Source organism: Streptomyces sp. ADI95-17, from assembly GCF_003846175.1.
GTDB classification, from domain to species: domain Bacteria; phylum Actinomycetota; class Actinomycetes; order Streptomycetales; family Streptomycetaceae; genus Streptomyces; species Streptomyces sanglieri.
Map to the genome: position 1 here is coordinate 293,379 of NZ_ML123050.1, position 115,343 is coordinate 408,721.

87 protein-coding genes and 13 pseudogenes are annotated in these 115,343 nt (G+C 69.8%); 39 read left to right on the top strand and 61 right to left on the bottom strand.

Annotated features, from left to right (window positions below; genetic code table 11):
- Positions 1 to 114: 114 nt before the first annotated feature.
- Entirely contained in the window at positions 115 to 1,344 is a 1,230-nt protein-coding gene (locus EES42_RS32085) for an IS110 family RNA-guided transposase (RefSeq protein ID WP_124722186.1), read from the top strand.
- A 6-nt stretch (positions 1,345 to 1,350) separates the two neighbouring features.
- Here EES42_RS32085 and EES42_RS32090 read toward each other — a convergent pair whose 3' ends face one another.
- On the bottom strand, positions 1,351 to 1,833 hold the full coding sequence (locus tag EES42_RS32090) for a hypothetical protein (RefSeq protein ID WP_241196722.1): 483 nt from the start codon (positions 1,831 to 1,833) through the stop codon (positions 1,351 to 1,353).
- 62 nt (positions 1,834 to 1,895) lie between these two features.
- Between EES42_RS32090 and EES42_RS32095 the strand changes: the two are divergent.
- A pseudogene (locus EES42_RS32095) lies at positions 1,896 to 2,123 on the top strand (ATP-binding protein); the annotation flags it as partial.
- A 148-nt stretch (positions 2,124 to 2,271) separates the two neighbouring features.
- Here EES42_RS32095 and EES42_RS32100 read toward each other — a convergent pair.
- Both EES42_RS32100 and EES42_RS32105 read right to left on the bottom strand, forming a co-directional pair.
- Positions 2,272 to 3,252 carry a phosphotransferase family protein gene (locus EES42_RS32100; protein WP_124722187.1) on the bottom strand — a complete coding sequence of 327 codons (981 nt, stop codon included), beginning with the start codon at positions 3,250 to 3,252 and terminating at the stop codon, positions 2,272 to 2,274.
- A 134-nt stretch (positions 3,253 to 3,386) separates the two neighbouring features.
- Entirely contained in the window at positions 3,387 to 4,091 is a 705-nt protein-coding gene (locus EES42_RS32105; RefSeq protein ID WP_206433682.1) for a transposase family protein, read from the bottom strand.
- A gap of 270 nt (positions 4,092 to 4,361) precedes the next feature.
- Here EES42_RS32105 and EES42_RS32110 point away from each other — a divergent pair, with 270 nt between their 5' ends.
- The gene (locus EES42_RS32110) at positions 4,362 to 5,633 is read left to right on the top strand and encodes an MFS transporter (RefSeq protein ID WP_206433683.1); all 1,272 of its coding nucleotides are present in this window, start codon (positions 4,362 to 4,364) and stop codon (positions 5,631 to 5,633) included.
- Between the two features lie 160 nt (positions 5,634 to 5,793).
- On the opposite strand, the gene EES42_RS32115 is transcribed toward EES42_RS32110, so the two are convergent.
- A complete protein-coding gene (locus tag EES42_RS32115; RefSeq protein WP_124721763.1) occupies positions 5,794 to 6,174 on the bottom strand; it encodes a hypothetical protein in 381 nt (126 codons plus the stop codon).
- Between the two features lie 315 nt (positions 6,175 to 6,489).
- Between EES42_RS32115 and EES42_RS32120 the strand changes: the two genes are divergently transcribed.
- Positions 6,490 to 7,665: a serine hydrolase domain-containing protein gene (locus EES42_RS32120; RefSeq protein WP_206433685.1), complete on the top strand. Its 1,176-nt coding sequence runs from the start codon at positions 6,490 to 6,492 to the stop codon at positions 7,663 to 7,665.
- 341 nt (positions 7,666 to 8,006) lie between these two features.
- On the opposite strand, the pseudogene EES42_RS46540 reads toward EES42_RS32120, so the two are convergent.
- Positions 8,007 to 8,190, bottom strand: a pseudogene (locus tag EES42_RS46540) (hypothetical protein); the annotation flags it as partial.
- Between the two features lie 104 nt (positions 8,191 to 8,294).
- Positions 8,295 to 9,218 (bottom strand): TIGR03620 family F420-dependent LLM class oxidoreductase, encoded by a 924-nt coding sequence (locus EES42_RS32130; RefSeq protein ID WP_124721764.1) that lies wholly within the window; start codon positions 9,216 to 9,218, stop codon positions 8,295 to 8,297.
- A 108-nt stretch (positions 9,219 to 9,326) separates the two neighbouring features.
- Between EES42_RS32130 and EES42_RS32135 the strand changes: the two genes are divergently transcribed.
- Positions 9,327 to 9,920, top strand: coding sequence for a TetR/AcrR family transcriptional regulator (locus EES42_RS32135; RefSeq protein WP_124721765.1), 594 nt, complete (start codon positions 9,327 to 9,329; stop codon positions 9,918 to 9,920).
- Between the two features lie 265 nt (positions 9,921 to 10,185).
- Here the strand turns inward: EES42_RS32135 and EES42_RS32140 are convergent, their stop codons facing one another.
- Positions 10,186 to 10,485, bottom strand: a complete 300-nt coding sequence (locus EES42_RS32140) for a hypothetical protein (RefSeq protein ID WP_124721766.1) — start codon at positions 10,483 to 10,485, stop codon at positions 10,186 to 10,188.
- A 144-nt stretch (positions 10,486 to 10,629) separates the two neighbouring features.
- Between EES42_RS32140 and EES42_RS32145 the strand changes: the two genes are divergently transcribed.
- On the top strand, positions 10,630 to 11,073 hold the full coding sequence (locus tag EES42_RS32145; protein WP_124721767.1) for a hypothetical protein: 444 nt from the start codon (positions 10,630 to 10,632) through the stop codon (positions 11,071 to 11,073).
- A 432-nt stretch (positions 11,074 to 11,505) separates the two neighbouring features.
- Here the strand turns inward: EES42_RS32145 and EES42_RS32150 are convergent, their stop codons facing one another.
- The 6 genes from EES42_RS32150 to EES42_RS32175 are packed head-to-tail and all read right to left on the bottom strand — an operon-like array spanning position 11,506 to position 17,973.
- The gene (locus tag EES42_RS32150; RefSeq protein WP_124721768.1) at positions 11,506 to 12,333 is read right to left on the bottom strand and encodes an ABC transporter ATP-binding protein; all 828 of its coding nucleotides are present in this window, start codon (positions 12,331 to 12,333) and stop codon (positions 11,506 to 11,508) included.
- Positions 12,330 to 13,313: an ABC transporter ATP-binding protein gene (locus EES42_RS32155; RefSeq protein WP_124721769.1), complete on the bottom strand. Its 984-nt coding sequence runs from the start codon at positions 13,311 to 13,313 to the stop codon at positions 12,330 to 12,332. The genes EES42_RS32150 and EES42_RS32155 overlap by 4 nt, the downstream gene beginning before the upstream one ends.
- Positions 13,314 to 13,317: 4 nt before the next feature.
- A complete protein-coding gene (locus EES42_RS32160; protein WP_124721770.1) occupies positions 13,318 to 14,169 on the bottom strand; it encodes an ABC transporter permease in 852 nt (283 codons plus the stop codon).
- A complete protein-coding gene (locus EES42_RS32165; protein WP_124721771.1) occupies positions 14,166 to 15,113 on the bottom strand; it encodes an ABC transporter permease in 948 nt (315 codons plus the stop codon). The genes EES42_RS32160 and EES42_RS32165 overlap by 4 nt, the downstream gene beginning before the upstream one ends.
- Before the next feature lie 6 nt (positions 15,114 to 15,119).
- On the bottom strand, positions 15,120 to 16,775 hold the full coding sequence (locus EES42_RS32170) for an ABC transporter substrate-binding protein (protein ID WP_124721772.1): 1,656 nt from the start codon (positions 16,773 to 16,775) through the stop codon (positions 15,120 to 15,122).
- 13 nt (positions 16,776 to 16,788) lie between these two features.
- A complete protein-coding gene (locus EES42_RS32175) occupies positions 16,789 to 17,973 on the bottom strand; it encodes a C45 family autoproteolytic acyltransferase/hydolase (RefSeq protein WP_124721773.1) in 1,185 nt (394 codons plus the stop codon).
- A gap of 140 nt (positions 17,974 to 18,113) precedes the next feature.
- Here EES42_RS32175 and EES42_RS32180 point away from each other — a divergent pair, with 140 nt between their 5' ends.
- The gene (locus tag EES42_RS32180) at positions 18,114 to 19,004 is read left to right on the top strand and encodes a MurR/RpiR family transcriptional regulator (RefSeq protein WP_124721774.1); all 891 of its coding nucleotides are present in this window, start codon (positions 18,114 to 18,116) and stop codon (positions 19,002 to 19,004) included.
- A 346-nt stretch (positions 19,005 to 19,350) separates the two neighbouring features.
- On the opposite strand, the gene EES42_RS32185 is transcribed toward EES42_RS32180, so the two are convergent.
- Together EES42_RS32185 and EES42_RS32190 are read right to left on the bottom strand one after the other, a co-directional pair.
- Positions 19,351 to 20,280, bottom strand: coding sequence for an NUDIX domain-containing protein (locus EES42_RS32185; RefSeq protein WP_164495406.1), 930 nt, complete (start codon positions 20,278 to 20,280; stop codon positions 19,351 to 19,353).
- A 170-nt stretch (positions 20,281 to 20,450) separates the two neighbouring features.
- Positions 20,451 to 20,986 (bottom strand): annotated as a pseudogene (locus EES42_RS32190) (prolipoprotein diacylglyceryl transferase family protein); the annotation flags it as partial.
- 1,026 nt (positions 20,987 to 22,012) lie between these two features.
- On the opposite strand from EES42_RS32190, the gene EES42_RS32200 reads away from it, so the two are divergent.
- The 3 genes from EES42_RS32200 to EES42_RS32210 all read left to right on the top strand — a co-directional run bounded on the left by EES42_RS32200 (position 22,013) and on the right by EES42_RS32210 (position 24,570).
- Positions 22,013 to 22,561, top strand: a complete 549-nt coding sequence (locus EES42_RS32200; protein ID WP_124721777.1) for a hypothetical protein — start codon at positions 22,013 to 22,015, stop codon at positions 22,559 to 22,561.
- A gap of 88 nt (positions 22,562 to 22,649) precedes the next feature.
- A complete protein-coding gene (locus EES42_RS32205; RefSeq protein ID WP_124721778.1) occupies positions 22,650 to 23,159 on the top strand; it encodes a hypothetical protein in 510 nt (169 codons plus the stop codon).
- A 364-nt stretch (positions 23,160 to 23,523) separates the two neighbouring features.
- A complete protein-coding gene (locus tag EES42_RS32210; protein WP_241196723.1) occupies positions 23,524 to 24,570 on the top strand; it encodes an AI-2E family transporter in 1,047 nt (348 codons plus the stop codon).
- Positions 24,571 to 25,351: 781 nt separating this feature from the next.
- Here the strand turns inward: EES42_RS32210 and yidD are convergent.
- The 5 genes from yidD to EES42_RS32235 all read right to left on the bottom strand — a co-directional run bounded on the left by yidD (position 25,352) and on the right by EES42_RS32235 (position 30,896).
- A complete protein-coding gene (yidD, locus tag EES42_RS32215) occupies positions 25,352 to 25,672 on the bottom strand; it encodes a membrane protein insertion efficiency factor YidD (protein WP_124722190.1) in 321 nt (106 codons plus the stop codon).
- A 438-nt stretch (positions 25,673 to 26,110) separates the two neighbouring features.
- Positions 26,111 to 27,436 (bottom strand): BNR-4 repeat-containing protein, encoded by a 1,326-nt coding sequence (locus EES42_RS32220; protein ID WP_124721780.1) that lies wholly within the window; start codon positions 27,434 to 27,436, stop codon positions 26,111 to 26,113.
- A 243-nt stretch (positions 27,437 to 27,679) separates the two neighbouring features.
- Positions 27,680 to 28,981 carry an extracellular solute-binding protein gene (locus tag EES42_RS32225; protein ID WP_124721781.1) on the bottom strand — a complete coding sequence of 434 codons (1,302 nt, stop codon included), beginning with the start codon at positions 28,979 to 28,981 and terminating at the stop codon, positions 27,680 to 27,682.
- A 68-nt stretch (positions 28,982 to 29,049) separates the two neighbouring features.
- On the bottom strand, positions 29,050 to 29,970 hold the full coding sequence (locus tag EES42_RS32230; RefSeq protein ID WP_124721782.1) for a carbohydrate ABC transporter permease: 921 nt from the start codon (positions 29,968 to 29,970) through the stop codon (positions 29,050 to 29,052).
- A complete protein-coding gene (locus EES42_RS32235; protein ID WP_124721783.1) occupies positions 29,967 to 30,896 on the bottom strand; it encodes a carbohydrate ABC transporter permease in 930 nt (309 codons plus the stop codon). Before EES42_RS32235 ends, EES42_RS32230 begins: the two co-directional genes overlap by 4 nt.
- Before the next feature lie 437 nt (positions 30,897 to 31,333).
- On the opposite strand from EES42_RS32235, the gene EES42_RS32240 reads away from it, so the two are divergent.
- Positions 31,334 to 33,634: an FAD-dependent oxidoreductase gene (locus EES42_RS32240; protein ID WP_124721784.1), complete on the top strand. Its 2,301-nt coding sequence runs from the start codon at positions 31,334 to 31,336 to the stop codon at positions 33,632 to 33,634.
- A 63-nt stretch (positions 33,635 to 33,697) separates the two neighbouring features.
- Here the strand turns inward: EES42_RS32240 and EES42_RS32245 are convergent, their stop codons facing one another.
- The 3 genes from EES42_RS32245 to EES42_RS45705 form a co-directional block, all read right to left on the bottom strand.
- Positions 33,698 to 34,486, bottom strand: coding sequence for an IclR family transcriptional regulator (locus tag EES42_RS32245; RefSeq protein WP_124721785.1), 789 nt, complete (start codon positions 34,484 to 34,486; stop codon positions 33,698 to 33,700).
- Between the two features lie 898 nt (positions 34,487 to 35,384).
- On the bottom strand, positions 35,385 to 36,767 hold the full coding sequence (locus EES42_RS32250; RefSeq protein ID WP_124721786.1) for an erythromycin esterase family protein: 1,383 nt from the start codon (positions 36,765 to 36,767) through the stop codon (positions 35,385 to 35,387).
- 188 nt (positions 36,768 to 36,955) lie between these two features.
- Entirely contained in the window at positions 36,956 to 37,324 is a 369-nt protein-coding gene (locus EES42_RS45705) for a hypothetical protein (protein ID WP_206433687.1), read from the bottom strand.
- 1,175 nt (positions 37,325 to 38,499) lie between these two features.
- On the opposite strand from EES42_RS45705, the gene EES42_RS32260 reads away from it, so the two are divergent.
- Complete coding sequence (locus EES42_RS32260; protein WP_241196724.1) at positions 38,500 to 39,396, top strand: aminoglycoside phosphotransferase family protein; 897 nt, start codon at positions 38,500 to 38,502, stop codon at positions 39,394 to 39,396.
- Between the two features lie 627 nt (positions 39,397 to 40,023).
- On the opposite strand, the gene EES42_RS32265 is transcribed toward EES42_RS32260, so the two are convergent.
- The 3 genes from EES42_RS32265 to EES42_RS32275 form a co-directional block, all read right to left on the bottom strand.
- The gene (locus tag EES42_RS32265) at positions 40,024 to 40,500 is read right to left on the bottom strand and encodes an SRPBCC family protein (RefSeq protein WP_124722192.1); all 477 of its coding nucleotides are present in this window, start codon (positions 40,498 to 40,500) and stop codon (positions 40,024 to 40,026) included.
- Positions 40,501 to 41,179: 679 nt separating this feature from the next.
- On the bottom strand, positions 41,180 to 41,578 hold the full coding sequence (locus tag EES42_RS32270; RefSeq protein WP_124721787.1) for a peptidase inhibitor family I36 protein: 399 nt from the start codon (positions 41,576 to 41,578) through the stop codon (positions 41,180 to 41,182).
- A 3-nt stretch (positions 41,579 to 41,581) separates the two neighbouring features.
- On the bottom strand, positions 41,582 to 42,442 hold the full coding sequence (locus EES42_RS32275) for a LysR family transcriptional regulator (protein ID WP_241196725.1): 861 nt from the start codon (positions 42,440 to 42,442) through the stop codon (positions 41,582 to 41,584).
- 81 nt (positions 42,443 to 42,523) lie between these two features.
- On the opposite strand from EES42_RS32275, the gene EES42_RS32280 reads away from it, so the two are divergent.
- From EES42_RS32280 to EES42_RS46545, 3 genes and pseudogenes are all read left to right on the top strand, one after another.
- Positions 42,524 to 43,018, top strand: a complete 495-nt coding sequence (locus tag EES42_RS32280) for a cupin domain-containing protein (RefSeq protein WP_206433691.1) — start codon at positions 42,524 to 42,526, stop codon at positions 43,016 to 43,018.
- 542 nt (positions 43,019 to 43,560) lie between these two features.
- On the top strand, positions 43,561 to 44,580 hold the full coding sequence (locus EES42_RS32285; protein WP_124721789.1) for a carbon-nitrogen hydrolase family protein: 1,020 nt from the start codon (positions 43,561 to 43,563) through the stop codon (positions 44,578 to 44,580).
- 134 nt (positions 44,581 to 44,714) lie between these two features.
- A pseudogene (locus EES42_RS46545) lies at positions 44,715 to 44,924 on the top strand (hypothetical protein); the annotation flags it as partial.
- Here the strand turns inward: EES42_RS46545 and EES42_RS32295 are convergent.
- A complete protein-coding gene (locus tag EES42_RS32295) occupies positions 44,881 to 45,909 on the bottom strand; it encodes an SMI1/KNR4 family protein (protein ID WP_164495407.1) in 1,029 nt (342 codons plus the stop codon). The pseudogene EES42_RS46545 and the gene EES42_RS32295 overlap by 44 nt on opposite strands.
- Positions 45,910 to 46,052: 143 nt before the next feature.
- Positions 46,053 to 49,760 carry a CHAT domain-containing protein gene (locus tag EES42_RS32300; protein ID WP_124721790.1) on the bottom strand — a complete coding sequence of 1,236 codons (3,708 nt, stop codon included), beginning with the start codon at positions 49,758 to 49,760 and terminating at the stop codon, positions 46,053 to 46,055.
- A 101-nt stretch (positions 49,761 to 49,861) separates the two neighbouring features.
- Between EES42_RS32300 and EES42_RS32305 the strand changes: the two genes are divergently transcribed.
- Positions 49,862 to 50,842, top strand: a complete 981-nt coding sequence (locus EES42_RS32305; protein ID WP_124721791.1) for a hypothetical protein — start codon at positions 49,862 to 49,864, stop codon at positions 50,840 to 50,842.
- 40 nt (positions 50,843 to 50,882) lie between these two features.
- On the opposite strand, the gene EES42_RS32310 is transcribed toward EES42_RS32305, so the two are convergent.
- From EES42_RS32310 to EES42_RS32370, 13 genes are all read right to left on the bottom strand, one after another.
- Positions 50,883 to 53,501 carry an AAA family ATPase gene (locus EES42_RS32310; RefSeq protein WP_124721792.1) on the bottom strand — a complete coding sequence of 873 codons (2,619 nt, stop codon included), beginning with the start codon at positions 53,499 to 53,501 and terminating at the stop codon, positions 50,883 to 50,885.
- Positions 53,498 to 54,883: a hypothetical protein gene (locus EES42_RS32315; RefSeq protein WP_241196726.1), complete on the bottom strand. Its 1,386-nt coding sequence runs from the start codon at positions 54,881 to 54,883 to the stop codon at positions 53,498 to 53,500. Before EES42_RS32315 ends, EES42_RS32310 begins: the two co-directional genes overlap by 4 nt.
- Entirely contained in the window at positions 54,880 to 55,572 is a 693-nt protein-coding gene (locus EES42_RS32320) for a 4Fe-4S single cluster domain-containing protein (protein ID WP_124721793.1), read from the bottom strand. Before EES42_RS32320 ends, EES42_RS32315 begins: the two co-directional genes overlap by 4 nt.
- On the bottom strand, positions 55,569 to 57,149 hold the full coding sequence (locus EES42_RS32325; protein WP_124721794.1) for a vWA domain-containing protein: 1,581 nt from the start codon (positions 57,147 to 57,149) through the stop codon (positions 55,569 to 55,571). The genes EES42_RS32320 and EES42_RS32325 overlap by 4 nt, the downstream gene beginning before the upstream one ends.
- A 59-nt stretch (positions 57,150 to 57,208) precedes the next feature.
- Entirely contained in the window at positions 57,209 to 58,591 is a 1,383-nt protein-coding gene (locus EES42_RS32330; RefSeq protein ID WP_241196727.1) for an acetate and sugar kinases/Hsc70/actin family protein, read from the bottom strand.
- Positions 58,588 to 61,086, bottom strand: coding sequence for a hypothetical protein (locus EES42_RS32335; RefSeq protein WP_124721795.1), 2,499 nt, complete (start codon positions 61,084 to 61,086; stop codon positions 58,588 to 58,590). Before EES42_RS32335 ends, EES42_RS32330 begins: the two co-directional genes overlap by 4 nt.
- On the bottom strand, positions 61,083 to 62,336 hold the full coding sequence (locus EES42_RS32340; RefSeq protein WP_124721796.1) for a hypothetical protein: 1,254 nt from the start codon (positions 62,334 to 62,336) through the stop codon (positions 61,083 to 61,085). The genes EES42_RS32335 and EES42_RS32340 overlap by 4 nt, the downstream gene beginning before the upstream one ends.
- A gap of 40 nt (positions 62,337 to 62,376) precedes the next feature.
- Complete coding sequence (locus tag EES42_RS32345; RefSeq protein ID WP_164495408.1) at positions 62,377 to 64,269, bottom strand: hypothetical protein; 1,893 nt, start codon at positions 64,267 to 64,269, stop codon at positions 62,377 to 62,379.
- Positions 64,270 to 64,796: 527 nt separating this feature from the next.
- A complete protein-coding gene (locus tag EES42_RS32350; RefSeq protein ID WP_124721798.1) occupies positions 64,797 to 65,894 on the bottom strand; it encodes a macro domain-containing protein in 1,098 nt (365 codons plus the stop codon).
- Between the two features lie 58 nt (positions 65,895 to 65,952).
- The gene (locus tag EES42_RS32355; RefSeq protein WP_124721799.1) at positions 65,953 to 66,630 is read right to left on the bottom strand and encodes an RES family NAD+ phosphorylase; all 678 of its coding nucleotides are present in this window, start codon (positions 66,628 to 66,630) and stop codon (positions 65,953 to 65,955) included.
- Positions 66,630 to 67,307 (bottom strand): hypothetical protein, encoded by a 678-nt coding sequence (locus EES42_RS32360; RefSeq protein ID WP_124721800.1) that lies wholly within the window; start codon positions 67,305 to 67,307, stop codon positions 66,630 to 66,632. Before EES42_RS32360 ends, EES42_RS32355 begins: the two co-directional genes overlap by 1 nt.
- Positions 67,291 to 70,740, bottom strand: coding sequence for a CHAT domain-containing protein (locus tag EES42_RS32365; protein WP_124721801.1), 3,450 nt, complete (start codon positions 70,738 to 70,740; stop codon positions 67,291 to 67,293). The genes EES42_RS32360 and EES42_RS32365 overlap by 17 nt, the downstream gene beginning before the upstream one ends.
- Before the next feature lie 49 nt (positions 70,741 to 70,789).
- A complete protein-coding gene (locus tag EES42_RS32370; protein WP_241196728.1) occupies positions 70,790 to 71,368 on the bottom strand; it encodes a hypothetical protein in 579 nt (192 codons plus the stop codon).
- Positions 71,369 to 71,618: 250 nt separating this feature from the next.
- Between EES42_RS32370 and EES42_RS32375 the strand changes: the two genes are divergently transcribed.
- Both EES42_RS32375 and EES42_RS32380 read left to right on the top strand, forming a co-directional pair.
- Complete coding sequence (locus EES42_RS32375) at positions 71,619 to 71,810, top strand: hypothetical protein (RefSeq protein ID WP_206433693.1); 192 nt, start codon at positions 71,619 to 71,621, stop codon at positions 71,808 to 71,810.
- A 345-nt stretch (positions 71,811 to 72,155) separates the two neighbouring features.
- The gene (locus EES42_RS32380) at positions 72,156 to 73,799 is read left to right on the top strand and encodes an eCIS core domain-containing protein (RefSeq protein ID WP_241196775.1); all 1,644 of its coding nucleotides are present in this window, start codon (positions 72,156 to 72,158) and stop codon (positions 73,797 to 73,799) included.
- A gap of 498 nt (positions 73,800 to 74,297) precedes the next feature.
- Here EES42_RS32380 and EES42_RS32385 read toward each other — a convergent pair whose 3' ends face one another.
- Positions 74,298 to 74,891, bottom strand: coding sequence for a TetR/AcrR family transcriptional regulator (locus EES42_RS32385; RefSeq protein ID WP_124721803.1), 594 nt, complete (start codon positions 74,889 to 74,891; stop codon positions 74,298 to 74,300).
- 70 nt (positions 74,892 to 74,961) lie between these two features.
- Between EES42_RS32385 and EES42_RS32390 the strand changes: the two are divergent.
- From EES42_RS32390 to EES42_RS32400, 3 genes and pseudogenes are all read left to right on the top strand, one after another.
- Positions 74,962 to 75,852 (top strand): annotated as a pseudogene (locus EES42_RS32390) (NADP-dependent oxidoreductase); the annotation flags it as partial.
- A 105-nt stretch (positions 75,853 to 75,957) separates the two neighbouring features.
- Positions 75,958 to 76,734 carry a class I SAM-dependent methyltransferase gene (locus EES42_RS32395; RefSeq protein ID WP_124721805.1) on the top strand — a complete coding sequence of 259 codons (777 nt, stop codon included), beginning with the start codon at positions 75,958 to 75,960 and terminating at the stop codon, positions 76,732 to 76,734.
- A gap of 374 nt (positions 76,735 to 77,108) precedes the next feature.
- Positions 77,109 to 78,068, top strand: coding sequence for an SDR family oxidoreductase (locus EES42_RS32400; RefSeq protein WP_124721806.1), 960 nt, complete (start codon positions 77,109 to 77,111; stop codon positions 78,066 to 78,068).
- Positions 78,069 to 78,299: 231 nt separating this feature from the next.
- Here EES42_RS32400 and EES42_RS32405 read toward each other — a convergent pair whose 3' ends face one another.
- Positions 78,300 to 79,679 (bottom strand): FtsW/RodA/SpoVE family cell cycle protein, encoded by a 1,380-nt coding sequence (locus EES42_RS32405; protein WP_124721807.1) that lies wholly within the window; start codon positions 79,677 to 79,679, stop codon positions 78,300 to 78,302.
- A 654-nt stretch (positions 79,680 to 80,333) separates the two neighbouring features.
- On the bottom strand, positions 80,334 to 81,386 hold the full coding sequence (locus EES42_RS32410; protein ID WP_124721808.1) for an alpha/beta hydrolase: 1,053 nt from the start codon (positions 81,384 to 81,386) through the stop codon (positions 80,334 to 80,336).
- 114 nt (positions 81,387 to 81,500) lie between these two features.
- Between EES42_RS32410 and EES42_RS32415 the strand changes: the two genes are divergently transcribed.
- Both EES42_RS32415 and EES42_RS46550 read left to right on the top strand, forming a co-directional pair.
- Positions 81,501 to 82,100 (top strand): TetR/AcrR family transcriptional regulator, encoded by a 600-nt coding sequence (locus EES42_RS32415; protein WP_124721809.1) that lies wholly within the window; start codon positions 81,501 to 81,503, stop codon positions 82,098 to 82,100.
- Positions 82,101 to 82,199: 99 nt separating this feature from the next.
- A pseudogene (locus EES42_RS46550) lies at positions 82,200 to 82,488 on the top strand (hypothetical protein); the annotation flags it as partial.
- Positions 82,489 to 82,801: 313 nt separating this feature from the next.
- On the opposite strand, the gene EES42_RS45095 reads toward EES42_RS46550, so the two are convergent.
- Positions 82,802 to 83,416 carry a hypothetical protein gene (locus EES42_RS45095; protein ID WP_164495409.1) on the bottom strand — a complete coding sequence of 205 codons (615 nt, stop codon included), beginning with the start codon at positions 83,414 to 83,416 and terminating at the stop codon, positions 82,802 to 82,804.
- A 401-nt stretch (positions 83,417 to 83,817) separates the two neighbouring features.
- Complete coding sequence (locus EES42_RS32430; RefSeq protein ID WP_124721811.1) at positions 83,818 to 84,723, bottom strand: S1 family peptidase; 906 nt, start codon at positions 84,721 to 84,723, stop codon at positions 83,818 to 83,820.
- 1,189 nt (positions 84,724 to 85,912) lie between these two features.
- Between EES42_RS32430 and EES42_RS47650 the strand changes: the two are divergent.
- From EES42_RS47650 to EES42_RS46560, 3 genes and pseudogenes are all read left to right on the top strand, one after another.
- Positions 85,913 to 86,448: pseudogene (locus EES42_RS47650) on the top strand (GPP34 family phosphoprotein); the annotation flags it as partial.
- Between the two features lie 217 nt (positions 86,449 to 86,665).
- Positions 86,666 to 86,806 (top strand): annotated as a pseudogene (locus tag EES42_RS47655) (SDR family NAD(P)-dependent oxidoreductase); the annotation flags it as partial.
- A 42-nt stretch (positions 86,807 to 86,848) separates the two neighbouring features.
- Entirely contained in the window at positions 86,849 to 87,256 is a 408-nt protein-coding gene (locus tag EES42_RS46560; protein WP_241196729.1) for a Rossmann-fold NAD(P)-binding domain-containing protein, read from the top strand.
- Positions 87,257 to 87,450: 194 nt separating this feature from the next.
- On the opposite strand, the gene EES42_RS46565 is transcribed toward EES42_RS46560, so the two are convergent.
- Positions 87,451 to 87,699: a hypothetical protein gene (locus EES42_RS46565; protein ID WP_241196730.1), complete on the bottom strand. Its 249-nt coding sequence runs from the start codon at positions 87,697 to 87,699 to the stop codon at positions 87,451 to 87,453.
- A 361-nt stretch (positions 87,700 to 88,060) separates the two neighbouring features.
- Between EES42_RS46565 and EES42_RS32455 the strand changes: the two genes are divergently transcribed.
- The 3 genes and pseudogenes from EES42_RS32455 to EES42_RS32465 all read left to right on the top strand — a co-directional run bounded on the left by EES42_RS32455 (position 88,061) and on the right by EES42_RS32465 (position 90,079).
- A complete protein-coding gene (locus tag EES42_RS32455; RefSeq protein WP_241196731.1) occupies positions 88,061 to 88,324 on the top strand; it encodes a DUF397 domain-containing protein in 264 nt (87 codons plus the stop codon).
- A gap of 26 nt (positions 88,325 to 88,350) precedes the next feature.
- Positions 88,351 to 89,477, top strand: a pseudogene (locus EES42_RS32460) (IS630 family transposase).
- A gap of 14 nt (positions 89,478 to 89,491) precedes the next feature.
- A complete protein-coding gene (locus EES42_RS32465) occupies positions 89,492 to 90,079 on the top strand; it encodes a histidine phosphatase family protein (RefSeq protein ID WP_124721814.1) in 588 nt (195 codons plus the stop codon).
- Between the two features lie 54 nt (positions 90,080 to 90,133).
- Here the strand turns inward: EES42_RS32465 and EES42_RS32470 are convergent, their stop codons facing one another.
- Entirely contained in the window at positions 90,134 to 90,805 is a 672-nt protein-coding gene (locus tag EES42_RS32470; protein ID WP_124721815.1) for a hypothetical protein, read from the bottom strand.
- Positions 90,806 to 91,059: 254 nt separating this feature from the next.
- On the opposite strand from EES42_RS32470, the pseudogene EES42_RS46570 reads away from it, so the two are divergent.
- Positions 91,060 to 91,491 (top strand): annotated as a pseudogene (locus EES42_RS46570) (transposase); the annotation flags it as partial.
- Between the two features lie 122 nt (positions 91,492 to 91,613).
- Here EES42_RS46570 and EES42_RS32480 read toward each other — a convergent pair.
- Positions 91,614 to 92,546: a CPBP family intramembrane glutamic endopeptidase gene (locus EES42_RS32480; RefSeq protein ID WP_124721816.1), complete on the bottom strand. Its 933-nt coding sequence runs from the start codon at positions 92,544 to 92,546 to the stop codon at positions 91,614 to 91,616.
- Between the two features lie 505 nt (positions 92,547 to 93,051).
- Between EES42_RS32480 and EES42_RS32490 the strand changes: the two genes are divergently transcribed.
- Both EES42_RS32490 and EES42_RS32495 read left to right on the top strand, forming a co-directional pair.
- Positions 93,052 to 93,528, top strand: a complete 477-nt coding sequence (locus tag EES42_RS32490; protein ID WP_124721817.1) for a hypothetical protein — start codon at positions 93,052 to 93,054, stop codon at positions 93,526 to 93,528.
- 286 nt (positions 93,529 to 93,814) lie between these two features.
- A complete protein-coding gene (locus tag EES42_RS32495; RefSeq protein ID WP_124721818.1) occupies positions 93,815 to 94,477 on the top strand; it encodes a hypothetical protein in 663 nt (220 codons plus the stop codon).
- A gap of 357 nt (positions 94,478 to 94,834) precedes the next feature.
- Here EES42_RS32495 and EES42_RS47380 read toward each other — a convergent pair whose 3' ends face one another.
- The gene (locus EES42_RS47380; RefSeq protein ID WP_206433696.1) at positions 94,835 to 95,134 is read right to left on the bottom strand and encodes an aquaporin; all 300 of its coding nucleotides are present in this window, start codon (positions 95,132 to 95,134) and stop codon (positions 94,835 to 94,837) included.
- A gap of 698 nt (positions 95,135 to 95,832) precedes the next feature.
- Complete coding sequence (locus tag EES42_RS45105; protein WP_164495412.1) at positions 95,833 to 96,498, bottom strand: hypothetical protein; 666 nt, start codon at positions 96,496 to 96,498, stop codon at positions 95,833 to 95,835.
- 120 nt (positions 96,499 to 96,618) lie between these two features.
- Here EES42_RS45105 and EES42_RS32515 point away from each other — a divergent pair, with 120 nt between their 5' ends.
- The 6 genes from EES42_RS32515 (at position 96,619) to EES42_RS45110 (ending at position 102,118) form a co-directional block, all read left to right on the top strand.
- Positions 96,619 to 97,266: a TetR/AcrR family transcriptional regulator gene (locus tag EES42_RS32515; protein WP_241196732.1), complete on the top strand. Its 648-nt coding sequence runs from the start codon at positions 96,619 to 96,621 to the stop codon at positions 97,264 to 97,266.
- 1,061 nt (positions 97,267 to 98,327) lie between these two features.
- Complete coding sequence (locus tag EES42_RS32525) at positions 98,328 to 99,023, top strand: poly(ethylene terephthalate) hydrolase family protein (RefSeq protein ID WP_241196733.1); 696 nt, start codon at positions 98,328 to 98,330, stop codon at positions 99,021 to 99,023.
- 518 nt (positions 99,024 to 99,541) lie between these two features.
- Positions 99,542 to 100,798: an SLC13 family permease gene (locus EES42_RS32530; protein ID WP_124722197.1), complete on the top strand. Its 1,257-nt coding sequence runs from the start codon at positions 99,542 to 99,544 to the stop codon at positions 100,796 to 100,798.
- 5 nt (positions 100,799 to 100,803) lie between these two features.
- The gene (locus tag EES42_RS32535) at positions 100,804 to 101,301 is read left to right on the top strand and encodes a universal stress protein (protein WP_124721823.1); all 498 of its coding nucleotides are present in this window, start codon (positions 100,804 to 100,806) and stop codon (positions 101,299 to 101,301) included.
- 81 nt (positions 101,302 to 101,382) lie between these two features.
- Positions 101,383 to 101,937: a hypothetical protein gene (locus EES42_RS32540; RefSeq protein ID WP_124721824.1), complete on the top strand. Its 555-nt coding sequence runs from the start codon at positions 101,383 to 101,385 to the stop codon at positions 101,935 to 101,937.
- Between the two features lie 7 nt (positions 101,938 to 101,944).
- Positions 101,945 to 102,118 (top strand): hypothetical protein, encoded by a 174-nt coding sequence (locus tag EES42_RS45110; RefSeq protein ID WP_164495413.1) that lies wholly within the window; start codon positions 101,945 to 101,947, stop codon positions 102,116 to 102,118.
- A gap of 361 nt (positions 102,119 to 102,479) precedes the next feature.
- Here EES42_RS45110 and EES42_RS32545 read toward each other — a convergent pair whose 3' ends face one another.
- The 10 genes and pseudogenes from EES42_RS32545 to EES42_RS32595 form a co-directional block, all read right to left on the bottom strand.
- A complete protein-coding gene (locus EES42_RS32545) occupies positions 102,480 to 103,085 on the bottom strand; it encodes a P-loop nucleotide/nucleoside kinase family protein (RefSeq protein ID WP_124721825.1) in 606 nt (201 codons plus the stop codon).
- 706 nt (positions 103,086 to 103,791) lie between these two features.
- Entirely contained in the window at positions 103,792 to 104,583 is a 792-nt protein-coding gene (locus tag EES42_RS32550) for an SDR family NAD(P)-dependent oxidoreductase (protein ID WP_124721826.1), read from the bottom strand.
- A 242-nt stretch (positions 104,584 to 104,825) separates the two neighbouring features.
- Positions 104,826 to 105,116, bottom strand: a pseudogene (locus EES42_RS32555) (helix-turn-helix transcriptional regulator); the annotation flags it as partial.
- Positions 105,117 to 105,351: 235 nt separating this feature from the next.
- The gene (locus EES42_RS32560; RefSeq protein WP_206433747.1) at positions 105,352 to 106,266 is read right to left on the bottom strand and encodes a transposase family protein; all 915 of its coding nucleotides are present in this window, start codon (positions 106,264 to 106,266) and stop codon (positions 105,352 to 105,354) included.
- 346 nt (positions 106,267 to 106,612) lie between these two features.
- Positions 106,613 to 108,280, bottom strand: a complete 1,668-nt coding sequence (locus tag EES42_RS45715; protein ID WP_206433698.1) for a Gfo/Idh/MocA family protein — start codon at positions 108,278 to 108,280, stop codon at positions 106,613 to 106,615.
- 232 nt (positions 108,281 to 108,512) lie between these two features.
- Positions 108,513 to 110,069 carry a DUF4832 domain-containing protein gene (locus EES42_RS32575; RefSeq protein WP_124721827.1) on the bottom strand — a complete coding sequence of 519 codons (1,557 nt, stop codon included), beginning with the start codon at positions 110,067 to 110,069 and terminating at the stop codon, positions 108,513 to 108,515.
- Positions 110,070 to 110,234: 165 nt separating this feature from the next.
- Positions 110,235 to 111,341, bottom strand: coding sequence for a peptidase C39 family protein (locus EES42_RS32580; protein ID WP_124721828.1), 1,107 nt, complete (start codon positions 111,339 to 111,341; stop codon positions 110,235 to 110,237).
- 77 nt (positions 111,342 to 111,418) lie between these two features.
- A pseudogene (locus EES42_RS32585) lies at positions 111,419 to 113,523 on the bottom strand (iron ABC transporter permease).
- Between the two features lie 104 nt (positions 113,524 to 113,627).
- A pseudogene (locus EES42_RS32590) lies at positions 113,628 to 114,287 on the bottom strand (ABC transporter substrate-binding protein); the annotation flags it as partial.
- A gap of 107 nt (positions 114,288 to 114,394) precedes the next feature.
- Positions 114,395 to 114,799 carry a winged helix-turn-helix transcriptional regulator gene (locus tag EES42_RS32595; RefSeq protein WP_124721829.1) on the bottom strand — a complete coding sequence of 135 codons (405 nt, stop codon included), beginning with the start codon at positions 114,797 to 114,799 and terminating at the stop codon, positions 114,395 to 114,397.
- Between the two features lie 96 nt (positions 114,800 to 114,895).
- Here EES42_RS32595 and EES42_RS32600 point away from each other — a divergent pair, with 96 nt between their 5' ends.
- Entirely contained in the window at positions 114,896 to 115,273 is a 378-nt protein-coding gene (locus EES42_RS32600; RefSeq protein ID WP_124721830.1) for a VOC family protein, read from the top strand.
- Positions 115,274 to 115,343 lie beyond the last annotated feature (70 nt).

Consider the following 115,343-nt stretch of genomic DNA (forward strand, 5'->3'; position numbering starts at 1 on the left):
CCACGAACAGCTACTGAGGTGGCGGACCGGCTGTAGAGGCTGAGTCCTGGGATTAGGTCGCTGCGTGGCCCGCATGAGCTCGTGGACAGGACAGAGCACGGCGGAAGGAAAGCCTTGATCTACTGTGGTATTGACTGGGCCGAACGTACCCATGACGTTGCCTTGGTCGACGACAGCGGCCAGCTCGTCGCCAAACGGCACATCACCGACGATGCCGCCGGCTACCAGGTGCTCCTGGATCTGCTGGCCGAGTACGGCGATACCGAGGAGAGCCCGATCCCGGTCGCCATCGAAACGTCTCGCGGCCTACTGGTCGCAGTACTCCGCACAGGCAGGCGGAAGATATACGCGATCAACCCCATGGCCGCAGCCCGCTATCGCGACCGGCATGCCGTCTCCCGCAAGAAATCCGACCCCGGCGACGCCCTGGTCCTGGCCAACATCCTCCGCACCGATATGCACGCCCACCGGCCACTGCCGCAGGACAGCGAACTGGCCCGCGCCGTCGCCGTTCTCGCTCGCGCCCAGCAGGATGCCGTCTGGAACCGCCAGCAGGTAGCCAACCAGCTCCGTTCGCTCCTACGGGAGTACTACCCTGCGGCTCTCGCCGCTGTTGAAGTCTGGAAGAAGGGGTTGTGCAGGCCGGAAGCTCGCGAGATTCTCCGGCTCGCCCCCACTCCAACACGAGCAGCAAAACTGACTCGCGCGCAGCTGCAGACCGCCCTCAAACGGGCCGGCCGTCAGCGGGGCATCGAAGCAGAAGTTGAGCGACTCCGCGACATTCTTCGAGCTGACTGGGCTCATCAACCTCGGCTCGTCGAAGATGCGCTCGGCACGCAGATGCTTGCTCTCCTGCTCCAGCTGGAAGCCGCCTCCAAGGCCGCTGACGATCTGGAACATGCAGTGGAAGAGGCGTTCCCTCAGCACCCGGACGCTGAGATCATCCTCAGCTTCCCCGGTCTCGGCGTCCAGCTCGGTGCGCGGGTACTGGCCGAGATCGGAGACGATCGTCAACGCTTCGTGGATGCCCGCGGCCTCAAAGCCTACGCGGGCGCCTCACCCATCACGCGCGCCTCAGGAAAGAAATCGAGCATCACCCGGCGGTGGGTGAAGAACGATCGGCTCAACCACGTCGGCTACCTCTGGGCCTTCTCTGCCCCGAACGCATCGCCAGGTGCCAAAGCCCACTACCGCAAGCGTCGTGACCACGGAGACTGGCATGCCTCGGCTCAGAGGAACCTCTTCAACCGCCTGCTCGGACAGCTCTACCACTGCCTCCAGCACGGGGCCCGCTTCGACGAGGCCATCGCCTTCCCCGCGGTAGCCGAGGCTCTCGCGGCATGAAGTCCATCAGCCGTTGACCGCGCGGGACCAGCGTTCCTGGATGGCTACCTGCTTCCGCTCAAGCTCGGCATCCATCACCCGGCTGGTGGCCGTCCCCGGAATCGTGAGCGCCCGCCCGCGAACCCTGACGACTCGCAGATCACACAAAATCCTGCTCCGGATCACCCGCCGCCGCGTCTCGATACCGGCGACCTCGCTCCAAGGGATGACTCGCCTGCTGACGAAGGTGTGGAACTCCAATCCCCTTGCGGTCAGGAGGACCCTGCCATAGATCAGATTGACCGTGCCGACGAACGTGACCACAGCGAGGACTCCAAGGCCACTCACAAACCACCATTTGTTCGGTTCGTGCGTGGTCAGGATCATCACCACCATCACACCAGTGAGGGCCAGCGTCACGAGGCCGTTCTGCCACCAAGCTCTCTGGCGGTCGTCAGAGTTGAAGCCGATCCACACGTCAAGCATGTCCATGATGCTATCGACGTCCATTCGAACGATGACCGGCCTGGCTTGACGACTTATGTACCTGAGGTGTCTACCGCGGCTTCCTCGCCGAACTGCTGTTCCGGGTCCTGCCCGAGCGCGAGGAGAAGAACAGCGTCGCCATCGCGTCCAACGAGTCCTTCGGCGACTGGACCAAGACGTTCACGGATCCTCGCCTCTGCGCGGCCATCGTCGACCGCCTGACCTTCAACGGCACGATCCCCAAGACCGGCACCGACTCCTACCACCTCACCAGCACCAGGGCCGGAGCCGAAGAGACCGCCGCAGCCAGCTGAACGCGGGTTCCGTCTCGACTACCCGCCGCCCTCGCGGGCAGCGGGCCGTCCCATGCGCTGACGTCAGTTCGGAGGGTCCCGTCTGGCTTCTTGTGACCGACGATCTTGGAGATCACCCAGCCCTGGCATACGCACGCAGGTCGCGTCTTCAACCGGCCAGCACGAGAGCCAGCGCCTCGTTCAGGTGATGTTCGGCGATCCCTCGCATGAACTCCCGGTCGGGGAAGTCCCCGTCGAGCAGGCGCAGCGGGCCGGCTGTCAGCGACAGATGCTGGGTGAGTTTGTAGAGGGCAAGGCGGTCCTCGTCGAGGTCGTCCACCGCCAGCTGCTGATACTGGCTGTCGGTATGGCGGAGGCGTAGAAACACGTGCTCCCACTCGACGTCGAAGTACAGCAGGTTCTCGATGTCGATCACGACGGGATGGCCGTCTCGGTCGACCATGACGTGGTCCAGGCCCAGCTCGCCGTGGACGACGGAGTACTCGGCGCGTGGCCGCACCGCCGCGGTCAGCTGCCGCAGCCGCTCCTCCAACTGATCGCGGGCGTCGGCGATCCTGTGGTCGCGCGCGGTCGCCTCGGCGAGGCAACGCAGCGCGAAGGCGAGCGCTGCCTGCTCGCATGAGGCCGAACGTGACGTGCCGCCTGCGTCGATCAGGGCTACCTTGCCGAAGGACGGCGCCCGGTGGGCGCGCATCATCGCCAGGCTCTCGGCGAGGCGCATCATGGTCGGCTCCGCGGCGCGCGGGTCGCGGTTGCGCAGGCCCATCAGGTCCTCGCCGGGCACGTCCTCGACGATCGCGAGGTCGGCCGGGTAGTGGGTGCGGTCACGGTCGACCAGGTGGATCTTGAGGACCCGAAGGCCCAACGTCTCCAGCCGCGCGTGCGCGGCCTCGAACAGGTCGAGCCCGATGCCAGGCGAGAACGGGTCGGCGAGGTCGCCGTCGTGCTCGGTGGTCGGCCAGTAGTTCTCGGAGTCCTCCCACAGATAGGCGATCGCCGTCGTGGCGTCGTCCATCGTCAGCCGGTAGACGCCCTTCGTGGTGCCGCCCGCGAGTCGCTCGACCGCCTCCAGTCGTCGCCCGCCGCCCAGCGCGGCCCGCGCCGCACCCGCCAACTGATCCCGCGTCACTTTCTTGGGTGCCACGCCTGCAACCCGCCTTCCGCCTCGATGACTGGGGCACCCTACGCGAGTCATCGTTCAACGCCGAACGAATTGCTCCGAAGATGCCCAGGCGGCACGCCATCCCAGGCACTGAGGTCTTCTCAGTGAAGTTCACTTCCAGTGGCGGTTGAGAGCAAGGGCGGCGCGGGCTCTGTCGCCGATACGGCTGCGGCTGAGGGTGACGCGCTTGAGCGTGCGCCAGCGTTCTTCGAGTTCGGCAGCGGTGCGCTCACCGAGGGCGCGGAGGTCTCTGACCAGGTAGTTCGTGGTGTGGGTGTCGGCGTCGAGGGCTTGTTCCGACTCCCCTTCGGGCGGCGGACCGGGACGCGGATGCCGATGCCGATGCATCCCTTGTCGGCCAGGGTGGGCAGGCCGTCTGCGGCCGCCTTGTACAACGCGGGCAGGATGTGCGGCCGGGCGGCGGTGATGTCCGGGGTGGGGCCCGGCTCGACATCGGAGCCCCACAGCGGGGTGCCGTCCGGGGCGGACAGGAACTGGACGTTGCCGCCGAAGCTCTTGTGTTTCTGGCTGAACCACAGGTCGTTGCCGTTGTCCCGGGTGCCGGCCAGGCGATCGCTCTCGCTGAGCATGCCGTCGAGGATCGCGTGACTCATCTCCTCCTCGCGGCGGCGGTCCAACACCACGTGCAGATCGGGTGCTTGGGCCGCGAGGATGTCGATGCCCTCGTGCAGGTGGCAATAGCTGGTGGCCTGGGAGATGCCGGTGGGAATCGTCCTACCAGGGGCTTCACGTCTCTCGACGAGCGGGGCCCACCTGCCCCACCCGTCCCGAGTCGAGCGGTTCACACAGCTCAGTGAAGATCGTTTCTCAGTGACGAGGTCTGGGACTGCCCTGACTCCACGCCCACGCCGGCTCCAAGATGTACGCAACCGTAGCCAGAAGATGCACGCTACTGTTTCCAGCATTTGACACCACCGCCGAAGATGGCCGCGGCGCCGGCAACGGCTCCCGGATGGCCGGCCCAATATCCTGCGCGAAGTATGGACTGGAGGTTCCGGTCGGCGGCGGAGGCCCAACACCAATGATCAACGGAGTCACCAGGGGGAGCCCGCAGCATGACCGACACCACGGAGGCCCTTGGCGGGTCGGCTGCGGTCGACAATGCAACACCAAGTGTCACGCGCCCGTTCTACGTGTACGCCGTGCTCGCCAACTCGCTGTTCCAGCGTGGCGTATTCGTCCTCTTCCTTCAGCAGCGAGGCTTCTCCGCCGGGCAAGTGGCCCTCCTTCAGACACTGCTCTACCTGGTCAGCGGACTTGCGGAGTTGCCGACGGGAGTCATCGCTGACCGAATCGGCAGGCGGGCCAGCATCGTGATCGGCCAGGTGCTGATAGCTGGATGCCTGCTCGGTCAGGTGACGTCCTCCAACTACTGGGTGTTCCTGACGCTGTTCATCGGCCAGGGCGTGGGCATGGCATGTGTATCCGGTTCGGACACCGCCCTGCTGTACGACCTGCTCGTGCGTCGTGGTGCAACGGCAGGCTACGTCAGGATCAAGTCCCGGTTCACCATGCTCGGGACGGTCACCTCGGGAGCCGCCATCGTCCTCGGCGGCCAACTGCAGCGGATTTCCTGGGGAATCGTCTACGTCGGTTCGGCGGCGTGCCTCGTCCTGGCCGTGGTGGTGCTGATGTCACGGGTGCCCGAGATCCGCGGCGCGGACGCGGTGGACGAGCAGGAGGGGGCCAAGGAGTGGCACGGCGACGCCACAGCATGGCGGGCGATGCTTCGGGTCGCCACGCCGGCGCTCGTGACGCTTGTCGTGGTGTCCGGATTGATGCATGCGACTTTGACGCCGTACATCATTCTTACGCAGAAGACCCTCTCCGATCAGGGAGCGGGCACCGCCTTGGTCAGCGTGGTCATATCGGCGGGGTTCTTCGTCGGCGGACTCACTCCTTTGCTGTCGGACCGCGCGAACCGGCGCATCGGGTATCGGATCATCGTCCCGGTGTCTCTCCTGACGCTCGCCGCGGCACTCGCACTGAGCGGCCTCGGCCTTGTCTGGGTCACCGTCGCCGCGTTCCTGGCCCTGGTCGGAATTCCCGAGATCACCGCCGTGCTCGTGGACAACGTGTTCAACGAGGCAGTGTCGTCGCGCCACCGGGCGAGCCTGCTGTCGATGATCACATTCGTGGAGTCGGCGCTCATCGGCATCGGCTATCTCGTCCTCGGCTCGCTCATGGACGGGATGGGCTCCGGTGTGGGCATGGCCGCCTACGCCGCAGTCCCCCTGCTGGCATGTCTCCTGTGGCTCCCTGTGCTCTTCCGAGGGGCACGGGTGACCACCGAGATCAAGAAGCCCACCGACCAAAAGGCATCCTGAAACAGACCGTCTCGCGCAACGTCCTGCCCGATGGCAGAGGCGCTGCTCGTCGCCAGGTCGCTCCCAGTCAGCGGCGGAGCTGTCATCGCGACGATCAGCGCCAAACGGGATGGGAAGAATCGGCCCGCTGAGAACCCTCACTCACCTGACCAGCTAATCCTCACGACTTGCCAACACCGGCGCCGAGGATGATCTGTGCCGTATCGAAGAGGTGACGCAGACGGAGGCCATCCGGGGCGACAGCAATGCCCGGTGCGACAGGGCCCGCGAGCGGTGTCAGCGCGGCCCGGCCGTTTTCCGGGACATCGCCGAAGGGTTGGACTTCGGGCGGCTTGATCTCGAAGTCCGGTGCGGCAACAAGGGGTTGCCTGATGGCGCGGTGGTGGGCGAGGACGGCTGGGCCGTCCCAGCCTGGTTCACCGGGCCCGTGCTCGGCTGCCTGGTCGAGCAGAGTGCGCCCACCACGTCGGACGGTGAGCCGCGTGGCCACCTGGCCCGGTGGTTCGCCGGAGCGTCCCAGGATCTGTTCTTCGCGCAGCACGAACCGGGCTGTGGGGACAAGGCCGACGGTCCAGGTCTGGCGCTGTCGCGACCGGTTTGACGCCGCCCTCGCTCTGGACCACACGCTCCTCCATCGTCACCGCGATCTGGTCGGGGCTCGGTGCCCCAGCAGACATCGACGGACTTCAATGGAAGACCACGGGACCGGAGCAGCACAACATTGAGCCGGCCTCCGCGTCGGAGGTGGCCAGTAGTTGCGCTGGAGCCCTGGCAGGATGTCCATCCGGCTGGCACCCGTTCGAGATGGGGCGTATGCCGGATGGCGGGTGACCCTTGCAGTTCCTAGCCTCGCATCATGATCTTTCGTCGTTCGTGGTTATCAGCTGCGGTACTGGCGCTGGCTGTGTCATCCCTGCCGTCCGTCGCGGCTGCAGCCGCACCACGCCCATCCGGCACGGAGTGGTCGGTGCAGCGTGACACCGACGCGCTGCGGGATACCGGCGTCACCGGGGCAGCGGTCCGCCTGGAGACCCCGCGCGGGACGGTCACGGCCCGCTCCGGGGTGGGGGACCTGGTCACTGGCCGCCCGGTTCCGAAGGACGGCTTCCTGCGTCTGGGCAGCACCACCAAGACGTTCGTCGCCACCGTCATGATGCAGCTGGTGGGCGAAGAAAGGGTCTCCCTCGACCAGACGGTGGAGCAGCTGCTGCCCGGGGTCGTGTCCGGCGCCGGAAACGACGGCCGGACCATCACCGTCCGCGACCTGCTGCAGCACACCAGTGGCCTGCCCGACTACATCTACGATGTCTTCCCCGACCCCGGTACCCAGACCTACTTCGCCAACCGGTGGCGTACCTACAGACCCGAAGAGCTGGTGGACCTGGCGATGCGCCATGAACCTGCCTTCCCGGCAGGCACCCGCTGGGCGTACTCCAACACGAACTACGTGCTCGCCGGAATGATCATTGAGAACATCACAGGCCGCACCTGGGAGCAGCAGGTCCACAGCCGCATACTGCGCCCGCTCGGCCTGCAGCACACCGACACCCCCGGCACCCGGCCCTTCCTTCCGTATCCGCACACGGCCAACCACCAGCAGTTCACCGTGGACGAACCGATGGTCGACACCACGATCCCCTACCGTCCCTTCGACAGCGGGGCCGACGGCTCGATGACCGGAACGGCTCGCGACCTCAACCGCTTCTTCGCTGCGCTGGCACGTGGACAACTGCTGAAGCCCGCCGAACTCGCTGCCATGCAGTCCACTGTGCCGATGCCGCAGGACAGCGGTCACCCGGAAGGCACCCGGGACGGCCTGGGTCTGTTCTCCACACCCCTGTCCTGCGGCGGCGGCTACCTCGGGCATGGAGGAAGCGGCTTCGGCTATGTCATCCGGGCAGCCACGACCGTGGACGGTCGACGCACTATCACTGTCTCCGCGCACAGCCGCTCCGCGGACCCGCAAACCGCGGCCCGTCAGGAAGACGCACTGCGCGACCTCATCGACCACGCCCTGTGCCGCACCACCTGAACATGCACTCGGCGCAACGGCGAAGGTCAGACCGGCAGCCTGGACGACCTGACCCGCTGCCTGAAGGTCAACGGCAACGACTGCGGCTGAACGACGGGCCCACATGGCACAGAGTCACGCCACCGCACTGCCCCCCTTCCATGAGCCTTCCACGATCCGAAGCACTCAGTACCCAGCAGGCGCCGCCCGCCTGGCGAAGGAAGAACCGACAGGGCCAGAAGCTCGAAGGGAACTCCTGCGCGCATGCGGAAATGGAAGGCCCGCCGCCCCGCAGCAGCCTGGGCCGTCGTCCTCGTCGGTCACGACGATGTCCGTGAGGAGCTCACGGGCCTTGGTGATGCCGGGGGGGCGGCCAGGTGCTCGGCTGTGCGGGGCCGCGCCCGGTCGACCCCGATGAGCGCGCACGCCGGGGCGTAGAGGAACCACCCTGGTGCCGCATGGACTCGGTGGATGAGACTGGAGGCGAGCGAGGACGTTGCCCTGGCAGGCTGTGGTCATCGCCGTGTCGTCCAGGACGATGTGCATGGTGTCGCCCACCGGTTCGTCACCTGAGCCGGACGTCGGTCCAGCTCACGCCTCCATGCCGAGAGGTGTCGGCGTACAAGATCACGGCAGAGGCGGGGCGTCACTCATACCGCGTGGTGGGGCAGGAGAGCAGCGGCAAGTTCGCGCCACTCGCGCTCGGGCAGTGAGGTGGCGTCGGCGGTGAGTACTTGCAGGCAGACGTGGTCGGCTCCTGCGTCGAGGTGCTCCTGAACGCGCTGGCGGATTGCTTCGACTTCCCCTTGGGCGACGAGCGCGTCCACCATTCGACGGCTCGGTCCGCCGACGATGTCCTCGTCGTCGAAGCCTAGTCGTCGGACGTTCGCCTCCTGATGCGGTGCCGAGAGGTAGCCGGCGACGTGCTCCGTGGCCACTTGGCGGGCGCGGCTCAGGTCGGTGTCGAGCACCACTGCCTGCTCCACGGCGAGAAAGGCTTTCGGTCCCATGATCTGGCGCGCCTGTGCGGTGTGCTCGGTGGACACGAAGTAGGGGTGTGCGCCCCAGGTGTGTTCGGCGGCCAGCTGAAGCATCTTCGGGCCGAGGGCGGCCAGTACGCGGCGCGGAGCCGGGTCCGCCATGGGGCCGTGGGCGGGTACCGCGTCCATGGCCTCCAGGTAGGCACGCATGGTGGTCACCGCTCTGCCGCGGGCCGGTACGGGATAGCCGTCCAGTTCGTGGACGGTGTCGTCGACGCGATGTCCGCCCAGGCCGAGTACGTAGCGTCCGGGAAACGCCTCGCCCAGCGCGCGTGTCGCGGTAGCGGTGGCGATCGGATCCCGGAACGCGATGTTGGCGATGCCGGAGGCGACGACGATGCGCTGTGTGGCCGACAGCAACAGCCATGCCTGGCCTACCGTGTCTCGGCCGAACGCCTCCCCGTACCAGATGGCCCCATATCCCAACTCCTCGATCTCCGCAGCCGATTCCCGTACCCGCCCGGCAGGCTGTCCCTCGTAGGCGAAGGTCCAGATCCCGACTCGTCCCAGCTCCGTCTGCCCGCTGTCCGTCATCCGCACTCCTCTGACCACACGTTCCGGAGAGGTTCTCCGCTTGGTGGGCGCTACTATACGGAGAGGCGCTCCGCTTAACTACCCCGAACTCGACCGGAAGACGGGACGATGACGACCACACACGGGCATGTCCCTGCGCGACGACCGCGGCGTACCGATGCGCGACTCAACCGGGAACGTCTCATCGCCACGGCGCAGGAAGTATTCGCCGAAGCCGGACCGGAGGCGTCCCTCAATGAGGTCGCCCGCCGAGCCGGCGTCGGCCCGGGAACCTTGTACCGTCACTTCCCGAACCGCTCCGCCCTGCTGACCGGCATCCTCAGGGACCGGATCGAGACGCTGTGCGAGCTGGCCGAGACGCTGTCCTCCTCGGAATCCGCCGACGACGCCCTGACGCAGTGGCTGCGCGCATTCCTCGCCCATGCCAGGGTCAACCAAGGGCTGGGGGGCGCGTTGATGGTCGAAGAGCCGGTCGCGCTGGGGTTCGACTGCCATCGGCTGATCCTGAACACGGCGGCCGAACTTCTTGCCCGGGCCCAGCAGCAGGGAACGGCGCGCGCCGACCTGACCGCCGACGACCTGGTCCAGCTTGTCGTCGGAATCGCGCTTTCCACAGCCCGCAGCCACGACGCGGAACAGCCCGACCGGCTGCTCACCCTGGTGCTCGATGCCACGTACGGGACACCGTTGCAGAACGAGTGATCGCAGCAATGTCCTCCGCGCATCACGTCTGCTCGGATATCGGATGCAAAGGGCGGGCTGAAGCACTGCAGAACGGGTGAGCCGGAGCACGGCGGTTGTCACTCGGACAGGGTTGTTGTCTTGGACATCGCTGCTTCAGCCCAGTTGGGTCCGGGGCGGTCACCGGCACGTGGCCGTTGCTGATCCTGGACGAGCGGCATCTGTGGAGGAACCCGAGCCCCTGACAGGGCTGTGGCCGACCTCAACCACAGTTGCGGGCCTTCCTTCAGGCTCCGTGCTCACGGGCCGACGCGATACCCGTCCGTACCGCTTCCAGCAGGGCTTCCAGGCCCTGCGCCCGCTGCCATTCCTCGGCCGAGTGGTGCCATGTGTGCTGCGCCGCCGGGGCTTCGGGCGAACCTGCGACGATCTCGACGGTCCGCCTCCCCTTCCGGTCGGGGCCCGTGACCCGCAGGTCCATGTTCCGGATGTGGAACCGCCGCGGATGGCTGCCGAAGACCTCCAGGATCCGGCCGTCGAACGTGTAGAACTCTCTACCTGCCCTGGCCGTGATCTCGTCGGTCATGGGGTGACGGTACTCGCGGGGATCGGCGGCTGTCAGGCCCCGTCCGCGAACTGGTCCATCACCGCCGGCGCCGCCGGACGGGCCCGGGGCGGCGCTGAACCCCGTCCCTGGTGTGGTGCAGGGACAGCCTTTTAGGGTGCCGAGATGTTGGAAAAGGCGGATGCTGAGGTCCGGGCCGAGCGCGAGCGCATCGCGGCCAGAGTGCGGGACGAACTGGTGGCCGCCGGATTGCCGGTCCTGGCGCCGGGGCTGAATCCGGTGCTGTCACAAGGCGTTGAGGTCAACGTCGACCCGTTCGACGACGACGCCGGCGGGGTGTCCGTGTCCTGGAGGTCCAGCCCGCGACTGGAGAACTGTGTGCTGCGTGCAGCCAGACACAGCCTCTTGGACGATCCGGCGCTCGCCCATCAACAGGTGGTGCTGGAGGCGATGCTTGCGGCGATCACCGCGATCCTGACGTCGGCCGGTTTCACGTTGCGCGACAGCCGAAACGACTACGCGCCGTTCGCTGTGGACGTGCCGGCCGGGCCCGGTGGCAGTCCGTCGTGGGCGTTGCGCGCCGAAGAGCTGACGGTGCCGGGCCGATGACGACAACCCGGAGGCGCGGATCTTCCGGGCGCTCACGACGGCCCTCGCGAAGGACATGGGACCCGGGATCAACTCCCGTCCGCTGGGCTTCGATTGACTCGCATGTCGCCCAGGAAACCGGTCGCGCTCCCCCGGTGCGTCTCCCCCTCGGGGCATGTTCTTCTCACCCTTTGCCGTCCGGCCGCGATCACCGAACGCAGCGCCCTCTTGGGGGATATGGATGCGCGAATCCCAAGAGGGCACTGCGTTCGGTGATGTGGATTGAGCGCATCGTCAGGCAGGACCCGGCCGGTGCCGGGTCGGTTCCGGGTCGGCGAATGCCGGGCCTGCGCACTGGGGCGGGCGCTGTGACGGTGGACTTCCCCGCACGGCTGGAAGGCGGAGTGCGGAGTGATGTGTCCTGCGTCATCGGCTGCGCGCCGGGTCAGTGGCTCAGGCCGTGGCGGCCCGGGCTGTGACCGCGTCGGCCGGATCCCAGCCGGCTCGTGGCACCGACGCCAGCAGCAGCCGGGTGTACGGGTCCTGCGGACCGGCCAGCACCTCGGCCGTCGGTCCTTGCTCCACCACGGTTCCGCGGCGCATCACCAATACCTCGTCCGTGATGTGGTGGACGACCGCCAGGTCGTGGCTGACGAAGACCAGAGCCACCCCGGTGTCCCGGCGGATCTCGCTCAGGAGCTGAAGGATCTGCGCCTGGATCGACACGTCCAGCGCGGCGACTGCCTCGTCGAGGACCAATACCTTCGGATCGACCGCCAGCGCCCGTGCGATGGCCAGCCGTTGCCGTTGGCCGCCGGAGAGGCCGTGTGGCCTGGCCTCCGCCTCCCGGGCGCCGAGCCCCACCTGGTCGAGCAGCCCGTCGGCCACGGTCGTTGCCCGGCCGTGCAGACGCAGGGCAGTGGTGAGGCACTGCCGGGCGGTGAGCCGGGGGTCCAGGGAGACATACGGGTCCTGGAACACCATCTGGATCTCCCGGGCCCGCGCCAGCCGGGCCTCCCGGCCGCGCGGGGTGCGCGGGGCGCGGGGCCGTCCGGAGACGGAGATGCTGCCCGCATCCGGCCGTACGAGACCTACCAGCATCCGGGCCACGGTCGTCTTGCCGGACCCGGACTCGCCGACGATTCCGAGTGAGCCGCCCGCCGGGACGGTGAAGGTGATGCCGTCGGCAGCGGTGAGACGGCCTCCGCCGGGCAGCCCGTACGTCTTGCGCAGTCCGTCCACGGCCAGCAGCGGTGCGGCTTGCGGTAGTGCGGTGGTCATCGGTCGTTCCTCCTCTCAGTGCCCGCACCCGGCAGCGCGGGCAGGCGGCGGCAGGTCGCGGCGCCCTCGCCGTCCAGCGGCACCGGTTCGGGCCGCCAGGTCGAACACTCCGGTTCGGCATCCGGGCAGCGGTCGGCGAACTCGCAGCCGCCGAACGCGTCCGCGAGCGACGGCGGGCGCCCCGGGATCGGGAGGATCTTCCGCCGTCCCTCCCCCAGCGTCGGGGAGCAGGCCAGCAGTCCCTTCGTATACGGGTGGCGGGGCCGGTCGAAGAGGCCGCCGGCGGGTTGTTCCTCGACGACCCGGCCCGCGTACATCACGTACACCCGGTCGCAGTACGCAGCAGCCAGTTGGAGGTCGTGTGTGATGAACAGAAGACCCAGGCTCCGATCGGCCCGCAGGGTGCGCAGGAGAGCGAGGATCTCGGCCTGAGTGGTGACGTCCAGGGCGCTGGTCGCCTCGTCGGCGAGGAGCAGCCTTGGTTCGGCGGCCAGCGCGCCCGCGATGACAACGCGCTGGAGCATGCCGCCCGAGAGCTCGTGCGGGTGTTGGCGGAACCGGCGTTCCGGGTCGGAGAGGCCGACCGTGTCGAGGAGTTCGACGGCTCGGGTGCGAGCCGCCTTCTTGTCGAGTCCGGTCCCTGTCAGCCGTTCGACCAGGAAGTCGCCGATGCGGCGGACCGGGTTGAGCGCGGAACGCGGATCCTGGTGGACCATCGCGACCGTACGGGCCCGGTGCCGGCGCAGGGCGTCGCCGGTCAGTGCCAGGACGTCCGTGCCGTCGACGCGGACCGAACCGGAGGCAACCGTCCTGTCGGGGAGCGTACGCAGCGCCGCCCTGGCGGTCGTCGACTTGCCCGAGCCGGACTCGCCGACCAGGCCGACCACTTCGCCGCCTGCCACCCGCAGGGAGACACCGTTGAGGACGGGCCGGGCGGTGCCCGGGAGTTCGAGGGTGAGGTTTTCGATGTCGAGGAGCATGCGGCTACCTCCTGCTGCCGAGTCGGTCGGCGGCCCAGACCCCGACGACGTTGAAGGACACCACGACGAGAGCGATGGCGAAGCCGGGCACCAGGGCCGGCAGGAGTGCGCCCTGGACGACGGCTGCCTGCCCCTCCTGCACCATCAGACCCCAGTCGGAGCTGGGCGGCTGGGCGCCGAAGCCCAGATAGGAGAGCGTGGCCAGGGACATCAGGGCCTCGCCGAACAGCACGACCAGATAGCCGATGATCGAACGGCCGAGGTTGGGGACGAGGTAGCGGGCGCAGATCCTGGCTCCGCCCATGCCCTGGACGCCATAGGCGTCGATGTAGGGCTTGCGACGTTCGGAGAGTGCCACCGACCGGGTGTATTTGGCGACGGTCGGGGTGTAGGCGAGACCGAGCGCGAGCACGGAGGTCGTCATTCCGGCGCCGAAGACGGCGATGATCAGAACGGTGAACAGCAGCCCAGGAAAGGCGTACATGACGTCGGTGAGGCGGGAGACCACGGTGTCGACCCAGCCGCCACGCCATGCGGCGAGTGTGCCGAGGGTGACACCGAGGACGGCGGCGATGGCCAGCAGGAGGATCGGGGCGACGAGGCTGGTGCGGGCACCGTACAACACCCGCGAGAGGAGGTCCTGTCCGGAGGAATCGGTGCCGAGCAGATGTTCCGGGCCGGTGCCGACCAGGGATGCGGAGAGGTCGATGGCATCGGGGGCGTACGGAGCGAGAAGCGGGGCGAGGAGTGCCGCCAGGACGACCACGACGAGCGTCCCGTCGGCGATCATCACACCCGCCGGGCGGCGGTCCTTCCCGGTCTTCGGACCGACGCGGTCAAGGGTGGGCGCGCTCATGCGGAGGCCTCCTTCACCCGTGGGTCGAGCAGGGGGTGCACCAGGTCGACGAGGGTGGTCACGACGATGTAGCCGGTGACCATGAGCAGGAGTACGGCCTGTGCGACGGGGAAGTCGTGTGTGTTGATCGCGCCGACGAGCAGCGAGCCGATGCCGCTGATCCCGAACGCGGTCTCCACGACGACCGTGCCGGCCAGCATGCCCGCCATGACCAGGCCGCACATGGTGACGATCGGCCCGAGCGCGTTGCGCAGCACGTGCCGGACCACGATCTCCCGTTCGCGGATTCCGGACGCGCGGGCGACCTCGACGTGGTCGGCCGCGCCGGCGTCGACCATCGACTGCCTGGTCACACGGCTGATCAGGGCGAGTGCGCCGAGCGCCAGGGACAGGGCGGGCAGCGTCAGGTGATGCACGGTGCCCGCGAACCCCTCGCCACTGCCGGTCACCGGGAACCAGCCGAGCTGGACACCGAAGACCGCGACCAGGGCGATGGCGGAGACGAAGGACGGCACGGAGGCAGCCAGGGTCGTGCCGCCGACGACCGTGGAGTCGATCCAGGTGCCGCGGCGGACGGCGGCGAGCACGCCGGCGCCGACCCCGAGGACGACGAAGAGCACGGTCGCGTACGCCACGAGGGTGAGCGTCGTCGGGAAGCGGGCGGCCAGCAGATCGGCGACCTGGTCGCTGTACTTGAAGGAGCGGCCGAGGTCGAGCTGAACGCAGTCGCCGAGCCAGCGCCCGTACTGCACGACGAGGGGCTCGTCGAGGTGGTACTGGGCCCTGACGAGTTCCAGCTTCTCCGGGGAGAGCTTGTCGCGGCCCCCGGCGAGGAAGACGGCGGGGTCGCCGGGCGCCGCGTACACAGCGGCGAAGATGACGAAGGAAGCGGCGAGGAGTGTGGCCAGCAGTCCGGCCAGCCGCCGGGAGATCCGGGCGAGCATGCGCGATCAGCCCTTCTTCGAGCCGAGTTCGGCGGCCCACGGGTAGTAGAGGTAGGCCATGGAGGCGGGCGGTCCGGTCAGTTTCTCGTTGAGGACGAGGACGGAAGGCACTTGGGCGACCGAGATCCAGACGGCGGCGTCCGTGAACGTCTTCTGGATGTCGACCGTGAGCTTCGCGCGCTCGGCGTCGTCGAGCGTGGTGAGCGCCTTCTTCACCTTGGCGTCGTACGCGGCGTCCTTGAAGCCCACCCAGTTGTTGGAGGAGTCGGAGAGCGCGTTGTCGTAGAAGCCCATGGGATCGGCCTTGGAGATGTACCAGTCACCGACCAGCACGTCGATGTCGGCGCGGGCCCGCGGATCGCTGTAGAACTGCTCGAACTGCGAGGTCGGCACGGTTTTGATCTGCCCCTTGAGGCCGATCCGCTGGAGCGCGGCGCGCACGGCGTTGGCGACGACGGAACGGCCCTGGCTGGCGTCCGTGCCGATCACCACCGGCTCGGTGGGGTCGGCGCCGGCCTCCTTCACCAGGTTCTTGGCCTCGGCGAGATCCTCGGTGGTCGGGGCGGCGGGGGCGTAGGCGACGGCCTTCTGGGCGGCCTCGAAGACGGGCTTCTCGTAGCCCCAGGCGCCGGAGCCGACCGGGGTGCCCCAGGGCTGGACCATGCCACCGTAGCCGGATGCGGCGATGCCCTTGCGGTCCAGCGCGAGCGAGAGCGCCCGGCGGATCTTCGGGTCCTTCAGCCCGCCGCGCTCGGTCGGGATGAGGACGAGGGAAGCGGTGGAGGGGCCATAGTGCTGCTCGATGCCCTCCTTGTCCTGGAGAGCCGCCGCGGTGTTGGGCGATTCGGCGTAGGCACCGTCGGCGGCGCCGGTCGTCAGGGCGTTGACGAGGGCGCTGTCGGCGGCCCAGCGGAAGGTGACCTGCTTCGTCAGGGGCTTCTTGCCCCAGTACGCGTCGTAGCGCTCGATGGTGATGGAGTCGCCGGACTTCCAGCTGCTCAGACTGTACGGGCCGGTGCAGGCGTCGGGTTGTCCCGGCGTACCGAAGTCCTTGCCCGCCTTCTCGACCTGTTCCTTGTTCCAGACGATGCCCGCGTCACCGGCGAGTGCCTTGAAGAACATGGCGTCCGGCGCCTTGAAGGTGATCGTGATCCGGCGGTCGCCGGTCTTCTCCATCGCGGCGATGTTGCCGAACTCGTCGCCCTGTTCCATGTCCGGATCGGCGTGCCGCTTCAGGCTCCAGAGCACGTCGTCGGCGGTCATCGGGGTGCCGTCGTGGAAGGTGACACCGGAGCGCAGGGTCAGTACGAGGGTCTTGTCGTCCGGGGTTTCGGCCTTCTCGGCGAGGAACGGCTTCGTCGACATGTCCGGCTGGAGCTGGTACAGCCGCTCGCAGACGTTGGTGAGGACGACGCGGCCCGCGCTCGATCCCTGGGTGTCCAGGTCGAGCGAGTCCGGCTCGTCCTCCAGGAGCCAGTCGGCGTTGGCGAGTTCGCCCTTGGCCGGCGTGGTGGTGGGGGTGAGGTCGAGCGTGGCCGCGTCGGCGGTCCGGGATGCGCCTGCGGTGTTCTGGGTCGCTCCACTACAGCCTGCGGCGGCGACGACGGTCGCCGCGACGAGGGCCGTGGCCAGGACCGACCTTCTTGAGGAGGTGTGCGTCATCACTGATTTCCTGTCAGTTCTGGCCGTACGGGCCGTCGTAGAGGTTCCAGGGAAGGTGCTGGTACTCGCGGTCGCAGGGGGTGCCCGCCGTCACGTGGTAGTCACCGGAGGTGAGGTCGGCCAGGGAGGAGACGAGGGTGGTCCACCGCTCCAGCTGCGGCCGGCGCGGATCGGGGTGGGTGCACAGGGATTCGGGGTGGCCGAGGTGATCCGACATCGCCCGGCGGACGATCCTGCGCGACTCCTCGGGGCCGGCGGAGCCGCGCAGCGCCTTCAGCCCTTCCGTGGCTCGGGGGACGCGGACCAGGGAATCGGACGACATGGGCCGGTACCCGGCGGCGGCCAGCGGTGCGGGAATGCCTGCCTGGTAGTGGTTGCCGTGTACCAGCAGGCCATCGGTCGGATACATCCAGCCGTGCCCGGCCGGGGTGGTCTCCAGGTCGATGGCGAAGCCCTCACGGCAGGTGAGCAGGGCGTTGCTGGCGATATGGGCCCGGGTTCGGCAGAGCACATCGAGGGCGTCGGTGATGTTGCTCTGGTCCAGGACACTTCGGCGTACGACGGTCTGCGGCAGGCCGATCGCATCGCTGAATCGGCCGCCGAGACCGTTGGCGTTGAAGGCGAGCCCGGCGGAATTGGCGCCCTGGCGGCCGATCTGTCCGGCCTCGACCTGCATGATCAGGGTCGGCTTGGGGGGTTGGACAATCCTGATCATGACGACGGTGTCGGCGACGCCGGCCCGCCAGTCCCAGTTCTGCCCGGCGTAGACGTGTCCGTCGCCGCTTGCCTCGCCGTGGACGGCGAAGGAGGTGCAGCCCTCGGCGGGTTCTTCCTCGCTCGCCCGCCCGTCGGCCTCCATCTGCGCGAAGGACTTGTCGTAGATGACCTCGCCGCGGGCGTTCAGGGCGAGGACGTCCAGCAGGCCGACGCCGGCGCCGTCCGCGATGCCCTGCATTTCGTCGACGAGGTGGGGTGCGTAGTCGCGTACTGGCTCCAGCCAGTGGGCGGCCCGGGCGGTGACCCGGTCCCAGGCCAGTCCTGCGGACCGGCCGAAGGCCTCCTCGTAGTAGCCGAGCGCGGCATGTACTTGGGGCCGCACGGCCTCGCCGTACTGGCGGCCGCGCTGGAGCGGGCTGCCGGAGATCTCGATGACCGGGAGGACCCGGGCGGGCCCGGGGGCCGCGGGACGGGGTGCCATGCTTCTCCTCGCTCTGGAACGCACTCCGAACGGCGCCGCAGGACCACGAGAGTCCTGTAACGTCGATTACGAGTTGCGTTCCGGTTGGAACGTACTGCCCAGGAACAGTAACGTCGGTCACACGGAAGTCAATGGTTGTAATGGAGATTCCAGAGAATGGGGCCGGAGCGACTCGGCTGCGCGCCGCGATTCGCGATCAATGGGAGGGTCTGTCCACATCTGAGCGAGCCGTCGCGCAGTACCTGGTCAGCGCTCCCGTCGGGCAGTTGCTCTTCGTCAGCGCCCAGGAGCTGGGGGCCGCCAGCTCCACCAGCAACGCCACCGTCGTACGAGCTCTGCAACGCCTCGGGTACGCGGGACTGCCCGCCCTGAAGCGTGAGCTGGCCAACGACTTCACTGCGGCCGTCGCCCCCGAGGAGCGTCTCAAGCAGCGCATCGCGCATGTGGGCCAGGACCTGGAGTCCATCTGGACCGATGTCTTCGACGAGGCCCAGGACCGCATCGACCACACCAGGCGCCTGACCGAACCGGAAGCCCTGAAGCGCTCGGTGACCGCCCTCGCCGAGGCGCGCGAGGTGTTCTGTTACGGAATCGCCGCCTCCGAACCGGGCGCCCGCCACCTGGCGTTGGCGCTCGGCCGGATCGGCCGACGGGCCCGCTTCGTCTCCGAGACGGGCTTCGCCCTCGCGGACCAGTTGCTGGCCCTGGAGCAGGGCGACAGCGTGGTGATCTTCCAGCCGGGCCGCCGGCTGGTGGAGCTGACCGTCATGATGGAGCGGGCCCGTGCGGTCGGCGCCAAGGTCGTGCTCGTGACGGACGAACTGGGCGAGGCGTATGCGGACCGGGTCGAGGCGGTCCTGACCGCGCCGCACACCCCGACCGGGATCACAGCGGAATCGCTGACGGGGCTGCTCGTCGCGGACGCCCTGCTGCTTGCGCTGACCACGCTCGACGAGACCCGGGCGGTGGAATCCTCGCACCAGCTCACCGCGTTGCGTGAGCAGTTGCTGGATCCCAAGCGGCGGCCCTGAGGGGCGGTACACCCTTCGCCGACCGGCCGAACTGGCGGTTCGTCACCCGGGTCCGCATGACCGTCCGCCATGCGGCCGCGCTCGTGCAGACCTGCTCGTACTGACGAACGTCGAAGTGCCGCGCCGAGGGACGATCATCTGCCGATGATCATGCCCCGACCGGCACGAGCGCCCCCGCTCCCTCTCCCTCCCGCATCACGCCGGTCCCGTGACCAGCAGCTTCAGTTGAAACGGGCTCAATGACGGACCCCACACTCAAGTGGCCGCACAGAGCTCCCTGGTCGCGCCGGCGAGAAGCGCACCGCCCAGGCTGAACGCGAGGGAGCGGACGGCGCTGTTGGACGCGCTACGCCACGAGTACGCCGCTTCGTCGCAGCAGGGGGAGCACGTGGTCCCGTACGGCAGGAGCGAGCTGCGTGCCGTCTTCGTCGCCGGACACCCATCGCATGTGGGCCAGTTCGGCGGCGGGCCTGGGCGGCCGGCCGAGTCGTGCTTCGAAGACCGTCATCTTCATGGGGACGCCTTCCAGCGCTGCGACGGCCTCGATGTCGGCGAGGAAGCGGGGCTCCAGCGGCCGGACGCCGAGCTCTTCCTCCAGTTCCCGTGCCAGTGTCTCCAGCATGTCCTCATCGGCATCGGGCTTCCCACCGGGGAGGTAGAAGACGTCAGGGGCTGCCTTCTTGCTCACCACCAGGAGCCGTCCGTCCTGGACGACCGCGGCGGCGATGACGAGGAGGGGGTCACTCTGCCCGGGCGGCGAGGCCCCGGTATTCCCTTGGTCGATATTCCCTTGGTCCATGCAGGTAATTCTCGCAGAGGGGGCGGTCCTGCGACCAACACGGTGAAGTCGTTCAATCGGTTCTCCCAGTGGATCGGCTTCGGCAACCACCGAGGCGTCTTCGCCGACAACGGCCCCAGCGAGCAGGAGAGGGCGATGAAGTTCAACACGCCGCCCACGAACGCGGTGATCTTCCACAATGCCCGACCGCCCGTGAGCCTTCGGGTGGTGAGCGCTGGCCGTACGGTCAAGCGGTGCCCGAAGCCATCTCTTACGGCTCCGGGCGCCGCTTTCCGCCGTCCGCGTGATCCAGTCCCAGAGCATGCCGATGATCACGATGAGTTTGGCCACGCTGAACAGCCACGTCGCGTCCTCGCCGACCGAGAATGCGGCGCCGGAATTTGAAACCAGGGTGAACTTCAGGAAACCGCCGAGAGTGCTCGCTGGGTCCGCCGGCGAGAAGTCGGCCAAGGCGATCTGTTTCGTTGCCAGATCCACGGCCAAACGGCAGTGCCGCCATGACAGCGACAAGGCCGAATCGTCGACGGCTCCTCGCTTCGTTCAATTCGCTCACCCGATCCCGCGCTCTCGACGGTCCCGCGGATGAGCCCGCAAGTCTCATCACGGTGAGGGCTGGACCGCACCAGCACCGCTAGCCGCCAAACGCATCATGATCTGTTCCCGACGTTCCAGGAGCCGCCGCCCCTCGCGTTGGGCTGTTTCCGAAGGCGAGGCCGACAGAGGCGTCAGCCAGGCGCGGCTCATCGGCCCTCTCGTTGGTGCCCTCGTCCTGTGGCCGCGCCACGTCTTCGAAGCCCGGGTGGCGGCGGGCCGATACGACGAGGCAGGCGACAGCGCCGAGGAAGACCAGGACGGAGGTCCAGTTGTTCAGGCGCAGGCCGAGGAACGTGTGGGACTCGTCGATGCGCAGGTACTCGGTCCAGAACCGGCCGACCGTGTAGGCGGCTACGTACAGGGCGAAGGTCCTGCCGTGACCGAGCGGGCACCGGCTCGCTGCCCAGAGGACCAGTGCGGCGACGCCGATGTTCCAGAGGGACTCGTAGAGGAAGGTGGGGTGATACGTCGCAATGTCGAGCATGCCGGACGGACGGTGCACGCGGTCGATCTCCAGGCCCCAGGGGAGCGTGGTAGGGCGACCGTACAGTTCCTGGTTGAACCAGTTGCCCCAGCGGCCGATCGCCTGCAGGTGATTCACCCAGCCAACTGCTGTTACCCACACCAGAGTTGTTTAACGGAGTGGCGGCGCCCGGAGGTTCGGTGGTCGCGCGTAGAGCGTACGGACGGCAACGCATCATCAGGCGGAAGTCCGCTGGAGGCAGGAATGACAACACATTCAGCGGCCGCGCCATGCGATTGCGACACGGACACGATGAACAGGCCGCCACAGCCGGCACGTTCCAGTCCTGCCGCAGTAGGTGCCGGATCTAGTGGGGCAGCACCGGAAGGACGGGGCGATGGAATGGATTCACCGGCAGCCCGGCACCGCCCAGCTGCTGCCCCGCCCGATCGGGCGTCGCACCCGCGGCCCGCTGTTCCTCACCGACCGCGAGGCCCCAGCCGGAAGGCCGTCCTGTTCCGCAGCCGTACGTCACGTCTCGGCGGATCATCCAGCGCTCCGACTCGCTGATCGCCCGGCCCGCGATCACACCTGGCCAGGTGAGTCACCCGCCGAACCTCCCGCAGGAGCGGGCAGCCACCCTCGTCCTTCATGGATTCGCCGGGTCGCTCACAGCAGCACGTGTGCGGGTGTGTGTTCGCGCTGCTCGACGGCCGGTCGCCCGGACTGCGGCCCCGGCAGCAGCCCCGCCCCGAACCGGCCGCAGTGGTCCGCCGCCTCGGTCCGTACCGTCCGTACGGCCGGGCTGTTGTCCGTCCGAGATTGATGGCCATGGCGAGCAGTTGCTCTCACAGCATGCGGGGACCAAAGTGAGAAGAGTACAGAAATCAGAGCTCTGAGCAGCCCGTGACCGTTCGGGAAAAGTCGGGCCGCCACTGGATTCGTGATCGTTTTTCCTTTTCCGGTGATTCCTGATCATCCGGCCAGGGTTCGACGGGATTTCGTCGACGGATCCGGTTCGTTCGGCCTGCCACTCGGCGTCATCACCGTTACTGTTTTCATCGGGAGCCGTCGGAAGAATGGCGTAGCCGGGGAAGGGAAAGGAGATTATCCGGTCTTTCCTTATTTTCGGCAACTACAAGCGGAGGAGCCATGTCGACCGGCACCCTCATAGCAATCATCGTGCCCATCGTGGTCGTGCTGTTGATTTGCGCAGCGGTGACCTGGACCGTCTCACGCCGGCGCCACCTCAAGGAAAAATTCGGCCCGGAGTACGAGCGGGCCGTGGAGGAGAAGCAGAGCCGTCCGGCGGCCGAGCGTGAACTGCGCGAGCGAGAGCAGCGCCACGACGCACTGGAGATCAAGCAGATTTCGGCAGCGGAGCGGGAGAAATACGCTCAGTCCTGGAACCGCGCGCAAGAGCGCTTCGTCGACCAGCCCGACGAAGCGGTCCATGATGCCGACCAATTGGTCACCGCGCTCATGGGAGAGCGCGGATACCCGACCAAAGGATTTGAGCAGCAGGTCAGCGACCTTTCAGTGGAGCACGGACGCACATTGGAGCACTACCGCGCCGCCCATGAGGTCACTGCCCGCAGCGACCGGCATCAAGCAACAACGGAAGAATTGCGGGGCGCGATGGTTCACTACCGCTCCCTGTTCGACGAGCTTCTTCACAACGGCCAGCGGCCGCGCGAGTAACGGCTGCGAGAACGCGAATGCGCCGGAATCAGGGGCCCCCGGCCTCAGAACGATGGCGCCACAATGAGGGAAAGGCGGAGAGGTGGAAATGGGACGCAGTGATCTGCCCGAATCCGACACCGGCGGTCCGTCCACCGAGGATCTGACCGGCACTGGGCCCGCAGCGAAGAAAGCGGAAACGGAAGGACACGAGCCCCTCTCTGTTCCGCCGACCTTTCCCGGGGAAGCCACAGAAGCACACCCGGGCCGGCCCTCCGAAGAAGATGACCGCCCTCCCCCGTCAGGTACGGACCGGAGCGCAGCGGGAGAGGGAGAGGGAGAGGGAGAGGGAGAGGAGCCGCTGCTCGGATCCGAGCAGGCGGGGTTCCGTGACCGGTGGCAGAGGATCCAGGGCACGTTCGTGGATGATCCGCGGGAGGCGGTCGGTGCCGCGGATACCCTCGTCGCCGAGGTGATGCAGGCCCTCGCCACGACGTTCTCCGAGCGCAAACAGGGGCTCGAAGGCCAGTGGCAGCGAGGCGAGGAGGTCCCGACCGAGGAACTGCGCGTCGCGCTCCAACGCTATCGTTCGTTCTTCAACCGCTTGTTGAAGACCTAAGATCGTTGAAGTTTGAGATCTGTGGGGGACTCCGTGTGACCCACGTGTTCTTCACGTTCCCGGCTCAATGCGGCTGACCGCGAGCGTGCCGCAGAGGCTTGCCCCGGCCGGCGGCTCCGCCCGTAGGGTGTATTCCTGCGCATGTCGCTTCAGGAGCCCCGGTCGACGCATTCGATGCTGATACCAGCAAGGAATGCCCAGGAGATCGCATCTGCAGCCCGAGGTCATGTCCTCCGACCGACCCGCCGAAGGACGGAGGCTCCGGATCCGCACGCCGTCGCGCCGGACGCTGCGCGGCCTCCCCCGCCCCGCGACATGGACCCCCGCCAACGGGCACGGGTCCAGAACACCGTACGAGCCGCGAGTGAACCCCGCGCTGCGGACGACCGCTGCCTATGCCTGGCGCATCCTCGTCGTGGGCGCCGCGGTGTACGCCGCCTTCTCAGTGCTGGGGCAGTTCCACGAGGTGGCGGTGGCCGTCTTCCTCGGCCTGGTCGGCACCGCGATACTGCGCCCGGTGGCGGATCTCCTGGCTCGTGCGATGCCGCGGCCGCTCGCCGTTGCCGTGGCGCTGATCGGCAGCGTCGTCCTCGTTCTCGGCATCCTGACCTTGGTCGGCGAGGCGGTCGCCGGGGAAAGCGCCGGGCTGGAGAGGGAGTTCAGCGAAGGCCTGCGCCGGATCGAGCGATGGCTTGAGGGCCCGCCGTTCCGGCTGGCCCCCAAGGCGCTCGACGATCTCCAGTCCCGCACCGGGCAGTTCCTGTCGAGCCACCGTTCCGCGCTGATCAGCACGGCCCTCAGCGGTGTGGGCCGGGTGGTGGAGGTGGTGACGGTGTTCGTGCTCGCCCTGTTCTGCTCGGTCTTCTTCATTCACTCGGGCGACCATCTGTGGAGCTGGTTCAGCGACCAGCTTCCGCAGACGGCCCGGGCCCGGGTGACGATCGCGGGCCGCGCGGCGTGGCGGACATTCACCGGATACACCCGCGGGATCGTCCTGGTGGCGGCGACCAACGCGATTCTTGTGGGACTGGCGCTGTTCGCACTCGGCGTGCCGCTGGCGCTGCCCCTGGCCCTGCTGGAATTCTTCGCCGCTTTCGTCCCACTGATCGGCTCCCCCATCGCGCTGGCAGTCGCCGCCGTGGTGGCTCTGGCGTCCAAGGGCGTGCTCGTGGCGGGCATCGTCGTGGCGCTGATCGTGATCATCGGCCAGATCGAGGGCCACCTGCTGCACCCGCTCGTGCTGAGCTGGGCCGTCCGCCTGCATCCGGTCGTGGTCGCGCTCGCGGTGATCGGGGGCGCCATCACGGCAGGGGTGCTGGGCGCGGTGGTGGCAGTGCCACTGGTGTCCGTCGCCTGGTCGGTGTACCAGTCTCTGCGTCAGGCCCGTAATTCCGCGCGGGCAGAGACATGAGCGGGGCTCGACCCGGATGCCGGGGAAACCGGAAGAGCCGTCGATGCGGCAGCCGCCGCAGTTCTGGCACGGGGTGGCGTGGAAGGGCGTGCCGCAGCGGAGGAAGGCGCCCTCCGCGCTGGTCTGGTCGATGCGGGCAACTCGGGTGTCCGCTCTGCCACAGCGCGCGCAGGCGCTTCTTGGGTCTTCATGGTTCTGGTGTGCTGCAGGTTCATCGCGATGTCGCCCTGCTCCGGTTCAACCGTCGCTGGGGCGCATGACGCTGAGTTCACGGGGGGTAGTTGGATCGGGTGACTTCATAAGGGCCGGGTCCCGGGGATGTCATGGCTGATCCCCCAAGATCCGTGGTGCGTTCTACGTGGCATCAGCTCTCTTCGGCTGCGCGTTGGTGGTGAACCAGTCGGCGGCTTCGGCATCGGTCATGAGCAGGCCCAGCGCCAGGGTGCGCGGAGCCGTCCTGGACGACCTGGACACGGCGGTTGGTGTGTGTGGGCGGAGAAAGGCCCATGGCGCGGAGGGCGGTGCTGCACGGCCGGGGTGGTCTGGGCGACGAAGCGGCGCAGCCGCGGCCGGGGCGGGCCGGCAGTGCCGGGGAGGCCGGGCGAAGTAGAGCGGCTGGAGGCCGCGGGCTTGCGGTGCGGGGCCGGTGGGTGTGGGTGCGCCCATGGACACCGTCTCCGTTGTTGCTGCAATCGGTTTCGTCCGACGCTACGGAGAGATGGAGGGCGACTGCGGGCTCAACGAGATTGCGGGTAATTGCGGAGAATCACGTTCTGGCCCGTCAGTCGGGCACCGGGTCGTGGTACCCCCGCCGACGGGCAGCTCCCGGCCGGCACCGCAGAAGACGTCCCAGAACCAGCCGGCCACCACGCAGGGCACCATGCCGGTACAGCGCCTTGACTGCGTAGGTGGAGCAGCTCGGCGTGTACGGACAGCACGCGGGCAGCAGTGGACTGGCCTTCGTCCGGTAGCGCCGCACGACCTCGTACAGCGCACCCGCCGCCCGGCCGCCCGGACGGGGTGCCGCCGGATCAACGCCGGCGGGCCTCAAGGGCCCGGCTGCCCGGGGCAGGACAACCAGGAGGAGGGAGACGAGCCACATGTCGGGGCAGCCCGTACGGCTCCAGAAGCAGCTGTCGGCGCATGCGTCGCCGCAGTTCTCCTTCCGGCTGCCGTCCCTGCCGTCCTTGCGCCGCCGTGCCATCTGACCTCCCTCTACTCCGACTTCGCCATGATCCTACGCAGCACCCGCGGAGCCCCGGCGAGCACCACGGAACGTGGTGGCCCCAGAGGCAGCAGCGGTCCGGAATCGCTCCAGCGCGACGACGTTGTCCGCGCAGGTCGGAAGCGTACGAAGTGGGCGACGTGTCGAAACGGTCTTCCCGACCGGAGTCGTGGCCACGACGACCGTCGGCTGCGGTCGCATTTGCCGGTCGCCGTCGCCGGGGCGTGGACACGGGCCGGTACGACGGGACAGCCGACCGCTGGACTGCACCCCGCCGCCCCGCCCCGCCGTTGGCCCCGCAGCCGGTTCAGGGCATCAGCGAAGCCCGTAGTAGAGCGAGTTGTGTGCCGTGTCCGGCAGGTACAGCACGTCGTTGCCGTCCGAGTCCCGCCGTACCGCGAGCCGGTCCGCAGTCACGCCCGGCGCAGCGGACTCCGCGGTCCAGGTCCCGTCAGCCGTCTGCGTCGCGGCGAAGACGCGGTCGGTGCCGGAGCCGGTGACGTAGTAGATCCGCTTGGTGTCCGTCTCGTCCCAGGTGATGCCGAGGGCCGCGGCGGTCTGACCACCGGCGTAAACGGTCTTGCGGACCCAGTCGCTGCCGCTCGGATACGCGTAGTACACACGGAAGTTGCCGCCGCTGTCGGCCGAGCGGTAGCGGTAGGCGACCTTCGGGGTGGAGCCGTCGAGGGTGAGCTTGGCGCTCTGCACCGCCGGACCCGTGTAGGCGTTGTCGATGCTCCACTCCTCACCTGTGGTGAGCTCCTGGATCACATCGGACGTGGCGGGTGTCACCGGGGTGGTGACGGCCGCGCCCGTGCTGTCCGCGAAGGCGCCGGTCGACGGGTCGTAGCTCAGGTAGGAGAGCTGGTGCCGGAACCCGGTCGCGGGGGCCTTGGCCCACTCGTACAGGAGATGTACGCGGCCTGCGGCGTCCACGGTCAGGTCGTCGGGGTAAACGGAGCGGTTCAGCGCGCCCGCGAAGGTGGCCACTACGCTCCAGCGCGCGGCGGCGTTGTCCCAGCGGTACAGCTTTCCCGGACGTTGGTCGGAACCGGCGCCGACGCGGGCGGCCAGGTACAGATCACCGTTGGGCGCGGTGGTCACGACCGGGTAGGTGATGCCCACGCCCTGGTCGGGCAGTTCGGACGCGTGATCCGTGACGTCCCCGCCGGGGGCTTCGGTGCGGAAGTAGCGCCAGGGATCGGCGTGCATGGAGGCGAACACATGCAGACGGCCACTGCCGTCGCGTGCGGCGGACGACTGGTTGTGACCGTTGTCGTCGGGGAACTCGGCCTGCTGTCCGCTCTTGTCGAGCAGCGGCAGACGGCTCCACACCCCGTCCGGGTCGCGCCGCGCGATGGCCGGACGGTGCGTGGCGGCCGTCGAGCCGGGCTCGTTGAAGGCGAAGTACGTGTACTGGCCGCGCCCCTTGTACGTGGCGACCGGCGTCCACCAGGCGGCCTGGTTCGACGAGTCCATCGCGTACGGGACCTTCTCGATCGCCGTCGCCGCGGCTGCCGCGGTTGCCGCAGTTGCCGCACGGTCCGTGTCGTCGGCCCGGGCGGCGGCCGGGACGAGCGCGAGCAGGGCGGCCAGGGACGCGGCTGAGGCGGCGTAGGCGCGTGCCGTGGGACGTCGCAAGGTGAACTCCTTCGTGGGGGTGTGGCATGTGGCGGTGAGGCGAACGGGAGTGGCCCCGCAGGTCGGTACACCCCAGGCACACCCCCTCCGCTGCGCCCGGAATTTACAGCAGATCCCAGATCATGAATAGAGGTTGCACAATGCGGAACTTGAATACGTCATAGGGAAGACGGATGCAGCACTACAAAGGGCCCGGTGATGGTCGTTTCGACCTTCACCGGGCCCGGAGCGCCGTGCGCCGGCTCAGCGCCTGATGAGGGCGGCGACCTCCTCGCCAGCCTTCTTCATCGCGTCCTTCGGCTTCGACTTGCCGACCAGGACCGCCTGGACCTGCTTGGCCACGGCCTCCTCGATCTGGGCGTTCTGCGCGAACTGCCAGAACGGGCTGCCGGTCGCCGTGTCGGTGATCTTCTCGGTCCACTCGGTGGTGAAGGTGTCCTGGGCGACCTTCGGGTCGGACAGGCCCACCGTGGTGGACGGCGGCAGGGCGCGGGAGGCGAAGTACTCGGTGGTGGTGGCGCGGTCCGAAGTGGTGTGCAGCGCGAACTCCGTCGCCGCGTCCTGTCCCTTGCCCTTGACGATCGCGATCACGCCGCCCCACAGCAGCGCCTGCGGAGTGTCTCCGGAGCGCAGCACCGGACGCTTCATCGGCTGCATCGCGTCGGCCAGCGTCTTGTCCTTGGACTGCGCCGAGGTCACGCCCTTGCCGATGATGGCGTCGTCGTAGAAGGCCGCCTTGCCCTGCCCGAACAGGGCGCGCGCGTCGAACCGGTCCACGTCCGAGGCGATCAGCTTCTCGTCGTGCAGCTTCTTGTACCAGGTGACCGCGTCGATGGAGGCGTCGTCGCCGATGGTCACCTCGTCGCCGTCCATGAGCGTGCAGCCGAAGGTCTGCATCCACGGGAAGATGTCCTTGAGCTGCGCGACCTTCGTGGCCGCGGCGTAGGGCACGATGCCGTTGCCGAGCCCCTTCAGCTCCCGCAGCGCGCCCTCGAACTCCTCGATGGTGGTGGGGTGCTTCTTGATGCCCGCCTTCTCCAGGAGCTTGGAGTTGGCGATCACGCCGATCGAGCCGGTGTTCCACGGCAGGCCGTACTGCTTGCCGTCGTACATGCCGCTCTCCAGCGCCACGTTCGTGTATCCCCCCTTCATGGCCGTGGAGTCGAGTTCGGCGAGCTTGCCCATCTGCGCGATCGCGGCGAGCCAGGCGATGTCGAGGTGCACCGCGCCGGTCGTCTCCCCACCGCCGAGCTTCAGGGTGAGCTGGCTCAGGTACTCGTTGTACGGGTACGAGACCGCGCGGATCCTGGAGCCCTCGGCCTTCTCCCACGCCTTGATGATCTTCTCGATGGAGGGCTTGGCGGCCTCCTCGTTGAGCGACCAGGAGGTGAAGTCGAAGTCCTTGGACTTCGTGTCGCCCCCGTTCGAGGAGGTGCTGGCGCCGGACGGTGCGCAGGCGCCCAGCGCACCGGCTCCGGCCACACTGAGCGCGCCGATGCCGAACATACGCAGCGCGCCGCGCCGGCTGATGCCAGAGGTGGTCATGGTCTCTCCATGGGGGAGTGAGCGGAAGGGAAGGGTGTGGGGGGAGGGTGCGGGAGGGTCCCGCGGGGTCAGCTCTTGACCGAACCGGCGGTCATGCCGCCGACGAGGTAGCGCTGCAGGAACATGAAGGCGATGACCACGGGGATGGAGACGACGAGCGAGGCTGCCATCAGCTCGGGCCAGGCGGTCTGGAACTCGCCGATGTAGGTGGAGACGAGGCCGGGCGGCAGGGTCTGCTTCTCCTTGTCGGCCAGCGTCACCGCGAAGATGAAGTCGTTCCAGCCTCGGACGAAGGCGAACAGGCCGGCGGCGATCATTCCGGGCGCGGCCAGCGGCGCCACGATGGAGTGCAGCGTCCGCCACCGGGACGCGCCGTCGATGGACGCGGCTTCCAGCAGGGCGTCCGGAATGGTGTCGAAGATGCCCTTCAGCATCCAGACGCACAGCGGCATCGTGAACGTGGTGAAGGACAGCACCAGAGCGGTGTACGTGTTCAGCAGGCCGAAGCTGGAGAAGACGGCGTACAGCGTCACCAGCAGGACCGCCTGGGGGAACATCTGGGAGGCCAGCACCAGGTGCATCAGCGACCGGCGTCCGCGGTAGCGGAACTTGGAGAACGAGTAGCCCATGTACGTGGCGACGACCACGCTCAGCACGGCGGTGATCGAGGCCACGATGAGGGAGTTGACCAGGTACTTGATCAGCTGGTCGTTCTCGGCGAGGGCCGTGAAGTTACTGAAGGTGATCTCGGTGGGGATGAGCTTCGGAGGGAACTGGAAGGTCTGCTCGGGGCTGCTCAGGGCGGTGGCCAGCAGCCAGTAGATCGGCAGCATGCCGAAGGCGCCGATCACCAGGACCGCGGTCCAGGCCGCGATCCGCGAGCGCAGCAGGTCCTTGCGGATCCGGCGCCGCGAGGTGCGCCCGGCGGACGTGGTGTGCGGCCTCAGCCGTTCGGTGCCGGACAGCGGGGTGGAGGTCGTGGAGGTCATCGGGCGTCGCCCTTCCGCTCGGTGATCCTGAGGTACACGGCGACGAGGATGAGCAGGAGCAGCATCCACAGTCCGCCCAGCGCGGTCGCCCGGCCGATGTCGAAGCCCTTGAAGGCGGTCTGGTACACGGCGGTCGCGAAGGTCTCGGTGGAGCCTGCCGGGCCGCCGCCGGTGAGCACGTAGATGGTGTCGAAGTGCTGGAAGTTCCAGATGAACTCCAGGAGCAGCACGATCGAGGCGACACCGCGGACCTGCGGCCAGGTGACGGCGAAGAAGCGACGGATCGAGCCCGCCCCGTCCATGGAGGCCGCCTCGTGCAGTTCCTTGGGAACGGTCTGCAGACCGGCCAGCAGCATCACCATCATCCAGGGGAAGCTCGCCCAGGTCTTGGTGATGATGACGGCGAGCATGGCGGTGCCGGGCTGGCCGAGCCAGGAGATGGACTCCTCGATGATCCCGGCCTTCATGAGGATGCCGTTCAGCACGCCGTAGTTCGCGTTGAAGATCCACATCCACAGGAAGGAGATCACCACGCCGGGGATCACCCACGGGAACAGGAACAGGCCGCGCAGGAAGCCGCTGCCCTTCAGGCCCGAGTTCAGCGCGAGCGCGAGCGCGAAGCCGATCACGAAGGGCACGATCGTCGCGCCGACGGTGAAGACCAGCGTCTGCTTGAGGATCGTGAGGAAGTCGCCGTCCAGCCAGTAGGCGAAGTTCTCCAGGCCGACGAACTCCCGGCCCGGCAGCCGCAGGTCCTGCTTGAAGAAGCCGGTGAACAGCGCCGAGACCAGCGGGTAGACGATGATCGTCGCGAACAGCGCGATCCCCGGGGCGGTCAGCAGCAGTGCGAACGCGCCGTTGGAGAGCCGCCCGCCGGCCCGCTCACGGCGTGGAGCGGCCTTCTGGGGAGGTGCGGCCGTACTCATGGGTGTGTCCTCTCAAACGGGGCGGGAGCGGGGTTGCAGGGCGTGGCACGGAAGGCCGTGCACCGGCAGCCGGATGCGACGCGGCCGGGCGCGAGTGGTGAGTCGCGCCGTCCCCTGTTTCGCCCGAGGCCCTGTGTGAATGCCATTGCATGCTCCATTGAACGCAAGTTGCAGCATGCGGGATCGTTCTCCATATCGTGCGACGGCGTCAACCCTGTTGGTGAGTGAATCGCCGGTTCTGTGCGGGACCGGCGAAGTCGCCGCACTTGCCATGAGCTGGACCGTCGGCCCGCGGCGACGGTGTCGTCGGCTGCGCTGGAAACTTACAACACATCCCACTGGCTGAACAGTGGTTGCACAATATGGATGTGATGTACGTTCAAGGCCGCTCCGCTGTGGCGGAGAGAATCCGAGCTTCACATCAAGGAGGCCGCACCGTGCGGGAAGAAGAGGTCCATTACGACATCGCCGTCATCGGCGGCGGCCTGGCGGGGACCTGTGCGGCCATCGCCGCGGCACGGCTCGGCCGGCGCGTCGCGCTGGTCAACAACCGGCCCGTCCTGGGCGGCAATGCCAGCAGCGAGGTCCGAGTCTGGGTCTGCGGCGCCACCGCCCACGGCGTGCACCGCTGGGCCCGGGAGACCGGCATCATGGGCGAGCTGTACACCGAGAACCAGTTCCGCAATCCCGAAGGCAACCCGTACTACTGGGACCAGGTGGTCCTCGACGCGGTCCGGGCCGAGCCGAACATCGACCTGTACCTCAACACCGACGTACGCGAGGTCGAGGCGAGCGGCCCGGACGACGCACGCGAGGTGCACTCCTGCACCGGCTGGATGATGGGCTCCGAGCGGCGCATCACCTTCCACGCGCGCCAGTTCCTCGACTGCACCGGCGACGGCCTGCTCGGCCACCTCGCCGGTGCCCGCTACCGCATCGGCCGCGAGGCCCGCGCGGAGTTCGGCGAGCCCTGGGCACCCGAGGCGGAGGACAAGGCACTGCTCGGATCGACGATCCTGTTCCACACCAAGGACACGGGCCGGCCGGTGAAGTTCGTGCCGCCCGCCAGCGCCCGCGACCTCACCACCACGCCCATCCTGCGCAACCGTGTCCTGCGCACCGGTGACAACGGCTGCGACTACTGGTGGATCGAGTGGGGCGGCGAGCTCGACACCGTCCACGACAACGAACGCATCCGCGACGAGCTCCAGTCCGTGATCATGGGCATCTGGGACCACATCAAGAACTCGGGCGAGTTCCCGGACGCCGAGAACCTGACCCTGGAGTGGGTCGGCAGCCTCCCCGGCAAGCGCGAATACCGCCGCTTCCTCGGCGACCACATGCTGACCCAGCAGGACATCCTCGAACAGCGGCAGTTCGCCGACCGCGTCGCCTTCGGCGGCTGGTCCGTGGACCTCCACCCGGTGCAGGGCATGTACGCCGACGAGCCCGGTGCCCGCCAGCGCTACGCGGACGGCATCTTCCACATCCCGCTGCGCTCCCTGTACTCGGAGAACGTCACGAACCTCCTGTTCGCCGGGCGCAACATCTCCGCCACCCACATCGCCTTCGGTGCCACCCGTGTCATGGCCACCTGCGCCACGCTCGGCGAGGCCGCGGGCACGGCCGCCGCGCTCTGCGTCGCCGAGGGCCTCACCCCGCGCGAACTCGCCACGAAACGCCCTGATCTGGTACGCCGCACCCTGCTGCGGCAGGACGCCTCGGTCATCGGCCTGTACGACGACGACCCCGAGAACCTGGCGCGAACGGCCCGCGTCAGCGCCTCCTCACATCTGAGCCGCCTGGCCGCCGAGCCCACGCAGACCGCACCCGGCGAGCCTTACCCGCTCACCCGCGACCTCGCGCTGCTGCTGCCCGTGGACCCCGCGCTGGACACGGTCGACCTGCTCGTCCACGGCGTCCCGGGCGAGCCGGCGAGTGAACTCACCGTGGAGCTGTGGAGCACCGGCCGCCCCGAGAACGCGGTCCCGGTCGACCACCTGCTCACCACCACGGTCACCGTGCCGGCCGACGGCCCCCACTGGGTCACGGCCCGCCTGGGCCACCGCCCGGACGCTCCGGAGAACGTCGTCCTGATCGTGCGCGCCTGCCCGGGTGCCGCGCTGGTCCTCGTCCCCGAGCGCACCGACGGCGTCCTCGCACTGCGCAGCAGGGCCGAGGGGGACGAGGCCGTCGACCACGACATTCCGGAGGAAGACGGCCAGCTGGTCCTGGAATGGCAGGCCCGCGGCCTGCGCCGCCGGACCTTCGGCTTCCGCGCCGCCCCGGACACCGGTGCATTCCTGCCGGAGCGGGCCGTCGGCGGATTCCAGCGCGCTTACGGAGGCCCGCAGATGTGGTCGTCCGAGCTGCTGCCCGACCCGGACCGGGCCGAGCAATGGCTGAGCCTGGAGTGGGACGAGGAGCAGCAGCTCACCGAGACACGTGTGGTGTTCGACGACGACATCGACGAGTACCTCAACAACCTGCACCGCCACCGCACCCCGTTCGAGGTGATGCCGGAACTGGTCCGCGACTACCGCATCCAGAGCCGCGAGCCCGACGGCACCTGGAACACGGTGCTGACGGTGGAGGGCAACCGCCGCCGCCACCGCGTGCACCCGCTGAGCGGTGCGGACGGCGGGCCTCTGCGCACCGACGCGCTGCGGCTCGTGGTGGACGCGACGCACGGCGCGCGGCACGCGCACGTGATCGCGTTCAAGGCGTACGGAGCATAGCGGCACGGCGAAGGGGCCCGGTGAAGGTTGTTCTACCTTCGCCGGGCCCCTTCGCCATGCGGTTCAGAGGACGCCGAGTGCCTGGCTGATGGCGTCGGCGGCTTCGATGACCTCACGGGTGAGGGCGAGACGCTGCCCGTTGGTTTCGGTGTGGTTGCCGAGGAGGGAGGCCGGGCCCCACAGGGAGATGGCGGCGACGACGTCGCCCGAGGCGTCGCGGACGGGCGCGGCAAGGGAAGCCCGGCCCAGGGCTCGTTCCTCGGCTTCGATCGCGTAGCCGGTGCGACGGACCGTGTCGATCTCGTCGTCGAGGAGGTCGTGGCTGGTGGTCGTGTAGTCGGTGTGTGCCGCGAGCGGCTCGGGAAGCAGCTTGCGGCGCTCCTTGGGCGTGAGGCCGGTGAGAAGACATTTGCCGATGCTGGTGGCGTGCAACGGAGCCGTGTGCCCGGCCTGCGTATAGGACTTCGGGGCACGGTGTCCCTCGAAATTGCACAGGAACATCAGCTCGGAGTCGCGGCGGACGGCGACATTGGCCCCCAGCCCGGTGCGGGTCGCGAGGTCCTGGAGGACCATGCGGGCCGCGCGGTGGACGGGATGGCGGTTGGTCGCGGTGGCGGCGAGCGGGAGAATCCCGAGGCTGAGGCGGTAGAGGTTGCTGACCGGGTCGCGTTCGACCATGTCGAGCCGTTCGAGGGTGGACAGGAGCCGAGAGGTGGTGGAAGACCCCAGTCCGGTGAGTTCGGCGACGTCGGAGACGCGTAGTTCGGCGCGGCCGGCGTCGAGTGCGCGCAGTACCGAGACCGCTCGTTCGACGCTCTGATTCGTCCCGGCATCGGTCGCCCGCGTAGCCATGACCCTCCTCATTTTGCAAATGGCTTGCACAATCTGCATCAGCATATCGCGTCGAGCTGGGAGTGTCCCTGAGTTCCACCGGCTCGCGAAGGACCGGATCCGGGCCCGCGCCGTCCCACGGGGGACGGCGCACCGGCCGATTCGGCGGCACCCGGAGCCGTCCTTCGCCGAGCAAAGTGCGCGAGGCCGTCTCATCGCGCGTTGATCGCCCGCAGTATGCCGGGGACAGCTCGTACTCGGAGAGCAGCCCGTAGTGGGCGCGGGCGGAAGACCGGGCAAGGCATCACTGCCCAGCAGAAACACAGTCGGTACGATGAGACGTAGAGGCTGGATGCGTCAAACGCCCGCGTTCTCAACGAAGTTGACATGCCCCCTTTTGTCAGCCGACCCATCACCAGGCCGAAAGACACCACACCTCAGCCCACCCACCAGCGTCACTGCGGCCGCCTTCGCGAGCCACCGGATACCTAGGCAGGACTGCGCAGTCGGAAGCGTTCGGGGATTCAGGAGTTCGCTTTGCAGATCAGGCCCATGCGGGAGGGCGACCTCCACTCCACGGAACGCACCTCGGCGGCTGACCTCGGCCACCCCGATGTCCACGGCCGGATATACCTTTTGCTCTCACCAGCCTGACCGTTCCGCCGGCTGTGCCCCGGACAGGTCGGTCGAGGACGGGCAGACCAGCACGCGGAGCTCCTGGCAGCGCGCAGGGCGCCGGGAACGGCGCGAAGAGCACGGCGAGGAACAGAAGATCAGACGCGTCTGCCCAGACATCACCCGGACAGGAACGGTTCCACCGAACCTCCTGAACCGAACTGCCTGAGCACCCCGTGCGGCGACACAACCACCGCGCTTCATATGACCGAAGCCGCAGTGCAGCGGTGGCTGTCGGTGACAACTACGGTGCTGCGGCCCAGTCGTCCTCGCCCTGTGCCTCTTGCCGGGGGTGTGTTCCGGGACTTGCTCCGCCCCGTGCCCCGCCGGGGTCATCGGCCTCGCACTCCACGTTGTCGGCCACGGTGGAGGCCGGGGTGTGCAGGATGCCGTCGAACGCGTCCACGACGGGGGTGTGCAAGAAGGTGCTCTGCAGCCTTATGCGGTCGGGACCAGGGGCGGAGTCGGCGGCCCACGTGCGCGCCTGGCGGAGGCCGGCGACGCTCAGCCCGAGACCGGCCGCGACAAAGGCGGCTTCGACGCTGCTCGGCTCGGGCGGCTGCAGCGCGGTGTGCTCGATGGTGAAGCCGAAGCGCGCCTGCTCGTCGCGGACCATCTCCGCAGTGTGTCCGCCGGAGCTGGTCAGCCCGAGGGCGAAATAGTCGTTGCCGAGGGCGTTTTGCAGGTGTTGCCCCATCGGGAAGCCGGTGAGGTGGCCGTTGAAGGAAATCGGTGATCTTTGGATGTGGGCGTTGTGGGCCACCAGCACGATGCGGGTTCCGGGCTCGTTGCGCTTCAGGTGCCACAGGACGGACTCGGCCATGTAGACGTCCCGGGCCGAGGTGTCGGCGGTCAGCCCGTTCCCGGCAAACAGTCCGGCCATGGCGCGGAAGCCGTAGTCGGCCTGGCAGGCACCTTCGAGGCGGCGCAGGGCGATGTCGTAGCTGTGCCGGTCGCCGCGGGAGACGTAGAGCGGCTCGACGGCGCGGAATCGGATGAGTAGGCGCGTCAGGGTCGCGGTGAGGGCGTCCTGGTCGGCGGTGGGCAGGCGGGTCCACGCGGGCGCGGCGGCGGCTGCGGAGGTGCCTGCGAACGATCCGGCGATCCGCGTCGCCTCCTGGATGAGCGGGAGGGTGTCGGGGTCGATCCGGCGCAGATAGTCGGCGACGGGCGTCAGGGAGGGCAGTAGGGATCCACCGGCCGCCGGGATGTCGATGCCGGCGAAACGCACTGGCGGCGAGACGGCGTGGTTGTGCCGGCGGATCCAGCGCAGCGGCTCGTCAACGCCCACGGGGATTGCCTCGGCGAGGTGGTCCTTCAGATCGTCGTCCGCGCCTTCGCCCTGCCCCCAGGCGTCGAGGGGAAAGCCTTCGCTGAAGCCGTATTCGAAGGCCAGGACGGTGAAGCCGCAGCGTTCGATCAGGAACCGCACGATGCGCTGGCGCAGGCGGATGAACTCGTCGATGAAGTGGGAGTGCTCGCCGATCGCGACGACCCGCGCGTCGCCGACGAGGTCGCGCAGCGGCTCCAGGTCGTCCAGCGGCGCCTCGGGGTCGAGATGGGTGAGCGGGACGGCATGGTCGCCGAGCCAGTCGGCGAACGGGGCGTGACGGGTCGCAACAGACACGCGGACAACTCGATTCTCGTGCTGGAAGGTGAATCACTTGATTGACGGAGTGGGAGTGAGGATCACCGCACGTAGGGGCACCACCGGAGTGCGGCGGCAGAGCGGTGCTCTCACTCTGCCGTACCGCGCTGCCGGCTGTCGGGTGCCGGACCACTCGGCAGCCCGGCACTCCCGCGTGTCGGCGAGGTTCAGATGTAGCTCCACGTCTGCACGGGGGCAGCCGCTTCGAGGTCGTCGACGCTGCCGGACATGATGCGGAACAGATGCGCCGCTTCCCCGACCGGCAGGATCCGCCCGTAGCGGTATCGCTCGGCCTGCCGGGCCTTGTACGTGAATCGCGGCAGCCTGACCACCTCCCCCGCGGGCAGGTGCGCGCCGAGGAGTCGGGTGACGCTGTCACCTGGCTCCTCGGCCTCATCCGTACGTCGTGGTCGCTTGGACGAAAACCCCCTGGCCGCCGCTGATTCGTGGAAGCTCGGATGGGCGGTGAAGACGTTGTTGGTGGCTGCCGTGTCGTCGGCGTTCGGCGGCACGACCGAGTTGATGATGTGCAGCACGTCTCCCCGGGAAAGGGTATCCGGAGCCCGGTGAGCCCCACTGATGAACGGTGTTCCTTCCCGACGCACCCAGCCTGAACGCAGCGGTCACCGGCGACAACGCCAGGTCCGATAATGCGAGTTAACCTCTCGCTTAACGCCGAGAAGATCGTGTGTGAGCTGCGCGACATCGAGGGAGCGCTGTATAGGCGCCGCCCTGTTCGAGCGCAACAACCTGGCCGTGACAATGGCGCCGAGCGGCAAGCCGCTCTTCACCGACCTGCTGCCGATGTGCCGCAGCCTGCACGAAGGCTCGGAGCGTGCCATCCGAACGGTCGGTGGAGAGACGAGGAGCGAGATCAGCCCGGCGTGCAGGTTACGAATCTCGATCCCCGCGCACCGGGTAGGGCCACTCCCCCGCTGCGCTTCCCACCTCCACCAGCAGACTGTCGCCAGCGGACCGTGGGCCGACTCGGAAGTCCGACCCGGCCCCTACGCCAGGCCGCGGGCGCCGACGTCCGGCCTCGACCAGATCCGTATTGATCATCTCGCTGAGACCCGCCACCGGAACAACCTGCAAAACCATCACGGACGGCCCGGCAACAACGTCTCTGACCAGCAAAGAAACGCAGCTGGTGCCATTGGACGCAGAAGCCGCACGCGACGCTTGTTCGGTGGCGGCATCGCCCTGTGATCACCGCCGGTCATCGATGCTTCGGGCGGCCCCAGGAGATTTCCGTGGACGGTGGTGGCCGCGGTGGCTACGATCCGCGAATGATCACGGCGCTGGACGGTCTGACTGTGGACCTGGTACCCCACGCCCAGTCGGTCACACGTGAGGGTTGGACAGGCAAAGAGTCGGCGCGCCCACTGAGCCCATGGTCCCGTGGTGTCACTGCCGAGCACGTGAGCTGGTTCATGAACCTCAGCCCGTGGTCAGCCTGTGGTTGATCACGGGTTTTGACGTTCTCCAGACAGCGCAGCGGCCATGGAGTGATCACGTGCGCTGTCGAGCGCAACAACTGGTTCGATGACATCCGTGAGATGCGACGGGTCCTGGAGCCCACGGATTTCGCCGCGGCTGAGGCGAAACTTCGGGCACGGGTGGACGCGCGGGCCCGGACAACCGGGGAGGGCCCGTCGCCCCGGACCGAAATCCTCAGTAGCCAGGACCGGGAGCGGGCAGACTGACCTGTATGAAACGACTATCGGTGGATGTGGACAGCGTAACTACGCGGTTGGTTCGTCGATTCGGTCCGCAGATTGCCGAATGGTGCGCTGACACACCCAACCTGATTGCACGGTTGGCGTCCCGTTGGGACCTTTCCCTCGGTGAATCCCTCCCGGATGGTGCTTCGTCGATCACGTTGCGGTGCAAATGGCCTGACGGCACGCCCGCGGTGCTGAAGCTCAGTCCCGATCGGGCGCTCTTGGTCGAACAGGTCGGAATGTTGGGGTGGTTCGCTGCCTCGGGCCGGGTGCCCGCTGTGCTGGCCGTCGACGAGGACGCGGGCGCGATGGTGTTGGAAGAGGTCGTGCCCGGAACGCCGGCGGAGGACATGCCAGCGGCTCCGCTCCCCGGGCAGTGGTCGGATCTTCTCGCCGCGTTGCACGGGGTCGCTCCGCCTCCGCGGCCGCCACGTGTGCTGCGTGGCCGGTGCGAGGAGGCCTTCGCTCGTGTCGGCAGGCGGCTGTCCGAACCCGCGATCAGTGCTCGTATCGATGTCACTGCGTGGAGCAGGGCCGGACAGCGGTGTGGGCAGCTGCTGGACACGGAAGCGACAACCGTGTTGCTCCACGGTGACCTGCACCTGGGCAACGTGCTCGATGGTGGCGCGGAGCGCGGTCTGATGGCCATCGACCCGAAGGCATGTGTGGGTGATCCGTGCTTCGACGCCGTGGACTACGTCGTGGCCGGTGCCGGGCTGGAAGGCGTCGAGACCCGTTGTGCGCGCGTGGCAGCGGCGTGCGGGCTCGATGGCGACCGGCTCCACGCCTGGAGCCAGGTGATCGCCCCATTCGCGGCCATCGCCCATCTCGGGAACGGTGGTGAGGAGGCGGTGATCGATGAACTGCTCGCGTTGGCCCAGTGAGAACACCTGGCATTTCCCTCGTGCCCCGCGCTCTGCTCATCCCCCGAGGCACGGACGCGCCGGCCGGCATCCTGGTGCATAAGAAACGCGGCAGGGCCACACTCGCTCGGGGCATGGCTCACCGAACAGCGGAAGTGTGGCCGCGGAGTCCATGCAGAAGCCGCCGGAAGGCCAATCGCCGGGGTGTCGCAGGTCGATCAGGCCCCGCCGGGATGCGCCGGGGCCAGTGCACAGGCTCGATGCGTCAGTTGAAGGGGCCGTAAGGGGGACGATGCCCTCCGGGACCGGCCGTGTCTGCTGTGAAGACGCCGTCGGGGCGTCCTGCTTCTCGTCCCTTGCGGCGGTGCCGGATGTGAACGAGGTCGTCCGTCCGCTGCTCGAACGCCCGCTCTGGCGGAGCTCCTGGTGGGAGCCGCCCGGCGGGGGTCAGCCGGCGCGGGGTACCGGACACCGCACACCGCGGAACAGCCGTACCCCGGTCGCGGATCCGAGGCCGGAGTACCGGACCGGAAACTGCACGAGATGCGCAGCCCAACGGGCCATACGGACAACCAACCACAGTCATCGAGAGCGGGCTCAGACCGGTCCGGACTGGCATCACCCACATCCGATGCGATGTACTTCTCCTCATCCCCTCCGGAGGCCCTGTAGAGCGCCACCGGCGCTGATGCGCTGCTCGCGCACCGCGATCCGGGCCAGCTTCGTCAGCATCATGCCGTTGCGGATCGAGACGATGTAGTCCACAGGGAGCCCGTGCATCCGGATGCCCGGGCCTCGCAGCGGGTGCCAGTCGAGAACGCAGAGAGTGTTCTCGCCCCAGGGGATCAAGTTCATGGCGATGCGGGCTGCGCCGAAGGGATCTGCCTTCGCTTCCAGTTCCAGACGCCGTTCCGGCTCACAGATGCGTACGACACAGGTGTCGTCGAGAGCCAGCGGGCCGACGCCGACCCTGACTTGGAGGCGGGCGCCTACCTCGGGCCAGTGCGGGTCAGCGGCGGTGATCTGTTGCGTTCCCGAGACCCATTCCCTGTAGCGAGGCCCGTCGGACAACAAGCCCCAGACTGTGGACGGCGGGCTCAGGATCAACCGGAGATTCCGGGCCACATCAACCACACTCCCTCTTTCCGCCGCTCCTGAAGACCAGCTCGCGCCGTGCGCCTCCAGCATCCCCGACAGTGGTAGGGCCCGGCACCCGCACGGCATCGTGCGCGACGGGTCAGCAAGGGGGATCACAGCCCCCGATCGGCGCCGCCTGTCCGACGGGCACCGAGTTGCGCGCTCCACCAATCGAGTGATCCGTGCGAGTGGGAGTCGGGCAGGGCCTCGCCAACCGCATCGGGGAGTGACGGTCCCACTCGGCCACCCGGCCGTTCCGGTGAGTGCGCGTTCGGTGGTTCAGCCCGACGTGCCGGCAATCGTTTCGGTGGGCGCCCCGACTTCTGGCGCCCCCTCGGCAGAGCCGAGTGCCCCACCCGTGCGGTCGCGGTTCAAACGGGCCCGGCTCATCGGCGCTGTCGTCGGAGTGCTGGCCCTCACCGTCGGAGTACGACTCCGGCATTCTGTCCATGGGGCGTGCGGCGCAGAAGCTGAAGTTCGTCCGCAAGCCCGGTACGTAGCGCGTACGTGCGGGGCAACACAGGTCGAGCCGCGCACCGTGCGCTCACGACAGGGAGAGCCCCAGCCCGGCTCGGGCTGGGGCTCGAAGGGCCCACCGGGAGCTCACCGGTGCGGGTTCCGGTTCAGCGGGCTCCGGTTCGGTGGACACCGTCGTCTTCGGGCGGTGTCAGCAGCCTCTGCCAATGCGAAGAGACATCATCTTGTCATTGAAGTGCGAGGCCATGGCCGCTTCGGACTTGCCCGGCCCGACCGTGAACATGCGCCCGACGTAATTGGAGTGCTCGTAGACGCTGACCGTTTTACCAGTGCGGTTCCAGTACGAGGTCATACGGTCGTTCGTGTAGTCACCGACGTTGGGGGTCGACGAGGTGTAGTGCCGGAAGTCGCCCCGGTAGCTGGATTTCTCCCATACGCAGAAAGAGCCGTACGGGCACTGGTCGGAGTCGGCCACCGCCGGGCTCGCGGTCATGGAGGCAATGCCCGCGGTGAACGCCAGGGCGGCCGCGGCGCCCAACAGACGCGAGGAGACCACCGCTCGCGCCCGCCTCACGGGATGCGGCAGCACCGGTTACCGAAGCTCCTGGCGGTACGTGGCTGTCGCGATCTCGACGAAGGATCGGATCAACGGGTTGGTGTCACCTTCGTTCCACGCCGCCACCACTCGGCTCGGCGCCATGTCGATCAGCGGTACCACGGCCAGCTCCGTGGGCAGGTCGTGTCCGAAGGGGGCCAGTCCGACCGTGCCGTTCCACAACACGGCTTGCCGGCATTCTTGAACAGTGCGCACCATTGGCCCCTCGCGCGGCCTGCCGCCGTTCCAGTACGACCGCCAGATGGGGTCGGTGTCCTGCGGGAACTGGAACCAGCGGCGGTCGCTCAGCTCGGCCAGTCGCAGCCGGTCGTGGCGGGCCAGCGGATCGTCGGTGCGCAGGACCACGCCTACTGGATCGGATCGCAGCGCACGCACCGTCAGGGCGGTCTCGTCGAACGGCGCCCGGGTGAGGGCGACGTCGACGAGTCCGGCGCGCAGCCCGCATGTCGGGTCGGTCAGGTCGGTGTCGCGGATGCGGATGTCGATGCCGGGATGGTTCCGGCGGTAGGCGGCGGCCAGCCCGGACATTCCCGGGTCGGTTCCGTCGCCCAGGATGCCGACGGTGATGGTCGCGCCGCCGGCCGCCTCTCTGACGCGCACGCGGACGCGGTCGGCATGGTCGAGTAGGGCTCGCGCCTCGTCGAGCAGCACCGTGCCCACCGGCGTGAGCGTGACACCGGTGGGCGAGCGGGCGAAGAGCAGGGCGCCGATGTCGGCCTCCAACTGCTTGATCGCCCGGCTCAGCGGCGGCTGGCTCATGTGCAGTCGGGTGGCGGCCCGGCCGAAGTGGAGTTCCTCGGCGACCGCCACGAAGTAGCGCAGGATCCTTAGCTCCACGCTGCAACGATACCCACGAGGTATCGGCGCTGCGAGATGGGTCTTGGACACTGGAGGGGTTCCGGCGGTGCACTTGTGAACATGACCGAAGAAGCGAAGACCAGCGAGCCGCAGGCCGGCCCCGCCGTATCGGTGGTGGGTCCCGGCGACGGTGAGACGATTGTTCTGGGCACCACGCGCATGCGCGTTCTGGAGGACGGCAGCCACACCGGGCACCGCCTCGCGATCGCCGAGTCCGTCCTCGCCCCGCACACCCAGGGACCGCCGCAGCACCGCCACGCCCAACACGACGAGGGCTTCTACATTCTCTCCGGCACCGTGCGGTTCACCGTCGGGGACGAGGACCACGACGCCGCCGCGGGCACGCTCGTGATGGTTCCGCCAGGCACCCCGCACACCTTCGCCAACCTGACCGACCAGCCCGCCGTCATGCTCAGCACCTTCACCCCCGACATGTACGTGCAGTACTTCCGCGACCTCCAGGAGGTGTTCGCCGACGGCCGGCAGCTGACGCGGCAGGCCAACATCGATGCGATGAGCCGCTACGCGACCGAGCCCGCCACCGACCTCGCCTGAGACCGACGGAACGGAACGGCCCAGCCGTCCTTCTTCCGACCGGCGAGGCCGTGGCGCCGCCGCCTTGCCCGTCCGGCCCCTCTGACGAGGGGCCGGGCCTGCTCCAGAGGCTTCCCCGGCAAGCGACGCAATCGACGGGCCCCGCGAACCGGTGGCCCACGAACGGGAACGATGAACACCACCTGGACGACTCCGAGCCGCCCACCGCCTGGAACAAGAACCGGCCCAGCCCCGGCCAGTCCGCGCCGGCCGCACCCACCGGCCTGCCCCGAGCAGAACTGGCGGTTCGGCAAGAGAGCCGGACCACCGAACACATACTGCAACGGGGATTGCGGCGAAGTCCCGTACCAGCGGCAGCGAACGTGGCACACTGCGCGCGACCGGCCCCGTTCCGGCCGCGTCCACGCGGCCGGCGCGCCCCCGAAGAGCACGGTGGGGCCGGTGTGTCCGGGCGACGGGCTCGGACGCCGCTCTTCATCCGCTGGTCGCCGACGAGCCCGCACCATCGGGACCGTTGGTCCGCCGCTCTCAAGGAGGATCCCATGCCCCCTCCCGCCGTCGGGAGACGAACGGTCGCGGCGGTCCACGCCGCACCAGTGTTCATGGACACCGAGGCCACGGTCGACAAGGCCGTCGCCCTCATCGAACAGGGCGGCCGGGAGGGCATCGACCTGCTGGTGTTCCCGGAGACCTTCGTGCCCGGCTACCCGTACTGGATCGAGGCGTACACCCCGCTGGACCAGCAGGCCGCCAACGCCGCCTACGCCGGGGCGTCCGTCGAGGTGCCGGGACCTCAGATCGCCCGGATCCAGTCGGCCTGCCGGCGGGCCGGCGCCGGGGCGGTCCTCGGCGTCAGCGAACGCCTCAAAGGTACCCGCACCTGCTTCAACAGCCAGGTCTTCATCGACCCCGACGGGGCTCTGCTCGGAGTGCACCGCAAGCTCCAGCCCACCTACGCGGAACGGATCGTATGGGCCCAGGGCGGCGGCGCCACGCTCCGGGTGTTCGACAGCTCGCTCGGCCGGATCGGCGGCCTGGCCTGCTGGGAGCACACCATGAACCTGGCCCGGCAGGCCCTGATCGCCCAGGGGCAGGAGATCCACGCGGCGGCCTGGCCCGGGCTGTCCACCATGGCCGGCTTCGAGACCGTCGCCGACGTACAGATCGACGCGATGATGAAGACCCACGCTCTCACCGCCCAGGCTTTCGTGGTCTCCGCGGGCAACCCGGTCGACCAGACGTGTCTGCGCTGGATGGTGTCCGCCCTCGGCCCGCAGGAACACATCACCGCCGGCGGCGGCTGGTCGGCGGTGATCCATCCCTTCACCCAGTATCTCGCAGGCCCGCACACCGGCCCCGAGGAGCGGCTCGTCACTGCCGCGATCGACCTCGACGACCTCGACGCCGTGAAGGTCTGGGTCGACTCACGCGGCCATTACGCGCGACCGGAGATCCTCGGCCTGCGTGTCGATCACCGGCCGCTCTGGCACGACGAGGGTGAACGCCGGTGGCCCGTCTCCCCGGGCGACGACGGACCCGAGACCGCAGACGGGACGGACTGAACCACGGGCGCGGGTACGGACCGGTCACCGGTCGGACGGGCGGGGCACACTTTCGACGAGCCGGCACATGCGATCCCGCGGCCGGACGCGGGTCCGCCGGACCCGGTCGGCATCGGTCCGTACGGGAACGGCCCGACATCCAGGCGTTCGTGGTGGCCGACTCGGTGGCCGGCTCACCCGCCGAGGACCACGCGATGGCACTGCGCCGGGCGGCCGGCAATCGCGCTGCCGTCTTCAGCGCCCGGTCCGCCTCTCAGGCGGCCGGCCGCCAGGAGCCGGGGCGCCGTCCGAAGCGTGCGGCTACCGTTCGGCCACTGCGGCGAGTCCGTCGAGCAGGGCGGTGACGGCGGCGCCCGTCATCCGGTAGCCGTCGGCGGTCTCGGCGATATGTCCCGAGGCGACACGGGAGTTCCACCAGTCCTCGACGAAGCCGGGGGCGTATCCGCCGGTGTTGAAGTCGTAGGGATCGGCCACGAGCCCGAAGACGATCATGAGCTCGTAGTCCGGCAGCGCGTAGGAACGCTCGTGCCCCGCAGGCGCCTTCAAGTACCTGTCGAAGGAGTCGACCCGGTTGAAGCTGGTGAACAGCCAGAACAGGCAGTCGTACATCAGCGTGGAGCGCTCGTCGGCGTGCAGGGCGAAGAACCCCTTGTCGTGCACGATGGCCTCCGCGAGCCTCCGCAGGCGCCGGTCCGCGTCGGGCAGGACGTCGGCGACCTCGCGAAAGGCACGGGACAGCACCGGGGAGAAGCTGCCGTCGCGCACGGTGGCCAGGGCGTCGAACCGGTCCTGCTCCGAGGTGTCGTAGACGGACTCGTCGACCAGACCCGTGATGAAGGCCTCGAAGTTCTCCGCCACCGGGGTGATCGCGAAGTCGCCCTCCTGGTCGACGTGGACCACGGCCGGTTCACCGTGCCTGCCGCAGGCGCGGTAGTCGAGGGCGAGCATGTCGTGGCCGGCCGAGGGGGTGTCGGCGAAGTAGACACCGATGTCGGGGTACTCCCACATGTCGATCCAGAACCGGCTGCCGTACTCGCCGCCGAGCGACTGCGGCCGTGTCCGCCCCACACCCCTGATGCCGGTGATCGCGATGTGGTCGTCGGCCCAGGAGGTCGGCTCGGTCATGGGGAAGTGGTCCCGGGTCGGAATGCCGCCGTTGTGCGCGGTCATCAGAGCGATGTACGAGTCGGGCAGCCGGTATCCGCCGAGCTCCTCCTCCACCGACGCGATCAGCTCCGGTGTGGGCGGGGCCTCCTCCACGTACTCCTCCAGCGCGTATGCCGAGTCGTCCCAGAACCCGGCCACGTCGAAGCCTTCGAAATGTCGCACTGTGCCCTCCCAGGCCCGCTCGCCCGGCGATCGTACGTCCCGGACCCGAACGCGAACACGGCCGCCCCCGGCTCCGGGAGGCCGTCGGCTCCGTCGGGGACCCGGCACGGTGTCCTCGCCGTCCTCCTGCCCCGGCCGAAGTGCTATCCGCCGCTCGCCGTGGGATTGCCCTGGTGCGTGAACGCCGCCCAGTGGTGCAACCGGTGCAGATCGGGCCGGGCGGCCTCGGCGCGGAGGGGGCCGTCGAGGGTGGGCGGGGGTGTGCGGTGCGGGTCGAGCATCCAGAGCTGGGCGGCGCGCAGGGCGTCGGGTGGGGCCAGGCCCCGGGCGGTGAGGTTGTGGTGGAAGACCGCCATCATCACCGAGGTCGGGCCGTCGCGCACCGCCCAGCGTGAGCCCACGACATCGGCGGCCCCGCCCGTGACCAGTGCGGTGGCGAGGGTCAGCGCCTCGTCGTGGTGGCCCGCGCTCAGGTCGGTCTCGCAGGCGCTGAGGACGATCAGGGGGCCTGCGGTGCCGGGCCCCCGGTCGGCGGAGGCGTCGAGGATGCCGGCGACGGTGAGCCTGCCCGCGTCGGCTCCGGCACCGGGCGGGACGGCGAGCCGCAGTTCCGAGTCGGTGGGCCGGGGTGCGGCGACGGCGTGGCAGGACAGGTGGACCAGGGAGGCCGGGGTCGTGCCTCCGGGCAGCACGGCGAGCAGGTCCTCCGGAGTGCCCGCGGCGTCCCGCTCCCCGTCGGCGGTGAAGAACTCGCCGTAGCGCAGCGCTCCGGCGTAGCAGGCGGAGCGCAGTGCCGCCGTCTCCAGCTCGGCCCACGGCAAGGTGAGTTCCGGGTCGGCGACGAGCACCTGCGGTCCGGTGGCGGGGGGCATCCGCCGCCGGCCGGCGGCCGCCAGGAACTGGGCGCCGGAAGGGGCGTAACTGAGGACCGCCTCCTGGCAGGCGTACCGGTGGCCGTGCTCGCCGAGACCCCGGATGCGTGCGGCGTGCCACGGGACGACACCGAGCGGGCCGCACGGTACGAGGACGATCCGTGGCGGCCGGGCCAGGGGCCCCTGGGCCGCGAGCAACGGCCGTACGGCGCCGAGCACCGGTCCCATCACGGCCCGCCAGGCCCAGTCGCACAGCGTGCCCAGCGCCTTCTGCCAGCGCCCCTCGCACGCGGCGAGCTCCGCCGGTCCCTGCTCCGGGTCGGTGAGCACGCGGGAGCGTTCCGCCGCCGCCTCCAGATAGCGGTCCAGCGGTGGGCTGCCCGACTGGAGCAGCTCAGGCAGCGCGACCGCGGCCGGGGCCGCGCCGGGGCGGAGGATCAGCGCACGGCCGGGGAACCCGCCGTTGGCCATCGGCACTCCGGCCACCAGGTACACCAACGCGTCGGTGTCCGTGGCGGCGAGGCCCGCGGACAGTTCGGCCGGGCCGGTGGCGCCGAGGAGCGGCCGGGTGCCCGGCCCTTCCGTGGCTCCCCGGCCCGCGCCGAGCGCCTTGAGCGCCTTGCGCCGCAGACCGCTGGGGACCGGCGGGGTGTCGTCGGGGACCTGCGGCTCTCGTGCCCCGGGGGCCGTCGCCGCGATGGGGCGGATCGGGTGTGCGAAGACCTGGGCCCGCCACTGCCGGGCGAGTCCGGGGTGGCCCGCGGCGTCGAGCAGTGCCGGGATGCCCCGGGTGGCGGCGGCCGACTGCAGCACCAGGGCACGGCCCCGCTCCAGGTCGGCCACCGCGTCCACCGGCCGGCCGACGCGGAAGGCGATGAACGCGAGGCGCCGCGACAGCATGGCCCCGTTGAGCGCCGCGGACAGGCCGTGGTCGGCGCCGGACTGGAGCAGGACGTCGGCGGCCAGTTCACCCAGCGCCTCGCGGAAGACCTCGACGCAGGCCCGCTGGTCGGCGGCGCGGTGCGGGCCGCCGCGCGCGGCGCGCATGAGGTGGGCCTCGGCCAGCTTCGTCAGGAGGTCCACACGGTGTGTCTGGCCACGCCCCTCGGTGATCAGCACTCGGACACGGGTCAACTCGGTGATGGCATCGTCCAGCAGCTCCCCGGGCCCCTCGCCGCGCAGCACGTCGAACAGCATCCGCAGACCGAGCGCGCCTCGTCGGTCGTACTCATGGTCGTGGTAGAGCCGGGGACCGTCGAGGTCACGGCGGAACTCGGAGATCGCGCGATACAGGATCTCCGGTTCGGCCGCCTCGGGCCGCGCGGGTTCGAGGACGCCCTCGGGTGTCCGCCCCTCCTGTCGGACGGGCGGCAGGAGGGCGTCCAGCTCGGTGATCCGTTCTTCCAGTGCCCCGCGCCGGTCGCTGTCCGGCGGCAGGGCCGCGTGCCGGCCGCGCAGTTCCTCGCCCAGGCTGGGCAGTTCCCCGTGGTTCCCGGTGCGCCGGGCGTGGCTCAGCTCGGCACCGGCGGCGGAGAGCGCGAGGTCGAGGACGAACGGCGCGTCGGGCGGCACCGAGCCGTCACGCTCCAGGGCGGCGCGTAGTTCGCGCAGGGTGGTCAGGGCGACGTCGGCGTCGTGGAAACTGCCTCCGTGCACGGCGGCCTGCTCCAGGATGCCGACCAGCTCCGCCTGCAGGGAAACGCCCCACCAGGAGCCGGCGGGGCTCGCGTCGATGGCCTCCCTGAGCAGCGCGGCGGCGTCGTCCAGATAGCCGGGGTCGCCGGTGCGGTAGGCGAGGAGCCGGTCCAGTTGGGCTGCCGACTGCCGTTCGCGGATGCCGGTGTGCGCGACGAAGTCCCGTACGTGGCTGTCGAGATACGGCAGGACGCCCGGATCCACGGCCGTACCGATCGGCCAGTCGGTCAGACGGTCCGCGTCGTCGCCGTCCGGATCGGGCGTGGGCCGTTCCGCCTCGGAGAAATCGGCCGGCTCGTCGGTCAGGAACTCCCATTGGAGCAGCAGGTAGGCGTGGAGCCTGGCCACCCGGGCTCGCTGCGGCGTGTCCGGCGGCGCCGCGCGCAGACTCCGCAACGCAAGGTCGGCGGCCCGGCGTACGCCGTCGGCACCGGCCGCGCGTCCGGCGCCCGCCCGGCGCACCAGCCGCGCGGCCTCCAGGTCGAGAGTCAGGTCGTCGGGTGTGGAGTCGCCGCCCCGCCCGGAGGAGAACTCGGCGATCAGCCATACGAGTACACGGGTGAACCGAGCCGTGCTGCACGAACCGGCCAGATCCACCAGCCCCCGTACGGCATCCAGGAGTTGACTCTGCGCCGAGGGGGCCGCGCCGGTGCCGTCGCGGGCCGCCGCGACGTGATCCGCCCCGTCGGTGGAACGGTCGGACGCGGACCGGGCGGAGCGGGTGGACCCGGGCGCGAGCATCTGCTCGATGATCTCCCGGTTGCTCTCCGTCTGCCGACGGAACTCCTCGTCGACCGGCGCCTCGGCGATCCGGTCGACCACGTCCCTGGCCTCGATGAGGTCGCGGCGCACTGCCTCCGTGAGGACCCGCCCGTCGGCCACGTCGAGCAGCGCGTTCTGCAGGGCGGTGCGGCTGCCGTCGGCCCGCGGCAGGGCCCAGGGCATGAGCAGGAAGAGCAGCATCATGCGGGACAGCACCGCGAGCGGGGCGTCGAGGGGTCCGTGACGGTCCACCCAGCGCAGGCGCCGCAGCGCCTCGGCCCGCTCGTCGGGATCGAGCGTCGTACCGTCGCGCCGTATGTGGCAGCGCGCACCGATCAGGAGGGCCACATGCACGAAGACGTCGGAGAACTCCTCCTCGTGCCGAATCAGCTCTCTTTCCAGTGAAAGGAGTTCATCGATTGCGGGCCCCAGCCATGTCTCGTCCTTCCAGTCCCCGCCCTCCATCAGCCGCCCCACGGCACGGACCGCCTCGGCCGCCCGCCCGCGCAGTTCCTCAGTCATCGACTCCCCCCTCAAGCACCGCACCCGGCGATACGCTGACGGTCGGTACAGCCCGGGGCCGTCGAGCGACGGTCCCGCCGAGCACTCCGGGAAGGGGCACCGTGCACGACGCCAGGACGAGGATCTCAGACGCACTGACGGATTCCGGGCGTTGCGAGCGGGAGACGGCACTCCTGGTGCTGGGGCACGCCGTGCGTTGGGCCGCCGGCACACTCGGCGGGACCGGCACGCCGTACGCCGCCGAGGACATCGACGGAGCCGGTGCCCTGACCGCCCTGTACGCGTTGGACGATGCGCTGGCCGGCACCCATGACCTCGCCGAAGCGCTGCCCGCACTGCTCCGGGTGGCCCGGGCGGGCGAGCGGCTGGGGCGTGACATCCAGGACCTGATGGCCGAACTCACCTCGCTGGCCGGGCGGATCGCGGTGGAGCGCGCCGCCCTCGACGAGTTCCTGGCGCGCGAGACCGAACTGCGGCAACGCCTCGCGGAGCACGAGAAGCTGCGCCACGAGGTCGACGAACTGCGGCGGCTCGAAGCGCTCGTGGCGGAGCTGGACGACGTACGGGCACAGCGCGCGGCGATCGACGTACGGCTGCGGGAGCTTCGCGACCAGGACCCCGACGCGGCCGACCAGGAGTTGCTCACCGCCGCCGACTCCCTGCTGCGGCTCACCGAGCAGCAGCTCTCGGCACTCGCCCCACGGACCCGGCAGTCCCTGCAACAGGTGGCCGCGGCACAGCGGGAGCTGGAGGACACCCGGCGCAGGCTGAGTGAGAGCACGCAGGAACTCTCTTCCTTGCAGGAGACGTTGGAGAGCGTCCGGGTCGAGTACAGCACGGTGCTCGCGTCGCTGACCCGCCATGCCCGGGCCGACCGGGAGCTGGCACACGCCCTGCACGAGGCCGCGGACGACGGCGGCGAAGTGCGGGCACCGGGGTTGACCCCGGCCGAGGTGGCGGTGCTCACCGAAACCGTCGAGCGGCGGCTCGCCGAGGCGGACCGCGCCCTGCGCCGTATCCTCGTGGACCGGAGCGCCCCCGACGCCGACGGCCAGAGGAAGATCACCAGCAGTCCGGCCTGAGACGGGGCCGCCCGGCGTACGGCCGGGCCGTGGGCCCGTATCACCCGGAACACCCCGGCGGTTCCCCGGCGTACCGGCCGTCCGCCGGATCCGGTACGTCCTCGGGCAGGAACTCCGGGCCCTTGTCCCCGGTACCCCAGCGCGCCGCCTTCAGGGCCTCCATGATCTCCATCAGCCGACGCACCTCACGGGCGTTGCCGAACGAGTGCGGGTCGGCCCTTCGGGTCTCCTCCAGCCATCGGCGGGCACGTTCCTCGGTCCCGGGGCCGAGGACGTAGCCGCCCGCCACGGCCGAGCGGCGCAGGATCTCCCCGAGGTCGTCCAGGGAGAATGCGGGGAACGGCACCTTCGTGGTGAACCTCGACCGCATTCCCGCGTTGAAGGTGAGCAGTTCCTCCATCTCCCCGGGGTACCCGGCCGCGATGACGACGAGTTGGCCGCGCCGGTGCTCCATCTCCCGGAGCAGGGTGTCCACTGCCTCCGCGCCGAAGCCTCCGGCTCCGCGCGTGTCCCGGACCAGGCTGTACGCCTCGTCGATGAACAGCACCCCGTCCAGCGCCCGCTCCACCGCGTCGCGGACCCTGGGCGCGGTCTGCCCGACGTACTGGCCGACGAGGTCGGCGCGGGTCACCTCCACGACATGGCCCTTGCGCAGCAGTCCGAGCGCTCGGAACAGCTCCCCGACCAGTCGGGCCACCGTGGTCTTCCCGGTGCCCGGCGGCCCCGTGAACACCAGATGCGGCGGGTCGAAGGATGCGGCGCCCCGCTCCTGGCGCATCCGCAGCCGCTGTGCCAGGCTCGCCAGCTCCGCGCAGACCGGCCCGAGGCCGACGTACCGGTCGAAGGAGGCGAGGAGTTCCGCCGGGTCCGGTGCCGGCCGGGGCAGGTGCTCGCGGTAGGCATCCGGGATGTCGTCGACGCCGACGGGCTGTTCCACGTCCCGTCCTACGCGTACGGACCACCGGGAACGGACCGCGTCGGCGAGGGTCCGCATCTCCCGGACGTTGCCGAAGTTCGCGTCGCGGCCCCGGTGCATGCTCTCCACGATCTGCCGCAGCGCTGCCGCCGTGTCCGCTTCGACCGTCAGGCCGCCCTGTTCCAGACGGTTCAGGAGGGTCGTGTGCAGGGTGCCGGGGTCGTAGTCGGGGAAGGTGACGATGTTGGTCTCGGGGAAGCGGCTGCGGAGACCCGGGTTGGCGTCGAGGAACTGGTTCATCTTGTCCGGGTAACCGGCCACGACGACCACCAGTTGCCCCCGGTCGTCCTCCATGCGTTTCAGGAGCGCCTGGATCGCCTCGTCGCCGAAGCCGTCCCGTTGGTCGCTGAGCCCGTAGGCCTCGTCGATGAACAGCACCCCGCCCAGCGCCCGGTCGACCACCGCGTCGGTGCGCTGCGCGGTCTGTCCGATGTATCCGGCGACCAGGTCACTGACCTTGGCCTCCACGCAGTGGCCCCGGTCCAGCACGCCGACGTCCCGGTACATCTCCCCCACCAGTCGGGCCACCGTGGTCTTGCCCGTACCGGGGTTGCCCGTGAACACCAGGTGCCGGGAAGGTGGTTCGCCGTCCTGCGACCGGCCGCGGGCCCGGAGTTCGTCACTCGTCGCCAGCTCCGCGCGCAGGTTCTCGAAGCGGCGTACGAGCTCCTGCGTACCGGGCATCGCGGCCAGCCGCTCCCAGGGGGAGCGTTCGTCGGCGACGCTGCCGCCCAGCCAGGGCCGGACCGATTCGCGGTCCAGCACGGCTCCGGCAGCGAGGAGTTGTTCGAGGCGCTCCCGCCAGACGCGGGCGGTCTCGGGCTGCCCGGCCATCGCCCGGACCACCCGGTCCAGGTCCCGCCACTCGACCCGCAGCCCCTTGCGCAGCCGTACCGAGTGCACCAGCCGTTCCAGTTCCGGTCCCTGGGGAAGTCCGATCCGGTGCGTGCCGCCGCGGGCGGGCTCGTCGCGTCGTTCGGCGACGAAGGTCTCCAGCTGCGGACTGCGTCCGAGCCCTTGCAGGAATGCGGCCACCTGACTCAGGGAGGCTCTGTTGAACACGAGGATCCACTGGTTGCCCTCGACGCCGTCGGCCGCCCATTCGGCCAGGGCTCCGGCGAGCTGGCGCGGGGCCTGGTTGTGCAGCAGGAACTCGTCCGCGTGCGGGAACACCACGGCCGTACGGTGTTCGGTGCCGCGGAGATACCCGGTGAGCGTCATCACGCCGAACGGGTCGGCGATCCCCGACGCGCGGGCGGCGCCCACTCCCGACGTGGAGCCCGGCTCCGGCCCCGCGGCAGGCGCCGGGACCAGGAGCTGGGCACCGCCGAGCGGGCCGCGCAGACCGGCGTGACGCATGCCGCCCGTGCCGGTCCGGCCGTCCGGCCCGGTTGTGCGGCGGGCGGGGCGGCGGGACCGTTCCCAGGACTCCTTGTCGCGGAAGTAGACCGGGTCGTGCAGGGTGCTGAACACGATCCGCTCGAACCCTTCGGAACGCAGCATGCGCCAGAGTGCCTGTTCCATGGAGCGGACCTGACCGGTGCTGTCGACGAAGACGTCGCCCACGCCCGGCCCGTAGAACACCGTGAAGGGCTCCCCGGTACGGACGGCCTCGGGGGCGAGCCGCTCCGTGTCCGGTGGGCGCCCGGGGTCGGGGCTCCCCTTCGTCAGGCCTCCGCTCATGTGCCCGCCCCCCGTCGGCCGGCCCGGCTGCCCGGCTCTCCGGGGTCCGGGATCGGGGCGCCCCCGGGAATGACCGTCGGCTCCGAGGGCTCCAGGCCCAGGGGCACGCCCTGGTCCCGCAGCGCCCGGTGCACCGCGTCGGCCCTGTTGCGGAGTTCGGCCTCCGATGTGACGTCGTGATCGCTGGACTCCACGCGGATCACGCACTGGTCCGAGTCCTTGTCCTCCTGGACGATCTCGACCCTGATCTCGTTGCCGTTGGCCGCGTTGCGCAGCCGGGCGTGGAACGCTCCCCGTTCGTCGTCGTCGGCGTAGCCGGACTCTTCCTCCACCAGGTCGTAGTAGGCGACCTCGGCGAGGGTGTGGGCCACGACGTCCGCGAGGTTCACCCGCATCTGCGAGGTGAGCTGGCGCATCCCGGCCCGCTCCACAGCCTGGCCCAGGCCCCGTTCGAGCCGGGGTGCCTCCTCGTCGCGCAGCACACGCAGGTCCTGTACGCCGGTGTGCGGGTCGCGGGCACGGGAGAGCGCCTCGGCGGTCTCGTGCAGCACCTGGTCGAACTCGCCCTCGGACCAGTGCACGACGTCCAGCGTGCAGTCCGGGACCGGCCGGGCGTCCGGGCCGACGACGGGGCGGTGCCGGTTGTCCTCCGCCAGGGCCTCCACCTGCACCAGGGCCTCCACGGCCTCCTTCTGGGCCAGGCAGCGCTCGAACTCCCGCTGCTCGATGTCCACCCGCAGGTCGCTCAGCTCGTGGAAGGTCTCCTGTGCGACGGCGAGCGCGGCGTCGAAGCGGCCCTCGCCCGCGGTCGCGTCGGCCGTGGCGATCCGCCGGCGCAGCCGGTCGAGGCGGCCGGGTGCGTACCGGTCATGGGGCAGTTCCCCGTCGATGAGGTCGGCCATGGTGCGGGCGTCGGCGAGCCAGGCGCGTACGGTGTCCTCGGCGCGGGCCCGGTCGGCCTTGAACGCGTCGATCTCCTGGGCGAGGCGGGCGGTCTCGGCCCGCCGCTCGGCGCGCTCCGCCGCGAGGGCGCGCTCGGCCTCCCGGCGCTGCTCGTCGAGGCGCTGCCGGGTGTTCTCCTCGATGCGGCCCGCCGTCTCGCGCAGGTCCTGGTGCAGGCGTTGGGCCTGGTCGCGCAGTTTGCGGTTGGTGTCGGCCTCGATCTGCCTGGTCCGGTCGCTGAGCCGGTCGATCGCCGCGTCCTGGCGGCGCTGCCGGGCCTGCACCGTGGCGAACGCCCGGTCGACGTCGGCCCTGGTCTGCTTCCGTACGTCGGCGACCAGGCGCGGGATGTCCCGTTTGACGGCCTGGAGCTGTCGCGCCTTGCGCTGGAGGCGGTGCCACTCCGACTCGTCGATCTGAATCCTCTTCCTGCCGCTCATGACCGTCCCTTCTGCTGTGGAATCGCGTCCGGACCCGCGCCGGAGCCATGGGGGTGCGCTCCCGGGGTTCGGGCGCGGACCGTGTCGACCGCTCGCTCGAAGGCGGCGGGGAAGTCTCGCGGAGGCACCCCGATGAGCAGGGCCTCCCGGCCGTCGACGGCGATCTCGACGTCCCGCGCCCGGCCCTCGAAGTCGTAGCCGCTGTCCACGAGGCGCGGGGTGAGGTGGTGGACCCGCTGGTTGCTGCTGCCGCGCAGGCCGCGCCCGTCGTTCAGAGCGGCCACGTACGTGCCGTCGATCAGTACGTCGACGGCGGCGAGCAGTCCGGGCACGTCCGGGGACGGGGGCCGGGTGCGCAGCCGCTCCAGCCGGTGTCCGGTGAAGCAGACCACGGAGACGTCCCTGATCTGCCGGGCCCGCCGGACGAGTCGGGCCAGCCCCGCGGCCTGGCTCATCGGTTCGCCGCCCGAGAGGGTCAGTCCGGTGACCCGGGGGTCCGTGAGCAGTTCGGCCGCGAGGTCGTCGGGGTGTGCCCGGCGCGCGGGGCGTTCGGGGATCCACTCCGGCGCGAGGCAGCCGGCACAGTGGAACGGACAGCCCTGCACCCACACCACGGAGCGCACTCCGGGCCCGAGCGTACGGGTTCCGACGCGGGTGGCCGCCACGTTCAGCGGCGGCTGCCCCGTCATCGGGGCCCCTCGCCGCGGGGCCGGGCGGTGCCCGGTGCGGGTGCCGGGCCGCTGTCCGGGTGGTGCGTGAACGACAGCCCGCCGACCACGGCCTGGGCGCCCGGTGCGCAGACCACCCGGTCCGGTCGGCCGGTCGCGCCGTCCGGGACGTACCGGATCATCAGGTCCGTCCCCGGCCCGTCGGCAGCACGGCGGCGGCGTCCGTGCACCGTGCCGCGTCCGCCCTCGCGCGGCTGGAACACCACCCGCCTGCCGGAGAGCGCGATCCGGCCCGGAACGCCTCCCGCGAACACCGGCACGACGATCAACGCACCCGACAGAACCGGGCGGTTGACTCTCCGCCAGCGCAGCCAGCCGAGCACCAGGACCGCCAGGAGGCCGAGCAGGATCCCCGGCAGCAGAAGGACGGAACCGATGTCCGCGCGCACGGCCAGCGGGCCGCCCCCGACCGCGACCGCCTCGGGCACCTTCAGGTCCACGTCGGGCGCGAGGGCCCGCTGCCACGGGGACGACACCTGTCCGGACACCCGCAGCACGGCCGAGGCCTCCTCGGTGTGCCGGTAGGGCAGGCCGCTTCCGTCCGGCCCGCCCGCGAGGCGCACGGCGTACGTCCTGGACTCGCCGGGGCCCAGGGTCAGCCGCGTCGGCAGACCGCTGATGCCGAGCGGGGCTCCGGCCGCCGAGAGCCGTACGTCGCTCACCGTCAGCGGCAGGTGCCGGGCGGCCGACCGGAAGGTGACGGAGGCGGCCGCGGAGCCTGTGGTGAGATCGCGGGGGCCGGTCTGCTTCCAGGACGCGGTGACGCCCTTGCCCCGGTCCTCGGCGAGCAGCCGCGCCGCCGAGCGCGCCCGGGTGCTGTCCCCGGCCCGCTGCAGGTAGGAACCCAGGTCCTGGATGCTCCCCGGGCGCAGGACGACCGTGTTGTGAACGACGTCCCCGAGCCGCTCGGCACCGCTCGCGCCGGTGGCCAACGGCAGTGCGTACCCGGCGAGTTCGGTGCGTGCGCCGATGGCTTCGGCGCGCTTTCGCAGCGCCTTCCAGGGGGTGCCGGAGGACGTGGGGTAGCCGGACCCGCGCGGCGGCTGGTGGCGGCCGTCGGTGAGCATGACCACGGAGGCGACGCTCGCGGCGTCGGTCCGCTCCAGCTCGCGCAGGGCCTGGTCGAGGGCGGTGCCGATGTCGGTGCCGCCGTCCGGGTCGGGGGCCTTGGGCAGCCGGGCGACGATCTTCGCCGGGTCACCGGCCGAGCCGATGTAACGCGCCTCGGGACGGTCGTCGAAGGTGACGAGGGCTACGTGGTCGGTGCGGGTCAGGCCGCCGAGGAAGGTGCGCAGGGTCGAACGGACCGCGTCGTAGCGGCCCTTGGCCTTCATCGAGCCGGAGGTGTCGACCAGGATGACGTAATCCACGGGCTGGTCGGCGACGCCGAGTTCCCGGTAGATCTCTTCCCGGCTCGGCCCCTCGGCGGCGGTCGCCGGAACGGTGGCCGCCGCCAGGGCGGCCAGCAGGACGGCTCCCACTGCCGCCGCACGCCGCAGCGTGGTCGTGGCACGTGGTGACCGGGTGGTTCGCTTCACGGACGGGCTCCCTGAGTGTCGGGCGGATGGGCGGGTTGCCGGGCTTCGCGGGGCAGGGGTCACCCCCCGGGCGGAGGCTGGGAGAGGGGCTGCCCGGGGCCGGCCCCGGGCGGCACGTCGACCGGCAGGACACCCAACGGGAACTCCTCGGGCGGGAGTCCGGCCCCGGGCGGGTGTGCACCGGTCCGGCCCCGGCCGAGCGGCTGGAGTACGAGGTGCGCGGCCCCTTCGGCGGTGACGCGCATTCCGACGTGGAAGCGCTCCTCGGCCACCGCGGGGACCGTCACGACAGCCGCGGGTACGCCACGCTCCGCCCCGGACCCGTGGACCAGGAGCCGGACCGCGCGTGCACCGCTCGCCTCGGCCGTCGCGGTCCCGAACCGCACCCGCTCCCCGTCGGTCTCGGCGAACACGGTGGCTCCGCCCGGAACCAGCGTGCCCGGCGCGCTGATCAGCAACTCGCCGTCCTGGGGCCGTCCGTGCACAATGCGGTGGACACGCACGGCGACCGCGTGCGGGTACCGGTCGGCAGCGTCGACGCGCCCCCCGGCCACCAGCGCGGCCCCGAGCACCGCGGCCAGCGCGGGATCGGTGCCCTCCGGCAGCGGCACCGCAGGGCCCAGACGGTCCGCGAGGTGCCGTGCCACTGTCCCCGACCGGGCCGCGCCACCCACCGCGACCACGGACGTACGGTCCGGGCCGGTGCGGGCGTCCGCGAGGGCCCGGTCGAGGCCTTCCGTGAGCCGGGCGAGTGCCCGGTGCACGACACCGGCGGTGATCTCCCGGCCCGCCACCTCATGGACCACGGTGTCCGCGGACCGCTCGGCGCGGTCCGGGCGGGCCGCCATCCGGTCGAGCGCGACCTCGGTGCGCCGGGTGTTCTCCGCCCTGGCCAGGTCGAGCCGGCGCAGTACGTCCGGGTCGTCGACAGCGAGGCCCACCCCGTCGAGCACCGCCCTGTCGAACGCGGCACCATAACCGCCAGGCTCCGGCCCGTGCCCGGTCACCCGGGAAACGGTCACGGTCCCGCCGACGAGCGCGCACCGCGCGATGTCGATGCCGGCCGCGCCCAGGTCGCACACCAGCACCGGCGACACGGGCGGACCGCCCGCGTGCCGCAGCAGGGCCAGCACCGCGTGCGGGGCGCCGACGAGCCGGGCCGGCGGGCCACCGAGGTCCGGGGCGGATCGCGCCTGTTCGCCGTGCGGGACGACCAGAACCAGCCGTCCCGGCGTGCCGCAGTGATCGCGGTACGCGGCGTATGCCACGCCGAGGGCGGCGTACCGGTCGCCGCGTACCCCGGCCGGGGTGGGCAGACCCTCGCCCGGCACCGCGCCCGGCAGGTCGACCAGACGTGGCATCCCGTCGGCGTCGACCCGCGCCACCCGGAGGAAGCGCGAGCCCGCGTCGACGGCGACGGCGGGTTCGGCGGGCGCCGTCATCGACGTTTCCCGGGCACGATCCGCCCCATCTTCCCCAGGACGCCCCGGCGTTCGCCCTCGGCGGCGGGCTCCGCGGCCATCGGCGCGTCGGGACCGTTCCGCAGCTCCGCCACGATCCTGTCGTGCCGGGCCCGCTGTTGCCGGCTGTGCTCGGTCAGCAACACACGCAGCCCCGCGTGCCGGTCGTCCCGCACCAGGGCCCGGTACAGCCGGAGGCCGGGCAGGTCCGCCGCGAGTTCGTCCATGAAACGGGTGACCTGCTCCAGGCCGTACGGCCCCTGCGCCAGGGTCCACCCGGCGACGGTGTCGAGGAGTTGCGCCGGCAGCCGCAGCGGCGCACCCGCGTCCAGCAGGAGACGGGCCAGCCGCTCGTACGACGCGTGGTCGTTCACCGCCCTGCGGAACTCGTGGACGGGCCGCAGCCAGGCCATGTCGTACCGCTGCGACACCTGCTCCATGAGGTACGCGGGTACGTCGAGGTCGTTGAGCGGGCGTCCATGCCCGATGAGCCGTCGGTGCAGCACCTCGCACACCGGCTGCAGAAAGCTCTCCGGCAGTACGAGGCCCAGCTGTTCGATCACCCGCCAGCCGCGCTGCCCCGGCGTCCCCGCCAGGAGGGCGTCGACGGCCAGGCGCCGCAGTTCGCCGTCCGAGCCGAGCCGGTTGATCAGGGCGGCGATGTACGCCCGCAGTTCCGAATCGTCGGCGAGCCGTTCCAGGCGGGGCATGCCCGGTGTTCCGGTGCGCGTGGCCGCGCAGAAGAGGTCCGCGTCGGCCGCAACGGCGCCCCCGGCCCGCTCCTCGACCGGCACGAGGCGTCCCACGGCCTCGCCGAGGCCGCGTTCGGTCCGGGCGACCCGCCACAGCCTGGGCCACATCGGTCCGAGCACCTCCGGGCGCCGCCGGAGCCGGGCGATCTCCAGCGTGGTCCGCCAGCCTTCCTCGAAGGCCTCGGCGAAGTCGGCGGCGTCCGTGGCGGTGGTCCCGTCCGGTGAGTCGCCGAGCAGCACGGCCGCGAAGCGCAGCCAGCCGGGGGTTGCGTCGGCGGCCAGCTCGGTCCTTGCCCGGCGCACCAGCCGTTCGAGCGGCTTCAGGTCGCGCCGCTTCTTCTTCAGCAGGTACCTGAGCCAGGTCTTGCCGACGGCCGGTTCCCGGAAGAGGATCCGGTCGGCCCGTTCGGTGCTCCGGCCCCACTGGTCCTCCGCCATGTAGATGAGTGATCCCGCCCAGCCGTCGGTCGGCGCCTGGGCCTCCACCAGGGCGTGGAACAGCTCGTCGAAGGTTCCGGGGCGGTGCGCCTCGACCACGTTGTGGACGACGCCCAGATATTCCTCGGCCCGGTCGAAGGACCGGGCCAGGTCCCCGGCCACGAGGACCTCCCCGACGAGGAGGGACCGCAGGCGATCGGACCACTGCTCGGCGAGGAGCGCACCGGCGCGCGCCTTCCGGCCGTGCGCGCCGTCGACCAGATAGCCCGTCAGGACCGTGAGCCGCTGGTCGTCGAGGGAGGCGGCCGGGTGCCGGTCGAGGACCCGGGCCACATCGGCCAGGTCCCCCGCCCCGGAGCGGACCTCCTCGACCACCGAGTCCAGCAGGTCGGCCTCGCGCAGGGCCTTGAGGGCGCCGCCCGCGTCGGGGGCGGACGTGGCCGGTTCCGTCGCGGCCAGCAGGTGCCGCACGAGTGGCCGGGTGTCGTCGGTCTTCGCCCGCAGCGCGCGCAGACCTTTCAGATACCCGCGCGCCGCCGAGCCGCGTGGCTCCTGCGGCGGGGCCCCGCCGAACACCGCCGAGCACTGCCCCGCCCGTGCCGTCGGCGCGAAGAACAGCCGCAGGTCGTGCTGTGACTGGCCGGTCCAGGTCGCGGCGCTGAGCCAGGACCGGCACGCGTACGGCAGGAGCGAGCAGATCGCGTCGAGTGCCCGTACACGGTCGGCGACGTCCGGCAGCGGCCGGCCGGGGCGCGGGGTGATGGCGACCTGCCGGTTGTCGAGCAGCAGCGCGGCGACACCGGACGCCCATGTGAAGCTCAGGTCGTCGACGACGGCGGCGAGTTCTTCGGCCGACGTGTTCGGCACGCCGACCTCGGTCGGGGCGTCGTCGGCCGTCGGGGCCGGTGGCTCGGTCGGCAGTGCGCGGTCGATGCCGGACCAGGTCAGGGCGGAGCGCGAGACGTCCGGCCAGTCGAACAGGGTCAGCCGCCAGGTGTAGCTGGGGGCGCCGGTGCCGTCGGCCGTCCCGTCCCAACTCGTGTCCACGCAGGCGCAGACGGGGGCGGGGTGGGTGTCCGACGCGCCGAGGAAGACCCGCCAGGGCAGGGCGCCGTCGGGGTCGTGGCCCTCGGGCGCGCCGGTGGCGGCGGCCCGCCAGAGGTAGGTGTCGGCCCGGTTGCCGGGGAGGCTGCTGCGCAGCACCTTGTACCCCATGGTCCGCCCCGGATGTTTGCCGAGCACCGCCCGGTGCGCGGTCAGTTGTTCCTCCCCGAGGCTCTGGTTCACCGTCGCTTTCCCCCGAGCCGGCCGCCCAGGCCGCGCTCGCGGCCCCGGTCCCGGTAGATGCGCTCCTCCAGGTCGATCAGTGGTTCGAGTACGTTGATCGGCTCCGGGGAGGTACGCAGACGCGACATTCCGTCCACCTCGATCGGCTGGACGTAGTCCCTGTAGTCGAAGACGTGCTGCGGGGTGAGCCGGAAGCCCACGGCGGAGGTCGCGTAGTACGAGATGCGGCGCGGGTCGAAGTAGGCGTGCAGGGCGTCCCGCACCAGACGTGCGTTGGCTCCGCGGAAGTCGTCGCACATCCACTGGAAGAACTTCTCGCCCTGCTCCGCCGGCACCCGGGGCAGTTGCGCGCCCACGGTGTCCTGGGTGACCCAGCCCGCTTCCACGGCGGGCCGGAAGATGTCCGGGTGGTCGAACTTGGCGACGCAGACGGACACGTAGTGGGGCAGCCTGCCGTCGACGAGCCCCTGGCGGTTGCGGACCTGCGCGGTGAGCTGGGTCAGGGTCGACTGGAGGAAGTTGAAGCTCTCGGTCGCCGTCTCGGCGTCACCGAGCGGGTCGAAGAGGTAGATCAGCCCGTGGGAGCGGGCGAGCTGGCCGACGAGCTGGGCCTGTTGGGGGTGGCCGTCGCCGAAGACCTCCCCGGCCGCGTCCTGGATGTCGAGGACGAAGCTGGGCCGCCGACCGCTGATCCCCAGCCTCCCCTTCCTCTTGGGTCCCTGGATGGACCAGGCCATCTCGCGGACGCCCATGGTGGCCTCGGGGAAGGCCCGTTGCCGGGTCAGCAGATCCATGCCCCGGCTGAGGAACGCGCCGGCCTCCGCTGTCATGCCGCTGATGTTCCAGCCGCCGTCGTGGTACCGCTGGTGCTGCATGGCGGCGAGGGGCAGCGCGGTCAGGTAGGTGGTCTTGCCCGAACGCGGAGCGCCCCACAGCCCTATCCGGATGCGGTCCGCGTCCGGGCCGCCGGACGGGATGCGCTCGGGCGTCGGGTTCGGTACGGAGTCCGGTACGGCCGACGGCGGTACGGCCCCGGGGCCCTCGCCGGTGGGCGTGTCCCCCCGGCTGTCCGCGCCGTCCCGTGCCGCACCGTCCGGCTCGTTCCTGTTCGGGTCGTGCCCGTTCAGGCCGTCTCCGGCCGGGCCGTTCCTGTTCGGGTCGTTCCTGGTCGGGTCGTTCCTGTTCGGGTCGTTCCTGGTCGGGTCGTTCCTCGTCGGGTCGTTCCTGTTCGGGTCGTAGAGATCGTCCATGGGCACTCTCCTCGTGCTGGGGCCATGTCGTGGGGCGGTGTCACATGAGCGGGGCGGCGAAGGCGAACGGGCATTCCGGGCCCTCGTGCCGCCAGGGCGGGTCGAGGGCCCGGACCGCGTCCTGGGCCGAGTCGATACCCGGACGGAGCACCCCGTCGGCGCCGAGGGCCCGCCAGGCCTCGGCCGCGTAGCGCCTGGTCTGTCTGCCCGCCGCGTCGGGCGGCGGAGGTCCGGTGGCGGGGTCCGCCCGGGCCAGTACGCGGTAGCCGTCCGCCCGCAGCCGGGCGAGCGCCGCCCGCCAGTCCGTGCCGCGGGGGCAGGCCCGTACGACCCCGTGCTGACGGGACGGGGCGGGTGGCCGGCGGCCGACGATCAGGAGGACGCGGCACACCTTCGCGGTGCCGGAGCGCACGGCGGACAGCGAGGCCACCGCGTGCAGCGCGTCCTCCAGGGACGACACGGTGTCCTGCCGCCGCAGGGCCGGTGCCCAGTCGGCCAGCGCCCGGGGCAGCTCGGCGGGCGGGCGCGCGACGACCGGGGCCCGCAGCAGCGTGCCTTCCTTGGCCCAGGTGCTCTCGTAGTCCGTGTGGTCGTAGTGGCCTACGGCTCCGACCCGGACGGCGGTGCCGGTGTGATCCCTGCGGGCCAGGAGGGCGGCGACGTCCCGTACGAAGGTGAGGCGTTCCTCGGTCTCGGCCAGGTCGGCGCCGCTGAGTTCGACGGTGAACAGCAGATCGAGGCGGGGCGGGCGCACCATCCGGCGGGGCAGACCGGACAGCAGTCGGGGCACGTCTACGAAGGACTGCTCGGGCGGCCGCTCACTCGCGGGGGCGACGAGGTCCACCTCGCCGGGGCCGCGCAGCACGAAGGTGAGCCGTGCCGGTTCCAGCGCCCCGACCTTGAGCCGGTGCACGGTCACGGTCGGGGCGCCGTTGCCGTCCGCGGCCGGGGTCCCGGCGAGGACCGGCAGGTGAAGGGGGGTAGTGCCGGTGGCTCCGCCGTACACCGTGACCTCGGCGGTCGCGGTCTCGCCCGGGGCCAGCCGGGAGCCCGCGGGAAAGAGCACATGGCTGTGCGGGCGCACGGCGCCGGTGTCCCGGTCGGCGCGGGCCAGAAGCAGTGTGTGATCGGCGAGGAGCGGCAGCGTACGCAGGAGTCGCCGCACCCGGTCGGCGGCGAGGCGGCGGGCGGGCGCTTCCCCCGGGTGTCCCGGTTCCACCGACGCGGCGCGGTCCGCGGGCAGTTCGAGGCGCACGGCGTGGTCCCGGGCCACCACGGCGGCCGCGCGCCGCAGCAGTTCCCAGCCCGGCGCCGGGCGCAGCAGGACGGCCGCGGTCCCCGGGACGGTCGGCAGGCTCAGGGTGAGCCATTCCCGTACGGCGTCGTCGAACTCCTGGCGGTCCACGGGCGGGAGGGTGCCGTTGCCGCCCGCGAGCTGGAAACGGCGCAGGGTGGCGTCGGCGTCGAGAGCGGGCACGACCGTGCGCCAGGGGGTGCTGTCCGCGTCGCGGAGGACCGGGATTCCGGCTTCGGTGAAGGTCACCCGGGTCAGGTGGAGCCCGTCGGGCGCGCACTCCACGAACGACAGCTCCGCGCGGCCGTGCCGGAGCTCGTCGAGCGGTGCGCCGGGTCCGGCCCGCGCGGGCAGGTCGTCGGGGGCGCTCCGGCCGCCGGGGAGAACGGCCCCGGACCGCTCCGCCTCGTCCCCCTGCGGCGGGCCGCCCCTGATGACCGCGGCGAGGCACGGGTGATCGCCCGTGCCGGGTGCGGCGAGTACCGCCGCGCGCAGGTCCCAGGCGTGTTCCGCCGTCCGGAGGACGGTCTCGGCGGCTGCCAGGTCCGCTGCCGTCAGTTCGCCGAGCACCGGGTCGTCGTGGAGGCGCCAGCCGCAGACCGCGCAGATGTCCCGCCGGTCCTCCGGAGTCGCGCACACCGGACAGACACCAAGCACACCACAGCCCCCCGTAGTCCGTCCGTGCCCCGGCTCGCCGTGGCGGTCCGGGCGCTGCCGAGGCCACGCGCCGGTGGCCGCCGTGATCACCCAAACCCCTTGCAGAGGAGGAATGATGATTCCACGTCAGATGTGCGCATGGGCGACTTCCGTGAACCGCGGACAGAACTCGCCGGAGACTCCATCAGCCGGCCACGACCGGAACAATCCCCTCCGTTCCTCGTCGGCGGCACCCCGTGCACGCCCGCCCTCCGGCCGCGCCGCCCATGCCGCCCCGCGCTGCCGGCACGGCACTCCTCGGCACCGGCGCGGACGACCGGACGCCACACCTTCAACCCGCTCACCACCCCATCGCTCACCGACCGGTGCCGTCGGGCGGGGTCACGACCGTGCGCGTCCTACGGCGATTCCGGCGACACGAATGCGCCGCGCCGCTCTCGCCGCGCCATCTGCCTGGCGGAGGGGCTCAGCTCCATTCCAACGGGTCGGCCGGTCGCGGACCGGGCACGTTACGGGCGGATCCTGGACGCGATCCGCGCCACCAGGCCAGCCGCCTGCGGCGTACGCACCACGAAGTGGACGTCCCAGTCCGCGCCGCGCGCCAACTCCGCCTCGACGGCGGCCCACACGGCGCCCAGACTGACGTGGTACGGCAACCCGCCGCGGCCCGAGCCGAGCAGGGGGAAGCACACCGACCGCAACGGCGGGGCCGTCTTCCCGGACTCCTCGGCCAGCACCGCGAAGGTCCGCGACACGGCTGTCGTGACATGGGCGGGCAGCACGTCGTAGTCATTGGTGCCGGCCCGGGGCACCGCGATCGCGGCGTGGTGGATCCGCCGTACGCCCTGCGCGGTCAGGGCGCCCGAACCCGTGGCGACAACGGTGCCGGGCAGCACGGCGCGCCCCGAAGTGCTGTGCCGGGCGGCCCACTCGCGCAGCCCGTCGTGGACCGGGTCGTCGATGACATCACCGGTCACCCCCCACACGGTCGCCGCCCGCCGCAACGACGCGGCGACGGAGGACTTGTACGCCTCGGGCAGCGCGAGGTGGACGTTGATCGGCGAGACCACCACGTCCACGTCCCGCAGCAGGTCCACGGGGTGCATGTGCACGGTGAGCACCACCTGGCGGCCTCCGACGAGCACCCGCACCGTGCGGTGCGTGACGGCACTCCGCTCCCCTTCGCCGCCCGGGGACGCCCCCTCCTCCGCTTCCGGCTCCGCCGGTGCCGTCGCCAGGCGTACGACGTGCTCGGCGACCTGTCCCAGGACCATCACCTCGTGGTCCTTGCGGAAGCGTTCGACACTCACCCCGTACACCGAGGCCGCCCTGGCCCGGCGCGAGGACGCCGGCCAGTCGCGGGTGCCCTGCGCGAGACCCAGGGTGTACTCGGCGGTGGTACGGAGCGTGCCCTCGTCCAGGAGCGACACGGCGCGCCGCAGCAGCGCCTCGACGGCCGCACCGGGCGTACGGGCGCCCGTCGCGGCCACGGCCGCCGCCGACTCCAGGTGCGGCAGCGGGCGGCCGCGCAGCCGGACGAGGCCGATGCGCCGGACTTCCCTGATCTCTTCGAGAGTTGACGCAAGGTCAGGTTGGAGCGATGCCATGCGATCACCATGGCACCACGTCCCTCTGTGGACAAGCCGGTCCGGGTTCTCGCGGGCGTCACTCCCGTCGCGGCCGTGAAATCTCCGCACGCAGCGGTTCGAGGTACTGGTTCGCCCGGTCGATGCCCGCGTCGGAGTCGAGTTGCGGGATCCCCGAGGTGGGCACCACGTCCAGCGGCTTGCCGTCGCAGTGCGCGAACCGGTCGTGGAACAGCACCAGGGCACGCTGCGGCCGGTTGTGCCGGGACTGCCAGATCAGTCCCATGGCCTCGGGTGCCTGCGCCCGGATCTCACTCGCCCAGCGCCGGGCGGACACATAGTTGCGCTCGTCCTCCAGGAGCGTGGACTCCTGGCAGACGGCGGCGAGGTCCTTCGCCTCGATCAGGGAGACCAGGGTCAGCTCGCACCGGGTGCGCAGCACGCTCAGCGTGCGGTGCAGGACGGTGGCGTACGGGATGCGCCGCCGCCCGGCGGGCAGTTCGAAGGGACGGGAGCGCAGCACGCTTTCCGCGAGGGCCGTGGTCGCGGTGTCCCCGAGGTACAGGCAGTGGTACGGGTCGAGCGGCGTGCCGTCGAAGCGGCTGCCGTCCTTGAACTCGAAGGGATCCGCCAGCTTCGGATTGAACTCGTCCGGCGCGTAACGGATGTTGTGCACCCGCCACAGCTCGGTCCCGGCCGGGAGCACGTGCAGGACGGGCCGCAGTTCCAGCGACGTCATGGGAAAGATGCCGGTCATCAGTCCCCCTCCACCAGCGCGGCGGCCGCGCCCACCAGTTCCCGGTCGGGCAGCCGGCCCAGGAGCGCCGCGGGTGTCCCGCCCAGCCAGGTGTTCCCGCTGAGCCACCAGGCCGCGGCCCCCCAGGGGTCGATGTCGGCGAGGAGCAGCCGGTTGACCTGGATGACCACCTCGTACGGGCTTCCGCAGCCCTCGGGGAACTGGAACTCCGGGTAGCGCTCGCCGCCCCGGGGGTCCGCGAACCTGATCAGTTCCGGCGGCGCCGCTCCCCCGCACCGGGCGTGTGCCTCGTCCCTGGAGAGGGCCGGGGCGCGGAGGATCTCGTCCGAGGTGCCGTCCGGCATGTCCGGTGCCGGTTGCCGCGCGGGCGCCAGCAGTGCCATCAGCTCCCGCGCGCCCATGACCACGGCGGGTTCGGGTGGCGCGGCGACCAGGCGTACGGCGTCCAGGGCGGGCCGTACGGGATGGTCGAACGGCAGCGCCAGCAGGGCGAGACGGACTCCCTGGCAGGCCCTGCGGACGGCCATGCCGTCGTCGGGTACCACCGCCGCGAGCGTTTCCAGCCGGGTGAGCAGCACCGCGTACTGCTCGTCGTCGAGCGCCGCGCGGACGGCGGCGTGATGTTCCCCGATCAGTGCGAGCAGCCGGCCCGCCGGGCCCTCACCACTCGTGTTCATCCGGTCCCCCTCCTTCGCTTGTCTTCCTCGTCCCTGCCGGGCCGGGATGCCCCTGGTGAATGAACGCGGCCCACAGCGGGACGCGGTCCAGGTCGGTTCTCTCCGCCTGCCGCAGCAGCACACCGCTGAGCGAGCCCGGGGTCTCGCGGCCGGGATCGAGCATCCACAGCTGGGCGGCCCTGAGCGCGTCGACGGGGCTGAGCCCTTCGGCGTTCAGATAGTGGTGGAAGACCGCCATCAGCAGGGCCGCGGTGCCGTCGTCGGCCGCCCACCGGGATCCGACGACGTCCCGTGCGCCGCCCGAGACGAACGCCGTGGTGAGCGTCAGGGCCTCGTCGTGATCACGGGTGCTCAGATCGGTCCGGCAGGCACTGAGCACGACCAACGGACCGTCTGCGGTCGCCTGTCGGCGTACCGGCTGGTCGAGCAGCCGTGTCACGGTGAGGTCGCCCGGGTCCGTACCGTCCGCTTCGGCGGGCGGGTCTCCCGCGGGCTCGGCGGCGAGGTGCAGTGCGGAGACCGTGGGCCGGACACCCGCCGATCCGTGCGAGGCGACGTGCAGCAGAGAGGCCCCTTCGGTGAGGAACCCGAGGACCTCCTCCGGGGTGCCGGGAAGCAGTTCGTCCTCGGGGACCTCGAACATCCCTCCGCACAGCCGGGCCCCCGGGTAGAAGGCGTTCCGCAGGGCCAGGACTTCGACCTCGGCGTAGGTCAGGCCCAGGGTGGGATCGGCGAGGAGCACGGGAGCGGCCGCCGGGTCCCGTGGTGCGCGCCGCACCGTGCGCAGGAACTGGCTGCCGGACGCCGCGTAGCTGAACACCGTGGTCCGGCACAGGTAGGCGGGCGAGGTCCCGCCGGGCCCGCGCGCGGCGTGCCAGGGGACGATTCCTAGGCGGCCGCAGGGCACCAGGACGACGCGGAGCGGCTCCTGCGCCCGGTCGCCGCCGGGCCTCAGCGCCTCCTCCAGGGCGGTGACGACGGGGCCGAGCACGTCGTGGGCCCAGTCGCACAGCGCCCCCAGGGACTGCTCCCAGCTCTGGGCGGCGGCCGCGTCGTCGGGGGCCGCGGCGTCGATCAGGGCGGTGGCGTCGAGGTAGCGCTCCACCGGACCGTTCTCGGCGCCGGACAGAAGCGGCAGGACCTTCATGGCGAGGCCGCGCTCGGGCGACACGATGATCGCCACTCCGGCTTCCGCGTCCTCTCCGGGGACGAGGTAGACCAGCGCGTCGGCGCCGCTCGCCGCGACCCCGTCCGCGAGGTCGGCCGGCGTGGGGGTGCCGAGCAGTCCGCCCCGCCGGCGGTAGCCGAGGGCTTCGAGGGCGCGGCGGCGCAGGGTGCTCGGCAGTTCGCCGGGTACCCCTTGATCCCGGGCGTCGCCCGGCGCTCCGTCCGCCCCGGCCGCGACGGCCTCCCGCCAGGCCTCGGCGAGTTCGTGGTAGCCGTCCGCGTCGAGGAGTTCGGGTACGGCGGACGAGGTGGACGCGGCGTGCAGCACCAGGGCCCGCCCCAGTTCGAGCACGGCCACCGCCTCGTGCAGCCGCCCCTGCGAGGCCGCCCACAGCGCTGCCTGGACGCCCCGGTTCGCCCCGGAGCGGGCGGTGAGGAGTCCGTGTTCCGCACCGGCCTGGAGGAGTACGTCGGCGGCGAGCGCCGTCAGCGCCTCCTCGGCCGCGCCGAGCGCCCTGATGTCCTGGACGTCCTGGTCGCGGACGCCGCGCTCGCGGTAGGCCTCGGCCAGTCTCCACAGCGCCTCCGCGGCGATCCGCGGCGCCTTGCCCTCCCGTACGGCGCCCCGGACGCGCTCCAGTTCATCGATGTGCATGTCCAGGACGGCCTGGTCGCGGGTGAGTGCGTACTGCAGTCCGGCGGAGAGGGCGGCGGAGTAGACCTCGTCCGTGGAGGCGTCCGCCGGCGGCGGGACGTGGTCGACGCCGGGGGCCGTCCCGCCGGAGAGGGCGGCACGCAGCAGAGCGAAGTCCGGGCCGGTGGGCAGGGGCGTCGCTTCCGCGAACGGGAAGTCGACCGCGCGGGCACCGGCCATCCCCTGCTCCAGGAAAGGGGTACCGCGTCGGATCAGCTCCAGGTCGCCGATGACAGCGCCGAGTCGGGTCAGGGCCGCTCCCAGGGTCAGTTCGACGACGAAGCGGAACGGATGGCCCTCGGGGGCGGTCCGGGCCAGCTCCTCCGCGTCGTCGACGAGGCCGCGGAGCGCTTCCCCGTCCTCCGCGTCGCCCGCGTCGAGCACCTTGGCGTAGAGCGCCTGCGCCCGTCCGAGGACGGCCGGGTCCCGGAACCCGGGAGGCAGCGGGCCGCCGTAGTTCTCGAAGTAGCGGGCGACGGCGTCCACGTGGGCGCGGCCGGTGGACTGGTCCTGGATCGTGCCTCCGACGCCGGCACTGACGTTGAGCAGCAGCGCCATCAGGGCCTCGATACCGGGCGTCGGGTCGAGGCCGGGCGGCGGCATGTCCTGTACGGAACGCAGCTTCCGGAGCATTTCGTTGAGCGCCTGGGGATCGCCGTTCCTGAGCGCCTCGTCGAACCCGTGGGTGGTGGCGTTCACTGCGTCCAGGGCGGCGGCGATGCGCCGGATGTCACCGAGGGCGAGCGGGGGCTCGGGCTCCGGGTCGGGGGCGGGCGCGGCGTCCCCCTCCGCGGCGGGCGCGGCTGCCCCCTCCTCCTCCGCGGGCGCGGCTCGGGTATCCCGTTCGCCCCCCGCGCCGTCGGCCGCTGCCCCCTCGGGCCCCTCCGCTCCCGGCCCCCCGCCATTGAACATCCGCCCCATCGTCTGCCGCAGCACATCCGCGAAGGGATCGCCGACGGGCATCACGTTCGCGAGGATCTCGGTGAAATCCGGTCCCGTACTGGCCGAGAACAGCTCCCGCAACCGCCGGTACTCCGTGAGGAACTCGGGCGGCAGCGGCAGTTCCGCGATGTCGTCGGTCAGCTCGTGGATCTCCGTGGCGAAGGTCATCACCCCGTCGGGCCCGGACCGCGTGAACCAGTCGACGAACGCGGCGAGGTCCGGCACGTTCCCCGGCGCGCCCGGCTGCGAGCGCATCGGAGTCAGGAGCGTCAGCAGGAACAGCGCCGCCCATCGCCGCTCCTGTGTGCCGACCGTGGCACCGAGCGCCGTGCGGCGGTCCCGCGCGTCCCGCAGGAGCCGTTCCGCCCGCTCCCGGTCCGTATCGGTCCCGGCCCCGGTGGAAAGCCGCAGGGCGAGCGCGCCACCGAGCCATACACTCACCGCGCCGCGCAGCACCGGATCGTGGTCCAACAACCGCACGAGTTGGTCGAGTTCACCGATCGACCTGTCGTACGCCGCCGGCGGCACCGCTCGTGCCCCCATGGCCGGGATCAGTTCTCTGACCCTCTCCGCCGCCTCCGCCGACCGGGTACGCAGGCCCTGGACACCACCGCTCGCCTGGTCGCTCATCGGCACTTCCTCTCCCCCGGAGCCCGAACCGCCCTCGGCAACGACACCACTATGCCGATCCGTCGGGCGTGGGACGACGGGTTCCCGGGCTTCGACCACGGAACACCCGGGGCACGCCCAGTTCGGCCCGCATCTCCCGGCGCATCTCCCGCAGACGGCACCAGAGCACGTCGATACGTTCCTGGACGGCGGCTGCCGAGTCCCCCTCGCGCGGCACGCCACCGTCGAGGCGTCGCACCATCCCGTAGGCCGCGCCCAGTTCGCGGCTGAGGTCGCCCGCGAGGTCGAGGACCCGGTCCGGCACCCGCAGTTGGGCCTCCGCGTACACGTCGCGGTGCTGGTCGCGCGCCTCGGCCAGCCGTTGCCGTACGGGCGTCGAGTCGTCGCGGCTCAGGGCGTGCACCTGGTCGGTGAGTGCGGCCAGATACTGCCGTGCCGCGGTGTTGAGGGCTACGTAGCACGCCCGCAGTTCCTTGACCTCGCTGCGCCGTTCCCGCACCAGCTCGGCGCGCTCCCGCTCGTGCTGCCGGCTGCGGTCGGCGGCGCGTTGGGTCAGCAGCGCGGACAGCAGCGTCCCGACGACCCCCACGACGGCGGCCGACAGGGCGGTCGCACTCCCGACGTCCACGCATCCCCCACTCCGGTGCACGATCAAGTCACGACGGTCCGGTCATGTCATGGGTCCAGCGAAGCAGGGGCCGGCGGGGCTTGGGAACAACGCGCCCGGAAGTCGCCCAGGGGACGGCCCGTAGGCGACCAGCCGGAACGACACGTCCGGCGAAACCGCCAGGTCGGCGAACCGTTCGAGAACGCCGTTCGAGATCGTTCGCATCGTACGCACGCGGAACTATCTCCAACCGGGGGACGTCAGCGCGGCGTTGCGCCTGTGGAAGGACTACGTCCACCGCCCCGAGCGTGAGCTGTGGCACGACGACGAGTTCGGCAACGTGCACTGGTACTGCTGCGGGAACCCTCTCGAAGGCCGTGCCCTGCTCGACGGCGTGATGCGAGCGATGTCGCAGCGGGGTGCCCGTGCGCTCCGCAAGATCATGAAGGAGCTTGATTCCTGAACGGGCCCACCCGACCCAGCCGCGAATCGCCGAAGACGAGGAACAAGCCGTACGCCGGAGGGGTCCTCACACGCAGTCGCCCTGCCGCCCCACCGGCTAATGCTCTCTGCCCCCGGAGACCTGGCCCAACACCGTATATCCCGGGTATGCAGGGGATGTTCACCCCGCCCAGCCGGAAGGCCACCCCGTATGCGTCCACACGCCCATAGCCCCGCCCGCGACGGCGCCGAGAAGGACCGTTCGACGGCGCGCAAGTCTTCTCGCGCACCGGAGGGAGCCGAGAGCGCCGCCCCACAGGGGTTGTTCGGGCTTCAGAGCACGACGGGGAACGCGGCCGTGGTCCAGATGCTGCGGCAGGCGGGCCACCCGTGGGCCGAGGGGACGCACCAGCACGATGCGGGCTGCGAGCATGAGCAGGGCGGACAACCATCGGTGCAGCGTTCCGCCGTGCACGAGGTACTGCGCTCCGCCGGACAGCCCCTGGACGGCGGAACCCGTGCGGACATGGAGGCCCGGTTCGGCGCCGACTTCACCGACGTACGCGTCCACAACGACGGCGCCGCCCGCGCCTCAGCCGCCGAGATCGGCGCTCGCGCGTACACCTCGGGAAACCACATCGTGCTGGGCGACAGCGGGGGTGACCGGCACACCCTGGCCCATGAGCTGACCCACGTCATCCAGCAGCGCCAGGGCCCTGTGAGCGGCACCGACAACGGCGGCGGCCTCCGGGTCTCCGACCCGTCCGACCGGTTCGAACGGGAGGCGGAAGCACATGCCACACGCGTCCTGTCCGGCAACGCCCCGGCCCGTGAAGCGGCGGAGGCGACGGCCCTCGCGCCCGGCTCGGGCGACCCGTACGTACAGCGGATGCGCAGCGACAACCCCCACGCCGCCGGCGACACGCACAACGGGTGGGAACTGACCGCGCATCACGTCGTTGCCCACTCCCAGCTGAGCGGCGCGCTGGACTCACTGGATTCTGGGCAGCAGGCGACCCTGCTGCGCCAAGCGGTTCCCGAGGTGATCACCGACAAGATGCTGGCGAATCTGAAGATCGAGATTCCGCCGCACATGAACCGGGACGACTTCAAGAAAAGGCTCCGCGCCGCGCTGGTCAAGACGAGCGGGGGCGACACAGCCGAATTCCAGGGAAACAACCTCAAAGAAATTCGCTACGCCTTCTACGAGTGGCAGGGAGGCAATCAGTTCCTCGGCCCCAACACCAGCCTCCGCGCGGAACCGACCAAGAGCGGGGATGACACGGACTACGACGGCCGGCACTTCTCTCCGCTCGAAAATGACCGGTTCACGGACCTCACCTCTCTGGGGGACGAACTGAAGGCCGCGAACGCGGCCAAGGACAAGAAGCGACAGGCTCGCCTCCTGCGCGAAATCCTGAGCATTACCGTGAACGCCACCCCGCATCCGTTCGACGCCGGGGCCTGGACCGAGGTGACCTCGGTGGGGGAAGTGGACCGGCTGGCAGGCGCCCTGGGCAGGGACCACATGCGGGACTACACCTACTTCATGATCCGAATGGACGAGATAGAGAAGGGGAGGTATCAGGGGATCTCCCAGAACAAGGAGAAGACGAAGTTCTTCTACTACGGTGAACCGATCCACCCCATGGAAATCAAGGGCTCATACATCTACATCAAACTGAACACCGCGCAGGAAACAGTCGTCGAGAAAGAGAAGGTGTCGCTCGCCGGACTCCTGCCCAACGCCCAGGAATCCGGCGGGGACATAGAATTCGATCTGCCCGCCTTCGGTCGCGTCGACAACGGGGCCCTCATTCTGGACGGGTACACCGGATCGATCCCTGTCAAGGAGGCGTCGACCGGCCGATTCCGGGTGAAGGAGCAAATCTACAAGAACCGGGAGCTCGACACCGACGCCGCGGGAATGAAACTGTCCGACTTCTGCGTGGAGGTCCGCGTCCCGACCTCCACCTTCCTGCCCCGCGTTCTGGTGGAGGCGCTGGGCTGAGGACTGTCCCGTAAATGATCTTCAGGTCACCTCGGGCGTGGTCAGTGGACCAGTCCTTGGGCGACGCATCGACGACGTACGCCAACTGGTCACCGTCATGAAGTACTGCATGGAGAAGGAAGTCGAGCTCATCTTCCACTGACCGCCGCGGGCCGTCTCCCACCGGAGATGAGGAGCAGTTGCGGGACGGCCCTCGGCTTGGCACTGGAACGTGAGCCCGGCAAGGACGCCCTTCGTCACGCCGAGCCGGACATCGCGCACGCCCGGCCGGAAGCGGACGACTCGAATCCGTGCCGCGGACGTCTCCGACACCGTGGGTATGGTTTCCATGCCGATCGCCGGGATGCCCGGTGCGGGCCTGCCGCTACGGCGGGCCCGGAGTCATGGGTGATCGGTCACCATCGCACCGCATGCCAACAGCGAGTTCGAGCCGGCGACACCGGCTTCGCAGGTCGCCGCGGTGGCCGGCGCGTCACCCGGACCCTCGGCCGCGTGAGGTCACCCGCGACTGCCGACAGAAGGGCAGTTGGCCTCCCAGGCCGCCTCGATCATCCGGAAGACCTCGTCCACCGCGGACTGTGGATCGGGCGCCTCACGGGCCAGCGAATAGGCATCGATCACGAACCTCGCGATCGCCCGGCAGGCCGTTGTGGTCCGGGACAGGCCGAGATCGGCAGCGATGGCCGTCGCCAGCGACTCCGCATGGCGCAGCCTCATCGACTCCTCGTACTCCCGCAGCGCGGGCGAGGCGTCGATCATGCGCCAGATCGGGGCGGCGCTGTCCGCCGTGCAATGCCGCACAAGAGCCTGGATCTCGCGGCGCAGCGCAGGGATGAGCGGCTCGTGCGGCGCCCGGTCGGTGGCCGCCCGCGTGAGGCGTTGCTCGAAGTCGTCGTCCTGCTCGAATATCAGGGCCTCTTTCGAGGCGAAGTGGGAGAACAGCGTGGTGACGGCCACATCGGCCTCGGCGGCCACATCACGGATTCCCACCGCTTCATACCCGCGTTCCAGGAAGAGCCGCAGGGCGGTCTCAGCGATCTTTTGGCGGGTCGCGGCCTTCTTGCGCTCACGACGTCCGGACGGCACGGTCATGCCCTGACACTACCAAATACAAAACTGAAACCGTTTTTAAACACTAACCGTTAGTGCTACGGTCGTCCTCATGAAGAGAATGAGCTTCGCCGAGTTCGGCGGCCCGGACGTCCTGCAACTCACCGACGCCGAGGAACCCCACGCGGGCCCCGGCCAGATACGCATCGCCGTGCGGGCGGCGGGCGTGAACCCCGTCGACTGGAGGATCCGCGAAGGCCAGTTCCAGAAGGTCCGTCCGATCGAGCTGCCCTCCGGAGTCGGGCAGGACGCCGCCGGGGTGGTGGACGAGGTCGGCGAAGGCGTCGAAGGGGTCGAGCCCGGCGACCGCGTATTCGGGCGAGGCTCAAGCACCTATGCCGAATTCGCCGTGCTGTCGGCCTGGGCCCGTATCCCGGAGGGCCTGACCTACACGGAGGCGGCCGGGTACCCCTCCGTGGTGGAGACCGCGCTGCGCATCATCCGCCAGGCCGGTGTGCAGTCCGGACAGACGCTGCTGGTCAGCGGCGCGTCCGGCGGAGTCGGATCGGCGGTGCTGCAGATCGCCCGCGACCGCGGCATCACGGTGATCGGCACGGCCGGAGCCGCGAACCAGGACTATCTGCGCGGCCTGGGAGCCCTCGCCACGACGTACGGCGAGGGCTGGCCCGAGCGGGTGCAGCAGCTCGGCCATGTCGACGCGGCTCTCGATCTGGCCGGCTCGGGCGTCATCCGCGAGCTCGTCGAACTGACCGGGGACCCGCAGAAGGTGATCTCCATCGCCGATCTCGCCGCGCCGGATCTCGGTGCCCGGTTCTCCGGTGTGACCGGGGACGTGCCACGAGCCCTCGCCGAAGCCGCCGACCTCATCTCGCGGGCAAAGCTCCACATCCCGGTCGAGAAGTCGTACCCGCTCGCAGAAGCCGCGGCCGCGCACGTCGACAGCCATGCCGGTCACACGCGCGGGCGCCGGGTCATCGTCGTCCGAGCCGATACCCGCGCAGTCACGCGGCCCGGGCTCGGCAAACCGAATTCCCCGGATTCCGGGGCGACCAGGGCCGCTCCGGGGAGAGGACAGTAGTCTCGGGCCATGCCCGAGACATCGGTGGCGCACTTCTATGACGAACTGGCCGACGACTACCACCTGATCTACCCGGACTGGAACGCGAGCATCCGCCGGCAGGGAAACGCCCTGGACGCCCTGATCGGGCAGGATCGTGCGGCGGTGCTCGACTGTTCCTGCGGCATCGGCACGCAGGCCATCGGCCTGGCGATGCGCGGGCACCATGTCATCGGGACCGACCTCAGCCCCCGGGCCGCCGCCCGCGCTGCCCGTGAGGCCGCCCGCCGGAGCCTGAGCCTGCGCACGGCCGTCGCCGACATGCGGCGCCTCCCGTTTCCCGATGGCCGGTTCGACACCGTCGTCTGCGCCGACAACTCACTGCCTCACCTGCTGACAGAGCAGGATGCGCGCACCGCCCTGGCCGAGATGCACCGCGTGCTGCGCCCCTCCGGCCTGCTGCTCGCCAGCACACGCCCCTACGACGACCTGGTGCGCGACCGCCCGGCTTCGACACCGCCGCAGGTCCACCGGATCGCCGACCACGCCGACGACGGCGAACGTGCCGTCACCTTCCAACTCTGGCACTGGCATGACGACGGCGAGCACTACGACTTGGAGCACTTCCAACTCCTTCCGGCAGACGGAGAATGGCGCGTCCAGGTCCGCCGGACCACCTATTGGGCACTCGGTCGGGACCGGCTGACCGGCCTCGCAGCCGAGGCCGGGTTTGTCGACCTCGGGTGGCGGATGCCGCAGGAGACCGGCTTCTTCCAACCGCTGCTCGTCGCCCGCGCCGGCAAGTAGGTGATCCCACCCGCCCGGCCCCGGGGCGGCAGGTGTCAGCCGGCCTTGGCGGGTTCTTGCGACGAAGCCCTGGCCCTTCGTCGCGAGCGGGGCTCCGTTTCGGGATGATCTCCTGGCTCGCACGGACGCCGTCTCTCTGGAGGCGTGCCCGGAGGTCTGCCTGCCGCGACTGCGTGAGCTCGGCTTGGTGATTCCCGATCGATGGCGCTGTCCCGGGCGGGCCACGAGCCGTGATCGAGCCTCCCGAAGGGGCATGGTGGGACGGGGGCATTGTCGCCTTCGGCCACGCAGGTCGTGGGTGCACCCCGCAGAGCGAAACGACACGGGAAGAAAAGAAGACATGAGCTGTCGCCTTTAACGTGCACCGTGGTGCCATGAACAAGAACAGGACCACCCAGCACACCGGCCAGGACGGCCCGCTCGTCGGCCGGATCGCGCTCGTCGCCGGAGCAACCCGCGGCGCCGGACGCGCCCTCGCCGTCGAACTCGGCCGCGCCGGCGCCACCGTCTACGTCACCGGCCGCACCACCCGCGAGCACACCAGCGAGGTCGGCCGGACCACGGAAACCATCGAGGAGACCGCGGAACTGGTCACGGTGGCCGGCGGCACCGGCATCGCCGTCCCCACCGATCACCTGGACGAGGCCCGGGTACGCGCCCTCGTCGAACGGATCGACCACGAACAGGGACGGCTCGACATCCTGGTCAACGACCTCTGGGGCGGCGAGCACCTGCTCGTCGGCTCCGTCTTCGGCAAGAAGAGCTGGGAGACACCACTCGCCGACGGGCTGCGCATCCTGGAGCTCGGGGTGCGCTCGCACGTGATCACCGCGGCACTCGCCCTCCCTCTCCTGGTCCGTTCCGACGCACCCCTGCATGTGGAGGTCACCGACGGCACCGCGGTCTCCAACCGCAGGTACCGCGAGAACCTCTACTACGACCTCGCGAAGAACGCCCCGATCCGGATCGCGTTCGGGCTGGGCGAGGAACTGGCGGAGTACGGGGGCACGGCGGTCGCCGTCACACCGGGCTTCCTGCGCTCGGAACAGATGCTCGCCCACTTCGGCGTGAGCGAGGACAACTGGCGCGACGCCATCGCCCAGGAACCGGGCTTCGCGATCGCCGAGTCACCGCACTACCTCGCCCGCGCGGTCGCCGCGCTCGCCGCCGACCCGGACCGGTCCGCCCGATGGAACGGGAAGTCCACCTCAAGCGCGGAGCTGGCCAGGGTCTACGACGTACGTGACGTCGACGGCAGCCAGCCGGACGCCTGGGCGTACTTCGAGGACATCACATACGGCGGGAAGGACAGCCCCGCCGACGACTACCGCTGATCCCCCGACCCGCGACGTACGAATCGGCGGGGCTCCGAGCGCTCCCGAAAGCGGGTGCGGGGGGACGGCGATCCGCTTCAGGCCCGGCCGGGGGCGGCCGGTACCCGGGGGCGCCATCCCCGGCCCCCTCACCCGTCGAACGGATACTGCCAGCCCGCGAACCCTGGTGGGCAACCGCCGAATCCGTTCAGCCGGAACCGACGGTACGTACGAAGACGTGATGGGTGCACGCTACGGCGCGGGGCGGCGTGCGGTGTCACTGATGCGGATCAGAATCCCGATGAGGGCCCAGTTGGCGATGACGGAGGAACCGCCGTACGCCAGGAACGGCATCGTCATTCCGGTCAGCGGGATCAGGCCCATCACACCGCCGGCAACAACGAAGACCTGCAGGGCGAATGCGCCCGACAGACCGATGGCGAGGAGTTTTCCGAACGGGTCACGGGCGGCGAGGGCGGTGCGCACGCCGCGCTCCACGATCAGGCCGTAGATCAGCAGGATTGCCATAATGCCCGTCAGGCCCAGCTCCTCGCCGAAGGTCGCGAGGACGAAATCGGAGTTGGAGGCGAACCGGATGAGGTCGGAGTGGCCCTGGCCGAGGCCGGTGCCGAGGGTGCCGCCGGAGCCGAGCGCCCACAGCGCCTGCATCAACTGCTCGGAGTGACCGTCCACGTTCTGGCGGCTGAGCATGTATTCGTGCATCGGGTCGAGCCAGGCCTGGACACGCTGCTGAACATGCGGCTCGAAGGAGGCGACGCCGACGGCACCGGCCGCAGACATCATCAGCCCGAAGACGGTCCAGCTGGTCCGTTCGGTGGCGACGTACAGCATGATGACGAACATTCCGAAGAACAGCAGTGACGTGCCGAGGTCGGTCTCGAAGACCAGGATGAGGATCGAGAGGAACCAGATGACCAGGATCGGGCCGAGGTCGCGTCCGCGCGGCAGATACAGGCCCATGAAGCGGCGGCTGGCCAGGGCAAGCGCGTCGCGCTTGACCATCAGGTAACCGGCGAAGAAGACCGCGAGCACGATCTTGGCGAACTCACCGGGCTGGATACTGAAGCTGCCGACGTGGATCCAGATCTTCGCTCCGTATATGTCGGCGCCCAGGCCCGGGACCAACGGCAGCAGCAAGAGGAACAGTGCGCCCACCATGGAGATGTAGGTGTAGCGCTGCAGGACACGGTGGTCCTTGAGGAAGATCAGGACGACGATGAAGAGGGCGATGCCCATCGTCGTGTACATCAGCTGCCTCGGAGCAGCCGTTCCCGCCTGCTTGATCGACTGCAGCAGCTCGGACTGGTCCAGCCGCCAGATGACGACCAGGCCGAGTCCGTTCAGCAGCGTAGCCAGCGGCAGCAGCAGCGGGTCCGCGTACGGCGCGGTCTTCCGTACGACGAGATGGGCGACGCCGGCCAGCAGGCCCAGGCCCGCGCCATAGCTCAGCAGACCCGACGGCACCTGATTGTTGATGGCCAGGCCCGCGTTGGCGTAGGCGAACGCCGTGATGGCGACCGCGAACACCAGCAGCGCCAGCTCGGTGTTGCGCCGGCTCGGTGCGCCGATCGCGTGTGTGTGGTGCGTCGACGTGTCTGTGGTGCTGCTCATCGTGTGGCGGGGCCTCTCACGGCTTGCATGCTGCTGACCGCACAGCGAGGAGGCAACCTTCTGCTCTCCTCCAGAAGACCGGGCCGGAGCCGGGGCTGGGAGTCGGTGCGGTGGTGGTCTGGAACGGCGCCTTCGAAACCGCCGTAGTCGTCGGCGTTGTTGCCTCGGCTATCGCCTTAGACGTGAAGAAACCGTGTGCGGTTCCTGTGGTGCCTGTGGCATTGCCGGCCTTGCTCAGGCCCGTCCGGTGCAGTGATCGGGGGGCGGGGGCGGTCCATTCGACGTTCCAGGTTGCGGTGACGGCGCCCTGGGAGCCCTTGCTCCCCTGACCGGGCAATCCTCACCACTTGCCCGACGCCGACACCCGCCCATCAACACTCAACGCCCCATGAAACAAAACGGATCAGCACGGCCCGCAGCACCCAGGACCGGACACCAAACCGAGAACCGACCCAAGCCGGGAGGCGAAGCCTCCCACGTGCGATGACAGCGCTGCTTCCGCCTCCCCCAGAACCTGCCTCGTCCGGCTCGTCGCACAAAACACGGCTCAAGCGCCGACGCGGAGCCGCGGCGCCGTGCGTGGTCTCTCCTCTCGGTGACACCACACACGACGTTCGCGGCTCGGCGGCTCCGTGTCGCGACAGGACCGTCGGATCAGCCGATCAGGGTGTTCCTCAGCCAGGGAGCGATCACGGCCATCGCCTCACCGAAGCGCGAGATGGCGCAGTGGCCGGTGTCCGGGATCAGTTCGACCCGCGTGTCCCGGCGGCCCTCGAACACCAGGGTGTCGTCCAGTGGGACGTGGACGTCCTCGGTGCCGTTGACCACCAGCATCGGCCCATTGGCGTCCTGGTCCAGCAGGGGGAGCAGGTCGAAGGCCGCGAACGCCTCCTCTCGCTCGGCCGTGCTCGGCATGGCGTCGAAGCCCAGGGCATTGCCGACGATGCCGTCCATGCCGAAGGCGAAGCCGCGGCCCGGGGCGAAGGAGCGCTCCACCGGGCCGCCGAGCACCACGGAGGCGTCCACCGCACCGGTCAGTCCGGTCCGGGCAGAGTAGTAACCGCCCATCGAGATGCCGAAGTGACCGACCTTCCCGTTGCCGATCGTGCGGGCGAAGGCGACCAGTCCGGCGATCACCTCGGCCCCGCCATCCGGGGTCATCGGCAGGTGGGCGGTCTCGCCGGTGCCGACGATGTCGAACAGCAGCAACCGTGCCGGCAGCGCGAGCGCGAGCTGCTCCCACATTCCGTGCAGGTCGGTCTTCCAGGAGTCCACCCCGCCGCTGGCCAGCACGACCGGCGCGTCGGCGGGCAGGCCGGGGGCGGCAATCAGGTGGATCGGCAAGGTGGCCTCGCCGCCGCGGTACGGGACGGTGAGCGTGCGGCGCTCGAACTCCACCGGGAAGCCGGGGGCAGCGAGGGTGTACTGCTCGACCTGGCGGGCGAGCGCGGTGCGCTTCGGGTCGTCGGCCAGTGAGGGGAACTTGGCCCAGCCGTACGCCTGCGCGGCCAGGCGGTGGGATCCGGCCTCGGCGTGCCGGGCGGCGAGAGCGGACCACTCGTACACCCAGCTCCCGGGCCGGTCAGGCCACATCTCGGTGACGGCGGCGCGGACCACGTCCACCTCGTCGGCGGGGAGACCGAGGGTCATCTGTGGGTAGCGCTCGACGAACAGGTCCTGCGGATCCAGGGGCCAGGTGAAAGACATGGTGATGCCTCCTGCTGCACTTAAAGCCGGAATTCTTGCTTTAGCGACTATGCACCCGGACCACATTTAACGCAAGCTCTCCTGCGTTAAGGTGGTGATCGAGGTGATCGACACATGACTGAGCAAGAAGCGGAACCGATCCGCCGCCGCCCTGGAGGCCGCGCCGCACGCGTCCGCCAAGCTGTTCTGGCGGCCGCCATGGAGGTGCTGACCGAGGAAGGCATCGCCCGCCTCAGCATCGCCGAGGTCGCGGCCCGCGCCGGGGTCAACGAGACAACGGTGTACCGGCGTTGGAGCAGCCGGGAGAAGCTCGTGCTGGACGCCATGCTGGCCGGCAGCGACGAGGGCATCCCCGTCCCCGACACTGGATCCGTCCGCACCGACCTGGCCGCCTTCGCCCGCGCACTGGCCGAGTACCTGGCCACCCCGACCGGCCGCTCGGTTGCCCGGGCGGCCTCGCTCAGCGCCGACGACCCGGACCTCGCCGAGGCTTGGCAGGCCTTCTGGAAGTCCCGCCTCGATCAGGCCGGCGTCATCATCAGCCGGGCCGTCGAACGCGGAGAACTCCCGGCGGACACGGACGCGGCCCTGGCGCTGGAACTGCTCTGCTCCCCGCTCCAGACCCGCTCCCTGCTCGGCCACCGCCCGATCGAGCCGGAACTGCCGGAACGCTTGGCCGACTTGGTGCTGGACGGACTGAGCGGGAGGAACTAGATGCATTGATCACGAGCCTTGTTGACACGTGGCCCTGATCAAAGGGGAAGACCTCCGGTGTGGTGGAGCTGACCAGGAACGCGCCACGCGGAGGTCTTCGTGTCCCACCGCAATGCCCGGCTGACTGTTCATGGCAGGCGACGGCTGATCCAACGTGCCTGTTCCGGGCCCATTCCGGGCCTGCTCCAGGTCTGTTCCAGGTCTGCTCCGGGTCTGCTCCTGCCGTCCGGTCGCTCACATGGGCCGAGGAGCTCAAATCTCGCGGACGACCGCCCACGAGTAAGTCCGATGGCAGGCCGAGGGCGATCCGGGAATCGGCGCGACCCTCGGACTGCCCGCCTCTACGGTGCACCGGATCCTGACCCGTCACGGCCTGAACCGTCTGGCCTGACTGGAACGCCCGACCGGCGAGCCGATACGCCACTACGCTGCAAGTCCAAGCTCTTCACCCAGGCCCTATCCGCGGCCGACTTCGCCCACAAGCGCATCCCCCTACCGGCCGCAGACCAACGGCAAGGTCGAGCGCTTCAACGCCTACGCTCGGCTCCCCGAAGACCGCAACAGACGGTTCAAGGCCCCCGCCCGCAGGAACAGCGCGCCTGCTCGGGCGCGGCTTCTGGCAGGACGGCCGGCTGCCACACGACCCGCGTCACGTCCTCGACACTGTTGGCGAATCCAGGGGCTGAACGTGACATCGGCCTTCATGACCCGTTGTGGTTGTGAAGGCCGACGTGGTGCTCGGGGAGGGTCTCGGTGTCGCTGCACGCCCGGAAGACCGACGGGGTACGGGGTTCCTGAGGAGACGGCCCGGTGGCACGGGCTGCGTTCCCGAAGGGCAGCCTGGCTATGCGGATCCGTGACGAGCTGGGCGAGCTGTTCTCGGACACGGACTTCGTCGGGCTGTACGCCACTTCCACCGGCCCCACGCGCATGATGATGTGCGTGAAACGCTCGGTGGTGAACACGATGGAGGAGTCTCCGGTGCCAGCGTTCTTGGGGTTGTAGCAGTCGTACAGCTTCCGGTACAGCGTCAGGTTCTCCTCGACCAGGGAGACGGCCTCGGCTTTGGGCGCGGGCCCATCGAGGGTGCCCGGTGACCGTGGCACAGAGAGGGTCAAGTCGATCCCGTCGCCCCCGTTGCCCGGGGCATCGAACACAATGCTCCCGTAGCCGTGCCGCTCGGCGGACTCCTGAGCCGTCGCGGAGCACGGCAGATACTTGGCGAATTCCTCGGACGTAGCAGCGTCACGCCAGCCGACCGACTTCGAGTCGGTTCGCTTCCACCCTGCGGGCAGCTCCGCAGTGGTGGGCAACATGCGGCGAAGGTCGTCGTTGCTGGGCGCATCGCTTGCGGCCTGGCGGACTGCTCCGGCGTCTGCTTGCGTGACGCCTGCCGGGACGGTTCAGGCGATGCGCTGTCGTCGCCTGAACAAGAAGTGACGGCCGTCGCGAGAAGGACGGACAGAACCAATCCAGAAACTCCGCGGGCTCCGGCCCGCCTGCACCACACCAATTCCCCCAACCACCGCGACGGAAGGAAAAGACGGTCGCCAAACGCCGATGGAGGACCGGCGAGCGAGCAAACGCCTCCGCCGACGTCACGCTCGCCCCCGAGGTTCGCCAACAGTGTCCTTCCTCTGGAAAGAGGTGGGCGGCAGGCGGTGGGTGAGCGGTCACTCACCGTGGACGGGCCCTGCTCACCCTCTCAGGTGTCAACTCAGCGTGCTGCTGCCGCTGTTGGCTTCGCGAGCGTGCAGCCTGTGGCCGACAGGTTGAGCTTGTTGCCCGTCGTGAAGCAAGCGGGGATGCCGTAGGTCTCCTGGGCGTATCCGGTTCCCCGGCGGATGGTGACGGCTCCCTGCTCGTTCACCTCGCAGGGGTTGTCAAGGGTGCAGCTTCCGCCGCTCTCGTTGATGGTGTTGTTGATCGCCGTGACCTGCCCGGTCGTCGTGTCGATGACCGGGGAACCCGAGGTACCCCCGATGATCTGGCATTCCGGGGTGTAGCGGACGGCGTCCTTCCATGTCCACTGGTCCTCTTTCAGGCGGTACGCGAATCCATCGACGGAGCAGGAGTAGACCCGCTTCCAGTAGCCGGAGACCACGTCGATCGCATGCCCCTGTACCGGGTGGGTCGCGGACAGCGTCAGCGGCGCGATTCCCGTGGACTGCTGTATCTGGGCGTATGTCTTGGTCAGTTGGTAGAGCGTGACGTCCGTGTCGGTCATCGTCGCGTAGACGACTTTGTTCGCCTTGAGCGTTCCGGCCGTGCCGGCCGAGGCGTTGAGCAGAGTGAAACTGCGGGTGGAGGACTGGTTGGTGATGACCTGGCCCGCGCTCGGCAGGCCTGTTTCGAGGCAATGGCCGTTCGTCATGACCAGTCCCGGGTCCGTCGCCTGCGAGTTCGGCATGCGGATCAAGGAGCCTGAACAGTTACTGAGGGCCACGGTGCCGGCAAAGGAGGAGGCTGTCACCGAGGCGGACGCGCTGTCAGGGTGCACGGCGGCCGTCACGGCAGTGGGGGTCGCCCCGCTCACGCGGTTGGGTGCTGCGGCTGCCGTGCCCGTGGCGCTTGTCAAGACGGCGGCGCCGAGGGCGAGGGTGGCGAGGAGAGGTTTGCGCATGGTGATGGTCGGTCCTCTCGGTCCGGTCCAGGAGCCCGGCGGCCCCTGGACGGTGAAGGGTGACCGCATTGTCGGCGTACAGCCAAGCTCTCCGCTACCCCGCAGCTCCGCCCTGGCTCTTTTCGCCCCCTTGACTGCCACCGCACCGGGACCGGCGTGGACGCGGGTGTCGTGTACGCCCGTCACGCCGGAGGAGTGGGGCGAGGTCGGCGGGTATCCACTCGGGGCCTCACGCGGTTCCACACGAGGCGTGCAGCGCTCGGGGCCGGGCAGGCCCTTGGTGACCGCTGTCCTCCAGAACGGCCGCGAGTCGGTCGGCGTTCTCGCGGGTCTTGGCCGCGCGTAGACACGAACCACGTCGACTGCCGGGCAGCGAGGGCCGGCCATTCGTAATCGCGGACTCCAGGCGCGTAACCGGCGCTTCTCGCCGCGGTATTTCCGGACATGCTGAATCGGCGGCGCCCCGTGGTCACTACGGGCTGCCGCACCCCGGACGCCCAACTCAAGCACCGCCGACGGCACGTCGGTCCGGAACTGGCGGTGGGACTCGACTGGGCACGCCTTGGACTTCTCCGAACAGGCCGGGGCGGGCACAGATGTCACGGGGCGGGCGCGGCGGGGCGACGCGCGGTTCCCAGGTGCCAGAAGAGGGTCAACGCGGTGACGCCGATGGTCGCGCCCCAGACCGCCGCCCGGACCAGGCAGGATGGGTGCGAGGGCGCGGCCCTGCCTGAGCGGACGCGGACGATCGGGCAGCGTAGGCGGCGGGGAGTGTCACCCCGGGTGTCGCCGGGTATGAGAGCGAGTCGGGACGGATTCCCGGGATGACGCGGGGGATCACTGAAGCCATGTTGTCCCGGAGCAGTTCCGCGATCTGTGTGGCACACCGCGTTTCCGTTTCCCCTTGACGGTGCCGGACCTCCGGGCAGCCCCCAACCGGAGTGGAGAATGCACGAAATCCTCGACGCGCACCGGGCTCGGCGCGGTGGCTTCCTCCCGGCCGTACCGGTCCATCGTCTCGCGGGCCTGACCGGCCGGCTTCGTCAAGGCGGCCCGGAGCTGGCGCAGCTGCTCTTCGTCGACGGCCGCGCCTCAGCTTTGAGGACGGCCGATGCGGCCGGCAGCAGAAGTCGGCGCGAGGATCCTCGGAGGACTCCCCTCCACGGACAGCCGCCCCTAGCCTGCATGTATGACCACGGGGGACGAACTGCTCCTGCTCGCCATAGTCCCGGGCAGGCGACGTATACGCATACGGGCCGAGGACCGGCTTCGGTTCGCCCTGCGGGCTTCGGAGTTGGTGGATCTGGGTCTGGCCGGACGGATCACGGTCACCCCCGGCGGATCGAGGTGACCGGCTCCCAGAGCGTCGAGGACCGTCGACTGAGTAATGTCCTGCGCAGCCTGAGCGCGGCTGCTCCCCCGCCCGGCCTCAAGGACTGGCTGCGCCGGACACCACGCTCCCTCACCATCGAGTACCTTTCCCGGCTCGAAGACCAGAAGGCGGTCCGTGTCCGCAGGTGGCGCGACCCCGGTGGCCGTGCCCGCCACGACATTCTCTCCGTCGACCTGCCGCGCCGCCGGGCGCTGCTGGCCCGTCTCGACAACGTGGTCCGCTCCGGCTCCGCAGTGCCGAAGGCTGCCCACGACGTATCCCTCGCCATGCTCGTCCAGGCTGCGGGCCTGGCCTCTGCCGCCTATCCAGGCTTGCAGGGCATCACCGATCGCCGCCGTTTGGCCGCCGTCGCCGCGTCTGACCATCTCACGCCCGCCACCGCCAGTGCGGTCCTGGGCGACGACGCGGAACTCGCAGCAGCACTGACCACCGGCGCCGACGCCCTCACCCGCCAGCTCCTCGGCGAGCTGAGCGACCTCTACGCCGACTTCACCCGACCGCCTTCTGCTCAACAGTGGCGGCGCGCTCCCTCTGGCCGGGCAGCAGCCGATGGTCCGGCAGCAGACCGGTGTCATCGACGCGGCGCGGGCTGCCGGGGTCACGTGGGTGGTGAAGGTGTCGGCATGGCAGCCCGGCCCGGATTCGAAGCTGTCTGTAGGCGCGCACTGGGAGATCGAGCAACACCTCCGGGCGTCCGGGCTGCGGTGGTCGTCGCTGCGGCCCACCGGCTACATGCAGAATTTCTTCACCGGTGACGGCGGCTTCACCCACAGCGGCGCCCTGGCGGGCCCGTACGGCATGGGACGTGTGGCGTACATCGACGCCTACGACGTCGCCGCCTGTGCCGCCGCACTGCTGACGGGACCGCTCGGAGGCGGCGACGCCTATGCGCTCACCGGCCCGGAGGCGCTGACGCATGAGGAGATCGCGGCCAAGCTCGCCATTCCCTTCCACGATCTGACACCCAAGAAGGCATCCGAGGATCTACGGGTGCAAGGGCTGCCCGGCTGGTTCGTGGATGACCTCCTCCGGCTCTATGCAGATATGGCGGCCGGCTCCATGGCCGAAGTGACAACGGCGGTGAGGGACCTGACGGGGTGCCCGCCTCGTACGTTCGACGAGTTCTTGGCGAACCGTTAGGACACACCCGCTGAGCCGTGGATCCCACAAGGCCGTGAACGCGCTGTCCGCCGACGGGCCGCGGCATCGCGTCCAGATGCTCCCTGGGTTCCCGCGCGCACCAGAAGCACCCGATGCTTCCTTGGCAAGTGCCCGAGTACTGCCAGGAATCGAGTTCTGCTCAACTTCTGTGGTGCGTAACTGTAAGTGACCAGTTAGATGTCGAAGAGGGCTTCTTCCTGCGGCGGGACCGGTGGGTCAAGGATGTTGCGCAGTCGGGTGATGTCCTGGCGCCACTTCGAGCCGTTCGGTGGCGCGTCGCCGCCGAGCCGATTGCGTCGCAGGAGCGCCAGCGCGGCTGCGCTCGGTGCCTGACCGCAGGCTGGACGGGTCGCGGCGGCAGCCTCGAATTGCTCGTTGAACGCCAAGGCCTCGGAGAGGCAGTCCTCATCTGTGATCGTCATGCCGACGACAATTGCAGCTGCCCGCGACAACACCCTGTCACCCCTTATTCATGATCTGAGCCATGATCCTGCCCTCTTTCCTGGTGCGACCGGATTCGAATGCCAGGTTGGTGCAAGGCGGCCTCGGTCTTGGCACCGCAGGCTGCGATGAGGGCATTGAGCAGCCTGCGGGCGCCCCTGCAGGACTCGGCATGCGCGGCCTGCAACGGTCACCTGGTTCAGGCACGACGTTCTGCATGACTGCCCCTGATTTCGTTCGTGACAGTGGATTTACATCGCTTTTGTTCACTTCAGCCAACCATTGGGCGGGGGGTTGGGCAGACTGGTCCTCACGCTGCAGCTCGATCCGGGAGGAACCATCGTGGCTTCACATCCCTTTCAGATCACCGCATGGCACAAGAGCTCCTACAGCCTCAATGAGGACAGCTTCTGTTTGGAGACAGCCCGGTTTACGTTGAACCGGACCGGAGTGCGCGACTCGAAGGTTCCCAACGGGCCCGTGCTGCTGCTGACGTCCCCCCAGTGGCATACGTTCGTCGACCACATCAAGGGGCAGCCCGCCGCCCAGTGCTCTGACCACATAGGTTCGCCGGGTCGGTGGTCGTGGCGGTTGGATGGGCGGTGACGTCCGATCCGACCGCTGGAGGCGCGGTGGCCGAGCCTGTCCGTGTGCGCAGAGTGACCGACCAGAAGGGGCAGAAGCTGCAGCAGATCGTGCGCCGGGGCAGCACCAACTCGGTGCGCTACCGGCGCGCGATGATGCTGCTGGCGTCGGCCGGCGGGAACCGGGTGCCGGTGATCGCCCACCTGGTGCAGGCCGACGAGGACACCGTGCGCGACGTGATCCACCACTTCAACGAGATCGGCCTGGCCGGTCTGGACCCTCAGTGGGCGGGAGGCCGTCCCCGCCTGCTCAGCGCTGACGACGAGGACTTCGTCATCCGGACGGCCACCCCCCGCCCCACCAAACTCGGCCGGCCCTTCACCCACTGGTCCCTGCACAAGCTCGTCGCCTACCCGCGGAAACTCCACGGCCGAATCATCCGGATCGGCCGTGAGGCCTTACGCTGCATGCTTGCCCGCCGCGGTGTCACCTTCCAGCGAACCAAGACGTGGAAGGAACCCCCGACCCGGACCGGGAGACGAAGCTGGACCGGATCGAGGAGGTCCTCGACCGCTTCCCGGACCGGGTCTTCGCTTTCGACGAGTTCGGCCTGCTCGGGAACCGGCTCACCGCGGGCTCGGGCTGGGCCGCTGAGAAGCGCCCCGACCGGCTGGCCGCCACTTATCACCGCACTCACGGCGTGCGCTACTTCCACGGCGGATACTCACTCGGCGACGACACCCTGTGGGGCAACAAACCAGCACAAGAAGGGCGCCGCCAATACGCTGGCCGCGCTGAAATCGATCCGCGCCGCCCGGCCCGGCGGCGCCCCGAATTACGTGATCCTCGACAACCTGTCTGCCCACAAGGACACCCAGATCCACCGCGGGGCCAGGAAGAACAGAGTCGAGTTGTGCTTCACCCCGCCCTACACCTCGTGGGCGAACCCGATCGAAGCCCACTTCGGACCGCTTTCGACAGTTCACCATCGCCAACTCCAACCCCCCAACCACCCGGTGCAGACCCGGGCCCTGCACGCCCACCTCCGTCGGCGCAACGACAACGCCCGCCACTCTGATGTGCTTGCCGCCCAACGCAGGGAACGTGCGCCCGTATCCGCGGCGAGAAGGGCATCCGCTGGGGCGGACGCCCTCTTCAGGCGGCCCGATCATGAACCGCAGGGCTAGGATGCCGATCCGGCTCGTCTACGAGACCCACGCCACCACCATCGACAACGAGGCCGGAATCGCCACAGGCTGGCTACCGGGAGTCCTCTCACCGGTCGGCCGCCGGCAGGCCCGGGAACTCGGCGACCGCCGTCGCAACGACGGCATCGCGGCGGTGTTCACCTCCGACCTGCACCGCGCTGTGGACACCGCGCGGATCGCCTTCGCGTGTACCACCGTGCCGATCCACCAGGATCACCGCCTGCGTGAATGCAACTACGGGCGCCTCAACGGCCGCCCGCAAGCAGCTCTTGCCCCGCTGCGGGGGCGGCACATCGACGAGCCGTTCCCCGGCGGCCAGAGCTACCGCGAAGTTCTGGCCGCCACCGAAGACTTCCTTGGCGACCTGGGCACATGGTGGGACGGCAGCCGCATCCTGCTGATCGCCCACTCGGCCAACCGATGGGCCCTGGACTGCTTGCTCACCGGCGCAGACCTCGAAGACCTCGTCCAAGCCCCGGCCCACTGGCAGCCAGGATGGGAATACACCGTCCCACCAACTGGCCCACCACCGGCGCAACCCGGCAAACGTTCCCGGTCAGAGCAGTAGGGGGTGCCTTTCGGATCAGGCCCCGCAATCCCGGCCTGATCCGAAAGACAGGCCTCAGCCGGCCTGTGCCGACGGCCCCAGCCAGGGGGCGAACTGCTCGGCGACCAGCGATGCCACGGCCGCAGCGTCCCGTGTCCCGTCGACCTCGATCACGGGGACGCCCAGACGCCGGGCGCCGCGCACCGCGTCCTCGGCGACCAGTCGGTCGCGGGCCATCCGGTTGGCCTGGGCGCGGGCCGGGTCGCTGACCGGCACACCCAGGGCGCCCGCACGAGGTACTGTGCGGATCTGGTGCTGCCGGAAGTCCTCGGTGGGCACGAGGACGACCATCCGCCGGACCGAATCGAGCAGTGGGGCGACCAGCTCGGGCCGCAGCCCCCATCCCTCGGCGATCGCAGGCCGGCCGGTCGACAAGGCGCGCAGGTCGTCCAGAGCCCACTCGAACCGCAGCGGGAAACCGGCCAGTGTCTCGGCCGCCATCTCCTCCGGGCCCCGCTCCGTCCAGACCTGCTCGGGCCCCGGATCCGCCACTGGCTCGCCCAGCGCCACCCGCCGAGCGATCCGGCGGTCCTGATGGCCCCGGGCGTCGTGGTAGTCATAGTGATATACCGTCAGACCGAATTGGTGCGCGAGGAGTTCGGACACGGTTGTCTTACCGGCCCACTGCGCGCCGCCGATCCACAGCATCCGACGCAGACTGCCGTGTGGATCCCAGACCTCTGCCATGAAAGTCCTCCCGTGGGCGGGTGGCGCGCACGGCCACCCGGGAGTGAGTGTCCTGGTTTGCGGGAAGAAATTGCAGTCTTGCTTTTCGAGGCGTGCCTGGCAGAGAGTGGAACAAGGGGGTGGTGCATTCTGATGGGCTGGGGCCTGTACTTCCCGCCAACGCGGCAGCCGTCTGGCAAACGCGGGCGCAAGCCCAAACGCCGACCGGAATTCAAATTCGAGGATGCCGCCACCTGGCCCGCCCGGCGATTACCACGGTCACCGAAACCACCCGCTACGGGCCGGCCCTCGCGCCAGCGCCTGGAGCCAGCTGCACCCGCTGCTGGTCCGCCGCTCGGCGTGGGCCGACCATCCCGAAGGTGAACTACCGGTCAACGCGGGCACAGTGGTCCCATTCCAGGTCGACCACCTGCCCTGGGAGCAGGATCCCAAGCCGGTGTGACTGTGGTGGTCACGCTGCGATGCCACTGCTGCCGACGTGGACCGGCTCTGGCAATCGTTTCTGCGGCGAATTCGATCTTGAACATACCTTCAAAATGATCAAGCGGACCCTTGGCTGGACCGCTCCGAAACTTCGCGACCCGGCCGCGACGGACCGCTGGACCTGGCTGGTCATCGCCGCCTATACCCAACTCCGCCTCGCCCGGCCCATGGCCGAAGACCTCCGTCGGCCATGGGAACGGCCGGCACGGCACGGACGCCTCACGTTCACGCAATGTGGATGAGCGCCCGGCCGTGGACTCTCAGCCCGCACCGCCTTGCCCAGGCCTTGGTGGCTCGGCCCGTGGTCAGCCCGCAGAACACGCGCTCACAGTCTGCGGATCGATGCGGGATGAGGGACGGTTCGGGCCGTGTAGAAGGATGGGTGGAGTCGGCCGGTCAGCGCCAGGAAGGCGACGAACGCGCCTGTGACAATCCAGCCGGGCCATCCGGCCATGCTCATGTGCAGGGGATCCAGTGCTGCCTTGGGGTCGGCGAACTCCGTGACCATGGCGACACTCACCGAACTCACGAACGCGTGGCCGATGACGGCGGGTACGACCGAGCCGGAGCGCAGACGCAGCCATGTGAAGACTGGCAGGATGAGGAGGCAACTCACCATCATGGCGGGCACCGACACATACCAGGGCCGACCTGGGTACTGGCCGCCCATCAGCAGCGTGGGCAGGTGCCACAGGGCGAAGGCCGCCCCGGTGATTGCGTACGCCCGTATCAGGCTCCGGCGGTCACCATCCTGAGCGAGACGCGGAAAAAGGTAGCCCTGCCAGCCCAGTTCCTCGCCGAAGAACAGCGGAAGCGACACCAGCATGTTCAGCACCGATGCGGCCGCCCACGCCCCGAGCCCGCTCCAGTGCACTCCACCGAACGGGTAGCGGCCGGCGAAGGTGCCGATGACAAGAGCAGCCGTAGTGAGGCCGGCGGGGACGACGAAAGCCATCAGGCACGCCCGTGCGGCACGCCCCCAGGGCTGCGTCCAGCGCAGGGCGAGCGTGTCCCGCACCCGACCGCTGCGCTCGACACAGCGGACGACGAGGATTGCGGCGAGGGCGGGCGCCAACATCGCGGCCGCGATGCACGTCTGCTCCAGCGCACCGGTCTCCTCGCGTGCGTCACCGCGCCGGTAACCGGTTGCCAGGAGTGGGGACATGGCCGCCCACATGCCGATGTAGGCGACACCGAGGAAGATGAACAGACCACGTCGCCGGTTGACGAGCGGTAAGTACCTGGTTGAAACCGTCATGACGTGAAACCTACGGATCGGCGCAGCAGCGAGGAATCCAGCTAGAGCGCATATCGACAGTGGAGCTGACTCCCCTTCCCGCGGGGAGACCTCTCCCCCATCGAAGACAGTCAGCGGCTGGCTTCGAGGTTCGTCAGGACCGGCACAGCGCGCAGGAGGCGGGGGCACGAGCGGGGCCGGTGCGGAGTTTGGTGAGGGTCCGCCAGTTCTGAGGTGGGCGAGGCCGTGTTCGGCAGGTGCGCGTCCGGTGGCAGGGACGCGGTTGACATCCTTCTGTCCTGGGGGGAGCTTGTGGGCGCGGGTCGCGATGAATCCGGTAACGATCACGGGGTCACGTAGGTCGTTGTCCAGGCCGCGGAAGCCGAGACCCGCAACGGCCCCGGTGCGGGCAGCGCTTGGTGATCAAACCGCCGCCTGATGTTCACGAGAATTGACAGCACCGGGCTCCGTGGGGGTCTGACAAGCCCGCAGGGTGCTGTCAGCGGCTGGGGCTAGGGTCCCTGATGTGAGTGACTACTACGACCTGTTCCTGGCGGTGGACCTGGCGCCGGACCTGCCCGAGCCGGTGCTTCAGGAACTGAAGTGGCTCCTGGGGCAGGCGGACATGCCGGCAGAGTTGAATTCGACCGACTGGGAGTCATGGGGCGGTCCTTGGCAGGCCTTCGACGGTGGCTCGGCAAGCCACTCGTTCGACGGGGCCGATGTCTCCCTGCTGGTCCGTGCCACGGACAGGCCGAACCTGGACGGCAGCGAACCGTGGGCCCTGACCGTCCGTACATGCGTCCACGAGGACGACTTCGGGGTGATGATGGACGTCGTCGGGTGGCTTCTTCGACACGCGACCACGCAAGGGTGGGTCGGGTTCGTCCGTGACTCCTGCCTGGGCCAGTTCCAACATCTCGTGCGCCACGCAGATGGCTTCGATCTTGTCGATGCCCGCCCGGCCGGCCGGCAGAAGTGTGCTCCCTGGTCATCACGGTAACTCGTCTCCAGGCGGGGCATGCAGAACGACTGGAAAGGTCGGCGGCGACGTTGTCGGCTCAGGAAGGCGTCCGCCCCGGAGTCCGAAGAAAACGTATCCAGTCAGCGCAACACCACCCCGCCGTTGATGACGCTCTTTGAGAATTCCCACCCTTGCTTGGGGAGGGACAGACCTGCTCGCTGATATTCGCCACCCACTCGTCACCGTCACGCACACCCCCTCATGCGGTCCTGACCGGTGCGGCAGAATCGCGGTCAACCAGGCAGCCAACAGTGGGGGTGGGAACGTGAGGCGTTTTGGCTCGCGAAGCCGACGTAAGGGCATACCGAACGAGCCGGCGCTGCTGGCTGCGGCTGCTCAGAATCCGGGTGGCAGCGTCGCCGAGATCGATCCGACGTATATCGATGACCCGAACGGCTACGTACCTCCCGAGGCGATCTGCGGTGCGTGGTTGGTGGATAGCAGCGGGAAACTGACAGGTGAGTACCAGGAGAATCCCCGTCACGGGGTACCACAGGACGACTTCAGCAAGCTCACTGACCCTGATCACTGGCTTGGCTGGCTCGGCGATGATCCCGCGACCGCCGTCCGGCAGGGCATCGAGGAGTCCTTGCGCGCCCAGGTGGCCGACGCAGTGGTCGAGTGGGTCAAGATCCTTGAAACGCCACGGTTTCTCACGGGTGGGCGTCGACGTTCTGAGGACGTACAGGTCATGTTGGTCACCCGCGCGGCACTCGCCGCGCCGTTTGCGTTGTCCGTGTGCGCAACACAGCACGGGCGTTCCGTCCTCCTGGGGGTGTTCTCGTGGGCGGCGGTGAATCTCTCACCGCCCGGAGTCCGCAAGGATCGGCACTGGTTTGACCTGGGCGCCGGGCTGGACTGGGCCGGTGAACGGCTTCAAGAGCGTATCTACGAGATTGACGGCGAGAACGGCACCGCCGAGCGGTAGGAGCCCCGTCACATAACCGGCCGAGCAGGCAAGACCTAACGGGTCCTGTGCCGTTCAGCGGCCCCCGATACCGCACCCGGGGCCGCTGGACGACCGGGTGTCCGATCCCGTCGGTCGAGGGCCCTGGTCGTTCAGGTGACCGAGGCCCCGCCGTGACCATCAACGACGCCGGCTTCGGCCCGCCCCGGCAGGCCCTCCCGCAGGCTCACCGGCCTACAGGTACTCGCGCACCGGGCTCATCGGCACAGCCATACGCGGTGAGCCCATCTCACCGGAACGCAGTCGCTGTCTGCACCCCCAGCCCGCACGCCTGCCGACGACTCCGAAGGACCGGGCCACGCGTGATCGGCCTGCCGGTCACATCGCCCGCTCACCGCAACACCATGCATCGCGGCCCGGGGCTGAGGCTGGGCAGTCGGGGTGTGTGTCGGGAGCGGAGCGAAGGGCATGGCGGATACGCCCCTGGCGGGTGAGCGCGGCGGGCGGGCGCCAGATGTCGGCGCCGGCGAGCGCGCCGATCACCGGCGCGAGCGGGTAGATCCACAGATGTGTGGTGTTCCCGGACGTCAGCGCCGGGCCGAGTTGCCGTGCCGGGTTGGCGGATCCGCCGCTGCGGGGACCGAGCAGCGCGATGATGAGTGCTGTGGCCAGGCCCACGGCGTACGGCAGGCGCCGTCGAGTGTAGAGGCGGCTGAGAGGAAGGCGCCGAGCGCGATTGTCCCGGCGACGATGGCTCCGGCCTCCGCCTTGAACACTGCGGTGGCGTTCCATGTCGGTGCTGGTCTCACGGCCACGGGGGCGTGGCAGGCAGTGGTCACCCAGGCAAGGCCGCCAAATGCCGTACCGGCCAGTGATCCGGCTGTCGGGGTGGTGATGTACGGGATGCCGGCCCGTCCGGGAAATAACTTCAGGCGCCACAGCGCAACGGTGACGGCGGGGTTCAGATCTCTGCCGGAATACCGCCCGGAAGGCGACAGGACGAGCAAGGCGAGCAGCCCTCCCGTGGATGCGTCGATTACGGCCGGGACGGGGTCGGGATTGGCGATGACCAGGGGTGAGTCGGGTGAAAGCCGCCATCGCACGCAGTGAAGAGAAGGAAGAGCAGCAATCCGGTCGGGACGGACTCGTGGGCCGCGCGCCGCGGGATGCGCACAGGCGGGTCGGCGGTGGGGTTTCGAGCGTCGGCGGTCGCTCGTATCGGGATGGTGGTTGCCGTCGAGAGGGGTGTGCCTGGATCCGTGGGCGGCTTTCTGGTCCGCATGAGGGACGACCTAGATGGTGTGAGTGCGTGCCTTGGGGGCCGCGGGTGGGGAACCCGGCAGCGCAAGGGGTTCCCCACTGCCGTTCGGCCGTCGTCACCGGGCTGCGTGTGCGGCTTCCAGCCAGTTGAGGAACTCGCAGGCGAAGTGCCACTGGTGGCCGGTGAAGACGTGCTCCGGCGCGCTCGCGGGGAACTGGATCGTCAGCCGGATGCGCAGGCCGCGCGGACCGTCCCCGAACTCGTGCATGACGCGCGCGACCTCGGTACCGTCGGCGAGCCTGCCGGTGCCGCCGATCCGGACGGGATACGTCTCGTGGCCCTCGCCCTCGATCTCGACGCCCTCGTGGAAGGTGAGAAAGAAGCGCAGCGGTCCGGAGCCGATGGTTTCGATGATCTCGACCACGCCGTCGGCGGAGTCCGCGAGGTAGTGCTCCGGGTTGGCCGCGAGCAGCGCACCTCGGTCGGCGTTCGCGAGCCGGCCCTGCCACCAGGTCAGGAATCCGTCGGCGTCGATCCCGTCGATTTCCATCTCGGTGACGGCGGACCGCCATGCTCCGTCCGAGGCGCCCGGCAGCGGCGCCATCGCCCGGTCCGCCGCCCGGAGGTCCTCGGTGAGCAGCTCCCGCATCAGCTCGTCCCCGATCCGGCTCTTGAGGAGGGTGAGCGCGGTGCGGGCGCGGTCCAGCTCCCACCGGCGGATGTCGTCCGGTGAGTACTCGGTGCCGTCGATCACGGTCCGGACATTCAGCGCGCCGCTCATGGCGTGCCCCTTTCACGAATTTCACGAAACCCTAAGCGGAGAGTTTTCCTCCGCCTTTAGGGCGCTAGCATAGCGGAGAGAAACTCTCCGATTGGGTGGGGCGACGAAAGGTGGTGTGCCGTGAGGGCGGATGCGGCACGAAGCAGGCGACGGATTCTCGACGCGGCCCGTGAGGTCTTCCTGGAACGCGGTCTCGACGCGCCACTGGATCTGATCGTGCGCCGGGCCGGAGTCGGACCCGCCACGCTCTACCGGCGCTACCCGGACCGGGAAGCACTCGTCAGGGACCTGACCGGCGACCTGCTATCGCAACTGGAGAGTGCTGCGAAAAGCGCCGCTGCGGTGGATGACGACGCCTTCGCGGCAGTACGCCGATTCGTCCACGCGGCGGCGGACCTGCGGATGGGGGCGGCCATCCTCGTTCTCCTCGAAGGCCTTGTGGTCGACCAGGAGCTGGTACTCATCCGCACTCGGGCCGCGAACACCGTCGAAACCCTGATCCAGGCCGCACACGAGGCTGGCCAGCTCCGCCGCGACGTCGGCATGGGCGACCTCGTCCTGCTCTCGATCCGGCTCTCCCGCCCCCTTCCGGGCGGCCTGGACCGCCTCGACCCGGACGGTGCCCTCCTCCACCGCCACCTCGATCTGGCCCTCGACGGCCTGACCGCCGTGCCCTCGAACAGGCCCGCGGCCACCACGGGACCGGGCGTCCCCCTGACGTTCGCCGAACTCATCACCGCAGCCGACCGCCCGACCGCCGCCAGGTGAACCTCCGCTACACGGCATGTCGGTCGCCCGCGCGGGCAGGTATCTGCTCGCCGCTGGAAAGAAGGCACGCCCGAGCCCGGCGGTACCGTGCTCCCAACAGGGCGAGAGGCTCGGCAGGCGAACGCCGTTTCCCCGCAATGCGGATCGAGCACGCCCGGCCGTCCCGGGGCTCGGGGTGCCGGGAGTCGGTCGAGGCGAAGCTGCGCTCCACGATGCTCTTGGCCGTCTGCGCGAACGACGATGCGGGGCGGCGCTCGCCGGCCCGTGACCACCTGGCAAAGCTGGCAGCAACTCGTCACACCACCCACCACGCCTCCCGAGCCCGGCGCCCCGCCACGCAGCACGGAAGAACTCCTGTCCTGCCACTCAGCGTTCGTCATCCTCCGCACCCCGGTCATCGACACGCTCACCACCAGCGTCCGCACCCTGATGATCCCCGGCCGCCGCCAGACGACGACCGCACGGCCTTCGCTGATCGTCACCGGACCGGCCGCGGCCGGGAACCACCGCGCTCCTGCACCTCGAAGGCGCCTGCAGCCGACAGCGTCGTCCCATGTCGTCCGCCGGCCTAGCCACCCGGCCGCAGCTGAGCACGCAGAGTCATGCGCGACTGAGTGGCTGCGGGCAAAAGCACGAGTGGCACGGGCGCTATGGCGACGGCCGTTGTGCCAGGCAGCCGGAGCAACGCCTGCCTCTGAACTACGTGGAGCGGTGTTGTGCAGATGCCCAGGAATCCGGCGTGGCGACTGGGCGCCTGTCGACAGACAGGAGCAGCACCAGATCCCATCATGGCTCTGGTCACGATGCGAGGACGCGCAACGTGCCGTATCCGTGGAGGAGTTGCCATGTCAGGCATAAGAAGGCGGCGTACGTTCGGCGGGCTTCTGGTCGCCGTCGTGTTGATGGTGGGTGCGGCGCCTGGGGTGTCCGCGAGTGCCGTCGGGGCGAGTGACGCGGCTCGGTCGCCGTCGGTGGTTTCAGCAGCTGCGGGAAGTATCCCGTCTGTCGGCACTGACTGGGGTGCACCGGGGCCGTACGACGTGAGGGTGGATGTCGGGATTGTGCACACCTTCTACCGGCCGAAGGATTTGGGTCAGTCGGGCAAGTCCCACCCGGTGATCATCTGGGGGAACGGCACAGGCGCGGTGCCTGGGGTGTACAGCTCGCTGCTGCGGCACTGGGCGAGCCAGGGCTTCATCGTGGCTGCCGCCAATACGCCGACCTCCAACTACGCGATCAGTATGCGCCTGGGCATCGACGTGCTGGAGCAACGGAACGCAGACAGTTCAAGTCCCTACTACCACAAGGTGGATCTGGCGCACATCGGCTCCGCCGGTCACTCGCAGGGTGGCGCGGCCGCCGTCAATGCAGCGATCGATCCACGGGTGATCACCGCTGTGCCCATCCAGCCGGGTCCCCTGACCGATCCGGATCTGATGGACGAGCCCGTCTTCTATCTGGCCGGGCAGCAGGACCACATCGTGTGGCCGGCGTTGGTGAAGGCGATGTACCAGGACTCCGACCACGTCCCCGCCGTCTACGGTGAGGTCCGGGGCGCCGGCCATCTCGACTCGATCGGCGACGGCGGGGACTTCCGTGCCCCGGCCACCGCCTGGTTCCGCTATTGGCTGATGGGCGATGAAGCGGCTGGCCGGATGTTCTTCGGCCCGGACTGCGGCTACTGCGCGGATGCCGCGTTGTGGTCCGGCTGGGAACGGAACGCCGCGGCGCTGCAGCATTCCGGCCCGACGGCCTGAGGGCAGGCCCGGTTCAGCGCGGTGTCACCAGTGCCTGCAATGCCGGCGCCCGGCCGAGCCGAGCCGGGCCTCGCCCGACTCGGCCGGGCGCCGGGTCACCACTCAGCGGCACAGGTGGGAGCAGTTGCTGCTCGCACAGCGGTGGCTGTCGGAGAACGTCCTCGGGGTCGAACCGGCCAGCCAGGAGGAGCGGCTGGTTCGACGGGCGCAAGACGACGTGGGCCCTCGACCTGCGCGCGGCACAACAGTTCCACACGCGAAGGACTACAGAAGGCCGGGCAGGAGGAGCGCCGCGTCTCCGCGGTCTCCCCCACCCTGCGGCTCGTGGGTGCCGACCGGCTCAGAGATGTCCTGGCGGAAGCCTCGCCGGTATACGGGCGGCACCGGGTGCCCGAGGGCCGACGGCGTACTTTTACTCTGAAGTTTCCCAAAGGCTCGGCGTGCTCGACGCGCGCCACGGCCAGCCCCGGTACGGTCGTTCCGCTGTGCCAGGATTCCGTCCCGGAAAGGCTCAGACGCTGAACTCCGCACTCGCAGAAGCACTCTCTGTCGCCCTGCTCCTGGCGGTGCTGGCCTGCGCGGTGATCCGGCCGTGGGGCTGGCCGGAGGCCGTCGTGGCTGTTCCCGCTGCCGGGTTGGTCATCGCCACCGGCGCGATCCCGGTCAGCCACGCGGCGGCCGAGGCAGCCCGGCTGGGCCCGGTGATCGGCTTCCTCGCGGCCGTCCTGGTCCTGGCCCAGCTGTGCGACGACGAGGGGCTCTTCCACGCCTGCGGCGCCTGGATGGCCCGCCGGGCGGCGGGCCGGCCCCGCCGCCTGCTGGTCCTCGTGTTCGTGATCGCAGCGCTGATCACCGCGGTGCTCAGCCTGGACGCCACGGTGGTGCTGCTGACTCCGGTGGTGTTCGCCACCGCCGCCCGGCTGGGCGCCCGCGCGAAGCCGCACGTCTACGCCTGCACCCACCTGTCGAACACCGCCTCGCTGCTGCTGCCGGTCTCCAACCTGACCAACCTGCTGGCGTTCGCCGCCAGCGGCCTGAGCTTCACCCGCTTCGCCGCGTTGATGGCACTGCCCTGGCTGGTGGCCATCGGTGCCGAGTACGTGGTGATCCGCCGCTTCTTCGCCACTGACCTGGACGCGGGCGCCGAGGCCCCGCCCGCCGACGAGCCCCGCGAACTGCCTCTGTTCGCCCTGCTCACGGTGGCGGGCACCCTGGCGGGCTTTGTCCTGACCTCGGCGCTCGGCATCAACCCGGCCTGGGCGGCAGCCGCAGGCGCGGCCGTCCTGGCGGCCCGCGCCCTGGGCCAGCACCGCACCACCCCCACGGCGATCGTCCGGGCCGCGGCCCTGCCGTTCTGCGCCTTCGTCCTGGCCCTGGGCGTCGTGGTCCGGGCTGTGGTCGACAACGGCCTTGCGGATGCACTGGGTCACCTGGTGCCCGGCAACACCGAACTCCCAGCCCTCCTCGCCCTCGCGGCACTGGCGGCCGTACTGGCGAACGTCATCAACAACCTGCCCGCCGTCCTGGTCCTGCTTCCACTGACCGCCCCCACCGGCCCGGGCGCCGTCCTGGCCGTCCTCCTCGGGGTCAACATCGGCCCGAACCTCACCTACGCCGGCTCCCTGGCCACCCTGCTGTGGCGGCGCATCGTGCGCGAACACGACACCGACGTGGAACTGAGCGAGTTCACCCGGCTCGGCCTGCTCACCGTTCCCACCGCCCTGCTGCTCTCGGTCGTGGCACTGTGGGTCTCACTCCAAACGATCGGAGGCTGAACACCGTGACCGTCATCGTCTGGATCGTCGAGGGCACCTGGCCCACCTGCGTCGACGCCGCGCGCACCCACGCGCCTGCAGACGCCGACCTGGTGCTGCTCCACGTCACCGGCCACGAGGTGCCGGGCGCCGCCCACGGCGCCTACGCCGGACTGCTGGGCCGCGCACACCCCGCCCGCGACCCCGGCACACGGATCGAGCACCTCGCCTCCGACTCTGCCGAACAGCTTCTGGCCAGCGCGGCCGATCGGCTGGGACGCCCGTGTACCCGGCAAGAACGCTCGGGGCGCGTCGAACGAGAAGTCGTGACCGCCGCAGAAGGCGCCGACCTGCTCATCCTCGCCCGCGACGGCGACCGCACCCACCTCGGCCCCCGCAGCCTCGGCCCCACCAGCCGTTTCATCGTCGACCACGCCCCCTGCCCCGTCCTGCTCATCTGGCCAGAGACCGCCCCCAGCACGACCACCATCCCGCCACCACCCCACCCGCCGCACCACCGCTAGGCCGTTTCGTTCGGATCAGCGTGCGGACCAGAGGAAGATGCCCGCGATGTGTAGTCCGGCCCTGCGAAAAGGGATGAAGCGATGACATTGCATTCCGATGTGGCCGAGTTGCTGGCGGGGGCCGGAATCCTCGATGTGGACGTCGACGACGCCGTCGCGGACGAGCACGTGCGATCGTCCGCGTACCGACGCGTCGTCCTGGTGACCGCTTCCTCGCGGAGCCGCGACCGAGACCGCGCGATCGTCGCCACGATCCTGCGCGACCCCATCGAGATGGTGTCCAAGTCGGCGGTGGTAGCCCTTGTGGACAGGATCGCCATGAAAGTGACCGGTCCTGCCGAGCTCCGGCAGTGGTCGGCCGAACAACTGCCGGAGATCGACCAGCTCAAGACGGAGGGGTACCGCGAGTTCATCCGCCGCCGCATCCACGACTGGCTGTTCTATCTGTCCATCGAGGACGATCACGTGCCGACACCGGTCGAGTTGGCGAAGGTCACGGACTGGATGCAGCGCGTCCTCGCCGAGAAGTCGACGTCGCTGGCGGTACTCGGCCTGCTCGCCGAGTCAGGCAGCAGAAAGAAGATTCGAAACATCGCGAAGAACCGAGCCGGAAGCCGCAAGCTCAGAACGCAATGACTCGGTAGTGGCAATTGGCAGGCGCGCCGACGGCGATGTCGTCGTGCAGGGCGAGGACCTCGGCCGGTGGGTGAACGCGCAGCGGTTCGGGTGGGAACAGCTCCTGCCCGTACAGCAGTGGCTCCTGGAATACACCCTCACGATCACATCACACCGGCCGAGGAAGACGAGCGGCCGGTGAAACGGACACAGGATTTGATGTGGGCGGCCAACCTGACGGCGGCACGGCAGTTAAACGCACGTGAAGGACATTTGGGAGCACTCCGCAAGCACCCCGAGCACCTGAAAAGTCGGTAAATGCACTATCGGTCCGTCAGAACGCTACTGACAGGCCCATGGTGGTCAAGCCGGGCAGGGTGATCAGCCCGGCCGGCCCCGCCATACCCCCATAACCGACACGCACAGCCGTAACGCACAACGGACTTCTTCCGCCTGGCCCACTACCTCATGCGCTCTGCCTGGGACCACGGCGTCCATCTCGGCGATTTCGCCCCATCCATCAATGCATCGGGGCCAATGCGAGGTTTCCAGGGAAGTGTCGTCTACTCGTCGCGGTTGGTACCTAGGGTGTGCGCGATCTTCTCCGCGATCTCCGCAACGTCGGTGGGGTGGCTGGTATCAACGGTCAGCAACGGACCGCCCAAGTTGAGTGGGCCCGGGTAAGTGGCACGGACGGCGGCCACGCGCTCGGCGACCTGCTGGGGGGTGAGTTGCGGGTCGAGGTGGCCGGGGTGTCGGGTGCGCGCCTGAAATCGCTCGGCAGCGAGGGCGACGTCGCAGTCGCAATGTACTTCGATCAAGAGGCCCGCGAGGCTCCGGAGTCGGCCGGGGGCGGTGTCGTGATGCCACCAGTTGTCGAGCACAGCCCGGCCGGCGTCCGCTGCCAAGGCGAACATGATGTCGTCGCTCGCTCTGCTCAGCCTGCTTCGCCAGGCATGGTCACCGACTCCGAGCGAGTCGTAGAGGGACTCCAGGATCACATCCTTGTCGATCACCGGAAGGCCGAGACGCCTGGCCAGACTTCGTGCCAGGGTGCTCTTTCCGCTGCCCGGCAGACCTGAGACGACCACGAACGCGACGTTGCTCACAGGGGTCAGTATCTCGACGCCATCGATGGCGGGCCAACTCGGCCGCTGGGTCTCACCCATGCACTGACGTCATTTCTCCTGAGCATTTCCGAACCCGCCGACCTCCAGCTGCTGCCCAAAGTTGTCCGTTGCCAATGAAGTCAGTCGGGCGGGAGCCTCCGACCTGCGACGACTGACTTCATTGGCAAGGCGGTCCTGTGGCGACGAACGGCTTCCGTCCGCTGCGACCTGCGACGACTGGATTGGATGGCAAGGAATGCCGCGGGCTGGATTCGATGGCAGCGGACAAAAGTGCCGGACAAAAGCTGCTGCTGATAGTGAACGAAGCCACGCGAGGGAAGAGGGATGGGCGCGTGCCCTGACCTGCTGAGCAACCCGGCGAGTTCATGGTTCACCCGGCCCCAAGGGCAGGTACGCCCCCGCCGGTCCGCTCGACAGACGGTGGCGACCGAGGGGTGCGCCTTTGTCTTGACCAAACGGGACGACGGGCTGCGGGCGGTCACGCGGACGTTCCGGGCATCCCGAAGCTTGGGTGAATTGCGCGAGCATTGACGCTGGAGGGAGAAGCCGCTCCCGCACGCCGTGCCGAACTGTCACCGGTGGCCTCGCTGGTCTCGCCGGCTCTGCAGGCGCGCGCAGCAGCTCGGCGCACTCGGCCGCGGCTGGCCGCTGGCCGGGAAGCGGGAAGGTCATGCGGGTCAGCAGAGGAAGCAGATGCTCGTGCGTGGGTGCCCGGCGGCGTCGCCTGCCCCGGGCCCCTTGCCGCTCAGATGGCCAGAATGCCGCCGTCCACCGCCACATGGCTGCCGGTGGCGAATGAGGAGCGGTCACTCAGCAGCCACAGTGCCGCTTCCGCCACCTCTTGCGGCTCGGCCATCCGCTTTTGGATCTGGCGTGCGACGAATGCCTCCTCCAAAGCCGGGTTGGCCGTCACGGCCGCGTTGATCATTTCTGTCCGGGTGGTGCCCACGATCAGGGAGTTGACCCGGATGCCGTACGCCCCGTATTCGGCAGCCGTGGCCTTCGTCAGGCCCAGGACAGCGTGCTTCGCCGCGACGTAGGGGGATGGTGCGCCGGTGGCGATGAGGCCCGCCGAACTGGCGGTGTTGACGATCGTCCCGTGGCCGGCATCCAGCATGACAGGGATCTGACGGCGCAGGCAGTTCCAGGTCCCGCGTACGTTGACATCCATAACGCGGTCGAAATCCTCTTCCGGCAGTTCGTGCGATCGGCCGAAGGTGGAGCCGGCGTAGCCGGCGTTGTTGAAGGCGCCGTCGAGGCGGCCGAAGCGTTCGACGGCCGTCGCGACGGCGCGCTCGACGTCGTCGGCCCGCGTCACGTCGCCCACGCTGCAGGCTGCTTGTCCGCCGGATGCTTCGATCTCGTGGGCGAGATCCTTGAGCCGGTCTTCGCGGCGGGCCATGAGGACGACGGCCGCGCCTTCGGAGGCGAAGAGCCTCGCTGCGGCCTCGCCTATGCCGCTCGACGCTCCGGTGATCATCACGGTCCTGTCGGTCAGCAGGCCGGTGTTGTGCGCTGAGGGTGTCCGATCGTTCATGACTTGAGTAAACCTGAAGCGGCGGGCCACCACACGACTTTCACCAGACGGGCGTTCGATTCGGTGATGTGGCGCGGGCTCGATGGCACATCGTGTCTATGGGTTGATGGAGGGATGAGCATAAGATGTCCAGTTTGCTCGCTCAGCGCGAGGCCGCAGGGGCTTGGCCCTGAGAAGTTCCGAAGGATGTCCGATCGAGGATCGAGTGGCTCGGGCCCCGGTTCCTTGGCGGCCAGTGAGCGTCCGGCGAGCTTGAGGAGGTGGTCGCGCTCGTGCGCGTCAAGGCGCAGAGCGCCGGCGAGGGCATCCAGGATCTGGTCCGAAGGACGGATGTCCCGTCCCTGCTCCAAGTACGTGTACCAAGTGGCACTCATCCCGGCGAGCAGCGCCAGCTCTTCGCGCCGCAGCCCGGGGGTGAGGCGCCTGCCCGTCGATGGCAGGCCCGCCTCGCGCGGGGTGATGCGCTCGCGGCGGCTGCGCAGGAAGGCCGCGAGCTCACGACGTCGCTCCTCGCACGGCCTCGTCCTGGAGATGATCGCCGGGCTGTTGGCCGAGATCTACGATCCAGCGGCAACGGCAGGTTGCTGTTCGTCTTCTTCGCCGCGAAGACGGAGATCCAGAGGGAGACCGTCCGCAAGGCGACACCCGTCGGGCTCGACACCGCGGCTTGCAGGGGCTCCGGGGCTCCTGGATCGGCATGGCTGCACCCTCTAACGAGCTGGTGCGGGATTGCGTTGGAGGCGTGGGGGCCTGAGCTGGGGGTTTGTGTCAGCTGGTGGTGTTGCGGTCGGAGACGAGGCCGGCGATGGCCCGGTAGGTGACGGGCAGGGTCTCCCGGCGGTGGGTCCAGCGGACCAGTTGCTTCCAGCGTTTGTGATCGGCGAGGGCGTGTTCGACGGTAATGCGCTTCGAGGAGTGCCGGTGGCGGGCTCGTAGGCGGGCTTCGAGGACCTCGGGCGGGCTGATCTTGTTCCCCTTCCTGGGTGGGGTCACCGCCTGGCCGGGATGATCGCGGCGAAGCCCGAGGTAGCCGTCGTCCAGGAGGACCTCCACGTCGGAGAAGTGCCGGAAACAGATACCGATGCCTTCGTTGCGTGCGGCGGTCGCGTCGTGCATCCGCCCTGGCCGCAGGGCATCGGTCCACAGCGTGCGGCCCTGGTGGTCGGCGACGATGGTGGCCTTCATCGTGTTCTGTTTCTTCTTGCCCGAGACGAACGCACGGCGCCCGCCGCGGCCGGCCAGGGGCCGGCGGACCTGGACCTCGGTGGCGTCCAACCGCAGCTCGATGCCCTCGGCCTGGGCGTATGCGAACACATCCGCCAGGGTCCGCAGCCGCAGGCCGGGCCGGTCCGGGACCGCGCATCCCCGCTCGGCCAGCAGCCCTCGTATCTCACCGATCGCACGGGTGACGGTGGAGCGGTCAACGCCGAACAACAGCCCCAACGCCGCATGCGGCAAATCGTGCCGCAGGTGAATCAGCGTGGCCACGAGCCGGTCGACGAACACCAGCCGATGCCGGGCACCGGCTCCTGCCTCGCGCTTTCTGGCCCCGCCGCGAGCTTCGTGACGACGCCCCTCGACCACGGCCTGCCACGGTCCCGTCAACTCCTCAACCAGGGAAGCGAGATGCGCCCGGGAGACCCCTGTGAACACCTGATGCGCGAGAACCGTCCGACTGAGCATGATCGCCACATCCGGATCATGCCACCCACCAGCAAGAACACATCACCCCCTATCACGCACCAACTCGTAAGAAACGTATGGCCGGGGGCGGTGTCACCGGTCCCGGAGGCGCTGACAGACCGCTGGTCAGGCATGACCATCGGTTCCTCCGGGAGGCAGGGAGGCTCGTGCAGCCCGACGAGGTGGAGATCGTGAGCCGGATTCCGGAACGGCTCACGCGCGGCCCCGGGAAGCAGATGTCCTGAACCCTCGAAGACCGAGTGCCCGCGGTGACACCGCCGTCACCTCGCACGGTCCGGCAGCAAGACGCCGAACAGTTGCCGCACAACTGCTGCTTGACGAGACCTCAGTCGTCCGCGATCTGCAGGGCCAGTGCGAAGTGCTCACCGTTCGTCCCTGCGAGCAGGCTGTCGAACAGCGGGGTGAGCCCGTTCACGGCGCCGCAGCCGACGTCATGGTTGGTCCACCAACTGGCCTCCGGTCCGAGCAAGGACACCACCCGGTCCGCCGCGTGCTCGGCGGTCTCGGCGGGCAGGTGCCGGTGGCTCGGCCAGACCAGGTCGACCGCCGCGAGCCGGGCCAGGAACGGGGCCGCATCATGCGTTTCCAATGGCTCCAGAGCGGCACAGATTTCTGGAGCGGACGGCGGAGTGTATCCGGGCAGGAAGCGCTGCCAGGACTCGTCCGCCGCTACCGCGGCCAGCAGCCCACGGATCCGGGCCGCCAGCTCCGGCAAGTCGGGGTCGGGCTCGGTGAACCGCCCGGCCTCCACGTACACCCTCATCGGCGTGGACAGCGCTGCCATGCTCGCTTCCAGTTCGGTCAAGCCCTCCAAAGACGCCACAGTGGGATTCTGCCGTACGCCACCGTGCGGGTCAGAGGGTGGCCGCGTACGGGTCGCGGGCCGGCGGGACCAGCTGGATAGCGGGACCAGCGGGATGGTTCCGGCCCGGCTCTCCATGTGTTCCGTCTCCCCGGAGGCGACGGACCGGTCGATGGCGGTAAGAACGTCCAGGATGTGGTGGCCGAGGTCTCCGGTGACGATGTGCGGCTCAACCGGTGCGGGTGGCCCGGGCCATGTCCGGTACTCCCGGTCCGCGGCCCGCCTCGGGGCCGACGGACTCGACCGTCTCCCACTGCGCCTCGCCGTCCGCGGAGTGTTCCCGGGCGATCCGCACGTCCCCGGCAAACGTGTTGGGTTCGGGTACGACCAGGGTGCCCTCAGTGCCGGTGATCTCCACGGCCCCGCTCCGGACCAGGTGGGAGTCGAGACTGTAGCCGCTCTGGCTGCTCGCCCGTTCTCGAACGTGGCGAGTGCCGAGACATGGGTGGGGACGGCGACGGCGGATTCCCTACCGGTGCGGTCTCCTGTCCTGACGGTGCGGACCTTGCGCCCGGTGGAGCCCACGGCGGACACCCGTGTCACGGACCCGAGCAAGGAGACGTGCACCGTCAGGTAGCAGGGGCCCATGTCGAACAGCGGGCCGGCTTCCACGGCGAAGTGGAATTCCGGGTCGGGGTGCCAGGCGTCGGAGCCGGGGGTCTGTATGAAGGTCTGCGTCGACAGCACGGCGCCGACGTCCCCGCGGGCGACCGCCCGGCGTGCCGTCTGCACACCCGGACCGAGGACGGTGCCGGGGGCGGCTCCCACTCGCGGTCCGGCCGCCGCCCTGTCGAGGAGAGTACGTGCTTCGAGCGGTTCAACGGCGAGGGACTTCTCCGACCACACATACCTGCCCGCTGCGACAGCCTCCGTGCTGACGTCGGGGTGAGCGGCGACGGGATTGGTCAGGTTGACCACTGTCTCCACTCCGTCGTGGGCGAGTACGTCCTTCGCACTCCCCCACGCACCGACGCCGTGCCTTCGGGCCCGGTCCTCGGCCCGGTCGAGGGCGACGTCGCCGACGATCCGTACGTCCGCGTCGGAGAACCGTTCGAGCGTGGAGAGGTACTGCTCGCTGATGGTGCCGGCGCCGATGATGTCGACACCGACCGGACCGGGACGGGGGCTCATCTAGCGACGCGGTCCTGTCGATCTCCCGTTCCTCGGCCCACCGACGGCGGGCACCATCGGCTCGAAAACCGTTTCCAGGTCCAGCACTCGGGCTGCCTCGAACGCCCGCCGCAGTGTGTCCGGTGTCTGGCCGGGGGAAGCGATGGCGGCGTGCTCCGTGCGTGCGGCCGGCCCGTGCCGGGCGAGGGTATTTGCGGGTTCCCGCGGACGGTGGCCGCTCAGCGTTCCCGGGTCAGTGGACCGTGACGTCCCCGACGACCAGCCAGCCGCCTACGGTGGCCTCCTTCGCGGCGAGTTCGATACCCGGGGCGTTGCCCCGCGTGGTGTCGACGATCGCCACCCCCCACCGGTAGCCGCCCTTCGCCACCCCGGCCAGGCGCGCTCGGAAGATGTGGCTCACCACGGCTCCCTTGCGCCATGCGGACGGATCTGAGCCGCTGTCGACGTAGATGTGTGCGGCGGTGCCGTCCGCTCTCAGCAGGGCCACGGCGGGCCGGTACTTGTTCTTCCACTGGGGCAGGTCGTTGGGCAGATTGGCCCAGCCGAGGTTGGCCCAATCGTGGCGCACCTCGGCGGTGGCGCCGGCGACGACGTGCGCCGGTGCCTTCACCGTCGTCGGGTACAGGCGGTATCCGGCTTCGGCGACGACCTTTTTCACCAGGTCGAAGCTGCCGGTGAACCAGGACAGGGTCTCGCCGTTCCGGAAGTCCAGTGCGTTGACGTGGGCCTCCGCGGAGTCGTCGAACTCTCCGTTCCGGACGTCGGCGACGGTCTCGTACCCTCGCGGGTCGACGGTGTAGTTGTGCTGTGTCGTCACCCAGCCGCCTTCCATCAGGATCGGCCGCCGGTAGCGCCACTTCTCGGCGTAGGCGCGTTCCCAGTCCCCGTAGTAGGTGGTCATGCCGAACGCGTCGTGCCGCAGCATGAATCCCCGGTCCACGGCGATGTCCAGCAGCCGCTCGCTGTCCGCGTCCGGTGCGCCCCAGTCCTTCTCTGCGCCGATGAGCCGGTGGTAGTTGATGGCGAGCGGGACGCGGGTGAACGCGTCCGCGTACAGGTCCACGACCCAGCGCAGCACCGACTCGCGGTTCGCGTAGTCGACGTACCTCATGGAGTGGCCCTCGCCCCACTTGCCCAGGCCGTAGCCGTCGATGAAGTCGACGGTGCCGGGGTCGTCGAACCGCTGCGCGAACGCCCGTACGAAAGCGGCGTACTTCGCCTGGAACACCGGGTCGTCCGGGTAGGGGGACCACACGGTCCTGCTGCCCGTCCGTGTCTCGTAGCCGGCCGCCCCGGCGTCCCGTACGAAGTCCGGTGTGAAGCCGTACGACTTGTCGCGGCTGTCCACGACGACCCTGAACGCCAGCCGCAGCCCACGCTCCTGGGCGGTGGCGATCGCGGCCTTCAGGTCCTTGTCGGTGTCCCAGCCGTAGACGCCCTCCGCCGGCTCCAGCCGCGACCAGGCGATCCGCAGGTAGAACGTCGAGGCGTAGTCCGACGCGCGGACGGTGCCTTCGACACCGGGAACGCTGATGGCGTCGCGTGACGTCCAGAAGTCGTCGGGGAACGAGGTGTCACCGTAGAGCACCCAACCGTTGAGCGGGTTGCGCAGGACCGTCGAGCGGTCGGCGGTGAACGCCTTCGTCACCGCCGACCGCGCGTGCCCGGCGCCGGCCGGTCCGTGCGGGCTCGCGGCCTCGGCTCCGGGGAGCGCGACGACCGATGTGCCCACCGCCAGTCCCAGCCCAAGTGCGGTTCTGCGGCTGATCTTTCGCATGGGGGCAGCCATGGGCCCTCTCCTCCGGAGAAACACGCGTTCGCGCTGTCACACGGAAGACTGCCCGGAACCGATGTACGCGACAAGGCCACGTCGTCGATCGCACATCGATCGCACATGAGGATGCGGCGAAGGAGTCCGGAACCGGTCGGCGCCCGGCTTGTTTCGGGCTTCGTCTCAAGCGCCCGGCTCGGGAGGGAGTGCGGTGCACCGCTCCGGGCCGCCGATGATCACGGCGCCCCGGAAGCCGTCCGGCGAGATCGTCGACATCGCATCGAGTGACGGGGGCGGTACGGGCAACAGGTGGGCATCGACCCAGGTGTCACCCGCGGCGGTGTTGGTCCATGGGTCCTCGATCACGACGGCGCCCGGTACGGCGCCGTGGCAGAGCACCCAGTGCGGTACGTCGAAGCCCTGCATCTCGGCGAGCGAGACCAGGAGCAGCACGTGCTCCCGTCGGCCGAGCGCGCTCCGGATCGCCGTCATGGACAGATGATGTGAGTCGATAGGGACACCGACCCGTCCGGCTTCCGCCCGCGACGTCTCCTGGAGCACGGCGCGCCACTCCTGTTCGTCCTGCGGGTAGTGGCCGAGCAGGACGGGCCGGTCCACATCGAGGAGAACGGTGACCGGGGACGACGGCCACGCCCGGCGCACGGCGACGCCCAGTCCGACGGGTTCGCACGCGGGGAAGTTCGTCGCGTCGCGCCACAGTGTCAGCTCCGCCCGGCGGTCAAGCGATTCCCGCGGCAGCCGCCCCGCATGCGCCTGCGCGACCAGGGCTGTGACGGCGCCGCATGTGAAGTGTGTCGTCTGCCCGTAGTACGGGGGCTCGTCGACCGCGTCGTCGTGCAGCCAGCGCACGTGGCCGGTGCCGGGCCCGCTCGCCTCCTCCGCATGCGTGAGCGGAGCACTCAACGGGACGAAGCCAGCAGTGGCGGCGGCCTCGGGGGTCACCGTCCACCCTTCCCACTTGACCTGCACGAGCTCGCGGTCGCGTGCGTGGGCGACCACGGCTTCGACGGCCGCCGGCACGTCGCCGACGGCATCGACGATCTTCAGATAGGCCGTGTGCGGGCGGGCCGTCACGAGCGCGGCGGCAGCCCAGTCCTCGCCGTCGTCGCCCACCACGGCCACGATGTGAGGGTCGTGGGCGGAGCGGTCGACCGCACGCCAGCGTTCCAGTACGTCATGGTGTCCGAGCCGCTCCAACCGGGCCGGCAGCGCGGCGGGGTCGAACGGGACGACGGTGCTCTTCACGAGCGTGTCCTGATGGGGCGGCATTCCAGCACTCCTTGGTGGGGCGGGGGGGGCGACGGGCGGGGCGTCGGCAACCCCGGAACCGGGCTGGGCGTCCGGCGTCATGCGCGCGACCTTCGGAGCACCCAGATGAAGTACGGCGCCCCGACCAGGGAAATCATCAGGCCCGCCGGCATCTGGGCAGGTGCGACGACCGTGCGGCCGAGGGCGTCGGCCACGCAGACCAGCAGTCCGCCCAGCAGCATCGAGACCGGGATCACGCGGCCGTGCCTGGCGCCCACCAGCGACCGGGCGAGGTGCGGGGCGACGAGCCCCACGAAGCCGACGACGCCGACGGCGATCACGCTGAGCGCCGCGAGCACCGCGGCGATCGCCAGTGCGGCGAATCGTGTGCGTTCCGGCCTGACGCCGACCACGCGCGGGGTGTCCTCGTCGACGGCGAGCAGATCGAGCCGGTGTCGCATGCCGAGCAGCACGGGGAGCGCGAGCGCCAGCGCTGCCGCGACCGGTACGACGTCGGGCAGCGTGCGCCCGTAGGTCGTGCCGGAGAGCCAGGTGAAGATCCGGGGGGGGTGTTCCACGGGTCGGTGCGCAGCAGGAGGAAGGTGGTGATGGAGCTGAGGCCGTACCCGCAGCCGATGCCGATGAGTACGAACCGGTCGGGCAGGAAGCCGCCGCGCCAGGCCAGCAGGGCGATCACCCCGAACGTGGCGAGCCCCGTCGCCACCGCCGCGGCGATGAGCATCGGCCGCCCGCCGGACAGGCCCGATGTCACGATGCTCACTGCCCCCAGCCCGGCACCCGCCGTGATGCCGAGCACGCCCGGCTCCGCCAACGGGTTGCGGACCGCGCTCTGCACGACACATCCGGACAGTCCGAGCGCCGCGCCGGCGAGCACCGCGGCGACCACGCGTGGGACCCGGTCGTCGAGCGCCTGGCCGATCAGGTCCGGGGCAGTTCCCCGGCCCCAGAGCACGATGTCCCCCGTCCGCAGCCAGAGGCTCCCCGCGAGGGTCGCCACCAGGACCGCCGCTGCCAGGAGCACCACCGCGCCGGTCACAACGAGAAGGAACGACCGGCGCGACCGTGTGGCGACCCGCGCGCGCGGCGGTTGCCGGAGCCCGCCCGTGTCGCGCAGGCGGAGCGCGAGGACCACGATCACAACGGCGCCGAGCAGCGCCGTCGGTACGCCCGTGGGAATGGAGGCGGCTTCGCCGGCACCCTGCACCGCGCGCAGGGACGCGTCCGCGAGCAGGATGAGCAATGCGCCGAGCAGCCCGGACGCGGGCACCATCAGGAGGTGCCGGCGCAGTGCCCGGACCCGGCCCGCGATCAGGCGGGCCAGGACGGGGGCGCCGAGTCCGACGAAGGCGATCGGACCCGCGAGCGTCACCGACGTGCTGGTCAGGAGCACCGCGCAGAACACGGCGATCACCCGGGTGGTACGGATCGGCACGCCGAGGGAGGACGCGGCGTCGTCGCCGAGGCCCATCACGTCCAGCTTCCTGGACAGCGCCAGGGCGACGCACAACACCACGGCCATGAGGGGGAAGGCACGTACCGACGCGTCGATGTTCAGTTGTGCGAGCGAGCCGCTTCCCCAGGCGAACAGGCCGGTCGTGTTCTGTTCGAACAGGATGAGCAGCATCGCGGTCGCCGAGTCCAGGGCCATCGCCATCGCCGATCCGGCGAGGATGAGGCGCGTGCCCGTGGTGCCCGCGGCCCGGCCCGCGAGGGCCAGCACGAGCGCCGCCGCGAGCAGGCCGCCGGCGAAGGCGACGGCGCCCGACGCCCACAGAGGGACGGTGAGACCGAAGGCCGCGACGAGGGAGAGCGTGAAGTAGGCCCCGGCCGTGACCGCGAGGGTGTCCGGGGAGGCGAGCGTGTTGCGCGTGACGGACTGCAACAGCGCGCCGGCGGAACCGAGGGCGAAGCCCACTGCCACACCCGCGAGCAGGCGCGGCAGGCGCGATCCCGTGAAGATCTCGCCGACCGGTGCCCCGCCGCTGTGCTCCCCGTCCCCGGCGAAGTACCGCACCAGATCCCGGACGCCCACGCCCGACGTCCCTTGCGTCAGGTGCCACATGCCCACCAGGGCGACCGCGACGAGGAGGAGCGCCAGGACGGCCGCCCCGGCGAAGCCGCGGCCGTGACCGGTGCTCGGCTGCGGTTTCCGTCCGGGGTCCGGTGCATGCGGTGTGTTCACCTCTGGCGGTGTGCCCACCCCTGGTGGTGTGTTCACCTCCGGTGGTGTGTTCACCTCCGGTGGTGTGCTCGCCTTCTGTTCTGTGTTCACTTCTTGTGCTGTGTTCACTTCTTGTCGAGCACGTCGACGTACGCGTCGATCGCCTGCTCACAGGAGCGCGGACCGCCCGCGCCCCACACCCGCGCCGGGAACGCGTGCGCGCGGCCTTCCTTCACGGCCGGGAGCGACTTCCAGATCGGGTTCTTCTCCAGCGCCGCGACGTATCCTCCCGCTCCTTCGTCGTTGGCGTAGAAGAGGTTGGCCTTCCCTACGGCGGTGAGTCCCTCGGCATCGGTCTGCGCGAGGCCGTAGGAGGGATCGACGCCACCGTTCCCGTGGGCCTTGTCGACGTCGTCGGTCCATGCGGGGGTCATGCCGAGCTCTTCGCCTATCGCGGTGAACAAGGCGCCCTTGCCGTAGGGGCGGACGGTGAGGTTGCCGCCCTGGAGCCATCCGTCGAAGAACAGGAAGTCCTTCGTCGGCAGACCGGCGGCGGTCACCTGTTTCTTGGCCGTGGCGAGGTGCTCGTCGAACTCCTTGAGCACCTGGTCGGCCCGTTCGGTGCGCCCCGTCGCCTTGCCGATCATGCTGAACACGTTCTGCATGTTCTTGATCGGGTCGGCCGGATCCGCCCCCAGCGTGGCCAGCACCGGCACGCCCCGCTTCTCCAGCTTCTTGATGATCTCGTCGTCCGCCTTGAACGCCTCCACAACCACAAGGTCTGGCTATCGAGGCCGCACACCCCCGCTGCCCGGACGAAGGGCCGGACTGCCGCCGCGACAGGTGTGAGGGACGACCACTCACGACGGCAGCGTTGATCTCATGCGGACCGTCAGCCCTGAGTGGCACCAGGGTCCTGCCCGGCGAAGCGACGCCGTGCGGCCTCGATCTCGTCCAGGTAGCGACGGGTCCAGGCGCACATCCCGTTGACCGTTTCCCGCAGCGCCTCGCCCGCCTCGGTGAGGCGGTACTCCACGCGGGGCGGCACCGTGGCGTACACGGTTCTGTGCACCACCCCGTCCCGTTCCAGCCCGCGCAGTGTCTGCGTGAGCATCTTGTGGCTGATGCCCTCCACCTCGGTCCGCAGTTCGGTGAACCGCAGCGTCCGCGTCCCCAGGACGTTGATGATCAGCAGGGCCCATTTGTTGGCCACCCCCGAGAAGATCTCGCGTGCCAGGGAATCGGCACGCATCACGTTCGCGTCCTCGGACGCACGCCCGATCTGCTCGGTTTCCATCAGGTGCCTCTCTCACTGAAAAGTGCGTTCTTCCACGTCAGAGCCTACTCACCTACGGTTTTCGAGTAACCGGAAGAGACTATTGGGGGCGCAATCATGACCATCCTCAAGACCTACGCACGTCTGTGGGCCGACGACCTCGACCGTGCGCTGCCACTGCTGGAGCAGCTCACCGGCGAGCAGCCCCACCTGCGGGTGACGTTCCACGCGGTCGGGCTCGGCGCGATCGGCGACTTCCTCGTCATCGCCGGGCCGGCCGAGGAACGCGCGAAGTACAGTCATGCCTCCGCCACCGTCGTCGTCGATGATCTCGACGCACTCCAGGCGACTCTGGAGTCCGCCGACGCCACCATCAATACTCCCGCGACCGACGGGCCGACGGGGCGGTTCCTCTACGCCCGCCACGCGGACGGAGCGGGTGTCGAGTATGTCGAATGGAACGCGGAACTGGTCCGCAGGCTCATCCACGCATAGAACCACCAAGTTCACTTCGATCAGGTGGAGTTGGCCTTCATGATGGATCCGGCCTCAGACCGGCCGTGCG

Excerpts from the sequence above, each read along its gene's own strand:
- EES42_RS32200 (WP_124721777.1), top strand. The coding sequence starts at position 22,013 with ATGTCGACCGGCACCCTCATAGCAATCATCGTGCCCATCGTGGTCGTG.
- EES42_RS32580 (WP_124721828.1), bottom strand. The coding sequence starts at position 111,341 with ATGCCGCCCCATCAGGACACGCTCGTGAAGAGCACCGTCGTCCCGTTC.
- EES42_RS32260 (WP_241196724.1), top strand. The coding sequence starts at position 38,500 with ATGAAACGACTATCGGTGGATGTGGACAGCGTAACTACGCGGTTGGTT.
- EES42_RS32470 (WP_124721815.1), bottom strand. The coding sequence starts at position 90,805 with ATGGCAGAGGTCTGGGATCCACACGGCAGTCTGCGTCGGATGCTGTGG.
- EES42_RS32360 (WP_124721800.1), bottom strand. The coding sequence starts at position 67,307 with ATGAACACGAGTGGTGAGGGCCCGGCGGGCCGGCTGCTCGCACTGATC.
- EES42_RS32175 (WP_124721773.1), bottom strand. The coding sequence starts at position 17,973 with ATGGCACCCCGTCCCGCGGCCCCCGGGCCCGCCCGGGTCCTCCCGGTC.
- EES42_RS32595 (WP_124721829.1), bottom strand. The coding sequence starts at position 114,799 with ATGGAAACCGAGCAGATCGGGCGTGCGTCCGAGGACGCGAACGTGATG.
- EES42_RS32380 (WP_241196775.1), top strand. The coding sequence starts at position 72,156 with ATGCTGCGGCAGGCGGGCCACCCGTGGGCCGAGGGGACGCACCAGCAC.
- EES42_RS32235 (WP_124721783.1), bottom strand. The coding sequence starts at position 30,896 with ATGAGTACGGCCGCACCTCCCCAGAAGGCCGCTCCACGCCGTGAGCGG.
- EES42_RS32155 (WP_124721769.1), bottom strand. The coding sequence starts at position 13,313 with ATGCTCCTCGACATCGAAAACCTCACCCTCGAACTCCCGGGCACCGCC.
- EES42_RS32165 (WP_124721771.1), bottom strand. The coding sequence starts at position 15,113 with ATGCTCGCCCGGATCTCCCGGCGGCTGGCCGGACTGCTGGCCACACTC.
- EES42_RS32405 (WP_124721807.1), bottom strand. The coding sequence starts at position 79,679 with ATGAGCAGCACCACAGACACGTCGACGCACCACACACACGCGATCGGC.
- EES42_RS45105 (WP_164495412.1), bottom strand. The coding sequence starts at position 96,498 with ATGAGCGGCGCGCTGAATGTCCGGACCGTGATCGACGGCACCGAGTAC.
- EES42_RS32225 (WP_124721781.1), bottom strand. The coding sequence starts at position 28,981 with ATGACCACCTCTGGCATCAGCCGGCGCGGCGCGCTGCGTATGTTCGGC.
- EES42_RS32145 (WP_124721767.1), top strand. The coding sequence starts at position 10,630 with ATGTTGGAAAAGGCGGATGCTGAGGTCCGGGCCGAGCGCGAGCGCATC.
- EES42_RS32400 (WP_124721806.1), top strand. The coding sequence starts at position 77,109 with ATGAACAAGAACAGGACCACCCAGCACACCGGCCAGGACGGCCCGCTC.
- EES42_RS32160 (WP_124721770.1), bottom strand. The coding sequence starts at position 14,169 with ATGAGCGCGCCCACCCTTGACCGCGTCGGTCCGAAGACCGGGAAGGAC.
- EES42_RS32315 (WP_241196726.1), bottom strand. The coding sequence starts at position 54,883 with ATGAGCGGCAGGAAGAGGATTCAGATCGACGAGTCGGAGTGGCACCGC.
- EES42_RS32560 (WP_206433747.1), bottom strand. The coding sequence starts at position 106,266 with ATGCTCAGTCGGACGGTTCTCGCGCATCAGGTGTTCACAGGGGTCTCC.
- EES42_RS32540 (WP_124721824.1), top strand. The coding sequence starts at position 101,383 with ATGACATTGCATTCCGATGTGGCCGAGTTGCTGGCGGGGGCCGGAATC.
- EES42_RS32230 (WP_124721782.1), bottom strand. The coding sequence starts at position 29,970 with ATGACCTCCACGACCTCCACCCCGCTGTCCGGCACCGAACGGCTGAGG.
- EES42_RS32205 (WP_124721778.1), top strand. The coding sequence starts at position 22,650 with ATGGGACGCAGTGATCTGCCCGAATCCGACACCGGCGGTCCGTCCACC.
- EES42_RS46565 (WP_241196730.1), bottom strand. The coding sequence starts at position 87,699 with ATGACGATCACAGATGAGGACTGCCTCTCCGAGGCCTTGGCGTTCAAC.
- EES42_RS32330 (WP_241196727.1), bottom strand. The coding sequence starts at position 58,591 with ATGACGGCGCCCGCCGAACCCGCCGTCGCCGTCGACGCGGGCTCGCGC.
- EES42_RS32395 (WP_124721805.1), top strand. The coding sequence starts at position 75,958 with ATGCCCGAGACATCGGTGGCGCACTTCTATGACGAACTGGCCGACGAC.
- EES42_RS32355 (WP_124721799.1), bottom strand. The coding sequence starts at position 66,630 with ATGACCGGCATCTTTCCCATGACGTCGCTGGAACTGCGGCCCGTCCTG.
- EES42_RS32545 (WP_124721825.1), bottom strand. The coding sequence starts at position 103,085 with ATGGGTGAGACCCAGCGGCCGAGTTGGCCCGCCATCGATGGCGTCGAG.
- EES42_RS32180 (WP_124721774.1), top strand. The coding sequence starts at position 18,114 with ATGGAGATTCCAGAGAATGGGGCCGGAGCGACTCGGCTGCGCGCCGCG.
- EES42_RS32310 (WP_124721792.1), bottom strand. The coding sequence starts at position 53,501 with ATGAGCGGAGGCCTGACGAAGGGGAGCCCCGACCCCGGGCGCCCACCG.
- EES42_RS32130 (WP_124721764.1), bottom strand. The coding sequence starts at position 9,218 with ATGACGGACAGCGGGCAGACGGAGCTGGGACGAGTCGGGATCTGGACC.
- EES42_RS32410 (WP_124721808.1), bottom strand. The coding sequence starts at position 81,386 with ATGTCTTTCACCTGGCCCCTGGATCCGCAGGACCTGTTCGTCGAGCGC.
- EES42_RS32245 (WP_124721785.1), bottom strand. The coding sequence starts at position 34,486 with ATGGCTACGCGGGCGACCGATGCCGGGACGAATCAGAGCGTCGAACGA.
- EES42_RS45715 (WP_206433698.1), bottom strand. The coding sequence starts at position 108,280 with ATGAGCCCCCGTCCCGGTCCGGTCGGTGTCGACATCATCGGCGCCGGC.
- EES42_RS32320 (WP_124721793.1), bottom strand. The coding sequence starts at position 55,572 with ATGACGGGGCAGCCGCCGCTGAACGTGGCGGCCACCCGCGTCGGAACC.
- EES42_RS32135 (WP_124721765.1), top strand. The coding sequence starts at position 9,327 with ATGACGACCACACACGGGCATGTCCCTGCGCGACGACCGCGGCGTACC.
- EES42_RS32415 (WP_124721809.1), top strand. The coding sequence starts at position 81,501 with ATGACTGAGCAAGAAGCGGAACCGATCCGCCGCCGCCCTGGAGGCCGC.
- EES42_RS32300 (WP_124721790.1), bottom strand. The coding sequence starts at position 49,760 with ATGACTGAGGAACTGCGCGGGCGGGCGGCCGAGGCGGTCCGTGCCGTG.
- EES42_RS32480 (WP_124721816.1), bottom strand. The coding sequence starts at position 92,546 with ATGACGGTTTCAACCAGGTACTTACCGCTCGTCAACCGGCGACGTGGT.
- EES42_RS32140 (WP_124721766.1), bottom strand. The coding sequence starts at position 10,485 with ATGACCGACGAGATCACGGCCAGGGCAGGTAGAGAGTTCTACACGTTC.
- yidD (WP_124722190.1), bottom strand. The coding sequence starts at position 25,672 with ATGTGGCTCGTCTCCCTCCTCCTGGTTGTCCTGCCCCGGGCAGCCGGG.
- EES42_RS32465 (WP_124721814.1), top strand. The coding sequence starts at position 89,492 with ATGCCGATCCGGCTCGTCTACGAGACCCACGCCACCACCATCGACAAC.
- EES42_RS32340 (WP_124721796.1), bottom strand. The coding sequence starts at position 62,336 with ATGGACGATCTCTACGACCCGAACAGGAACGACCCGACGAGGAACGAC.
- EES42_RS32430 (WP_124721811.1), bottom strand. The coding sequence starts at position 84,723 with ATGCGCAAACCTCTCCTCGCCACCCTCGCCCTCGGCGCCGCCGTCTTG.
- EES42_RS32350 (WP_124721798.1), bottom strand. The coding sequence starts at position 65,894 with ATGGCATCGCTCCAACCTGACCTTGCGTCAACTCTCGAAGAGATCAGG.
- EES42_RS32385 (WP_124721803.1), bottom strand. The coding sequence starts at position 74,891 with ATGACCGTGCCGTCCGGACGTCGTGAGCGCAAGAAGGCCGCGACCCGC.
- EES42_RS32110 (WP_206433683.1), top strand. The coding sequence starts at position 4,362 with ATGACCGACACCACGGAGGCCCTTGGCGGGTCGGCTGCGGTCGACAAT.
- EES42_RS32600 (WP_124721830.1), top strand. The coding sequence starts at position 114,896 with ATGACCATCCTCAAGACCTACGCACGTCTGTGGGCCGACGACCTCGAC.
- EES42_RS32550 (WP_124721826.1), bottom strand. The coding sequence starts at position 104,583 with ATGAACGATCGGACACCCTCAGCGCACAACACCGGCCTGCTGACCGAC.
- EES42_RS32285 (WP_124721789.1), top strand. The coding sequence starts at position 43,561 with ATGCCCCCTCCCGCCGTCGGGAGACGAACGGTCGCGGCGGTCCACGCC.
- EES42_RS32090 (WP_241196722.1), bottom strand. The coding sequence starts at position 1,833 with ATGGACGTCGATAGCATCATGGACATGCTTGACGTGTGGATCGGCTTC.
- EES42_RS32280 (WP_206433691.1), top strand. The coding sequence starts at position 42,524 with ATGACCGAAGAAGCGAAGACCAGCGAGCCGCAGGCCGGCCCCGCCGTA.
- EES42_RS32150 (WP_124721768.1), bottom strand. The coding sequence starts at position 12,333 with ATGACCACCGCACTACCGCAAGCCGCACCGCTGCTGGCCGTGGACGGA.
- EES42_RS46560 (WP_241196729.1), top strand. The coding sequence starts at position 86,849 with ATGCAGAATTTCTTCACCGGTGACGGCGGCTTCACCCACAGCGGCGCC.
- EES42_RS32120 (WP_206433685.1), top strand. The coding sequence starts at position 6,490 with ATGATCTTTCGTCGTTCGTGGTTATCAGCTGCGGTACTGGCGCTGGCT.
- EES42_RS32575 (WP_124721827.1), bottom strand. The coding sequence starts at position 110,069 with ATGGCTGCCCCCATGCGAAAGATCAGCCGCAGAACCGCACTTGGGCTG.
- EES42_RS32170 (WP_124721772.1), bottom strand. The coding sequence starts at position 16,775 with ATGACGCACACCTCCTCAAGAAGGTCGGTCCTGGCCACGGCCCTCGTC.
- EES42_RS45095 (WP_164495409.1), bottom strand. The coding sequence starts at position 83,416 with ATGTTGCCCACCACTGCGGAGCTGCCCGCAGGGTGGAAGCGAACCGAC.
- EES42_RS32365 (WP_124721801.1), bottom strand. The coding sequence starts at position 70,740 with ATGAGCGACCAGGCGAGCGGTGGTGTCCAGGGCCTGCGTACCCGGTCG.